This window comes from Bradyrhizobium sp. LeoB3 (assembly GCF_055456055.1).
The window spans coordinates 1-83134 of sequence record NZ_JBVBEF010000032.1 but is presented as its reverse complement, the minus strand read 5'-3'; the positions used below and the strand labels follow the sequence as shown (position 1 = coordinate 83134).

Annotated in this window: 69 protein-coding genes; 31 read left to right on the top strand and 38 right to left on the bottom strand. The window is 63.8% G+C overall.

Features of this window, described 5'->3' with window-relative positions; genetic code table 11:
- Nucleotides 1–425: 425 nt before the first annotated feature.
- From ACZXDY_RS21375 to ACZXDY_RS21365, 3 genes are read left to right on the top strand one after another with little or no spacing between them, the layout of a single operon-like run.
- Nucleotides 426–917 carry a hypothetical protein gene (locus ACZXDY_RS21375; RefSeq protein ID WP_464346843.1) on the top strand — a complete coding sequence of 164 codons (492 nt, stop codon included), beginning with the start codon at nucleotides 426–428 and terminating at the stop codon, nucleotides 915–917.
- 27 nt (nucleotides 918–944) lie between these two features.
- Nucleotides 945–2372 (top strand): non-oxidative hydroxyarylic acid decarboxylases subunit C, encoded by a 1428-nt coding sequence (locus ACZXDY_RS21370; protein WP_464346842.1) that lies wholly within the window; start codon nucleotides 945–947, stop codon nucleotides 2370–2372.
- On the top strand, nucleotides 2369–2629 hold the full coding sequence (locus ACZXDY_RS21365; protein WP_464346841.1) for a non-oxidative hydroxyarylic acid decarboxylases subunit D: 261 nt from the start codon (nucleotides 2369–2371) through the stop codon (nucleotides 2627–2629). The genes ACZXDY_RS21370 and ACZXDY_RS21365 overlap by 4 nt, the downstream gene beginning before the upstream one ends.
- 213 nt (nucleotides 2630–2842) lie before the next feature.
- Here ACZXDY_RS21365 and ACZXDY_RS21360 read toward each other — a convergent pair whose 3' ends face one another.
- From ACZXDY_RS21360 to ACZXDY_RS21345, 4 genes are all read right to left on the bottom strand, one after another.
- On the bottom strand, nucleotides 2843–3682 hold the full coding sequence (locus tag ACZXDY_RS21360) for a universal stress protein (protein ID WP_208820061.1): 840 nt from the start codon (nucleotides 3680–3682) through the stop codon (nucleotides 2843–2845).
- A 347-nt stretch (nucleotides 3683–4029) separates the two neighbouring features.
- Nucleotides 4030–7590, bottom strand: a complete 3561-nt coding sequence (locus tag ACZXDY_RS21355; protein WP_464346840.1) for an error-prone DNA polymerase — start codon at nucleotides 7588–7590, stop codon at nucleotides 4030–4032.
- Complete coding sequence (locus tag ACZXDY_RS21350; RefSeq protein WP_464346839.1) at nucleotides 7587–9089, bottom strand: Y-family DNA polymerase; 1503 nt, start codon at nucleotides 9087–9089, stop codon at nucleotides 7587–7589. The genes ACZXDY_RS21355 and ACZXDY_RS21350 overlap by 4 nt, the downstream gene beginning before the upstream one ends.
- A 241-nt stretch (nucleotides 9090–9330) precedes the next feature.
- Nucleotides 9331–10125, bottom strand: a complete 795-nt coding sequence (locus ACZXDY_RS21345; protein ID WP_456643005.1) for an ImuA family protein — start codon at nucleotides 10123–10125, stop codon at nucleotides 9331–9333.
- Between the two features lie 285 nt (nucleotides 10126–10410).
- Between ACZXDY_RS21345 and ACZXDY_RS21340 the strand changes: the two genes are divergently transcribed.
- A complete protein-coding gene (locus ACZXDY_RS21340) occupies nucleotides 10411–11766 on the top strand; it encodes a UdgX family uracil-DNA binding protein (protein ID WP_464346838.1) in 1356 nt (451 codons plus the stop codon).
- A gap of 418 nt (nucleotides 11767–12184) precedes the next feature.
- Nucleotides 12185–13813 carry an inorganic phosphate transporter gene (locus tag ACZXDY_RS21335; protein ID WP_464346837.1) on the top strand — a complete coding sequence of 543 codons (1629 nt, stop codon included), beginning with the start codon at nucleotides 12185–12187 and terminating at the stop codon, nucleotides 13811–13813.
- A 282-nt stretch (nucleotides 13814–14095) separates the two neighbouring features.
- Here ACZXDY_RS21335 and ACZXDY_RS21330 read toward each other — a convergent pair whose 3' ends face one another.
- Nucleotides 14096–15268, bottom strand: coding sequence for a M20 aminoacylase family protein (locus ACZXDY_RS21330; RefSeq protein ID WP_464346836.1), 1173 nt, complete (start codon nucleotides 15266–15268; stop codon nucleotides 14096–14098).
- 210 nt (nucleotides 15269–15478) lie between these two features.
- Between ACZXDY_RS21330 and ACZXDY_RS21325 the strand changes: the two genes are divergently transcribed.
- The 4 genes from ACZXDY_RS21325 to ACZXDY_RS21310 all read left to right on the top strand — a co-directional run bounded on the left by ACZXDY_RS21325 (nucleotide 15479) and on the right by ACZXDY_RS21310 (nucleotide 18803).
- The gene (locus ACZXDY_RS21325; RefSeq protein WP_464346835.1) at nucleotides 15479–17098 is read left to right on the top strand and encodes a GMC family oxidoreductase; all 1620 of its coding nucleotides are present in this window, start codon (nucleotides 15479–15481) and stop codon (nucleotides 17096–17098) included.
- A gap of 90 nt (nucleotides 17099–17188) precedes the next feature.
- On the top strand, nucleotides 17189–17545 hold the full coding sequence (locus ACZXDY_RS21320; RefSeq protein ID WP_464346834.1) for a type II toxin-antitoxin system RelE/ParE family toxin: 357 nt from the start codon (nucleotides 17189–17191) through the stop codon (nucleotides 17543–17545).
- 2 nt (nucleotides 17546–17547) lie between these two features.
- Nucleotides 17548–17889, top strand: a complete 342-nt coding sequence (locus tag ACZXDY_RS21315; protein ID WP_464346833.1) for a helix-turn-helix domain-containing protein — start codon at nucleotides 17548–17550, stop codon at nucleotides 17887–17889.
- Nucleotides 17890–17894: 5 nt separating this feature from the next.
- The gene (locus ACZXDY_RS21310) at nucleotides 17895–18803 is read left to right on the top strand and encodes an alpha/beta fold hydrolase (protein ID WP_464346832.1); all 909 of its coding nucleotides are present in this window, start codon (nucleotides 17895–17897) and stop codon (nucleotides 18801–18803) included.
- A gap of 34 nt (nucleotides 18804–18837) precedes the next feature.
- Here the strand turns inward: ACZXDY_RS21310 and ACZXDY_RS21305 are convergent, their stop codons facing one another.
- A complete protein-coding gene (locus ACZXDY_RS21305; RefSeq protein ID WP_464346831.1) occupies nucleotides 18838–19083 on the bottom strand; it encodes a hypothetical protein in 246 nt (81 codons plus the stop codon).
- A 316-nt stretch (nucleotides 19084–19399) separates the two neighbouring features.
- On the opposite strand from ACZXDY_RS21305, the gene ACZXDY_RS21300 reads away from it, so the two are divergent.
- From ACZXDY_RS21300 to ACZXDY_RS21280, 5 genes are all read left to right on the top strand, one after another.
- Nucleotides 19400–20113 (top strand): class I SAM-dependent methyltransferase, encoded by a 714-nt coding sequence (locus ACZXDY_RS21300; protein ID WP_051397083.1) that lies wholly within the window; start codon nucleotides 19400–19402, stop codon nucleotides 20111–20113.
- Nucleotides 20114–20252: 139 nt separating this feature from the next.
- Nucleotides 20253–21203, top strand: coding sequence for a metallophosphoesterase family protein (locus ACZXDY_RS21295; RefSeq protein ID WP_028167161.1), 951 nt, complete (start codon nucleotides 20253–20255; stop codon nucleotides 21201–21203).
- A 15-nt stretch (nucleotides 21204–21218) separates the two neighbouring features.
- Nucleotides 21219–21542, top strand: coding sequence for a cupredoxin domain-containing protein (locus ACZXDY_RS21290; protein WP_028167162.1), 324 nt, complete (start codon nucleotides 21219–21221; stop codon nucleotides 21540–21542).
- Between the two features lie 103 nt (nucleotides 21543–21645).
- A complete protein-coding gene (locus ACZXDY_RS21285) occupies nucleotides 21646–22200 on the top strand; it encodes a sigma-70 family RNA polymerase sigma factor (protein WP_028167163.1) in 555 nt (184 codons plus the stop codon).
- Entirely contained in the window at nucleotides 22197–22958 is a 762-nt protein-coding gene (locus tag ACZXDY_RS21280) for an anti-sigma factor family protein (RefSeq protein WP_028167164.1), read from the top strand. Before ACZXDY_RS21285 ends, ACZXDY_RS21280 begins: the two co-directional genes overlap by 4 nt.
- Before the next feature lie 18 nt (nucleotides 22959–22976).
- Here the strand turns inward: ACZXDY_RS21280 and ACZXDY_RS21275 are convergent, their stop codons facing one another.
- Nucleotides 22977–23381 (bottom strand): GFA family protein, encoded by a 405-nt coding sequence (locus ACZXDY_RS21275; protein WP_464346830.1) that lies wholly within the window; start codon nucleotides 23379–23381, stop codon nucleotides 22977–22979.
- Between the two features lie 121 nt (nucleotides 23382–23502).
- A complete protein-coding gene (gene hpnO, locus ACZXDY_RS21270; protein WP_028167166.1) occupies nucleotides 23503–24894 on the bottom strand; it encodes an aminobacteriohopanetriol synthase HpnO in 1392 nt (463 codons plus the stop codon).
- Between the two features lie 104 nt (nucleotides 24895–24998).
- On the opposite strand from hpnO, the gene ACZXDY_RS21265 reads away from it, so the two are divergent.
- Nucleotides 24999–25709, top strand: coding sequence for a DUF2147 domain-containing protein (locus ACZXDY_RS21265; protein WP_051397084.1), 711 nt, complete (start codon nucleotides 24999–25001; stop codon nucleotides 25707–25709).
- Here ACZXDY_RS21265 and hpnN read toward each other — a convergent pair.
- Entirely contained in the window at nucleotides 25650–28268 is a 2619-nt protein-coding gene (hpnN, locus tag ACZXDY_RS21260) for a hopanoid transporter HpnN (protein ID WP_028167168.1), read from the bottom strand. The genes ACZXDY_RS21265 and hpnN overlap by 60 nt on opposite strands.
- 446 nt (nucleotides 28269–28714) lie before the next feature.
- On the opposite strand from hpnN, the gene ispH reads away from it, so the two are divergent.
- Nucleotides 28715–29641, top strand: a complete 927-nt coding sequence (gene ispH, locus ACZXDY_RS21255; protein ID WP_464346829.1) for a 4-hydroxy-3-methylbut-2-enyl diphosphate reductase — start codon at nucleotides 28715–28717, stop codon at nucleotides 29639–29641.
- A 34-nt stretch (nucleotides 29642–29675) separates the two neighbouring features.
- Nucleotides 29676–30836, top strand: coding sequence for an adenosyl-hopene transferase HpnH (hpnH, locus tag ACZXDY_RS21250; protein ID WP_464346828.1), 1161 nt, complete (start codon nucleotides 29676–29678; stop codon nucleotides 30834–30836).
- Between the two features lie 185 nt (nucleotides 30837–31021).
- Here hpnH and ACZXDY_RS21245 read toward each other — a convergent pair whose 3' ends face one another.
- The 7 genes from ACZXDY_RS21245 to ACZXDY_RS21215 form a co-directional block, all read right to left on the bottom strand.
- The gene (locus tag ACZXDY_RS21245) at nucleotides 31022–31771 is read right to left on the bottom strand and encodes a phosphorylase (RefSeq protein WP_028167171.1); all 750 of its coding nucleotides are present in this window, start codon (nucleotides 31769–31771) and stop codon (nucleotides 31022–31024) included.
- A complete protein-coding gene (gene shc, locus ACZXDY_RS21240) occupies nucleotides 31768–33729 on the bottom strand; it encodes a squalene--hopene cyclase (protein ID WP_464346827.1) in 1962 nt (653 codons plus the stop codon). Before shc ends, ACZXDY_RS21245 begins: the two co-directional genes overlap by 4 nt.
- 55 nt (nucleotides 33730–33784) lie before the next feature.
- Nucleotides 33785–35041: a hydroxysqualene dehydroxylase HpnE gene (gene hpnE / locus ACZXDY_RS21235; RefSeq protein ID WP_028167173.1), complete on the bottom strand. Its 1257-nt coding sequence runs from the start codon at nucleotides 35039–35041 to the stop codon at nucleotides 33785–33787.
- Between the two features lie 6 nt (nucleotides 35042–35047).
- Entirely contained in the window at nucleotides 35048–35890 is an 843-nt protein-coding gene (gene hpnD, locus ACZXDY_RS21230) for a presqualene diphosphate synthase HpnD (protein ID WP_464346826.1), read from the bottom strand.
- Complete coding sequence (gene hpnC, locus ACZXDY_RS21225; RefSeq protein WP_028167175.1) at nucleotides 35887–36765, bottom strand: squalene synthase HpnC; 879 nt, start codon at nucleotides 36763–36765, stop codon at nucleotides 35887–35889. The genes hpnD and hpnC overlap by 4 nt, the downstream gene beginning before the upstream one ends.
- 193 nt (nucleotides 36766–36958) lie before the next feature.
- Nucleotides 36959–37198, bottom strand: a complete 240-nt coding sequence (locus ACZXDY_RS21220; RefSeq protein ID WP_028167176.1) for a cysteine rich repeat-containing protein — start codon at nucleotides 37196–37198, stop codon at nucleotides 36959–36961.
- On the bottom strand, nucleotides 37191–37361 hold the full coding sequence (locus ACZXDY_RS21215) for a hypothetical protein (RefSeq protein ID WP_155255431.1): 171 nt from the start codon (nucleotides 37359–37361) through the stop codon (nucleotides 37191–37193). The genes ACZXDY_RS21220 and ACZXDY_RS21215 overlap by 8 nt, the downstream gene beginning before the upstream one ends.
- Nucleotides 37362–37627: 266 nt before the next feature.
- On the opposite strand from ACZXDY_RS21215, the gene ACZXDY_RS21210 reads away from it, so the two are divergent.
- Nucleotides 37628–38131 carry a hypothetical protein gene (locus ACZXDY_RS21210; RefSeq protein WP_028167177.1) on the top strand — a complete coding sequence of 168 codons (504 nt, stop codon included), beginning with the start codon at nucleotides 37628–37630 and terminating at the stop codon, nucleotides 38129–38131.
- A gap of 48 nt (nucleotides 38132–38179) precedes the next feature.
- Here ACZXDY_RS21210 and ACZXDY_RS21205 read toward each other — a convergent pair whose 3' ends face one another.
- Nucleotides 38180–38827 (bottom strand): DapH/DapD/GlmU-related protein, encoded by a 648-nt coding sequence (locus tag ACZXDY_RS21205; protein WP_464346825.1) that lies wholly within the window; start codon nucleotides 38825–38827, stop codon nucleotides 38180–38182.
- 27 nt (nucleotides 38828–38854) lie between these two features.
- Entirely contained in the window at nucleotides 38855–39742 is an 888-nt protein-coding gene (locus ACZXDY_RS21200) for a LysR family transcriptional regulator (protein ID WP_464346824.1), read from the bottom strand.
- 153 nt (nucleotides 39743–39895) lie between these two features.
- Between ACZXDY_RS21200 and ACZXDY_RS21195 the strand changes: the two genes are divergently transcribed.
- From ACZXDY_RS21195 to ACZXDY_RS21170, 6 genes are all read left to right on the top strand, one after another.
- Nucleotides 39896–41047 (top strand): ABC transporter ATP-binding protein, encoded by a 1152-nt coding sequence (locus ACZXDY_RS21195; protein WP_464346823.1) that lies wholly within the window; start codon nucleotides 39896–39898, stop codon nucleotides 41045–41047.
- Nucleotides 41040–41921 (top strand): carbohydrate ABC transporter permease, encoded by an 882-nt coding sequence (locus ACZXDY_RS21190; RefSeq protein WP_464346822.1) that lies wholly within the window; start codon nucleotides 41040–41042, stop codon nucleotides 41919–41921. The genes ACZXDY_RS21195 and ACZXDY_RS21190 overlap by 8 nt, the downstream gene beginning before the upstream one ends.
- Nucleotides 41918–42754 (top strand): carbohydrate ABC transporter permease, encoded by an 837-nt coding sequence (locus tag ACZXDY_RS21185; RefSeq protein ID WP_464346821.1) that lies wholly within the window; start codon nucleotides 41918–41920, stop codon nucleotides 42752–42754. Before ACZXDY_RS21190 ends, ACZXDY_RS21185 begins: the two co-directional genes overlap by 4 nt.
- Nucleotides 42755–42783: 29 nt before the next feature.
- Nucleotides 42784–44064 carry an ABC transporter substrate-binding protein gene (locus tag ACZXDY_RS21180; protein ID WP_464346820.1) on the top strand — a complete coding sequence of 427 codons (1281 nt, stop codon included), beginning with the start codon at nucleotides 42784–42786 and terminating at the stop codon, nucleotides 44062–44064.
- A gap of 191 nt (nucleotides 44065–44255) precedes the next feature.
- The gene (locus ACZXDY_RS21175) at nucleotides 44256–45080 is read left to right on the top strand and encodes a phosphodiesterase (RefSeq protein WP_464346819.1); all 825 of its coding nucleotides are present in this window, start codon (nucleotides 44256–44258) and stop codon (nucleotides 45078–45080) included.
- Nucleotides 45077–45901 (top strand): phosphodiesterase, encoded by an 825-nt coding sequence (locus tag ACZXDY_RS21170; RefSeq protein ID WP_464346818.1) that lies wholly within the window; start codon nucleotides 45077–45079, stop codon nucleotides 45899–45901. The genes ACZXDY_RS21175 and ACZXDY_RS21170 overlap by 4 nt, the downstream gene beginning before the upstream one ends.
- Before the next feature lie 143 nt (nucleotides 45902–46044).
- Here the strand turns inward: ACZXDY_RS21170 and ACZXDY_RS21165 are convergent, their stop codons facing one another.
- The 4 genes from ACZXDY_RS21165 to ACZXDY_RS21150 all read right to left on the bottom strand — a co-directional run bounded on the left by ACZXDY_RS21165 (nucleotide 46045) and on the right by ACZXDY_RS21150 (nucleotide 52636).
- Nucleotides 46045–48432 (bottom strand): efflux RND transporter permease subunit, encoded by a 2388-nt coding sequence (locus ACZXDY_RS21165; RefSeq protein ID WP_464346817.1) that lies wholly within the window; start codon nucleotides 48430–48432, stop codon nucleotides 46045–46047.
- A gap of 316 nt (nucleotides 48433–48748) precedes the next feature.
- Nucleotides 48749–49519: an ethanolamine ammonia-lyase subunit EutC gene (eutC, locus tag ACZXDY_RS21160; protein ID WP_464346816.1), complete on the bottom strand. Its 771-nt coding sequence runs from the start codon at nucleotides 49517–49519 to the stop codon at nucleotides 48749–48751.
- Between the two features lie 6 nt (nucleotides 49520–49525).
- On the bottom strand, nucleotides 49526–51112 hold the full coding sequence (locus ACZXDY_RS21155) for a B12-binding domain-containing radical SAM protein (RefSeq protein WP_028167187.1): 1587 nt from the start codon (nucleotides 51110–51112) through the stop codon (nucleotides 49526–49528).
- 141 nt (nucleotides 51113–51253) lie between these two features.
- On the bottom strand, nucleotides 51254–52636 hold the full coding sequence (locus ACZXDY_RS21150; RefSeq protein ID WP_464346815.1) for an ethanolamine ammonia-lyase subunit EutB: 1383 nt from the start codon (nucleotides 52634–52636) through the stop codon (nucleotides 51254–51256).
- 213 nt (nucleotides 52637–52849) lie between these two features.
- Here ACZXDY_RS21150 and ACZXDY_RS21145 point away from each other — a divergent pair, with 213 nt between their 5' ends.
- A complete protein-coding gene (locus ACZXDY_RS21145; RefSeq protein ID WP_464346814.1) occupies nucleotides 52850–54598 on the top strand; it encodes a methyl-accepting chemotaxis protein in 1749 nt (582 codons plus the stop codon).
- Here ACZXDY_RS21145 and ACZXDY_RS21140 read toward each other — a convergent pair whose 3' ends face one another.
- Together ACZXDY_RS21140 and ACZXDY_RS21135 are read right to left on the bottom strand one after the other, a co-directional pair.
- Nucleotides 54599–55807 carry a sensor histidine kinase gene (locus ACZXDY_RS21140; RefSeq protein ID WP_464346813.1) on the bottom strand — a complete coding sequence of 403 codons (1209 nt, stop codon included), beginning with the start codon at nucleotides 55805–55807 and terminating at the stop codon, nucleotides 54599–54601.
- A gap of 181 nt (nucleotides 55808–55988) precedes the next feature.
- Complete coding sequence (locus ACZXDY_RS21135; RefSeq protein WP_464346812.1) at nucleotides 55989–56981, bottom strand: formylglycine-generating enzyme family protein; 993 nt, start codon at nucleotides 56979–56981, stop codon at nucleotides 55989–55991.
- A 445-nt stretch (nucleotides 56982–57426) separates the two neighbouring features.
- Between ACZXDY_RS21135 and ACZXDY_RS21130 the strand changes: the two genes are divergently transcribed.
- Entirely contained in the window at nucleotides 57427–58416 is a 990-nt protein-coding gene (locus ACZXDY_RS21130) for a helix-turn-helix domain-containing protein (protein WP_464346811.1), read from the top strand.
- 112 nt (nucleotides 58417–58528) lie between these two features.
- Here the strand turns inward: ACZXDY_RS21130 and ACZXDY_RS21125 are convergent, their stop codons facing one another.
- The 11 genes from ACZXDY_RS21125 to hpaR form a co-directional block, all read right to left on the bottom strand.
- Nucleotides 58529–59407 carry a transglutaminase family protein gene (locus ACZXDY_RS21125; RefSeq protein ID WP_028167192.1) on the bottom strand — a complete coding sequence of 293 codons (879 nt, stop codon included), beginning with the start codon at nucleotides 59405–59407 and terminating at the stop codon, nucleotides 58529–58531.
- On the bottom strand, nucleotides 59404–61926 hold the full coding sequence (locus ACZXDY_RS21120; RefSeq protein WP_464346810.1) for a circularly permuted type 2 ATP-grasp protein: 2523 nt from the start codon (nucleotides 61924–61926) through the stop codon (nucleotides 59404–59406). The genes ACZXDY_RS21125 and ACZXDY_RS21120 overlap by 4 nt, the downstream gene beginning before the upstream one ends.
- A 75-nt stretch (nucleotides 61927–62001) precedes the next feature.
- On the bottom strand, nucleotides 62002–65265 hold the full coding sequence (locus tag ACZXDY_RS21115; RefSeq protein WP_464346809.1) for a transglutaminase family protein: 3264 nt from the start codon (nucleotides 65263–65265) through the stop codon (nucleotides 62002–62004).
- Between the two features lie 235 nt (nucleotides 65266–65500).
- The gene (locus ACZXDY_RS21110; protein ID WP_464346808.1) at nucleotides 65501–67024 is read right to left on the bottom strand and encodes a UxaA family hydrolase; all 1524 of its coding nucleotides are present in this window, start codon (nucleotides 67022–67024) and stop codon (nucleotides 65501–65503) included.
- Between the two features lie 183 nt (nucleotides 67025–67207).
- The gene (locus ACZXDY_RS21105; protein WP_028168640.1) at nucleotides 67208–67987 is read right to left on the bottom strand and encodes an HpcH/HpaI aldolase family protein; all 780 of its coding nucleotides are present in this window, start codon (nucleotides 67985–67987) and stop codon (nucleotides 67208–67210) included.
- Nucleotides 67988–68119: 132 nt separating this feature from the next.
- Nucleotides 68120–69205: a malate/lactate/ureidoglycolate dehydrogenase gene (locus ACZXDY_RS21100; RefSeq protein WP_464346807.1), complete on the bottom strand. Its 1086-nt coding sequence runs from the start codon at nucleotides 69203–69205 to the stop codon at nucleotides 68120–68122.
- Between the two features lie 70 nt (nucleotides 69206–69275).
- Nucleotides 69276–70004 (bottom strand): ABC transporter ATP-binding protein, encoded by a 729-nt coding sequence (locus ACZXDY_RS21095; protein ID WP_464346806.1) that lies wholly within the window; start codon nucleotides 70002–70004, stop codon nucleotides 69276–69278.
- Nucleotides 70004–71782 carry a branched-chain amino acid ABC transporter ATP-binding protein/permease gene (locus ACZXDY_RS21090; RefSeq protein ID WP_464346805.1) on the bottom strand — a complete coding sequence of 593 codons (1779 nt, stop codon included), beginning with the start codon at nucleotides 71780–71782 and terminating at the stop codon, nucleotides 70004–70006. The genes ACZXDY_RS21095 and ACZXDY_RS21090 overlap by 1 nt, the downstream gene beginning before the upstream one ends.
- Nucleotides 71779–72654: a branched-chain amino acid ABC transporter permease gene (locus ACZXDY_RS21085; protein ID WP_028168644.1), complete on the bottom strand. Its 876-nt coding sequence runs from the start codon at nucleotides 72652–72654 to the stop codon at nucleotides 71779–71781. Before ACZXDY_RS21085 ends, ACZXDY_RS21090 begins: the two co-directional genes overlap by 4 nt.
- An 85-nt stretch (nucleotides 72655–72739) precedes the next feature.
- Nucleotides 72740–73885 (bottom strand): ABC transporter substrate-binding protein, encoded by a 1146-nt coding sequence (locus ACZXDY_RS21080; RefSeq protein ID WP_464346804.1) that lies wholly within the window; start codon nucleotides 73883–73885, stop codon nucleotides 72740–72742.
- 286 nt (nucleotides 73886–74171) lie between these two features.
- The gene (gene hpaR, locus ACZXDY_RS21075; protein ID WP_051397253.1) at nucleotides 74172–74636 is read right to left on the bottom strand and encodes a homoprotocatechuate degradation operon regulator HpaR; all 465 of its coding nucleotides are present in this window, start codon (nucleotides 74634–74636) and stop codon (nucleotides 74172–74174) included.
- Nucleotides 74637–74800: 164 nt separating this feature from the next.
- Here hpaR and ACZXDY_RS21070 point away from each other — a divergent pair, with 164 nt between their 5' ends.
- The 4 genes from ACZXDY_RS21070 to ACZXDY_RS21055 all read left to right on the top strand — a co-directional run bounded on the left by ACZXDY_RS21070 (nucleotide 74801) and on the right by ACZXDY_RS21055 (nucleotide 79610).
- Nucleotides 74801–75199, top strand: coding sequence for a 5-carboxymethyl-2-hydroxymuconate isomerase (locus ACZXDY_RS21070; RefSeq protein WP_464346844.1), 399 nt, complete (start codon nucleotides 74801–74803; stop codon nucleotides 75197–75199).
- Complete coding sequence (gene hpaE, locus ACZXDY_RS21065) at nucleotides 75192–76733, top strand: 5-carboxymethyl-2-hydroxymuconate semialdehyde dehydrogenase (protein WP_464346803.1); 1542 nt, start codon at nucleotides 75192–75194, stop codon at nucleotides 76731–76733. The genes ACZXDY_RS21070 and hpaE overlap by 8 nt, the downstream gene beginning before the upstream one ends.
- A 188-nt stretch (nucleotides 76734–76921) precedes the next feature.
- On the top strand, nucleotides 76922–77905 hold the full coding sequence (gene hpaD / locus ACZXDY_RS21060) for a 3,4-dihydroxyphenylacetate 2,3-dioxygenase (RefSeq protein ID WP_464346802.1): 984 nt from the start codon (nucleotides 76922–76924) through the stop codon (nucleotides 77903–77905).
- A 76-nt stretch (nucleotides 77906–77981) separates the two neighbouring features.
- Nucleotides 77982–79610 carry a thiamine pyrophosphate-dependent enzyme gene (locus tag ACZXDY_RS21055; protein WP_464346801.1) on the top strand — a complete coding sequence of 543 codons (1629 nt, stop codon included), beginning with the start codon at nucleotides 77982–77984 and terminating at the stop codon, nucleotides 79608–79610.
- A 117-nt stretch (nucleotides 79611–79727) separates the two neighbouring features.
- Here the strand turns inward: ACZXDY_RS21055 and alkB are convergent, their stop codons facing one another.
- The 3 genes from alkB to ACZXDY_RS21040 form a co-directional block, all read right to left on the bottom strand.
- A complete protein-coding gene (gene alkB, locus ACZXDY_RS21050; RefSeq protein ID WP_464346800.1) occupies nucleotides 79728–80378 on the bottom strand; it encodes a DNA oxidative demethylase AlkB in 651 nt (216 codons plus the stop codon).
- A gap of 259 nt (nucleotides 80379–80637) precedes the next feature.
- Nucleotides 80638–81324 carry a DUF2848 domain-containing protein gene (locus ACZXDY_RS21045; RefSeq protein ID WP_464346799.1) on the bottom strand — a complete coding sequence of 229 codons (687 nt, stop codon included), beginning with the start codon at nucleotides 81322–81324 and terminating at the stop codon, nucleotides 80638–80640.
- Entirely contained in the window at nucleotides 81317–82666 is a 1350-nt protein-coding gene (locus ACZXDY_RS21040) for an amidase (protein WP_464346798.1), read from the bottom strand. The genes ACZXDY_RS21045 and ACZXDY_RS21040 overlap by 8 nt, the downstream gene beginning before the upstream one ends.
- Nucleotides 82667–82884: 218 nt before the next feature.
- Here ACZXDY_RS21040 and ACZXDY_RS21035 point away from each other — a divergent pair.
- Nucleotides 82885–83134 (top strand): Zn-ribbon domain-containing OB-fold protein (locus ACZXDY_RS21035; protein ID WP_464346797.1); only part of this gene is annotated, 250 nt, incomplete at its 3' end.

Sequence of the window (83134 nt, the reverse complement as noted above, 5' to 3'; positions counted from 1 at the left end):
CCGCCCCTCATCCGCCGTGAGACGCGCGGAGTTAAATCACTGATTTGCCCGACGGCGAAAGCGGAATGTTTTTCGCGGCTGGGCTGGACGAGGCAAATCAGGTTGGAATCGCTTGCATAATTTGCTTCGCCGTGCACGCGACTTTGGACCCTCATGGTGAGGAGCGCGCAGCGCGTCTCGAACCATGAGGCCCCGCTCTCGCCTGGAGCCCCTCCCTCGAGACGCCGCTAACGCGGCTCCTCGGGATGAGGGCGGGGCCGCCGTTGCAGGGAACAGCCTTTGGTAGTACTTCTTTTGCAGGGCTAGTCACGCTTGTCTCTTCCGCGAGACCGCGATGACCGCGGCGCACCGATCCTGCCTCACTTCAATGAACTGCCGCCTTCGATTTCCGCGAGAATGCGGATCACCTCCGAGGGAGATGTGAAATGAAGGAAGCCGAGCACTTCTACGCGGCGCCCGCAACCAGCAGCAAGATCCCGGACGGGGTGGTCCGTTATCTCGATGGCACCGACCTGGCGACCAAAACCCAGGCGCTGCGTCTCTCGACGGTTGGTTCGGACGGATGGCCTCACGCCGCCCTGCTCAGTGCAGGCGATATGGTGATCATGCCTTCCGGCCGCGTCCGCTTTGCGGTTTTTCCGCAATCGACCATGACGTCCAATCTTGAACGTGAAGGACGGCTCACGATCGCGCTTTCACTCGATGGCGGCATTTGCGAGATGAAGCTCCGCTGTCGCCGCCTCGCCCACTCTTCTTCCGATGTGCCGCTGGCGTTGTTCGAGGCGGAGGTCGAGTCGGTACGCCAGCATGTCGCGCCATACGCGGATGTAACAGGCGGAGTCACCTTTGCACTGCACGATCCTCAAGCCGTACTCTCGCGTTGGCAACGGCAGATTGCCGCGTTACGCGCCGCCTGAAACCAATCCGAGCAATCGGGGGCAGAAATGCGTGCCTACAAGGACCTTCGCGAATTCCTGTCCGCCCTCGAGCAAGAGCGGCAATTGCTGCGCATCCATGATCAGGTTCTTCCTGAACCGGACATTGCGGCCGCGGCCTGCGCCCTTACAGAGATCGGCGAGGACAGCCCCGCGATCTATTTCGACAACATCGCCGGCTACACCAGCGCTCGGGTCGCCATGAACATACATGGATCATGGAGCAACCATGCTCTCGCGCTTGGCATGGAAAAAGACGCCAGCATGCGCGATCAATTTTTTGAGTTCGTCCGGCGCTTCCAGCAATATCCTGGCACATTGGAGCGCGTTGAGACCGCGCCCTGGCAGGAGGTTGTCGTCGACAAGGACGTGAACCTCTACGAACTGCTGCCGCTGTTTCGTCTCAACCGCGGCGATGGCGGCTACTTCATCGACAAAGCCTGCACCATCAGCCGGGACCTGGACGACTGGAACAATGACGATGTCGAGAACGTCGGCATCTACCGCCTGCAGGTCAAAGGGTGGAATCGCCTTGGAATCCAGACTGTGCCGCAGCACGATATCGCGATCCATATGGCTCATGCGGAAGCCCGCGGCCAAGACTTGCCGGTCGCGATCGCGCTGGGAAACGAGCCTATCATCACGCTGATGGGCGCGACGCCGCTGCTTTACGATCAGCTCGAATACAAGATGGCGGCCGTGATGCAGGGCGCGCCATACCGTGTCGTCAAGACTGCAAAGGGCCTGGATGTCCCCTGGGGATCCGAATATGTGCTGGAGGGTCGCCTGCTTTGCGGACAGCGCGAGACCGAGGGGCCGTTTGGTGAATTCCCCGGCTATTATTCGGGATGCCATAAATATCCGGTGATCGAGATCGATCGCGTGTCGCACCGCAAGGATCCGGTCTACGACGCGGTCTATGTGGGGCGGCCCTGGACCGAGCTCGACTTCCTGCAAGCCATGACGACGAGCGCGCCGATCTTCCTTCAACTCAAGACGACGTTTCCCGAAGTCGTTGCCGTCAATGCACTCTATACCCACGGTCTGGTGGTCGTCGTCTCGACAAAAATCCGCTATGGCGGCTTCGCCAAATATGTGGGCTTGCGCGTGCTGACCACGACCCATGGTCTCGGATACGCAAAAGTCGTGATCGTTGTTGACGAGCAAGTCGACCCGTTCGATCTTAAGCAGGTGATGTGGGCGATCTCGGTGAAGGTAAACCCCGCGGGCGACATCGTGACCATCCCGAATCTCGCGGAGAATCTTCTGGATCCGGCCTGCAGTCCGGCCGGCGTGGTGACCAAGATGATCATCGACGCCACCACGCCGATCGCGCCTGACATTCGCGGCGACTATGGCGAGGAACTCGACAAGCCGCAGCACACCGATCAGTGGCGGACCAAGCTCATGGCTCTGGCGAAGGAGATGCGGACATGACGGCGACAACCGCCGACACTGTTCCGGCCGCATGTCCGCGATGTCGATCAGGCAAGATCGAGGTGCGCAGCAAATCTCCCGTTGCCGGGGTCTGGACCGTGTTCGGTTGTCCGACATGCCTCTATGTCTGGAGATCGACCGAGCCGGAGGAGAACGTGAACCCGGACAAATATCCCGTCGCCTTTCGGCTGCGCCCCGAGGATCTTGCCAATCTGCAGGTGGTTCCACCGATTCCACCGCGCGGGTCATCCTCGTGAGTCCGTGCAGGACATTGGCCATTGTCATTCCGGGGCGATGCGAAGCATCGAGCCCGGAATCTATTTCTCCACTTGCGCCTGCGGCCCAATGGATTCCGGGCTCGCGCTGCGCGCGCCCCGGAATGACGGACAGTGAGAGTTTCTCGGCCATCCCTCGTGACGCCGCTTCGCGATGCCCGGAAGACACCTAGGGCAGTCCGGTGGGCACGATTTTCAATGCGCCATCAATAACGGCAAGTCTGCGTGTTCCATGATGTGGCTGGTGGCGCCGCCGAAAATCATTTGCCGCAGCCTGGTCCTCGTGAAGGCTCCCTTGATCAATAGATCGCAGCCGTCGGCCTTGGCCGCGGCGAGCACCGCTTCGCCGGTGCTGCGACCGTTCAGCTCGATGCTCATGGGCTCGGCGGCAATGCCATTGTACCGCAATTGCTTGCGCACCTGATCGGCCGATGGACCCGGCACATCCTGTCCGCCGATGACAGTCAACACCGTCACGCGTCCGGCCAGGTGCAATAGCGGCATCGCCAACGCGTTGGCGCGGGCCTGCTCGGTGCTGCCATTCCAGTGGATCATGATGTTGGTCGCGATCTGTTTCGGAGCAGTCGGCGGCGACAGCACAACAGGCCGACCGCTTTCGAACAATCCCGACTCGACCGCCCGCCGATAGAGAGGGTCCGTAGCAGCACCCGGCCTGCTCATCACAATCACATCGAACACGCGGCCATGGCTGCCGACGAGGCCCTCGCCCGGCGGCACCTCGGCGAACCAGCTATACCAAGGTCGGTCCGCGGTCATTTTCGCAGCAGCAACACCGTGCTGCTGCATGAAAGTCTCGAACAGCTCGCGCTCGCCCGCCGCCTCCGCTTCGCGCCGCACCCGATAGGTTTCCATGGAATAGCTGCTGGCCAGCCCCGCCACGACAAACTCAGGCGTGCCAAACCACAGTGGAACCCCCTCGATATAGGCGCCGGTGCGCCGCGCGAGCAGCACCGCCGTTTCGAGTGTGGATGTCATGGCCGGGGTATTTTGGGTCGGTACCAAAATCGTCTTCATTGTCAGCTCCCGCCCGTTGCAGATGAACGATAGTCCAGGCAGCCAAAACGGCACTGACTTTCGATATGGTAGACCTTCGGGACGGGATCGCCAACGCCGAGTGCATTGCGAAATGGATTCTCTGAGGGTGAGGGTTTGTCGCTCATCCCTCGAGACGCCGCTTTGCGGCTCTTCAGGATGAACTGTCATTCCGGGGCGATGCGTTAGCATCGAGCTATGATGTGCAATTGCACATCAGAGAATCCATTTCACCGCGGAGTATGCCGCCTGATGGATTCCGGGTTCGCCCTTCGGGCGCCCCGGAATGACGATGGTGGTTGTGGCGACAGCGACGACGGCGGCGGGATTCAATGGAAATCGCGTGAGGGCGGCAGAATGCGGACGTTGCGGGGGTGGCGGATTCTTTGCGGGGAGTTTTCGCCGTGGTCGCGGCGGTCGTCGTTGAGGGGTTCGACCAAAGCCGGGCCGGCCGGCACGGCAGGCTTGGCGCTGAAGGCGTCGTTGGAGAGATTGATGAGGTCATAGGAGCGATCGATCATGCGCTGCGCAACCAGGTGCGTCACCTGCTCCGGGCTGCTTTGGATATAGCCTTCGACCAGGATCAGCCGCGCGCCCATCACTTCTTTCCGGTATTGCTCCATCACCTTCGGCCACACCACGATATTGGCGATGCCGGTTTCGTCCTCGAGCGTCATGAACACCACGCCATTGGCGCTGCCCGGGCGCTGCCGCACCAGTACCACGCCGGCGCAGCGGACGCGGCGCCTATCGTTCCGATGGCAGATCTCCTGGCAGGGCACGACGCGCTCTTTTGCAAACATCGCGCGCAGGAACTCCATCGGGTGGCCTTTCAGCGACAGGCGGATGGTCTGGTAGTCGGCGACCACCTGCTCCTGCCGCGGCATCTGCGGCAAGGGTTTTGCGTTCTCGTCCGGCTGCTCGCGGGCAACAGCGGCTTCGAACAGAGGCAATGGGACATCGTCGGGCAGCCGCCGCACTGTCCAGAGCGCTGCGCGGCGATCGAGCCCGATCGAGCGGAAGGCATCGGCGTCGGCCAGCAGGATCAGCGCGCGCTTGGGCAGGCCGGTGTCGCGGGCGAAATCCTCCAGCGAGGTGAAGGGACGCCGCTGCCGCGCAGCGACAATGCGGTCGGCCCAGTCGATTTCTTCACCTCTCCCATAGGGAGAGGTCGCGCCCAACGGGTCGCGCCGAAGGCGCGCCCGATGACAGGCTCCAGCGCGGGTGAGGGGCGCGGTCTCTCGTGGGACCTGAGCCGCCTCACCCGACTTGCACATGGTCATGTGCAAGTCGACTTCTCCCCGCTGGGGAGAGGTGGGAGCGTGCGGCAACATCGCAGGTTCACCATGGAATGACGCCTGGATTTGCTTCAGCTTCTCCTCATCCGGGTCTTTCCAGTTGAAGCCGTCGATCTGGCGGAAGCCTAGCCTCACGGCACAGTGTTTACCGCTGCCCTCCTCCAGCGTGTTCTGTGCGAAGCTGAAGGATACATCGATCTCGCGGACTTCGACGCCGTTCTTGCGGGCGTCGCCGACGATCTGCGCGGGAGCGTAAAAGCCCATCGGCTGCGAGTTGAGCAGCGCACAGCAGAAGGCGTCGGGATGATGATGCTTGAGCCAGGAGGAGATGTAGACGAGCTGTGCGAAGCTGGCGGCATGGCTTTCCGGGAAGCCGTAGGAGCCAAAGCCCTTGATCTGGTCGAAGCAGCTTCTGGCGAATTCGCCATCGTAGCCGCGTGCGACCATGTTGCCGATCAGCTTGTCCTCGTACTTGCCGATGGTGCCGAGATTGCGGAAGGTCGCCATCGAGCGGCGCAGGCCATTGGCCTCTTCGGAGGTGAATTTTGCGGCTTCGATGGCGATCCGCATCGCCTGCTCCTGGAACAGCGGCACGCCGAGGGTCTTGTGCAGCACCCTGTACAATTCGTCTGCAGGACCATGCTCCGGTGACGGTGATGGATAGCTCACCTTCTCCTGCTTGTTTCGCCGGCGCAAATAAGGATGCACCATGTCGCCCTGGATCGGCCCCGGGCGCACGATCGCGACCTCGATGACGAGGTCATAGAATTCCCGCGGTTTCAAGCGCGGCAGCATGTTCATCTGCGCGCGGCTTTCGACCTGGAACACGCCGAGCGATTCACCGCGGCACAGCATGTCATAGACTTTTTCGTCTTCCTGCGGGACCGTCGCAAGCTCGTATCGCTCGCCCTTGTGATCGGCGATCAGGTCAAAGCTCTTGCGGATGCAGGTCAGCATGCCCAGCGCCAGCACGTCGACCTTCATCATGTTGAGCGCGTCGACGTCGTCCTTGTCCCATTCGATGAAGGTGCGGTCTTCCATCGCGGCATTGCCGATCGGCACGTAGGTGTCGAGCCTATCCTGCGTCAGCACGTAGCCGCCGACATGCTGCGAGAGATGGCGCGGGAATTCGATCAGCTCGGTGGCAAGATCGACGGCGAGTCCGATCATCTCGTTCCTGGGGTCGAGCCCCGCCTGCCGCACCTGCATGTCGTTGAGGCCCTTGCCCCAGCTTCCCCACACAGTATCGGCGAGCGCGGCGGTGACGTCCTCGGTCAGCCCCAGCGCCTTGCCGACGTCGCGGATCGCGCTGCGCGGACGATAATGGATGACGGTTGCGATGATGGCGGCGCGGTGACGGCCATAGCGGCGATAGACATATTGCATCACCTCCTCGCGCCGCGAATGCTCGAAATCGACGTCGATGTCGGGCGGCTCCAGCCGCTCTTTCGAGATGAAGCGCTCGAACAGGAGATCGACCTTGGTCGGATCGACCGAGGTGATGCCGAGCACGTAGCACACGGCCGAGTTTGCCGCCGATCCCCGCCCCTGGCACAGAATGCCCTGGCTGCGCGCGTAACGGACAATGTCGTGCACGGTCAGGAAATAATGCGCGTATTTCAGCTCGGCGATCAGCGCGAGCTCCTTGTGCAAGGTGGCGCGAAGCGTGTCGTCGATCTTGCCGCCGAAATAATTGATGACACCGGCCCAGGTCAGGTCTTCGAGATGCTGCTGCGCGGTCTTGCCCGGCGGCACCGGCTCATCGGGATATTGGTATTTGAGCTGGTCGAGCGAGAAGGTGATGCGGTCGGCAAAGCGCATGGTCTCGACGATCGCGTCGGGAAAATCGCGGAACAGCCGCGCCATCTCCTGCGCAGGTTTCAGATGCCGCTCGGCATTGGCTTCCAGTCTTTTGCCGATCGCATCGATCGTCGTCTTCTCCCTGATACAGGTGAGCACATCCTGCAGCGGGCGGCGCGCGGGATGGTGATAGAGCACTTCGTTGGTTGCGAGCAGCGGCACGTCTGCTGTCGTCGCAAGGTGATGCAATCGTGCCAGGCGCCGCTTGTCGTCGCCACGATAGAGAAGGCTTGCGGCGAGCCATACGCCATCGGCACGGCTTGCTTTCAGGCGTTCGAGCAGATCGAGCGACTCTGTCGTCTCGAAACGATGCGGCAAGGACAGCACCAGGAGCTGGTCTTCGGCGAATTCCAGGAGATCGCTCAGCTTCAGATGGCACTCACCCTTTTCGATCCTCTTGATGTCATCGCCGCGCTTGCCGCGGGTGAGGAGCTGACACAGCCGGCCGTAAGCCGCGCGGTCGCGCGGATAGACCAGGATGTCAGGCGTGCCGTCCATGAAGACGATGCGCGAACCGATCAGGAGCTTTGGCGGATGTGTCACTTTCGAATTTTCGAGCTCCTTGTAGGCGCGCACCACACCGGCGAGCGTGTTGTGGTCGGCAAGCCCGATCACGGGAATGCGGAGAATGCTCGCCTGATGCACATAGGCGCGCGGATCCGATCCGCCGCGCAGGAAGGAGAAATTGCTTGCGATGCCGATCTCGGCATAGTCGGGCGCCGGTTCCATCATGCGAAAAGCCCATGCACGAACCAGTTGGCGGGAATGGGCTTGCCGTCTTCGTCGATCAGTTCGCTGTCGTAAAGGCCGTCGCGAAAGATCCAGAAGCGCAGGCCCTGCTCGTCCTCGACGCGGAAATAGTCGCGCGTCAGCACTTTTCCGTCCCGTTGCCACCATTCCATGGCGATGCGCTCGGGACCCTCGACCCGCACCACCTGATGCGTGGCGCGCCGCCAGGTGAAGCGATGCGGCGGTCCGTCCGGCACGGTGGCGAACGGCACCTTGATCGGCTCCGGCCTTTCGAACAGGCGCAGCGGACGCAATGGCGGTTCGCCCTCGGCGCGCGCGGGCCAGGCGGCTTGCGAGGCCGCGGCCAGATGATGCTGCGCAGGGGCGGCAAGCGCCGCGCGCTCGGGGATATGGGTGTCCTCCGGCAGGTACACGACCACGCGCTTGCCGCCGATGCGGGCGGCGATGCGGTCGATCAGCGCGGCAAGCTCGTCATTGTCATGGACATGGGCATCGAGATCGCGCTGCTGCTGCACCACGATCTCGGTACGACCAGCCGACAGGCGGATCAGGTCGAAGCCGAAGCCGGGATCGAGGGGATCGTTGAGTGCCTCTAACCGTTCGCGGAACAGGCGGTCGATCACCTCGGGCTTCGTCACCGCACGCCCGGTCTCGACGGCGAGCGTGCGCACCGCACCGTCGGTGCGGAAGAAGCCTGCTTCCAGCTTCCGCGCGCCCTTGCCCTGCTTGTCCATCGCCTGGACCAGCATCTTGGCGAGGTTCTGCAGCGTCAGCGCGATCATGGGTTCGGTCGTGACCGGCTCGGGAAACCGCTTTTCGACGATGTAGTCAGGCAATGGCTTGCGCGGGCTGATCGGCGCATCGCCCTGCCCCAGCGCATGCGCGAGCCGCGTGGTGAAGGCAGCACCGAAACGCGCCGCGATTTCATGGCGCGCGCGGGCAGCAACATCGCCGATCGTCTTCAAGCCGGCGCGGCGCAGGCCTTTGGTGATCGTCTCATCGGCGCCCAATGCCGAGATCGGCAGAGGGCTGACAGCTTCGACCTCCGCACCATCCTCGATGATCCTGCCTGACGAATGCCGCGTCAGCGTACGGGCGCAAACCGAGGTGGCTGCGATCGCGCCGCTGACGGCAAAGCCGCGCCGACTGAGAGCGCCGCAGATGATCTGCAGCATCGCGTGTTCGCCGCCGAACAGATGGGCGCAGCCGGTGATATCGAGGAAGAGACCGTAGGGCGGATCGAGCGCCACCAGAGGTGTGAAGCGGTCGCACCAGTCGGCGATGTCATTGAGCGTTTTGGCATCCGCGACCTCGTCGGCATCATAGACCGTCAGTTCCGGGCAGATCGCGCGGGCATTGGCGAGTGGCAGGCCAGTCGACAGCCCGCTTCGCGCGGCGATGTCGTCGAGAGAGTGGATGACGAGCGCGTTGTGCTCCTTGATGACGACAACGCTGGGGATTTCTTTCTTCACCTCTCCCATGGGGAGAGGTCGGATCGCATCGTTAGATGCGATCCGGGTGAGGGGTGCGGTCTCTCGCGGGACCTGAGCCCCCTCACCCGACTTGCACATAGCCATGTGCAAGTCGACCTCTCCCCGTTGGGGAGAGGTGGGAACTCGCGGCGATGCCGGTTCGATCAAGGAGACCGCGTGACTCGCGGAGGCACCCCCACCCCAGCCCTCCCCCGCTTGCGGGAGAGGGGGTGCGGCGTCCGTGTGGCGATCAGCTGGCGAGGCGCTGCTTCGCGCCAGTTGCCGCTTGATCCGATCGATGGGCAGGCGCGGCAGCCACAGGCTGAGGATACGCCGACGGTTCACTGAAAAGGCACTCATCACATTTCCATTCCATGATCCATCGCCCGACCGGGCCATGACGGTTGCGAACGAGCTGCGCATCGAACAGAGGCGCGCCCCACGCGCTCCAACTGGCGCCCGGCGGCGAATGCGCCGCGCGCACGATCCATCTGGTTTCCGCGGTGGACGGAAGCGGCGTTGCCGCCAGGCGCAGCAGCAGCGCGGGGACGCCTGATGATTGCGCTGATAGCGTCAGCTTGCGGCTCGCGACCAGATCGAGCTGCTTGGACTCGCCCCAGACTTCCATGATGACGGCGCCTAACGCGTCGCAGGCGAGCGCATCGGCCGTGGTGCGCAAGGCATTGTCGATGTCGGCGGCGCGCACGGTGACGAGGAGACGCGGATCGAGGCCAAGCTCGGACAGACCGTTCATCGACAGCGCGCCGGATTCGGTTTCGGAAAAATCTTGCCGCACCCAGACCAGCGGCTTTCGCGCGGCAAGACGGCCGGCAAGACCTGCGATGAAACCGGTGGCGGAAGCGCCCTGGTGCCCCTCGGCAAACACCTCGTGCACCGCGGCTTTCGCGAGGCCGCCCTTGAGCATCGCATCAGCGCCGGCATGACCGAGCGCGATCCGCGGCAGCGGATGCGCTTCATTGGATGTCTCAATGCGCTCGATGCGCCCACGCAGGGACGCAAGCGTGCTCAGGCGTGCGCTCGTCATGCGCCGCTCCTTAAGGAAGATATCGGGGCCGCTGCTGGCTTCCGGGAGAAACTAGAAGCTGGCCCAATTGTTCATGGTATGTTCTAATATAAAGCCAACTGCGCGGGAGGAGTCAATCGGATTGGTAACGGGATAAATTCATGAATGAAATCAACTGGATTCATGAGAGCCGTCATGGCCGGGCTTGTCCCGGCCACCCACGTTCTTTCCTTGGTGAGGAAGGCGTGGATGCCCGGGTCAAGCCCGGGCATGACGAGAGGAGAGACAGGAGGGAGAGTAAGTGCCATGCACCACATCATCCTGGGCAGCGAGACTGATTTCGACGGCTGGCGAAAGGCAGCACGGACGCTGGTGCTGAACGAGGTGCCGCCTGACGATGTGACGTGGACGGTGCGCAACAACGAAGTCGAACCGTTCGATGCGCCGGACCGCGAAGCGCCGCTCGAGCCGCCGCATGGCACGTTCAGCGTGCCGGCCAAATTCGTCGAGCTGGCGAAAACCGCGATCCTGCATCGCGATGCCGAGCGCTTTGCCCTGCTCTATCGCCTGTTGTGGCGCCTGCGCCGCGACCATGACCTGCTCGACGTCGCCGACGACCCTGATGTCGCGCGCATCCATGCGATGGCGAAGGCCGTGCATCACGAGGCACAGCGGATGCGGACATCGATCCGCTTCCGCGAGATCGGGCGCGAGCACAAATCGCATTTCGTCGCCTGGTTCGAGCCGCAGCATCATGTCGTGGAACTGGCGGCGCCATTCTTCGCGAGCCGCTTCGCCGACATGCCCTGGTCGATCCTCACACCAGATGTCTGCGCGCATTGGGATGGACATGCGGTGTCGATCACCCCTGGTATCGGCGAGGCCGGGATGCCTGCAGGCAATCGGCTGGAGGAAATCTGGCAGCGTCATTACGCTACGATCTTCAACCCGGCCCGGCTGGCAGCGAAGCAATCGAGGAACCTGCCGGAGGCTTCGACGATTAAGCCCACAAGCGAAATCGCCACGCCACCGGAACCCGCCATGATCCGCCACGCCGACCGACTGAGTGCGCTGCGGAAGGAAGCCGCCGATTGCCGCGCCTGCCATCTCTATGAGCATGCGACCCAGACCGTGTTCGGCGAAGGCCCGCAAAGCGCGCAGGTGATGCTGGTCGGCGAGCAGCCGGGCGACAAGGAAGATCTCGCCGGAAAACCGTTCGTCGGTCCCGCCGGCCTGATGCTCGACCGCGCGCTTGACGAAGCCGGTATCGACCGCAAAAAGGTCTACGTCACCAATGCGGTGAAACATTTCAAATTTGTGCCGCGCGGCAAGATCCGCCTGCACCAGAAGCCGAATACGCCGGAGATCAAGGCCTGCCGCCAATGGTATGAGCGGGAACTCGCATCGATCAAACCGGACCTGGTAGTGGCGATGGGCGCGACCGCTGCGCAATGCGTGTTCAACAAGCTCACGCCGATCAACAAGAACCGCGGCCGCCTGATCGATCTTGACGACGACGTCAAGGCGCTGGTGACGGTGCATCCCTCCTATCTGCTGCGGCTGCCCGATGAGGATGCGAAAGCGCGGGAATATCAACGCTTTGTCGAGGATCTGAAGATCGCCGCGGAACTGTTGAGGAAACGCGCGCGGGCTGCGGCATAAGCATGGCCCCATGCATAGCACTGCAAATATCAAGCCGTTGATAAGACTGATATCTATTTACAACCTTACATTGATGGACAATACTCCCCTATTACAGGGGGAGTTTGGGGCGTCTTGTTCACGCCAATGACGTTCCCATGCGGTCGACGCGCTGCCACGGCGCCACAGCCCCGGCGTCAGGCAGCGCGCGACCGCTCCTCTCCATCACACATCCATCACACACTTTCGCTGCGAGCATGGCTCGTCATGTGAATGGTCAACATTCATGTCGCGAGCGCGCGTGACAGACGATCATCGATGCAACACCCAAGCACCGTTGCGACACGCGTTTCATTCAAGCAAACTACGGCTGTCATCTAACCTTCAAGTCAATGGTCAAGACTAAGGGCCTCCTTCCGTATTTCGACGGGGCGTCAGAATGACCGATTTTGCACTCAATACTTCAGTACGCGACGAAAGACCGATTCAGCCGGCTTCAAGGCCAAATCTCGATAAAGGCTTCAATCCGCTGACGATGATCCTCTTCTTCGGCATCCTCGCGGCGGGGTTGCTGTTCGTCGCCTACAGCATCTATTCCGACGTCGATGCCACCGGCACCCGCGTCACCACGTTCTTGCCCTACATCCTGCTGTTCGTTGCGCTCTTGATTGCGCTCGGCTTTGAATTCGTCAACGGCTTCCACGACACCGCCAACGCGGTCGCGACCGTGATCTACACGCATTCGCTGCCGGCCGAAGTCGCGGTGATGTGGTCGGGCTTCTTCAACTTCCTCGGCGTGCTGCTCTCGTCTGGCGCGGTCGCCTTCGGCATCATCTCGCTGTTGCCGGTCGAGCTGATCCTGCAAGTCGGCTCCAGCGCCGGCTTTGCCATGGTGTTCGCGCTGTTGATCGCCGCGATCCTGTGGAATCTCGGCACCTGGTATTTCGGCCTGCCAGCCTCGTCTTCGCACACGCTGATCGGCTCGATCATCGGCGTCGGCATTGCCAACGCGCTGATGCGCGGCCGCGATGGCACTTCCGGCGTCGACTGGAGCAAGGCCACCGAGATCGGCTACGCGCTCTTGCTGTCGCCGCTGGTCGGCTTCATCTGCGCCGCGATCCTCCTGCTCGTGCTCAAGATGCTGGTGCGCAACCCTGCGCTCTATGCCGCGCCCGAAGGCAACAAGGCGCCGCCGCTCTGGATCCGTGGCCTGCTGATTCTGACCTGCACCGGCGTCAGCTTCGCGCACGGCTCCAACGATGGGCAGAAGGGCATGGGCCTGATCATGCTGATCCTGATCGGCACCGTGCCGACGGCCTATGCGCTGAACCGCGCGCTGCCGGACTCCATGGTCGCCCAGTTCCAGAAGAACTCGGAAGCCGCCTCCAAGGTGATCGCCGCGAAGGGCGCCGGTCACAGCATTATCGGCGATCCCCGTCCGGCCGTGACGCAGTACATCTCGCTTCACCACCTCACCGAGGGCACGTTCCCCTCGCTCGCGGTGCTGGTGAAAGATGTCAGCGAACAGGTGGCGAGGTACGGCTCGCTGACCAGGGTGCCCGCCGAAGCCGTCGGCAACACCCGCAACGACATGTACCTGATTTCGGAAGCGATCCGCTTCCTGATGAAGGACAAAGAAAGCGATCTCAGCAAGGAAGACATCGCGACGCTGAACGCCTACAAGGCCTCGCTCGACAGCGCGACCAAATTCATCCCGACCTGGGTGAAGATCGCCGTCGCGATCGCGCTCGGCCTCGGCACCATGATCGGCTGGAAGCGGATCGTGATCACGGTCGGCGAGAAGATCGGCAAGACCCACCTGACCTACGCGCAGGGCGCCTCCGCCGAGCTCGTCGCCGCCGGCACGATCTTCGCGGCCGATACGTTCGGCCTGCCGGTCTCCACCACGCACGTGCTGTCGTCCGGCGTCGCCGGCGCCATGGCCGCCAACGGTTCGGGCCTGCAGGTCGCGACCATCCGCAACATGGTGATGGCCTGGGTGCTGACGCTGCCCGCCGCGATCATGCTGTCGGCTTCGCTCTACGTGCTGTTCGCGAACGTGTTCTGAGCAGCGACGTCAAGAGTGAGAATGGCTCGCACATGCGGGCCTTTCTGTTTTGCGTGAAGACAGCGACATACACTCCGTCATTGCGAGGAGCAAAGCGACGAAGCAATCCATCTCTCCACAAGCGGACGCATGGATTGCTTCGCTGCGCTCGCAATGACGGAAGGAGACAGTTGCGTAGGGTGGGCAAAGCGAAGCGTGCCCACCATCCACGGGTGGTGCAAGAAAGGTGGGCACGCTTCGCTTTGCCCACCCTACGGCCTGGCCTTCGCCAGACGACGGAAATCACGCCACGAGCGTGTTCTCCACCAGCTTGATCCAGTAGGACGTGCCGTAGACGATCGCCTCGTCGTTGAAATTGTAGGCGGGGTGATGCAGGCCGGCGCTGTCGCCATTGCCGCAGAAGATGAAGGCGCCGGGGCGCGCTTCCAGCATGTAGGCGAAATCCTCCGCGCCCATCATCGGCGGCATTTCGTGGACGTTGTTCTCGCCAGCGATTTCCTTGGCGATCTTGGTCGCGAACTCGGTCTGCGAGCGATGGTTGACGGTGACGGGATAGCCGCGCTCGTAGGTGAGGTCGATCCTGGCGCCGGTCATCTGCGCAACGCCGGCGACCACCTCATGGACGCGATTCTCGACCAGCGCCCGCACCTCCGGCGTCAGCGTGCGCACCGTGCCACGCAGCTCCGCGGTCTGCGGGATCACGTTCCGGGCATTGCCGGCGTGGAATTCGCAGATCGAGATCACGGCCGAATCCAAGGGATCGACGGTGCGCGAGACGATCGACTGCAGCGCCGTGATCAATTGCGAGCCGACCAGCACGCTGTCGATGCATTTGTGCGGCCGCGCGGCATGCCCGCCATGGCCTTCGATCCTGAAGTCGATCGCGTCCGTTGCCGCCATGATCGGGCCGGTCCGGATGGCGAACGAGCCGACGGGGATGCCGGGGCCATTGTGCATGCCATAGACCTGCTCGATGCCGAACCGCTCCATCAGCCCGTCCTTGATCATCGCGGCAGCGCCCGCGCCGCCCTCCTCGGCCGGCTGGAAGATCACAACCGCGTTGCCGGCGAAATTGCGGGTCTCGGCGAGGTAGCGGGCGGCCCCTAACAGCATCGCGGTGTGCCCGTCATGGCCGCAGGCGTGCATCTTACCCGGCGTCCTGGAGGCATAGGGCAGATTGGTCTCCTCCTCGATCGGCAGCGCATCCATGTCGGCGCGCAGCCCGATCACCCTGATGTCGCCACTGCCGGCTGGTTTCTTGCCCTTGATGACGCCGACCACGCCGGTGCGGCCGAGCCCCGTCGCGACCTCATCGCAGCCGAATTCCCGCAGCCGCTCGGCGACGAATGCTGCAGTGCGGTGGGTATCGTACATCAGCTCGGGATGTTCATGGATATCCCGCCGCCAGGCCTGGATGGCGGGCTGCAGGTCGGCGACGCGGTTGACGATGGGCATGGCACTTCTCAAGTTCTGTGATTCAAACGTGTGTGATGTTTAGCATGCAAGCGGCGGTCCACCCAACAGGCGCAGCGCCCGGGTCATGCCTAATCGTCATGGCCGGGCTTGTCCCGCCTGCCGACGTCTGACTATTTGGACAGCAGAGAATGCGTGGATGCCTGGAACATTTTCGGGCAACGCGGTTGCGGACGGGTGGAAAGCAAGAGAATGCCTGGAAAGCTCGAGGGTGATTTCGACTATATCGTCGTGGGCGCCGGCACCGCCGGCTGCATCATGGCGAACCGGCTTTCGGCCGATCCGGCAAAGCGCGTGCTGGTGCTGGAAGCCGGCGGCGACGACAACTGGATCTGGTTTCACATCCCGGTCGGCTATCTCTTCGCGATCGGCAATCCGCGTTCCGACTGGATGTTCAAGACCGAGGCGGAGCCCGGCCTCAACGGCCGCGCGCTCGCCTATCCCCGCGGCAAAGTGATCGGCGGCTGCTCGGCGATCAACGCCATGATCTCGATGCGCGGACAGGCCGCCGATTACGATCACTGGCGCCAGCTCGGTCTCACCGGCTGGGGCTACGACGACGTGCGGCCGGTGTTCCGCGCGATCGAGGATCATTTCCTCGGACCGAGCGAGGACCACGGCACGGGCGGCGGCTGGCGCATCGAGGCGCCGCGGCTGTCCTGGAAAGTGCTGGACGCCGTCGGCGACGCCGCGGAAGAAATGGGCATCAAGCGCATTCCGGATTTCAACACCGGCGACAACGAAGGCGTGAGCTATTTCCACGTCAACCAGAAGCGCGGCCGCCGCTGGTCTTCCGCGCGCGGCTTCTTAAAGCCCGCATTGCACCGGCCGAATCTGCGGCTGGAAAAGAACGTGCTGGTCGATCGCCTGATCGTCGAGAATGGCCGCGCCGTGGGCGTGCGCTTCATCCGCGACAATGAGACCATTGAGGCCCGGACCAAGGGCGAAGTGATCCTGACCGCCGGCGCGATCGGATCGGTGCAGGTGCTGCAGCGCTCCGGCGTCGGACCCGCCGACTGGCTTGCACCGCTCGGGGTTGATGTCGTGCTCGACAGGCAGGGCGTCGGGCGCAACCTGCAGGATCATTTGCAGCAGCGCGCGATCTACAAGGTCACTGGCGTGCGTACGCTGAACGAGACCTATTACTCGCTGTTCCGCCGCGGCCTGATGGGCCTTGACTACGCGCTGCGCCGCCGCGGTCCGCTGACCATGGCGCCGTCCCAGCTCGGCATCTTCACCCGTTCCGATCCGCGCCGCGAGCGCGCCAACATCCAGTTCCACGTGCAGCCGTTGTCGCTCGACAAGTTCGGCGATCCCCTGCACCGCTTCCCCGCGATCACCGTGAGCGCCTGCAACCTGCAGCCGACGTCGCGCGGCACCGTGCGCATCCGCTCGGCCCAGCCTGACGAGAAACCGTCGATCGCACCGAATTATCTTTCGACCGACGAGGACCGCCAGGTCGCAGCCGACGCGATCCGCACCACGCGGCGCCTGATGAAGCAGAAAGCGCTTGCGCAATATCGGCCGGAGGAATTCCTGCCCGGCCCCTCTGTGGGCGATGACGATGCATCGCTGGCAAAAGCCGCCGGCGATATCGGCACCACGATCTTCCACCCCGTCGGCACCGCGAAGATGGGCACGGCCAGCGACCCGATGGCCGTGGTCGATGAACGCCTGCGCTTCTACGGCATTGCGGGCCTTCGCGTCGCCGACGCTTCCGTGATGCCGACGATCACGTCAGGCAATACCAATACGCCGACCGCGATGATCGCGGAGAAGGCCGCTGCGATGATTTTGGAGGACGCGCGGTAACCCATCTCGTTCTGTGCGCCGAATTCGCCTTTGGCAGCAGCCATTGACCAAATCCTATAGGTATATTACTATATAAGAGCGAATGATGCGTTGCGCGAGATTAAGCCTGCCATTTTCGTGGGCTCGAGCCAGAAGGACTTGCGGGCCTTTCCTTCAGCCGTCCGAAGCGAGATCGGTCAATCGCTTTTCGAAGCGCAACTGGGCGAGCATCCGCGCAACGCCAAGCCCTTGAAGGGCCTGGGCGGCGTACTAGAGATTCGAGACAATTTTGACGGCGACACTTACCGAGCCGTCTACACGGTCCGGTTCGAAGGCGTCCTGTACGTCCTACATGCGTTCCAAAAGAAATCCACAAGTGGGATCGCCACACCGCAACGACATATGGATTTGATCCGGCAGCGCCTACGCGACGCGGAGGCTATCCACAAGGCAACCAAGGGAGACTAGCGATGAGCGCCAAGAAAAAAGTGCCCGCCCATACCAAGGGGTCCGGCAACATTTTCGCTGATCTCGGCCTGCCCAATGCCGAGGAGCATCAGTTAAAGGCCGCACTGGTCGTTCAGCTCAAGCGGCTGATGGCCGAACGGGAGTTGACTCAAACCGAGTCCGCCAAGCTGGTCGAAATGAAGCAACCGGACTTGTCGAAACTCCTGCGGGGTCACCTCAAGCTTGCGTCCGTGGAAAAGCTGATGCGGATGCTCACGGCGTTCGACCAAGACGTGGAAATCAGATTGAAGCCGCACCGTAAGCGCGGCGAGGCAGGCCGTATCACGCTTATTCCTGCGGCGTAGAATGCATGATCTATCAGCACCGCTTTTTGATCGGGTCTGCAGATACGTGCATTGCGCTGGTGCAATGGGCCGAGGAAGGCTCGCGTCGGCCGCCCGCGCTTCTGCTGCACGGCACTGGTTTCGTGGCCAATGTCTGGGATAACGTCGCGCGCAATCTTGCATCCGACTACACCGTGTATGCGCTCGATCGCCGCGGCCACGGCGACAGCCACAAGCCTGCGGCGAATTGCTATCACTTTCAGGATTATGCGCAGGACGTGTGCAGCGTCGTCGAAGAGCTCGGCCTGCACGACATCTATGGGATCGGCCACAGCGCAGGCGCCACCGACCTGCTGCTTGCTGCAAAGCTGCTGCCGGGACGCTTCGCACGCCTGTTCGTGATGGAGCCGACCGTCATGGATCCGCGCGCGGCGCGGGATGGCGTGACAGTATTGAGCGAACAGGCGACCTCCTCCGTGCAAGGCGTCCTACGCCGTCAGGCCGAGTTCGACAGTCTTGACGCGGTGTTCACACGCTATCGCGCCGCGCCGGCATTTGCGGATTGGTCCGAGACTTCGCTCTGGGCCTATATCAGACACGGCTTTGCGCCGGTGGAGGACGGACGGGTACGGCTCCGCTGCACGCCCGAAATCGAGTCGGCGATCCTGCGCCCGATCTTCGAGGCGATGGAGCAGGTCTACGCCGGAGACGCGCGAGGCAATCCTTTCGGATGGCTCACCGAAATCGACTGCCCCGTGCGCGTGGCCACGGCCGAAAACTCCTGGCCGATCTACAAGGAGATGGCATCGCGGGCTGTCTCGCTCATTCCTGATGTCAGCGCGTGGAGTTTCGAGGGGACCGGCCATTGCGTGGCGCAGGAAGCACCGCCAATGCTGTTGCAGGCGCTGCGGGAATTCGCGCGATCAGAACAGTGAAGCCCGCTCCCTGCAGCGCCGCGGGTGCGCGGACTCAGCGTTCGCGGCCAGGCTGGCTTGCTTTCGGTGGCACGATGATGGCGCCAGCGCTGGGGTGATGATCGTCCGCGAGCAGTGCCTGCCGGGGGCCATCACCTCGCATTCGTCCATCAAATAGGAACGGCCGCGTTTCATTCGCGCCGGCGACGGCCGGGGTGTGCGACTGTCCAGACTTGGTATCTTGCGCGTTGGCCACGGTCGCGGCCAGTGCCACCACAAACGCGATTGCTAGTCTCGACATGACGGGCTTCTCCTCGAGCGCGCGGGACGAACGCGCGGCGACACGACTTAGTTTCGGTCACCATCGGGGGAGGAACGGGGCGCCAGGATGGCCGCCGCCTGAACGGGCCGCCGACGCCAGCTCGTGTGCAAACCATCAAAACGCCGAACGCATCACGTAACAATTGAAGTTTCGAAATGTGCGAGAAGGCGTTATATCGTCGCCCAGCCGAGCGCGCTGCGCCGCCACCGACGATCAACACGCGCTCGCGCGTCATCTGATGACGCAGACCGGGATTTCGATCGAGCCATGAAACGCGTCACCCTGGAGAGCGCGCATGAAGAATGACGCGTCAGCAGTTGTCTCGCCGGTTTCCGAGATCGTGCGCCACTTCAGCGATCCCGCTGCAGTCGCGCGCTACGCCGAGGATACGCCGCGCAAGGTGCCCGGCTTCGCCGACCTTCAGCGCATGGCGGCGCTGCTGCTCGCCGAACGCGCGCCGGAAGCGGCTGATATCCTCGTCCTCGGCGCCGGCGGCGGTCTGGAGCTGAAGGCGTTCGCCGAGGCAAGGCCGCGCTGGGGCTTCACGGGGATAGATCCCTCGGCGGCGATGCTCGATCTCGCGCGTGACGTGCTGGGGCCGCTCGCCGCGAGGGTCCGGTTGATGCAAGGTTTGATCGAAGACGCACCTGCCGGACCCTTCGATGGCGCGACCTGCCTGTTGACACTGCATTTCCTTTCGAAGCGGGAGCGCCTGCGCACGCTGCGCGAGATGCGGCGACGGCTCAAGCCGGGCGCGGCGCTCGTCGTGGCGCATCACAGCCGGCCGCGGGGCGGCGCGCTCGAACGCTGGCTGACGCGGTCCGTCATGTTCGCGAACGGCACCGGAGCCGATCCCGCGCAGGTGTCGGCCTCCGCCGCTTCCATGGCGCAGCGGCTGCCCATTCTGTCCGTCGAAGAGGACGAAGCGCTTCTCGAGGAAGCGGGCTTTTCCGACGTCGCCCTGTTCTACGCCGGATTCACGTTCCGAGGCTGGGTCGCAGCCGCCTGACGGGACACACCTTGCACGGCGCTGCTGCTCACGAAATCGTCATCACCTCGCGCCAATAGACCGCCGCTGCCGGGAATAACCCCTCCCCTCGCCCAATCACATCTCCGCAGACCCAATCACGGGCGCATGGAGAACTGCGATGAGCGAGTTCGATCACGACCACAGGGACGAAGAGCGCGGCGTGAGCCGCCGCAGGGTGCTGGAGTGCATGACCTGGGCGGGCACCGGCGTGCTCTGGACAGTGGCGGGCGGCGTGCCGCGCTCGCTCGGCATGGTCGGCTCGGCGCAAGCCGCCGAGGCTTCCGGCATGACCTTCCTGCAGATCAGCGACAGCCATGTCGGCTTCGACAAGGCCGCCAATCCGAACGCGCTTGGCACGCTGGAAGAAGCGATCGGCAAGATCAACGCCATGCCGGCGAAGCCCTCCTTCATGATCCACACCGGCGACATCACACATCTGTCGAAGGCCGCCGAGTTCGACAATGCCGAGCGCGTCATCTCGCAGGCCAAGCTCGACGTGCATTACGTGCCGGGCGAGCACGACCTGATCGACGAGGAGGTCAAGCTCTACAAGGAGCGCTACGGCCGCGGCACCAGAGGCGCCGGCTGGTATTCGTTCGACGCCGGCGGCGTGCACTTCGTCGGCCTCGTCAACGTCGTCGACCTCAAGGCCGGAGGCCTGGGCAATCTCGGCGCCGAGCAGCTCGAATGGCTCGAGGACGATCTGAAGGGCCGCTCGAAATCGACCCCTATCGTGCTGTTCGCCCACATCCCGCTGTGGACCGTCTATCCGACCTGGGGCTGGGGCACCGAGGACGGCGCACGCGCGCTGGAATATGTGAAGGGTTTCGGCTCGGTGACCGTGCTGAACGGGCACATCCACCAGGTGATGCAGAAGGTCGAAGGCAACGTCACCTTCCACACCGCGCGCTCGACCGCCTTCCCGCAGCCGGCGCCGGGCACTGCGCCCTCGCCGGGTCCGATGAAGGTCGAGGATGCCAAGCTGCGCAGCGTGCTCGGCATCGCCAGCGTCAACTTCAAGCAGGGGCAGGAGCGCCTCGCCATCATCGACACGCCGCTGCAGGGCTGAAGAGGAAATCGGTTCATGAGCACGATCAATCGCCGTGACTTCGGCATCGCCGTCGCCGCGGCCATGCTGCTCCGCGCCACCGCTGCGCGCGCCGCCGATATGGAAGTGCATATCGACAATTTCGTTTTCCAGCCCGCGCAGCTCGACGTGAAGGTCGGCACGACCGTCACCTGGACCAATCGCGACGACATTCCGCACACGGTGGTATGCGCGGGAAAATTCAGGTCGAAGCCCATGGACACCGACGGCAGCTTTTCATTCACCTTCACGGAGGCCGGCGAGTACAAATATTTTTGTTCCCTGCACCCGCACATGACAGGCATGATCAGGGTCGAGTAAGTTGACGATCTCTGCCAGCGCACCCCTGCCCGGCCGGCGGATCGACACCGGCCGGGCCAAGACACGGGCCAAGACATTCGCCGCACAAACCGGGCATGAGGCGATGAGAGCGTCGGAGGACAATCCCGAGAAGGCGCGGCGCTTTCGCGAGGCCGCACTGCCTTATCTCGACGATGCCTACACACTGGCACGCTATCTCCTGCGCGACGCCAGCGATGCCGAAGATGCGGTGCAGGAATGTTTCCTGCGCGCCTACAAGCATTTCGACAGCTATCGCGGACCGGCAATGAAGCCATGGCTGTTCGCGATCCTGCGCAATGTCTGCCGTGCCGAATATGCGCGGCGCGCGGACATTAAGACCGGTGCGATCGAGGATGTCGCTGCTAGCGCGGAGGCAACCCCGCTCTGGCGCGAGGCGCCGGAGACGCCGGAAACGCAGATGCTGCGCGAGAAGGATTCCGCGGCAATTCGCCGATTGATCGCGGCGCTCGCCGAACCGTTTCGCGAGACCTTCGTGCTCCGGGAAATCCAGAACCTTTCTTACCGCCAGATCGCCGATGTTGCGGCCGTGCCCGTCGGCACCGTGATGTCGCGACTTGCCCGCGCCCGCGCGATGCTGCGCTCGGCGTGGCTTGCGGAACAGGAGCAAGCAAAATGACCTGCGAGGAAGCCGAGGTGCTGCTTCAGGCGCTGATCGACGGCGAGCTCGACGCGGGACATGCGCGCGAGGTCGAGGACCACGTCGCAGGCTGCCCGCGCTGCACGGAGCTGGCGAAAGACTATCGCGCGATCAGCCGCATGATTGCGGAAAAAGGTGCAAGCTACACTGCGCCGCCCGAGCTGCGCCGGCGCATCGAGGCCGCGCTGCCGCAGCCGAAGGTTGCCCCAAGTCGCCGCGCGGTGCTGCGCGGCTTCGCGCTGGGATCGGCCGTCTCCGCGATGGCTGCCACCGGTCTCGTCGCCGTCATCCTGCGCAGCGACGACGAGGCGCGCGTCCAGTCGGAACTGGTCTCGGCGCATCTGCGCTCGCTGCAGGCCGGCCATCTCACCGACGTGCTTTCCACCGACCAGCACACGGTCAAGCCGTGGTTCAACGGCAGGCTCGATGTCGCCCCGCCGGTGATCGACCTCACCGCCCTGGGCTTTACCCTGATCGGCGGACGTCTCGACTATGTCGACGCCCGCCCGATCGGCGCCGTGGTCTATCGAAGGCGCCAGCACGTCATCAACCTGTTCGTCGCGCAGACGTCAGACACCGAGCGCCACGCCGCCCGGATGAGCCAGCGGCAGGGCTTCAACATCCGCCACTGGAGCGATCACGGCCTGAATTTCTGGGCCGTCAGCGACCTCGCCGCCGACGAGCTTGCCGAGTTCGGCGAGAAGTTCGAGACGGCGATGCGGACTCCGGCCACGTAGCCGGACGGTTGTGGGCGACTATTGCTGCGGCGGATATCGGTCGAATACGGGCAGCTCGTGCGCGCGTTCCATCCATTGGACCCGCTCGGCGACCTGGACATGGATCACTGGCGGAACGACGTCTGGATCATCATAGGTTCCGCTCTGGACATCGATGATCCCGGGCAGCATCTGCTCGTTGACGTAGAAAAGACCGGTGCCGCAGTTGGCACAAAAGTGCCGGCGGCCGTGCTCGGATGATTCGTAGACCTTGGGCTGGCCTTGGGTCACCTTGACGGCATTGGCGGGATACATCGTCCAGCCGACCATCGGCGCGCCGGCGTGACGCCTGCAATCCGAGCAGTGGCAGAGGGCGTGCGTAAGAGCTTCGCCTTCAGCCTCGTAACGGATGGCTCCGCAATGACAACCGCCTGTGATGCGCATTTCATCTCCTCCCAGGTCGTTGATAGAGTCGATTGGTCGAAGGCGCAGTCCACCAACACGCGTTGGTTGGTGAGAGCTGCGGCGATTACGCTTCGCTAATCCGCCCTACGAGTCCACACGGCTACGCCGACTTGCGCACCGCGTTGTCGACCAGCGTCTTGCCGAGCGACCAGATCGCGCCGGGGACCTTGTGGCTGCCGGCGATGACGGTGTCGAAGGCCTTTTCGATCCAGGTGCAGTCGTCCTCGGTGAGGACGAGCGGCGGCAGGAGCTTGATGGTGTGGAGGCCGTGGCCGGCGACCTGGGTCAGGATCTTGTGGTCCTTGAACAGCGGCACGGTGATGAGCTGGCAGAACAGGCCCTTGTTGGCGGTCTCCAGCACGTTCCAGGATGCACGCAGGCGCAGCGACTTCGGCGGGCCGAACTCGATGCCGATCATCAATCCCTTGCCGCGGACTTCCTTCATCAGCTCATAGCCCGGCACCATCCGCGTCAGCGCGAGGCGGAGCTCGGCGCCGCGCTTGGCGGCCTGCTCGACCAGCTTCTCGGCCTTGATGACGTCGAGCGTCGCGATGCCGGCGGCCATCGCCAGATCGTTCTTCGAGAATGTCGAGCCGTGCACGACGGCGCGATCCATCTGGTTGAAGATCTTGTCGAAGATGCTCTTGCGCGTCAGCAGCGCGCCGACCGGGACATGACCGCCGGACAGCGCCTTCGCGAGCAGCACCATGTCAGGCTCGACATTCCAGTGCTCGACGGCGAGGAATTTGCCGGTGCGGCCGATGCCGGTCTGAATCTCGTCGGCAACAAGCAGCGTGCCGTATTTCCGGCACAGCGCCGCGGCGCCGGGCAGGAATTCGTCCGAGGGCATGTTGACGCCCTTGCCCTGGATCGGCTCGACGATGAAGGCCGCGACCTGGCGCGACGACAGCGCCTGCTCGAGCGCGGCAAGATCGTTGAAGGGAATCTGGGTGCAGCCGGGCAATAGCGGCTCGAAGCCGGAACGGAAATTGGTGTCGTCCATCAGCGACAGCGCGCCATAGGACAATCCGTGGAACGAATGCGAGCAGGACACGATGCCGGGGCGCCCGGTCGCGCCACGCGCGAACTTGATGGCGGCTTCTACCGTCTCGGCGCCCGAATTGGAAAAGAATACCTTGTCCAGATATGGCACATATTCGAGCAGGCGCTCGGCGAGGATGCCGGCGAGCGTGGAGACATCGAGCTGCACGAGATTGGGCAGATCGGCATCCAGCACGCTCTTCAAGGCCTGGCGCAGCGCCGGGTGGTTGCGGCCGATCGCAAAAACGCCAAATCCGCTGAGTAGGTCGAGATAACGTGCCCCCTCACGATCGAAGAGATATTGGCCTTGCCCTTTTTGAAAGCCGACGTCATAGCCGATGGTTTTGAGCACGCGCACGAGCTGCTCGTTCAAGTAGCGCGCGTGCAGGGAACTGCGCTGCGCCTGGCGCTCCACAAACATCTCGGAAACGTCTAGATTTGAGCTTAGCATTGGCTACATACGTCGGTTGATGGTCATTTCGTCAACTCAAAACGCCGAATGCGGCGTTTTGCCCCCAAGCTTTGGCTCTTCTACACTTAAGCACAGGTAAGACCATGTTGCACTGCCCACCCAAGCTCGCACGCACCATAGCATACTCGGGATTCGTTTTGGCGAGCACAATGGTCCCAGCGCTGGCCGCGGATCCGACCGGCGACTGGCGCGTGGCTGACGGTGTCGCCCATATCCGGGTCGCACAATGCAACGGCAGCCTCTGGGGCGCAGTCGCCTGGGAGAAGACCCCCGGCGGCAAGGATACGCATAATCCGGACGCCGCGAAGCAAAGCCGGCCCACGCTCGGCATGCCGATCCTGATCGACATGAAGAAGAAGGCGGGCACGGATGCGTGGGAGGGTCAAGTCTATAATGCCAAGGACGGTCAGCTCTACAGCTCTACGATCAAGCCAATTGGCTCTGACAAGCTCGAGATTCAAGGCTGCGTGCTGGGCTTTCTCTGCGGCGGCGAAACCTGGACCCGCGTTGGGCCTCCGATTCCCTCCAGCGCCGCTGGCAGCACGCCCCCTGCCAACAGCGTGGCCAAGGGCGCCGCGCCCAAAGGTGCATCGCCGTCTACATCGCAGCAGGCAGCCGCTCCGACCCCGCCCAAGACCACCGGCTCGGTGAGCTCGGCTCCCGCCACCGCGCCGGCCGCGTCTTCCAAGCAACCGGCCGGCCAGAAGCAGGCAGCAGCCGTCCCAGCCGCCCCATCAGGTGACGTCGTCGGCGATATCTGCCTCCTTCCGGACGTCGCGCGGTTTACCCATTAGTGCCGGCTGGAAGAGCAGCACCGCGGCGAGAGTCGTGACCAGCGACAGCGCGAGCAATTTGCCCATGCTCGCGGTTCCTGGATGACTTGAAAGCCACAGGCTGCCGAACGCCGTTGCCGTCGTCAGCGCGCTGAAAAAGATTGCTCGCGTCAGGCTCGACTGCAGCAGATTCGTTCTGCCCTGACGCCAGGCGGTGACGTAATAGATCTTGAAGGCTACGCCGACGCCGAGCAACAGCGGCAGCGCGACGATGTTGGCGAAGTTGAGCGGGAGCCCGATCAGCACGCAGATTTCCAGCGTCACGGCGCCCGCGACCAGCAGCGGCACGATCGTGAGCAGCACATCACTAACCCGCCGCAGCGTCAGCCAGAGCAGCAGGCTGATCACGATCAGCGACCAGATGCCGGCGTGGATGAACGCCTTCACCACAGTATCGCCGGACTTCAGGATCGAGACCGGGCCGCCGATCGCGGTCGGCTCGGCCGCGAGCACGGCGGCGGCGAATTTGCGCAGCGTATCGTTGTCGTTCGGATCGCCCTTCGGCAGGGCCTCCACCCGTATCAGCCCGTCCTTGGCCTTCCATTGGCGGACCAGCTCCTCCGGCAGCGACTTCAGGGTGACGGTCTGGGCCTGCAGCATGTCCCTGAGCTGGTCGAGCACCACCTTGAGCGGCGAAACGAACACGTTCTGCGCCTTGTCGCGCGTCGCCTGATTCGAATCAGCGAGCTTGGTCAGCGCATCCGCAAGCCGGCGCGCAGCCACGGCGCCGGCGTTCTTGATGTCGCCGGCGGTCTTGCGGAGGTTGTCGGCCGAGCTCTTCAGCGACTCGACATTCTCCTGGTCGGTCGGCGGCGCATCGATCGAATCCGGATTGAGCGCCGGGTTGAGCATCTTCGCCGCCTGCGCGATCAGCTTCAGCTTAGCCGGCTGATCGGTCGGCACGAAGCTGTCGAGCGACCGGACGCTCAACACCTCCGGCAGCTTCTCCAGCCTCTCCTCGATCTTCCTGGCGTCGGCTTCCGAATGCGTCATCACGTTGATCGCATTGGCGCCGGTGTTCGGGTCGCGCCTCAAATCGAGGAAGGTCGCGATCGATTCGACGTGCGAGTTGCGCAGGTTGATCGGATTGAAGTCGAACTTCATGTAGTAGAGCAGCGGCAGGCCGGCGATCACCAGCGCGAGCGTGCTGATGATGATGGCGACGCGATGCTTCTCCAGGAAGTGGTCAACGGGCGCGAGAAATGCGTAACCGACCGGCTCCTTCTCGCCGGGCGGATTGAGCAGGTCGAGGAGCGCCGGCAGTGTGGTGATGCTGGTGAGGAACGCGATCAGCATGCCGGCGCCGGCGATCTTGCCGAGTTCGGAAATGCCCTTGTAGTCGGTCGGCAGGAAGCACAGGAAGCCCGCGGCGGTGGCCATCGCCGCAAGCGACAGCGGCACCGCCGAGCGCCGCGCCGCGTTCTCCAGCGCCAGCGTCAGGTTGTCGTTCTTGAAGCGTTCGGAGCGGTAGCGGACGCTGAACTGGATGCCGAAATCGACCCCGAGGCCCACGAACAGCACGGCAAAGGCGATCGACAACAGGTTGAGCGAGCCGACCATCATCAGGCCGACGGCCGTGGTGATGGCAAGCCCGATGAACAGGTTCAGGAACACGGCGAAGATGATCTTGGCCGAATGCAGCGCGAGCCACAGGATCACCAATACGATCAGCACGGTGCCGATGCCGTTGATGACGGCGCCGTCCTGCACGGTGGCATATTCCTCGTTCGCGATCGGGACCGGCCCGGTGAGGCGGACGCGCGCGCCATATTCGCTTGCGAATTTCAGGTCCGCAGCCGCCTGCCGGATCGCATCGGTCGCTGCCTTGCCGGGCTCCAGCGCCTGATAGTCGAGCACCGGCTTGAACTCGATGAAGGCGCGCTTGTCCGAATCGGTCAGCGGCTTATCGCTGGTGAGCTCGCGCCAGGAGAAAGTCGGATTGCCCTTGTTGCTGAGGACATCCTCGACCGTCTGAGAGATCAGGTTGAAGGGCCGCGCGGCATTCTCGAGCTTGGCCTGCCCGCGCTTGACGCCGGCAAGGCCGGTCTCCAGCGCACCGGTGAGGCCGCGGATCGAAGGATCGCCGGCCATGATCTCGATCAGGGGCGCGGCTGATTCGAGCTCGCCGGTGACCTGCGCGACTTCCTCGGTCGGCAGAAACAGAAGCCCGTTCTTCTCGAAGAATTCGCCGGAGCCGAGCGGGGTGACCGATTCGAAATGCTCGGTGTCACCGGTAAGCTTATCGGCCAGCGCCTTGGCCGCCAGACCCGTGAGTTCCGGCGTCGGCGCCTCCACGACGGCAAGAATCAGGCGCTCGCGGTCGAAAGCTTCCTCAAACTTGATGTCGCGCTGGCGCCAGTCGAGGTTGGGCGAGATCAGCGTATTGATGTCGGTATTGATCGTGAAGTTGCGCGCCGCATAATAGCCCGCCGCCACCGCAAGAATCAGCGAGAGGGCGACGACAGGGACGGCAAATCGCGTGCACGCCTTAACAATCGAGACAACAATACGTGTCAGCACTTCATTTCTTTCTGATCTCAGGAAGCACGCCGAAAACGCCCGCTATGTAGCGGAGTTCCCAGGGCCGATCTAATGTTGTTTCGACCGCCCGACCGCTGGTTCACGAAGCAGCGTCGAAACCGGCCGGAACGGGGTTGCGCGCGGTATATCCCGCCCCAGCGGGCAATAAAGTGACGAACAAGTGAGATGGGGTGGGCATTAATGCCGCAGTTTTAGGTATTTTGATACCTTAAAATGGTAACCCGAGTGATAACCGTTCCGTAATCCGGCTTTCCTAGACGCTCATTTTTTGACACAAAGCGCTCTTCTTCCGTGCGCTTGGGGGTGGGCTTAAGTGTAGGAACCCGTGGTGTGGAGATTGCAGGCAGGCAGGACATGCCGGCTGCAGTAGTCGGCCGCGCGGGTTTTCGGATCAGGATTGGTGCAATTTGCTTAACGGACGTCCCATGGAGGTTTTTCTAGCGCAGCCGCGGGGGTTTTGCGCCGGCGTGGTGCGCGCCATCGAGATCGTCGAGCGGGCGCTCGAGAAATACGGGCCGCCCGTCTATGTGCGGCACGAGATCGTCCATAACAAATACGTCGTCGAAAGCCTGAAGAACAAGGGCGCGATCTTCGTCGAGGACCTTTCCGAGGTTCCGGCGAACGCGGTGACCGTGTTCAGCGCCCATGGCGTGGCGCGCAGCGTCGAGGAAGAGGCCGCCGCACGCGGCCTGCCGGTGCTCAACGCCACCTGCCCGCTGGTCACCAAGGTTCACAACCAGGGCAAGCGCTATATGTCGAAGGGCCGGGCATTGATCCTGATCGGGCATGCCGGCCACCCCGAGGTCGAGGGAACCATGGGCCAGGTTCCAGGCCCCGTGCTGCTGGTCCAGAGCGTCGAGGACGTCAAGGCCCTGACGCTGCCGGCTGATACGCCAGTCGCCTACATCACCCAGACCACACTGAGCGTAGATGACACACGTGAGATTATTCTGGCGCTCCAGGCCCGGTTTACAGACATTCAAGGCCCTGACATCCGCGATATCTGTTATGCCACACAGAGCCGCCAATCCGCGGTAAGGGACCTGAGCAAGCTGGTGGATGTCATCCTGGTGGTTGGGGCCGCCAATAGTTCCAATTCCAATCGGTTGCGCGAGATCGGCACCGAGGCCGGTGTCGCCAGTTACCTCATTGCCGATGGCACCGAACTCAACCCGGAATGGCTGAACAATGCGAAGACCGTCGGCATCACGGCAGGTGCCTCGGCACCCGAAGTGCTGGTCGACGACGTGATCGAGGCGTTGCGGCGCATCGGACCGGTCAAGATGTCGGTCCTGTCGGGACGGGAAGAGAACATCGAATTCCGCCTGCCGGCCGAACTGACCGCGGGCTGACCCAAACTAGGTCGTGAGAGTCGAGAGAGAAAGAATGGCAATACCCTTCTTCAAGGAACTCCGCATCGGCGGCTATCTGCTCAAGCAGAAGCTGCGGGGCCGCAAGCGCTATCCGCTCGTGCTGATGCTGGAGCCGCTGTTTCGCTGCAATCTCGCCTGCGTCGGCTGCGGCAAGATCGATTATCCGGATGCGATCCTAAACCGTCGCATGACCGCCCAGGAATGCTGGGACGCGGCCGACGAGTGCGGCGCGCCGATGGTCGCGATCCCCGGCGGCGAGCCGCTGATCCACAAGGAGATCGGCGAGATCGTCCGCGGCCTGGTGGCGCGTAAGAAGTTCGTCTCGCTCTGCACCAACGCGCTGCTTCTGGAAAAGAAGCTCGACCTGTTCGAGCCGTCGCCATACTTGTTCTTCTCCGTGCATCTGGATGGCCTGAAGGATCACCACGACAAGGCGGTGTCGCAGAAGGGCGTGTTCGACCGCGCGGTGTCCGCGATCAAGGCGGCGAAGGCGCGCGGCTTCACCGTCAACGTCAATGCCACCATCTTCGACGGGCATCCGGCGGAAGAAATCGCCAAATTCCTCGACTTCACCACCGAGCTTGGCGTCGGCGTCTCGATGTCGCCGGGCTACGCCTATGAGCGCGCGCCGGACCAGGAGCACTTCCTCAACCGCACCAAAACCAAGAGGCTGTTCCGCGACGTCTTTGCGCTCGGCAAGGGCAAGAAGTGGAATTTCATGCATTCCGGCCTGTTCCTCGACTTCCTGGCCGGCAACCAGGAATACGAGTGCACGCCGTGGGGCATGCCGGCGCGCAACATCTTCGGCTGGCAGAAGCCCTGCTATCTGCTCGGCGAAGGCTACGCCAAGACCTTCAAGGAGCTGATGGAGACCACGGACTGGGATTCCTACGGCACCGGCAAGTATGAGAAGTGCGCCGACTGCATGGCGCATTGCGGCTACGAGCCGACCGCGGCGATCGCAGCGCTCAACAACCCGCTGAAGGCAGCGTGGGTCTCGATGCGCGGCATCCGCACCAAGGGTCCAATGGCCCCCGAGATCGACCTCTCGAAGCAACGCCCGGCGCAGTACATCTTCTCGGAGCAGGTCCAGAAGAAGCTCTCCGAGATCCGCCGCGACGAAGCGGCCGCCGCCCAGCAGAAGGCCGCGCAGAAAGCCTCAACCGCCGCGTAAGCCGCGAGCGACGTCAATCAAAAAAAGGCCCGGCCGTCGATGACGGTCGGGCCTTTTGTTTTTAGATCGGCGTATCTTTCAAATCGTAGCCGGGTGGAGCGAAGCGCAACTCGGGACACCTGCGATCCGCGTTTGTACCGGTCCCGGGTTACGCTGACGCTTCACCCGGGCTACGGCCTCAGCAGCTACGCCGCCGAGCGAATCGGCTCCACGGGGACGAGGGTCTCGCCGCCCAGCAGGAAGCCACGGCAGCCGCGCAAGGAGCGCAGCGCGCGGTTGAAGTCGATTCCGGTCGAGACCAGCGAGCGCAGCGTCAGCGGGTTGCGCGCCACCCCGCGCAGGACCTTGCGCAGGTCGATGTCGCCATTCGGCTTGACCGCGGTCTTCGCCAATTCCGGCAGCGCGCGGTGGGCGGGATCGCTGATCACGCGGAGCGCCGCGAACGGGACGCCCGCCCTGGCCGCGTAGGCCGCAGCGATGTGGCTTTCCATGTCAACGGCGGCAGCGCCGGTTTCGGAGCGCAGCGCCGCCTTGCAGGCCCTGGCCGCAATCACCTGTTCGACGCCCGCGAGCCCGCCCCTGACGATCTTGCGGCGCTTCAAGGTGGCGCTGGCAACCATCTCGTCGTTCAAGGCCATATCGGCCAAGAATCGGGTGTCGCCGGAAAGCACCTCCGTCGCCACCACGACGTCACCCGATCGCAACGCCGGATCGAGCCCGCCGGCCACGCCGAACGAGATCACGCCGCGGAACGATGACGAGTCGAGTGTCGCCAATAGCGCACGAAGCTGCTGCGGATCGCTGGAACTGCAAATAACGATCATGCCGGGCCCAGCCGCGATGCGGGCCTCCTGCACTAACCCCGTTACGATCAAGACCGGCCGCGGATCCAGCATTTTCCCAACAGTCGCGGCGGCCCCCGCCCCCAAGCTCACATTCCGACCCCTACCACCCTGCTGTTCGTGCTTCGCAAATTCCGATACCGCGCTAGCGCCCAGAGCGGGAAGAACTTGGAGTAGCCATGATAACGCAAGTAAAACACACGCGGGAAGCCCGTAGCCGTGAAGCGCTGCTCCTCCCAGAGTCCTTTTTCGCTCTGTGTGCTTTTTAGGTACTCCACCCCCCCTCGAACTGCGGGGTTTTCGACCTCTCCCGCCGCCATCAGCGCGAGCAAAGCCCATGCCGTTTGCGAGGAGGTCGAAGGCGCGGCCTCATAGCCCCGATAGTCGAGCCGGTAGCTGACGGCGTCCTCGCCCCATCCGCCGTCCTGATTCTGGACCGACACCAGCCAGTCGACCGCCTTCCGAATCATCGGGTCCTGATGGTCGACGCCGGCGGCGTTGAGCGCGCAGAGCACCGACCAGGTGCCGTAGATGTAGTTCAGCCCCCAGCGGCCGAACCAGGAACCTTCGGCAAGCTGGGTGCGGCGCAGATAAGCAACGCCGTCAACAACCGCCTTGCTGGTCTTTTCGGTCTCGCCGAGCTGCGCCAGCATCGAGACGCAGCGCGCGGTGACGTCCTCGGTCGGCGGATCGAGCAGCGCGCCGTGGTCGGAGAACGGGATGTTGTTGAGGTAATATTCGAGGTTGTTGACGTCGAAGGCGGCCCAGCCGCCGTCGCGGCTCTGCAAGCCCTCGATCCATTCGCGGGCGCGGGCAATCGCCGCATCGTACTCCTTGGTGCCGGTATGGCGGCGCGCCCGGTCCATCGCCATGACCACCACGGCGGTGTCATCGAGGTCGGGATAGTGGTCGTTGTTGTACTGGAAGGCCCAGCCGCCCGGCCGGACGTCGGGCGCCTTCACTGCCCAGTCGCCCTTGAAATCGAGCACTTGCCGCGGCTTCAGCCAATCGAGCCCCTGCTTGGCCTTGGCAAAGGTCTCCTCGCCGCCGACCTCCTCCAGCGCGTGGCAGGTCAGGGCAGTGTCCCACACCGGCGATACGCAGGGCTGGCAATAGGCCTCGTTGTCGCGGATCACCAGGAGCTTCTCCAGGCCGCGCCGCGTGGCGGCACGCGGCGGATAGTTCTCGTCCTTGCCGAGCGCGTCATACATCATCACGATGTTGGCCATCGGCGGATAGATCGCGCCCATGCCGTCCTCGCCGTTCAACCGCTCTTCGATGAAGGCGAGCGCGGCATCGATCGCACGCTGGCGCAGGCTCTTGGTAAATAGCGGCTCGACTACGCGCAGAACGCTATCGAGTCCGCGGAACAGCAGGAACCAGCCCCAGCTCTGATGCGGCGCCTTCGGCGGCATGCCGACCGACTTGGGATCCTGCAGGAACAGTTCGTCGAGGCCGACGCCCTTCGGGTTCTTGGCCCGCGGCTTCAGCGCGGCCAGGACCATCAGCGGCACCATCGTGGTGCGCGCCCAGTAAGAGATCTTGTTGATGTGGAACGGCGACCACATCGGCAGCAGCATGATCTCGACCGGCAGCACCGGCGTCGCGCGCCAGGTCACGATACCAAACAGCGCCAGCAGGAAGCGGGTGAAGACGTTGGAGCCCGCGGCTCCGCCGCGCGAACGGATCGCCTCGCGCGCTTTCACCATATGCGGCGCGTCGACGGAATCGCCGATCACCTTCAGCGCGAAATAGGCCTTCACGCTCGCGCTCATATCGAACGGACCGTCATGCACCAATGGCCAACCGCCATGGGCACCCTGCACACGGCGAAGGTAGTTGCCGATCTTCGCCTCCAGCCCGCTGTCGACGGGCTCGCCCAGATAGTGGCACAGCAGCACATATTCCGCCGGGATCGTGCTGTCGGCCTCGAGTTCGAACACCCAATGTCCGTCGGATTGCCGATGGCCGAGCAGCGCCTCGGTCGCCGTGGAGATGCTCTTCTCCAGTGCGATCGGATCGACGGTGGCGGTATCGTTGACGGCATCCATTTTGTTCGATTTCTCCTTCTCTTGAACGTGCTGCGGCTGCGTGCGCCGGGGTATGTCAGTGCCTCGCCAGGACCAGATCGGCGGCGCGGTCACCCGATCGCACCGATCCCTCGATCGTTGCCGGCAGTCCCGTATCAGTCCAATCGCCGGCGAGAAACAGGTTTTTATAGGCCGTGACCGCGCCGGGCCGCAGAGCGTGCTGTTCCGGCGTGGCCTCGAATGTGGCACGGCGCTCGCGCACGATCTGCCAAGCGGGCAATGGAGGCAATTCGCCGGAAATGCCGGCGGCCTTGCAGACATCGCGCCAGATCGCCTGGGCGAGTTCCTCGCGCGGCATGTCGACGAGACGATCGCCATTGCTGATCGTGACCGAGAGCCGCTGCGGGAACGCGAACAACCATTCGACGAGGCCGCCGATCACGCCGAGGATCGGCGCAGCATTGGGCGGCGGATCGAAGCGGAAATGCGCGTTCACGATGGCGCGGAATTTGGTCGGCGTCTTCAGGCCCGGCACCAGCGATGCCGCAGCGCGCGGCGGCACTGCGAGCACCACCGCGTCAGTGGGCGCCAGATCGATCGTATCGTCGCCGAATTTCAGCTCGCTGACATGATCGGACACCGTGCCGAACTGTCGCAGCTCATGGCCGAGCCGCACGCTCGAACCCCTCTCCTGCAGCAGCTTCACCGCGGGTTCGATCAGGACCGAGCTCAAACCGTCGCGCGCAATCAGCGGCCGGCAGGACTCGCCGCCGGCAAGCAGCGTCTCGCGTACGATCGCACCGGCCAATCCCGCCGAGCCCTCGGGCGGGTCGACATTGAGCGCGGCGAGCAACAGCGGCTGCACCAGACGATCGTACAGCGTGCCTTTGCATGCGATGGTATCGCCGACCCGCTTGTCGGTGCCGGCCCAGGCGATCGGCGCCAGCGCGAGGTAGTCGCGTAAGCTCGTGTCGGGAACCCGGCGCGCTTCGTCGAACACCCAGAGCGGCAGGCGGGAAGCGCCGAGATCGAGTTCCCAGCGCTTGCCGCTTGCAAGATCGACAAAGGGAAATTTCGCGCGTTCCGGCCCGACCAGCCCGGCTTCGGTGCCGATCGATTTTGCATAGGCCAGGGCATGGCGGTTGCCGGACAGCAACAGGTGATTGCCGTTGTCGATGGTGAGATTGGTCGCGGCGTCGAAATAAGAGCGGCAACGGCCGCCGGTTTGCTGCGTCGCCTCGTGGACGTGCACCGTGTAGTTCGCGCTCGAAAGGCGAACGGCTGCCGAGAGGCCGGAAATACCGGCGCCGATGATATGAACGGTCTTTTGCATCAGATGTCAGATGAACGCGTAACGAAGAAGAATGCCGATCTTTTGCATCTTGCCGACGCGAACGGGCTCGCGTGGCGTTGCAAAACCCCTGATGATCAGGAGATCGAGGATCGCGCCATAGTATTTCGACATGATCCGTGGCGCGCGCACCGCGCGCCGCGAATTACGCTTCATGATGTCATCCGCCTTCTCGAAATGTTTCTTCGCCCGGTCGGCAAGCGGCAGGCACACTTTCGGCAAGTTGCGCTCGGCGATCACCCGCTGGGGCTCGTTAGACGTAATGCCGGCATGGAGCAGCATCTCGCGCGGCAGATAGAGCCGGCCGAGGCCGGCGTCCTCGTCGACGTCGCGCAGGATGTTGGTGAGCTGCAGCGCCCGGCCAAGATGATGCGCGAGCAGGACGCCGTCCTCCTCGGGCAGGCCGAACACCCGCACCGAGAGCCGGCCGACCGCGCTCGCCACGCGGTCGCAATAGAGATCGAGCGTCGCCATGTCGGGGGCGCGGATGTCCTGCGGCACATCCATCTCCATGCCGTCGACGATAGCAAGAAAGTCCTCGCGCTTCAGGCCGAAGGACTTGACCGAGGCAACATAGTCCTTGAGCCGCGGCGGCGGATTGCCCTGGTACAGCGCATCGATATCGTCACGCCATTGCTGCAACGCGGCCAGCCGCTCGTCGCGCGGACCGTGGGAATCGGCGATATCGTCGACCTGGCGGCAAAAGCTGTAGATCAGGAACATCGCATCGCGCTGCGCGCGCGGCAGGATCCGCATCGCGGCGTAGAACGAACTGCCGGACGCGGTGGTGCCATAGTCTTCTGCGTTGGCCGCCGCCGTCTCAACGCTCATGCGCCGGCCGCCGTTTTTGACACCGGCCGGCGCCCGATGGCGCGACGGGCCAATTCGCCGGCGACGCCGCCGAGGCTGTTGCCGAGCATTTCGAGCGGACTGAGATGCACGCGCTCGCTGAGGGGATCGCGCACCTTCAGCATGTTCACGATCCTGTCGGCGAATGCCTGGATCACGGATATCTCCAGACCCAACCGCAGATCCTTCACCTCGGCGGCGAGCGACTTGCTTTCGGCAAGCAGCGTCTCGGTGCGCACCGCGAGCGCCTGCAGGCATTGCAGCAGCGACGGTGGAGACTTCGGCTCCCCGAGCATCTCGACGGTCGCGCCGGATGCGGCCAGCGCATCGCGCGGCAGGTAGATACGGTTGAGATTCTTGTAGTCCTTGGCGCAATCCTGCAGGTGGTTGTTGATCTGCAAGCCCGCGCATAACGCGTCCGACGCCGCCCAGGTGGACGTGCTCTCGCCGTGGACATCGAGCATGAAACGGCCGACCGGCATCGCCGAGTAGCGGCAGTAATGGATCACCTCGTCCCAGTTCTCGTAGCGCAGCTTTGTCACATCCATGCGGAACGCGACCAGCACGTCCAGCGCGTGGCGCGGCGGCATCGCTCGCTCGGCGAGTGCGCGGCGCAGGTTGACGGCTTCCTTTTGGGTATCACCCTCACCCAGGAGCTCCTTCTCGAGCAGATCGAGATAATGGAGCTTTTCGTCCGCTGGCAACGTTGCGTGGTCGGCGATGTCGTCGGCGGTGCGGACGAAATTATAGAACGAAAGGATCAGGGCGCGGTGACGCGGATGAATGATCCACGACGCGACCGGAAAATTCTCGTCGCGATGGGTCTTCCCGGATCGCAGTTCGCTCGCGCTTGTCATCAGGAACCGGCCACATTCGCCCTGGCTAAGGGCATGCGCCAGAAGTTGCGCATGCGGTGGATTGCGTGCCCCATATAGGGGAATACGCGACCAAAACCAATGCTGTATGGGCAATGTGCGCGGCGCCTGTGCCCAATATCACACAGTGGGCACAGGCTCTCTTGCGGCAATTTTTCGCGTGCAAAATACGGCGTTACTGCCCGTGGCTCTTCAATACCTGGTCGCAGGCCGCGCTGATCTTGGTGCGGTTCTCCTTCAGGCAGGCGAGGATGGTGAAATCGCCCTGATCGATCACCGCGCGGCAGTGCTTCTGAACGTCGCGGGTGCAGGCCTTCTGTTCCTCAGGCGTGCCGCTGCGCGATTGCTGCTGGGCGAAGGCGTCAGATGAAAACGGGATCGACAACAGCGCGAGGGCCAATAGAACTTTACGCATCGTATTCCTTCATTTTCGACAGCAAAAAACCCTGTTCCGGAAATTGCGTTTCGGCAGGACCCGGCGCGGATTTATTGGGATTTGCGCCGCCGCGTAGCAAAGCGACGAAGAAAGGACAAGCGCCGCTAAATGCGGCCAAATTTGCGGTGCTGTAAAGGGCCATCTAATCAGTTGAAAAACCAAGAAATTCCTTTCGATCACGGTTCGCTACAGACTGTTGCAGCGCAGGTGCCGATATCGGATGAACAGACATGACGTGAGATGCGGCTTGATTCTGTCGAGCAAAAATGGCCTGTTTCCCGCGATTCCGCCGGCTATGACAGGCAGGGTGGGTCGTTTGAACCTGTGGGATCGCGATCAACACTAAGTGTTCGATGCGGCGAGGCGTATCTTGAAGAAGGTCGTCGATTTTTGATGGGAAAACTCACAATGAAGCGGTTTGGTTTGGGCTTGTTCGGGCGCGCGATCGCGGCGGCCGGCATTGGCGCGGTGGTCATGTTGTCGGTCAGCGCGGGCAACGCCCAATCGTCGGGACCATTCGCTGGCTTTGACGGATCGTGGAGCGGTTCGGGCACCGTTGCGCTCTCCAACGGCACCACCGAACGGATCCGCTGCAAGGCCAGCTACAAGGTCAACGCCACCGGGCTTGGCCTGAAGCAGAGCCTGAATTGCGCCAGCGACAGCTATAAGTTCGACCTCTCCAGCGACGTAACGAGCCAGGGTGACCGCATCTCCGGCAACTGGAGCGAGAGGAGCCGCAACATCTTCGGCAACCTGCAGGGTACCGCAGGCGGCGGCCAGATCGAGGTGTTCGTCGAGGCGTCCGGATTCGCCGCCACGCTGAACCTGCGCGCCCACGGCAACAGGCAGGTCGTGCAGATCGACTCCAAGGGCGAGATCCGCGGCGTCAACATCACCCTGACGAAGGGCTGATACGGCCGCGAACTCTGTGGCCCGGGCGAAGCGACAGCGTAGCCCGGGCTACGACACTGTCGCAGCATCGTCCCAGCGCGCGCAGAAGGCCTCGATGTCGGTCGACTGGAATTCGCCCAGGCGCGCCATAATGGTTTCGAACGGCCAATCCCACCAGGCAATCCGTGCAAGCTGTGCCGCGATCTTGCGATTAAACCGCTCGCGGATCTGGCGAGCCGGCACGCCGCCGACGATGGTATAAGGCGCCACATCGCGCGTCACCACGGCGCCCGCCGCCAGCACGGCGCCGTCCCCTACCGTAACACCGGGCAGGACAATGGCGGCGTGGCCGATCCACACATCGTTGCCGATCACCACCCGATCGCCGCGCCGCTCGGCGAAGAAGCCGCGATCACGCTCGGCCGTCTCCGAGTAGTATTCGGGACAATAGGTGAAACGGTGCAGCGACGGACGGTCGATCGGATGGTTCGGTGCCCCGATCCGGACCTGCGCTGCGATGGCGCAGAACCGGCCGATCTCTGCATCCCCGACCATGCAGCCGGGGCCGAGATAGGAGAAATCGCCGAGCTCCGAATATTCGAGGGAGGTATCGCCGAGGATCTCGCAGCACTTGCCGATCGTGCTCTCGCGCAGCTTGACCGTCGGCTCGATGACGGTGTCGGCAATCTTCGGGCGCGGACGCGGCGCTTCATTCATTTTGATGTTTCCTTAAACGAGGCGCGGTCAGGACACTATGCCGTCGCGGGGCGATGACATGCCGCGCGCGTGATAGAACAGGTCGACCAGCTTGCCGCGCTTGCCGGCGAGCGAGAAGATATATTCCGGCGAGCCCACGTCCATTTCCGCGATCGCGACCTTCGCGATGCGGTCGACGCGGCTCGAACCGTGCTCCCAGATGAAGCCGACGCCAAGCCGGTGCGCGACGGCCTCGAGCATGCCCTCGCGCGTGTTCACGACGAGCGCGGGCGTCGGCTGCAGATTGGCGGCGCGAAACGCCTTATCGAGCGCGCGCTGCGCCGATGAATCGCGGTCGCGAAACACCAGCGGATATTGCACGAGGTCCGCGACCGCCACCCGCGCCTGACGGCTCAGCGCATGACCGGGATGGCAGATCGCCACCACGCGCTGCTGCACACAGGCTTCGCGGCGAAAGCGATTGCCGTCGGGCACTTCGGGAAGCACGCCGACGTCGACGCGCTGATCGACCACGGCTCCCACGATCGCCGACCAGCTGCCGATCTCGACATTGACTTGGATTTTCGGAAACAGCTTCCTGAACGTCGCGATCAGCGACATGCCCGGCATTGCATTGCCAAGCCCGATCCGCAATTCGCCGCCCGACACTTCGTCGCGCTGCTCCAGGATCGCAAGCGCATCCGTCTCGATCGCCTGGACCCGTTGTGTCGTGGCATAGAGCCGGCGGCACAGCGGGGTGGCCACCAGCGTCTGGCCGTGACGATCGAACAGCGCGACGTCGAATTCGGCTTCGAAATCGCGCACCAGTTGCGCCACCGCCGGCTGCGACACGCCGAGCCGCCGCGCCGCGCCCGCAAACGTTCCGCACTCGAACACCGCGTTCACCGCCCGCACGCGAGACCATGTCAAAGCCAATGTCGGTCACCCCTGGTTGCTGCGACACCGCGTCCGCAGGGCATCAAAGCAAAGCCTGCGATCAGCCTAAGAAAAGCTTTTGAACGTTATGTGACTGTCAGACCGCTTCCGTAACCCTGTGCACCAACGACACGGCTTGATGCACGGGGTAACATGGCAACGATCGAACTCAGCGCCATCAGGAAATCCTTCGACGGCACGGAAATTCTGAAGGGCGTCGACCTCAGGATCGAGGATGGCGAGTTCATCTCGCTGGTCGGTCCGTCCGGCTGCGGCAAATCAACGCTGCTGCGCGTGATCGCAGGTCTCGAGCCGCAGAACGCGGGCGAGGTCAGGATCGATGGCGTCGCTGCCGACGGGATCAGGCCGAGCGCGCGCAATCTCGCGATGGTGTTCCAGTCCTACGCGCTCTATCCGCACTTGAGCGCGTTCGACAACATCGCGGTGCCCTTGCGCATGCGGCGCCTCTCGGCGATCGAACGCCTGCCCCTCCTCGGCGCGCTGCTGCCGAGCCGGCGCCGCAAGGAACGCGGCATCCGCGAGGATGTGGCAAAAGTCGCCGAACAGCTCGAAATCGCGCATTTGCTCGCTCGCAAGCCGGCGCAATTGTCGGGCGGGCAGCGGCAGCGCATCGCGGTCGGACGCGCCATCGTGCGCCAGCCGGTGGCCTTCCTGTTCGACGAGCCGCTGTCCAACCTCGACGCCAAGCTGCGCGTTCATATGCGCGCCGAGCTCGCGCAACTGCACCGGCGGCTGAACACCACCTTCGTCTACGTCACCCATGATCAGGCCGAGGCGATGACGATGTCGAGCCGGATCGCCGTGATGATCGGCGGCGAGCTGGTGCAGGTCGGCACGCCCACCGACATCTACGACAACCCGCGCGATATCCGCGTCGCCGAATTCGTCGGCAGCCCGAAGATCAACATCCTGCCCGGACGGATCCGCGACGACGGCCGCGTCGAGGCGCTCGGTATCGCATTGCGATTGACGAGCCCTACCGCGCCGGGCCCCTGTCGGATCGGCGTGCGCCCCGAGCGGATCGAGCTCGGCGGCGGGCCGTTCTCCGGCCACGTCGTACACGTCGAGAACATGGGCTCGGAAGCGTTCGTGCATCTCGGCATCAATGGCAGCGACGCGCGTCTCGTGGCGCGTATCGACGACCCGAGACGATTGCCGCCGATCGCAACCCCGGTCTCATTCGGCTTCGCGACGGATGCCGTGCGCGCCTTCAACGCCGAGGGCAAACGGATCGAGGTCGAGATCGAGCACACCGAGCGCGTGCGGGAGCGGGCCATTGTCTGACGCCGCAACGATCGACACTACCGCCGTCGCCGCGCCGGCGGCGAGCGCAGCCCTGCGCAAACGCGACCACCGCGCATCGACGGCCTACGGCCTGGTCGCGCCGGCTTTCACGCTGATGCTGCTCATGCTGCTCGGCCCGCTCGCGAGCGTGATCGCGCTCTCCTTCACCGACTATCAGCTCGGCGCTCCCGCCTTCTCCTGGATCGGCCTTGCCAACTACCAGGACATGTTCGCCGACAGAGTGTTCTGGATCTCGCTGCGCAACACGCTGACCTATGTCGTGATCGTGGTGCCCGGCGCGGTGACGCTCGGGCTCGGCATCGCGCTTCTGATCGAAAGCGGCACCAGCCTGCGCAGCCTCTATCGCACCATCTATTTCCTGCCGGTCATGGCGACACTGATCGCGATGGCCGTGGTCTGGGAGTTCATGCTGCATCCGCAGTTCGGCCTGGTGAACGGGCTGTTGCGCGGCGCCGGGCTGCCGGCCTTTAGCTGGCTGCAGGACCGCGGCACCGCGCTCTATGCGCTCTGCGCGATCGGCATCTGGCAGGCGGTCGGCTTCAACATGGTGCTGTTCCTTGCCGGCCTGGTGTCGATCCCGAAGCAGCTCTACGAGGCCGCCGAGATCGATGGCGCCGCCAGCGCCTGGGCGCGGTTTCGCCTGGTGACCTGGCCGATGGTCGTCACCGGGCCGAGCACCAAGGGCGGGCCGTCGAAATCCACGGAGGTGCTGATCCACACCATGTACACTGAGGGATTCGAGTTCTTCCGCTCAGGCTACGGCGCCGCGCTCACAGTCGTGTTCCTGGTCTTCGTCCTCCTGCTCACCTTGATCAAAGCGAGGCTCGCCGATCGCGGCGTGCAATACGCATGAACAGTATCCGCACCATTCCGCTCTGGCCCGCCATCCGCCATTTGCTCCTGATCGCGGGCGCCGTGGTGCTGCTTGCCCCGTTCATCTGGATGATTTCCACGGCCTCAAAACCGCCGGAGGAAGTGTTCTCCAGCGAGCTGCACCTGATCCCGCATCATTTCGCGCTGTGGGACAATCTGAAGATCGCATTCGCCAAGGCCAATCTCTGGCGTTTCCTGCTCAACGGCGTGATCGTCACCATCTCGATCTTCGTGCTGCAGGTGCTGATCGCGCTGCCCGCCGCCTATGCGCTGGCGAAGCTGCGTTTCCTCGGCCGCGACACGCTGTTCGCGCTGGTGCTGTTCGGAATCCTGATTCCGCCGCAGGCCACTGCGATCCCGGTGTTCCTGCTGCTGCATAAGCTCGGCCTGCTCGACAGCTATGCGGCGCTCGTGCTGCCGTTCACGGTTTCTGTGTTCGGCATCTTCCTGATGCGCCAGTTCTTCAAGTCGGTCCCCGACGATCTCGTGGACGCGGCGCGCATGGACGGCATCTCCGAGTTCGGCATCGTCTGGCGTGTGATGCTGCCTGCCGCGATCCCCGCGGTCACCGCCTTCGGCATCTTCTCCGTGGTCGCGCACTGGAACGACTATTTCTGGCCGCTCATCGTGCTCAACAGCGAGCAACTGCGCACCCCGCCGCTGGCGGCGGCGCATTTCCGCAACAACGAGGCCGGCACCAATTACGGCCCGCTGATGGCGGCCGCGATGGTGATCATCGCGCCGCTCCTGATCGCCTTCCTGCTCGCGCAGCGTCGCTTCATCGAAGGCATCACGCTGACCGGAATCAAATAACGCCGTCACCTCAAACAGGAGCCTGTCCTATGCTGAAATCGTGGATCGCCGCAGCCGTGCTGTCGCTTGCCGCCAGCGCGTCGCTGGCACAAACGCAGACCGAGATCGTGCTGCAATATCCGTATCCGGAACTGTTCGCCGAGACTCACAAGCGCATTGCCGAAGAGTTCGCCAAGGAGCGGCCGGACATCAAGATCACGCTGCGCGCACCTTACGAATCCTATGAGGACGCTACCCAGAAGGTGCTGCGCGAAGCGGTCACGAACCAGATGCCCGACGTCACCTTCCAGGGCCTGAACCGCATCCGCGTGCTCGTCGACAAGAACATCCCGGCCCAGCTCGACGACTACATCGCCGCCGAGAAGGATTTTGACCGCAAGGGTTTCCACCAGGCGATGTTCGACATCGGCACCGCCAGCGGCAAGATCTATGCCCTGCCCTTCGCGATCTCGCTGCCGATCGTCTATGTCAATCTCGACCTGTTGAAGGAGGCCGGCGGCGATCCCAACAACCTGCCGAAGACCTGGGACGAGCTGATCGCACAAGCGAAGAAGATCAAGGCGCTCGGCCCTGACATCAACGGCGTGACCTATGTCTGGGACATCACCGGCAACTGGCTGTGGCAGGCTCCGGTGTTCGCGCGCGGCGGCACCATGCTGAATACCGACGAGACCAAAGTCGCCTTCGACGGTCCCGAAGGGCAGTTCGCGATCCGCATGCTCGCCCGCCTCGTCAATGAAGGCGGCATGCCGAACCTCGACCAGCCCGCGATGCGCGCGGCCTTTGCCGCCGGCAAGACCGGTTTCCACATCACCTCGACCTCCGATCTGAACAAGGTCACCCAGATGATCGGCGGCAAGTTCGAGCTCAAGACCCACACCTTCCCCGACGTCGCATCGCCGAACGGACGCCTGCCGGCGGGCGGCAATGTCGTGATGATCCTGTCCAAGGACAAAGCCAAGCGCGAGGCGGCATGGGAAGTCGTGAAGTTCTGGGCCGGTCCGAAGGGCGCGGCGATCATGGCCGAGACCACCGGCTACATGCCCGCCAACAAAGTCGCCAACGAAGTCTACCTGAAGGACTTCTATAGCAAGAACCCGAACAACTACACTGCAGTGAGCCAGATGGCGCTGCTCACCAAGTGGTACGCGTTCCCCGGCGATAACGGCCTCAAGATCACGGACGTGATCAAGGACCACATGAACTCGATCATCAGCGGCGCGCGCTCCAAGGAGGCCGATGCCGTGCTCTCCGAGATGACCGCCGACGTGCAGAAGCTGCTGCCGAAGACATCAGGCGCGGCGCGCTAAAGCATGATCCGGAAAAGTGTGAAGCGGTTTTCCCTCGCGACAAACGCGGAGCGTTTGCGCGGAGATCATGCTCAAACAATAGCCTAAAGCGCGATGATGATTCATCCTCATCTCATCGCGCTTTAGGACCTTTCGAAACCCGCTGCGGGGCGTATCATGCGCCTCGCAGCTCATTTTGCGGAGCGCCCCCAATGAAACTCATCCATATGAGCGATATCCACCTGACTGCGCCGGGCTCGACCATCGGTGGCCGCGATCCGCGGAAGAACTTTGAACGCGCGCTGACCCACATCCTCAGGGATCACCATGATGCCGAACTGATGGTGATCACCGGCGACCTTTCGGATTGGGGCGACCGCGACGACTATCGGTGGCTGAAGCAACGCCTTGAGCAGTTCCCGATCCCGGTGCGGCTGTGCATCGGCAACCACGACAACCGCGCCAACTTCCTCAGCGTGTTTCCCGACCTCGCTGGAGAAGGCGGCTTCGTGCAGGGCGTCCATGATTTGCCCGCCGCGCGCTGCCTGTTCCTCGACACTGCCCAACCGGAAACGCACGCCGGCCGCTATTGCGACGAACGGCTCGGCTGGCTCGCGGCGCGGCTTGCTGAGCATGACGGACCGTTCCTGCTCTTCATGCATCACAACCCGATGCCGACGCATATTGCGCCGCTCGATCAGATCCGTCTGCTCGATGACGCCGCCTTCCGCCGATTGGTGGCGCGGCATCGCGAGCAAATCCGGCATATCTTCTTCGGCCATTGCCACCTGCCGCTCGCGGGATCGGTCGCCGGCATTCCCGTCTCCTCGCTGCGCGGCACCAACCATGCGAGCTATCCGCTGTTCGCCGAAACAGAGGTCCTGTGCGCGTCGGATCTGCCTGAAGCCTACGGCGTTGTGTTCTTGGGCGAGGATTACGTCACCGTACACATGGTGGAATTCGGCTACGACGGTCCGCTCCGCATCGAGGGTTCGCCCGACTATCAGACCTGGAACCGGGAGACCATGGTGCGATGAAGTTTGTCGTCCTGACCGATACCCATTTCGTCGCTAGCGGCCGCAGGATCTACGGTCTCGATCCGGCGGAGCGGCTCGCGGCCGCGATCACCTGCATCAACCGTGACCATCCCGACCTTGCCTTCGTCATCGTCACCGGCGACCTCGCCCATTGGGGCGAGGACGCGGCTTACGAGCATCTTGCCAACGTGCTGGCGCGCCTGAACGCGCCGACCATCCTGATGATGGGCAATCACGACCGCCGCGATACGTTCGGCCGCTATTTTCCTGGCGTTGTCAGAGACGGCGACGGCTTTGTGCAATCCATGCAGGTGTTCGACGCCGCGACCATCGTCGCCCTCGACACGTTGAACGAGGCGGCTCCGAACCATGAGGGCCTGCTCTGCGAGCGCCGCCTCGCCTTCCTCGAGCATGCGCTGACCTCAGCGCCGAACGACCGTCCGCTGCTCTTATTCCAGCATCACCCGCCGTTCGACACCGGCCTGCGCTACATGGACACCATTCGCCTTGCGAATCCGGACGCCGAGTGGGAGGTGATCGCGCGCACGCGCCGGCCGGACTACCTGTTCATGGGCCATCTACACCGGCCGATCGCAGGACTCTGGAATGGCGTCCCCTTCCACATCCAGCGCGCGCTGGCGCACCAGGTCGCATTTGACCTCGATACCGAGGGCCACATTCCCGGCTCGCACGAGGCGCCGGACTATTCGCATGTCACGGTGAGCAGTGGACAGATCGTGATCCACCAATGCTCGTTCATGTATGTCGGGCCGAGGTTCTCGCTGCACGACAAGGCGGCGCTGAATGGGGCTCTGGGGTAGACGATTTGCTTTCCTTCACCTCCACGCTCGCGGGGTGCAGTTCGTAGCCCGGGTGAAGCGAACGCGTAACCCGGGACATCAGCATCAGCGTTCCGCGCGGCCCCGGGTTACGCTGGCGCTCCACCCGGGCTACAGTTACTGCATCACTCCGCAGCCTTCGCCTGCGGCGGTGGCGTGGCGGTGCCGCGCAATTTCTCCGACAGGTTGATCAGGAACATTGCGGTCGGCCGGAGGATGAAGAGGTCGGCGACGAGGGCTGCGATCATCGAGAAGGCGGAGAGCCAGCCGAACAGGCGCAGCGACGGCAGGTCGGAGAACACGGTCACCACCAGGCCGCAGGCCAGCACCACCGTGGTCAGGATCAGCGCGGGTCCGACCAGCACGGTCGCGCGCTCCACCGCGAGCGCGGCGCTGATGCCGGGCTTGCGCTCGAGCCTCAAGCGATTGAGGAAGTGGATGGTCGCGGAGAGGCCGAGGCCGAACGATACCGTCAGCGCCACCACGCTCGCAAACTGCAGGCCTTCGCCGAGCAGCCACAACACCGTGCCCGACAGCACCACCGGGAAGATGCCCGGCAGGATGCAGGAGAACATCACGACGACGGAGCGGAAGGCGAGCCCGATGAAGATCGCGACCAGGGCGAACTCGATCGTCAGCCCGTGGTTGAGCTTCTCGATCATGCTGGCGCTGTTGCGCGCGGCGATCGCCGACAGCCCGGTGACGGCGATCTCGTAGCCGGGATGTTCGGCGCGCGCCTTGTCGAGCGCGTGATCGAGCTTGTCGACCACCGGCAGGATCTCGCTTGAATCGAGATCGGGCACGCGACCGGACACCACCACGGCATCCTGATTTGCGGAGATGAAGCGCCGCACCAGATGTTCGGGGATGACGCTGACATATTCCTTCAGCGTCGCCACGTCGGTTGCACCCGCCTTCTCGGCGAGCCAGCGGCGCAGCGTTTCCAGCGACCAGACGTTGCCGACGCCGGCCGCGCCTTCGACCGTGGAGTGAACCTCAGCGATCACCTTCAAGGTCTCGGGCGCGTAGAGCGAAGCGCCCTTCGGGAATTCGATCAGGACGTCGATCGGATTGGCGCCGGTCAGCTTGGCGTCAAGCCGATTGCTGGCCTCGACCGCCTGCTGCTTGTTCGGCACCTGGTCGGCCAGCCGATAGCGCGGCTCGAGATTGGCATAGATGATGCCGAGCCCGCCGACGAAGATCAGCGCGACCAGGCTGAACAGCCCGGGCCGGCTGACCATGCGGACCGCGATCCAGTAGCAGAAATTGCGCAGCGCCTGCACGCCGGCATCGGCGCTCTGGAACTTGACCGCGAAGATGCGCTCGTTGCGCACGAACAATACGCCGAATACCGGCACCAGCGACAACACCGCGAGCAGCGCGATGATGGTGGCGGCCAAGCCCGCCTCGCCGAATTTGCGGATCAGGTCGGAATCGGAGAACTGCAGCGCGATAAAGGAAATGCCGGCGGTCGCGTGCGTCAGCACGCAGGCCGGCCCCACCACCCGCACGGCATTGGTGAACGCGCTCAATTTGTCCTGCCCTGCGATCAGCCGGTCGCGCGCCGCGAAGGTGAGCTGCATCGAGTCGGAGAAGCTGATCACCATGATGAGCGGCGTCATCACGTTCAGGAACATGTTGAGATTGAAATTGGCCCAGCCGAGGGCGCCGAGCGCGAGCAGGATCGCGATCATCGGCGGGAATGCCGCCACCACCATGAAGGAGATCTTGCGGAAGAAGATGATCGCGATGATGCAGCCGGCAAGGATGCCGAGGACGTTGTAGGTCAACCCGTCGCGTTCGACCGCGTTGCGGATCTCGAGCTGCATCACCGGCACGCCGGAGAGCTGGGCATTGAGGCCGCTGCCGGAGAGATCGTCGGCCATCACCTTGCGGATCTCGCCGACTGCTGTGGTCAGCTTATTGCTCGAGACCACTTCGGGATCGAGCGACAGCACGACCAGGGCCAGCGTACCGTCCTCCGACAACAGCTTGCCGCGAATGATCTCGTTGGATTTCACCGTCTCGACGAACTTGTCGTAGGCGGCGCCTTCCGGCAGTTCATTGGGGAATAGCGCCGCCGGCAGTTTGCCGGGCTCCGGCGCCTGCCGCGCCGAGAACAGCGAGATCAGGCCGCGCACCCCGTCGACCAGTTGCAGGTCGGTGACCATGTCGCGCAATTTCTCGAGGTTGTCGCGCGCCAGCAGCGTCTTGCCCTCGACCACGACCAGCACGTCGAACTCGGTCGCCGGGAAGCGCTTCGTCACCTCCTCATATTGCTTGTAGTCCTTGGTGTTGGAACGGAACAGTTGCGACAGCGAATCGTCGATCTTGATTCGCTGGACGCCGAACACGGCCGCGATCATCAGCGCGACCAGGACGATCAGCGAGACGACCGGCGCCTTGACCGCGATCAGCCCGATGCGCTCCAGCCCGAAAGCGATACTGGCCCCCTGCGGCGGCTCCTCGACCTTTCCGACGTGGACCTGACTTTCGGAATTCTTTTCGAGCATGCCCTGTCCAGTTCTGAAATCGGCGCGAATTGTCTAGCTTGGGTTTTCCGGGCGTGCACAACGCTCTACGGTCGCTTCCAATCGGGGCTAGCCCTTGAAAATACGGAAGTATTGACCGTCGCCGGTTTTACAGGCCCCTCCGGCGCCTCGCAAGCACAAGGGAGAGGTCAAATCAGCGTGTGCGGTACAAAAATCGCCATTAAGTATCTGATTTGTCACAGCGCACGAACGGATCGGACTGAAGCAGTCCCGCTCTCATCTCTTTGTTCGAACGTGATCTTTTCGGAAGGCCGGTCCCGCCTCCCCGATCGTCAGCTCAGGACGCGCCGAGCTGCGGCGGAATGCCTCCGCTCTCGTCCTTCAAGGCAACGCCGGTGACTTCGCGGCTCAGTCCCTCGCGGACCAGCCACGCGATTCGGTATGCCGCTTCCGCGTAGGTGAGGCCCGCGCGGTGAATGTTGGAGATGCAGTTGCGTTCCGCATCGGTGCGGCCGATCCGCGGCGCGAAGGTCAGGTAAGCGCCGAGGCTGTCGGGCGCGGACAGGCCGGGCCGCTCGCCAATCAGCACCAGGACCATGCGCGCGTTGAGAAGCGCGCCGATTTCGTCGCCCAGCGCAACCCGCGCGCCCGACGCGATCACGGTCCCGCCGATATCAATCCGGCCGGCCGCAAGCTGCGGCAATAGATGGCGTACCAGTTCGACCGCATGGACATTGACCGCGGTCGGCGACAGGCCATCGCCGATCACAAGAGCGAGTTGGCTGGGCGTGCTGCCGTGGCTCTCCAAGGCGCGCCGCGATTCGGGATCGAGCATGCGTCCCAGGTCGGGACGCCTGAGGTAGTCGCGGCGATCGCCCGCCTGGCTCGATACCTGAATCGGCTGCAGGCCGAGTTCGTTCAATCCCGCAATGAGGCCATTGAGATCGAAAGCCGCATGAACGGCATCGCGCGCACGGGCATGGTCGAGCGTGAAGCTCAGCAGCGCCTCGGTCGGCAGGCTGGAGCCGGAACGGCCGAGCCCGACGCGCGCCGGCGTCAATGCCCGCAGGCGCGTCAGCGAAAGGGGCGGCTGCGCCGGTGGCTTCATTTCAGGCTACTCGGCGGGCACGGAAGCTTCGCGCAGCCGGATCGAATAGTTCGACGCGTTCTGCTGGCCGCTCGAGGCCGCACGCGCGAACGTGATCAGGTGATGCGCGATCATCGAAGATGCGATCAACCCCTCGATGTCGCCGCGGCGAAGCCGCCCGAGCGCGAACTTCCAGAACGTCCGCCTGTAGTCGCCGAGCACGCCGACCTGCCAGAAGATGTTGCGCAGCATGATCAACCCGCGCTTGATATTGGCCCAGCTCTTCCTTTCCGGGCTGACAGGCACCTTCACGCGGTGGGCGTAGGTGTAGTCGCATTGGTGCTCGTAGCGCGCGAACAGCTTTTCGGGCTCGTAGGCCACCTCCATGCACCGCTTCCAGGAGCTGATGACCTCATCATAGGGCAAAAGGAACTCGACGTTGGAGTCGCGGCTGTCGTCCTCGACCAGCCGTCCCTCGCGTTCGAGCCGATCCCAGAGCGGCGTCTTCGGCAGCGCCTGCAGCAGGTTGATCGTCAATAGCGGAATCCGGGATTCATCGACGAAAGCAAGCAGCGCGTCCGCGGTCTCGGGCTTGTCGGTGTCCAGGCCCATGATGATGCCGGAGACGACCTCCATGCCGTAGGAATTGATGGTCTGAACGCCTTCGAGGATCGGGACCATCATGTTGTGGTCCTTGTGCATCGCCTTCAGCGCGTCGGGATCGGGCGTCTCGATACCGCAGAAGATGGTGACGAAGTAGGCTTCGCGCATCTTCTCGAGGATCTCGGGGCGCTTGGCGATGTTCAGCGTCGCCTCGCAGGCGAGCCGGACGACGTAACCGGTCTTCTTCTGCCACTCGATCAGATGCGGCAACAAGTCCAGTGTTGCCTTGCGGTTGCCGATGAAATTGTCGTCGACGAAATAGACCGTGTCGGTCATGCCGCATTCGCGCAATCGGTCGAGCTCGGCGATGATCTGTTGCGGCGTCTTCAGGCGCGGGTTGCGGCCGTAGAGGCCGGGGATATCGCAGAACTCGCACTGATAGGGGCAGCCGCTGGAGAACTGGATGCTGCCGAGGAAATAGCGTCGTGTCTCCGCAAGCTCGTAGGCCGGGATCGGGAACTCCGTCATCGGCACACGGTCCATGGTCTTCAGAACCACCTGCTCAGGTGGGCGCGACGGATCGCGGGCGAGCCGCGCGATCAATTCATTGGTGGCGTCGCCGAGCTCGCCGACGTGGAGATAGTCGAACGACGGATAGTAGTCCGGGCAGGCGCTGACTGAGGGGCCGCCAAGGGCGACGGCAAGATCGAAGGCATGCGCCCGACGGCAAATGTCGTTCATGTGGTGGCGCTGGATGTGCATGCCGCTGACGAACACCGCCTCCGCCCACTCGAAATCTGCCTTGCTGGCGGGACGGATGTTCTCGTCGATGAAGCGGACCTGCCAGTTTTCCGGCAGATAGGCGGCGATCAGCAACAGCCCCTGTGGCGGCATGAAAGCCTTGACGCCGTCGGTCAAGGGATAGGCGTATTCGAACGTACCGAACGCCGATGTGTAGCGCGGGAAGACGCAGAGGATGCGTCGCGCCGTCTCGATGCCCTCAGCTCTCATCAAAACTTCCTCAAGACGAGCCTAAACCAAATGTAAGCACGGCATCGAACGCTGGGCCAGAAATTCTTCAAGATTGTGGCAGCGCACACGGGCAGGGAACGGCTCGTTGCCAAAGAGCACTGCGAGAGGGAACGCCGAGTTTCAGGCGATCAGCCGCGAGGCAAATTCGGGCAGCAGCCCTGCACGATCGGTAAGCCGGAAGTCGTTTCCCGCGAGCCCGGCGCGGAGCAGCCAGTCGTCGAATTCGGGCGCCCGCTTGAGACCGAAGACGTCCCGGATATAGAGCGCGTCGTGGAACGACGTCGACTGGTAGTTCAGCATGACATCGTCGGCGCCAGGTACCCCCATGATGAAGGTGACACCGGCCGCGGCCAGCAGCGTCAGGAGATTGTCCATGTCGTCCTGGTCGGCCTCGGCGTGGTTGGTGTAGCAGACGTCGACGCCGAGCGGCAGGCCGAGCAGCTTGCCGCAGAAATGATCCTCGAGGCCCGCGCGAATGATTTCCTTGCCGTCATAGAGATATTCCGGGCCGATAAAGCCGACCACGCTGTTCACGAGCAAAGGATCGAAAGCACGGGCGACCGCATAGGCTCTAGCCTCGCAGGTCTGCTGGTCGACGCCGTGATGGGCGCCCGCCGACAGCGCCGAGCCCTGCCCGGTCTCGAAATACATGACGTTGTCACCGACCGTGCCGCGGCGGAGCGACAGTCCCGCCTCGCGCGCTTCGCCGAGCAGCGCAAGATCGACACCGAAGCTGCGGTTGGCGGCTTCCGTTCCGGCGATCGACTGGAATACCAGATCGACCGGCAGGCCCTGCCCGATCAGCCCCAAGGTTGTCGTCACATGGGTCAGTACGCAACCCTGGGTCGGGACCGAAAGGCGCGTGATGATGTCGTCAAGCAGCCTGAGCAGGCCGCCGATGACATTGGGATCGTCGCTCGCCGGATTGATGCCGATGCAGGCGTCGCCCGATCCGAGCAGGAGGCCATCGAGGATCGAGGCGGTGATGCCCCTGACGTCGTCAAAGGGATGGTTGGGCTGCAGCCGCGTGCTCATCTGGCCGCGCAACCCGATGGTGTTGCGGAAGCGGGTCGTCACCTCGCATTTCTTCGCAGCCAGGATCAGGTCCTGGTTGCGCATCAGTTTCGACACTGCGGCCGCCATTTCCGGCGTGATGCCGCGGGACAGCTTCTGCAGCGCATCGGTGCTCGCGGCATCCGACAACAGCCAGTCGCGAAAGCCACCGACGGTCAGTGACGAGATGACGGCAAAGGCTGCGGCATCATGGGTGTCGAGGATCAGGCGGGTGACCTCGTCGTCCTCGTAGGGGATGACCGCCTCGTTCAGGAACTGCTTCAGCGGCACATCGGCGAGCGCGACCCGCGCCGCGATCGTCTCCTGCGCACTTCCGGCCGCGATCCCGGCAAGGCGGTCGCCGGAGCGCGGCGGCGTGGCCTTGGCGAGCAGGTCGCGCAGATCGCCGAATACGTAAGAGGTGGCACCGATGACGTGGCGATAGACCATGAGGGATTCCCGCGCGCCGGCCGCGCTTCATTGGATCAACAGTCTATCACCATGCAAGAACCGGTGCCGACCGGCTATCCGGCCCGGTCCCACCTGGGCTACCTCGCCACCGGATGCAATGCGGGAAACTTCGCGCATTAAGAAATTGTCCACCAAAATTCAGGATGATTTTACCGGCCGTTGGTGCTCCCCGGCCCATCTGGAGTGCCCCGAATGGCTGAAATCATAACCTCTCCCCGCCCCATCCCTGTCCGCGCCATGGCGTCCCGGCGTTCCCTCGCTGCCAAGCTGTATGCGATCTTTGCACTGTTCGCGGTGCTGACCGCGGCCATCACCTTCCTGTCCGACCACAACAGCCGCCGGAACGCAGAGCTCACGGAGGCCGTGGAGACGGCGAGCCGCGCGGCGCTGAATGTCGAGCGGGTCAATTCGCTCGTCTATGCGGCGGTGATGGAATCCCGCGGCATCTACATGTCGACGGATCCGGCCACGGTGAAGAAATACGGCGATGGGCTGCTCAAGTTCAACGAGCGCATCCTCGCCTTGGTCAAGAACTGGGAGCAGATCGTCCAGGCCGACGATGCCGAGCAGTTCGCCAATTTCAAGAAGCGCATCGAGCAGTTCGTCGACTTTCGCAAGGAGCTCGCGCGCCGTGGCGTCGAGATCGGCGCCGCCGCGGGCCGCGAATGGGGCGACAATGACGCCAACCGTGACGTGCGCACGGCGCTGAACAAGGATCTGGAGGCGCTGTCGAAGGTCTATGCCGAACGCAGCAGGAAGCTGGCGCAGGAGACCGACGCCAACCGCACCATGGCGCTGGTGCTGACCGGCCTCGGCGGCCTGGCGCTGGTTCTGGTGGTGCTCGGCGTCCTGATCATTTCGCGCTCGGTCGTCCGCCCGCTTTCCGCGATCACCACCACGATCAGGCAGGTCGCGGCAGGCGAGGAGAACGTCGCAGTTCCCCACACTGGGCGCGGCGACGAGATCGGGGCGCTGGCGCGTGCGATCGAGATCTTCCGGGAGGCGATGCAGCGCAACCGCAACCTCAATTCCCAGGTGCTGCAGGAATCGCAGGCACGCGACGAGCGCTCCAGGCACATCGAAGCCTCTGTGGAAGCGTTCCGCGAGGCGATCGGCGCCGTGCTGCGCGCAGTCAACGACAATGCAGCCTCGATGCGCGATACCGCGCAGGCCATTGCCAGCGTCGCATCGGATGCCAGCGATCGCGCGGTGACGGCCGCCGGCGCCACCACGCAGGCCGCGGGCAATGTCTCCGCGGTCGCCAGCGCCGCCGAAGAACTGTCGGCCTCGGTGCAGGAGATCGGCCGCCAGGTCCGCCAGTCCGCCGGCGCGGTCGAACAGGCCGGCCAACGCACCGACAAATCGGTCGCCGAGATCGAAGGACTTGCCGCCGCGACCCAGCGCATCGACGGCGTGCTCACGCTGATCCGAGCGATCGCCGAGCAGACCAACCTGCTCGCGCTCAACGCCACCATCGAGGCCGCCCGCGCCGGTGACGCCGGCCGCGGCTTTGCCGTCGTTGCCCATGAGGTCAAGGCGCTGGCGGAACAGACGGCGAAAGCCACCGTCGACATCGGCGAGAATATCGGCATGATCCAGGCCTCGACGCGCAATTCGGTCGAGGCGGTGCGCGAGATCGGCAATGCCGTCCGCGAGATCAACGCCGTGACATCGAATATCGCAAGCGCCGTCGGCGAGCAGGATGCCGCGACGCGCGAAATCTCGATCAATGCGCAGGCGGCCGCGCAAGGCAATGATACGCTCGTGGTCAATATCGGCTCGCTCAGCGAAGCGATGGGAAAGACATCCGTTGCGGCCGAATCCGTGCTTGCCGCCTCCGGTGATTTGACCGCGACGGCGGAGACGCTGTCGCGCGAGGTCGAGAAATTCTTTCGTAATTTGCGCGCCGATCCGGTCAAGGGCGCGCGCAAGAGCGCCTGATCAATTCGCGCTTTGCTCGCCCACAATTCTGGGCAACAGCAGTTGAATGCGTGTGCCGCTGCCCACCTTGCTATCCAGCCTGATCCGTCCTCCCAGGCGCTCGGTCACGATGTTGTGGACGATGTGCAGGCCAAGGCCGGTCGCGCCTTCGTGGCGGCGGGTCGTGAAGAAGGGATCGAACGCCCGACGCCTGGTCCCGGCGCTCATCCCTGAGCCGTTGTCGGCGAACACCACCTCGACATGATCGGCTCCCGCGGCGCGCACGGTCAGATCGACGGCACCACGGCGGCCGTCCGGAAACGCGTGCGCAATGACATTGAACGCCAGATTCGTCAGGACCTGCCCGTAAGGACCGGGATGGCTGTTGATCCGAAGATTTGGCTCGCACCATGCATTCAATGAGATGCCGCGCTCCTGAAACTCGGGACGCAGGTTCGACAGGATCCGTCCCGTCAATTCACCAACATCGAATTCGCGTCGTTCGGATTGATCGTCGTCGGCTGCGACCTGCTTGAACGCGCTCACCAGTTCGGCCGCGCGATTGAGGTTCGTGACAAGCTGGTGCGATGCATCGTTGATCGCGTCGACGAACTCGGTCAGCGTCGAACGGCGGAGCCCGCCGCGCGCGGCTTCGGCCGCAAAGCGCTCGGTCCTGCGCTGAAGCGACGAAGCAACCGTCAGGCTGATGCCGACGGGATTGTTGACCTCGTGGGCAACGCCCGCGACCATCCGGCCAAGCGCAGCAAGCTTCTCGGCTTCAACCAGCGAAGCCTGGGCCTCTCGCAGATCTTGCAGCGCGGCCTCGGCCGCGTCGCGGGCCTGCCGAAGCGCCTGTTCGCTGCGCTTGCGCTCGGTGATCTCCTCCGCCGCGACGTTGATGGCGACGATCTGGCCGCTCGGCGCACGCAACGGGTGCCAATACGTCACCCAGAAACGCTCATCGACCTGATCGGCCCGTTGACCGGCGACTTCGACGCCGATCACCGGTTCGCCGGTCTCCATGATCGACTGCACGATCTGCTCGACCGAGTCGGCCAGCGCAGGCACGCAATCCCTGACGGAGCGTCCGAGATGATATTCGACGGACAATCCGCATATCTCGGTAAGACGTTGATTGATCTGCAGATACCGGCAGTCTGGAGACAGGCATGCAAGCCCGATCGGCGCCGTGTCATAGACCAGTTGCAGCGCCGGCTGCGGGAACAACATGACGGCCGCTGGTTCGCCCCCCGGCCTCGCATTTGCAGTATTCGACGCCACGCCTCCCCTGCTGCCAAGTAGGCCAACTGCTGGAAGCACAGACTTGTTCCGATCAACGGAACCGATTCAACGACGCTTTCCTAGCTCGGTCGCGCGCTCAGCGGTGTGCAACCTACAGGATGACCGCGCATCATGAATGATGGCGAGACGGGGAAACGGGTGACCGCAACACACACCGGAAGCCGACGTGGCTCGTGGAGGCATCAACCGCCTCCGGGTGCCGCGCAGCGGGACGATAGCGGCGGCTGTAATTCGGCGCGGAAAGATGCGAACCGCCCTTGAGCACCTTGCGTGGGATGCGGGCCCGCGCGCGCGCCGGATCGTAGCTGGCCTCCTTGCGGCCACCGACGGGATTATGCGGGACGCCGTGCTGCGCGTCGGCCTCGTGGTGTGCCGACCACCAATCGGTTGTCCACTCCCAGACGTTGCCGATCATGTCGTGGACGCCATAGCCGTTCGGCGGGAACGCCGTCACCGGCGAAGTACGGTCATAGCCGTCCTCGCAGAGATTCTGCACCGGGAAATTGCCTTGCCAGGTATTGGCCATGTGGACGCCGCCGGGCATCAGGGCGTTGCCCCAGGCGTATTCCTCATCCTCGAGCCCGCCGCGCGCGGCAAATTCCCACTCCGCTTCCGTCGGCAATTCCTTTCCGACCCATTTCGCGTAAGCCAATGCGTCGGCGTAAGTGATGTGCACGACCGGATGACTGCCGAGCACGTAGATGTGGGTCTTGGGGCCGTATGGATGGCGCCAGTTGGCCCCAGGCATGAACGTCCACCACTGGCTGGTGTCGCGCAGATCGCGCACCCGCCGCGGCGCCGTGAAGACGAGCGAGCCTGCCTGGCGCATGTCCGGCGGTGCATCAGGATCGTTCGCGGGACCGGGCGGAATCTCCGCCGCAGTGATGTAGCCGGTGGCGAGCACGAATTCGCGAAACTGCCAATTGGTAACGGGGGTTCGGTCGATCCAGAAACCGCCGACCGTCACGCGATGCGATGGCGCTTCTTCGGGGTAGTGATGATCCGATCCCATCCTGAACGTGCCGCCGGGAATCCAGACCATGTCCTCGGTCCTGATATCATCCGGCTGATAGTTGCTGCACTCGGTCTCTGCCCGAAACATGGCGCCAGCTTTGCGCGGTGTCGCGCCCCTTCCGGTTCAAGCGCCGCCAGCCCAGCGGCAACAACAGGTGAGCCCCTCTTCTTGTCGTGTGCGAGAGCTGCCGTGAGCGCAGCCGCTCCCGTGGCCTGCGACGCGGTCCAACACGACCTCATCACGTGCCTGCTCTGGTTGTGGACCAAAGGATAGACCAACTCCGCAGGCCTGTGATGTGCAGACTGTGCCAATTTTCGGCAAGCTTGCTTACAGCCGCCACGCGAACCCGGCCGATCTCCTGCGGTTGGTAAAACGCGTTCGCGAAAATCGAGAGAAAAATTACCGCCGCACAACCGCCATCGCGAAACCCGAATCGGCAGGACAATCGGTGTCCTGGTGTGGCAGGAACTTCACCGTCCTCCGGCTTGTTGCCGGGACCGGCACTGCCCCAGCGTGCGTGGGGGAAGCGAAGATGGCGCAACATCTTTCGGTGAACATCTCCAACCTCGATGGCTTCGAGGGCATGCATCAGGGCGTCAAGGGCAGCCATGTCGACGTCATGCAGATCGGACGTGGCAGGATGCGCGGGACCCTGTCTCATGTCGGCATCGGGGATTTCTCGCTGAGCATCGGCTCGTTCAATCTCGGCCTGCGCACGCAGCGCATCTCGACCGATGACCGGCTGATCGTTGGAATGCTGCTTGATGCCGAAGACCGTGTCACGCACTGGTCGTTCGACATGCGTCCGTCCGACGTCCTGGTGATCCCGCCGCTGGTCGAGCATGATGGGATCTTCCACGGCGCATCCACTTATGCAGCGGTCCGACTCGATCTCGCTCATCTCGGCTCCGTGTTCGGCGGCGACGCGCGGCTCAGCGATCCCGCCCATTGGCTGGAAAAGAGCTACTATCGCACGAGCGATGCGATCGGCATGGTCGCGGCCCGCCGCCTGCCCCAGATCGTTTCAAGTCTCGCCCGGCACGAGGCGGTGCTTTCGGATGATGCGGCCGAATTCTGGAAGCGCGCCATCGTCGACTGCATGACGGGTACGATCGTCAATTCGCTGCCGCCTGATGACAGCGGCTATCTGCCGTCGGCGATGAATCTCGTTCGCCGCGTCGAGGACTATCTCGATAGAGTGGGCCCAAGGCCGGTGCATATCTCCGAGATCTGCGCCGAATTCAGGCTGTCGCGGCGCGGACTTCACCGTGCCTTTCACGACGTGTTCGGCATCGGCCCCGTGACATTCCTGCGCCACAAGCGCCTTTGCGCCATCCATTCCATGCTACGGGAAAGCGCGCCCGGAGAGGTCACCGTCGGCGAAGTCGCGATGCAGCAGGGCTTCATCGAGCTCGGACGGTTCGCGCAATATTACAGGAACCTGTTCGGCGAGTACCCATCCGAAACGCTGCGCGGCAAGCGCGCCAGCGCACTGCCGCCGTCCGCCGCCGCATTTCGTTGAGCCATTCGCAGCAAATCCGTAGCCCGGGTGGAGCGCAGCGCAACCCGGGACAACTGTATCGACATCGAAGAAAGAACCCGGGCTACGGCAGGATGCGATGCGCGTGACGGCGTCACTCCACCAGCAGCACGTCGACGGAGACGTTCAGCTTCTGCTTGCGCGAGCCGACGATGATGCCGTCGACCGGCGAGACGTCGGAGAAATCGCGGCCCACCGCGAGGATGATGTGATCGTTCTCGACCAGGAGATCGTTGGTCGGATCAAAGCCGATCCAGCCGAGCTCGGCGCCGCACCACGCCGAAACCCAGGCATGGGTCGCGTCAGCCCCCTGCAGGCGCGGCTGTCCCGGCGGCGGGATGGTGCGCAAATAGCCGCTGACATAGGCCGCCGGCAGGCCGAGGCCGCGGAGCCCTGCGATCATCACATGGGCAAAGTCCTGGCAGACGCCGTGGCGTTTCTCGAACACTTCCGTCAGCGGCGTCGAGATCACGGTGGCCTTGGAATCATATCTGAAGTCGCTGCGGATGCGGCGCATCAGGTCGGCGGCACCGGCAACGATGCCGCCTCCTCTTGGAAAGCTTGCGGACGCGTAGGCCGTGAGCGGGGCGAGCACCGGCACCAGCGCGCTCGCAAAGACATAGCCGACCGGCGAGGATGGTCCGAGACTCGTCGCCTCGAACGCGATGTCGCGCACGCTCTCCCAGGACGGGCTCGGCGCAGTGCGGCCGGGCGCATGCCGCGAGACCGAGACGCGCGAGCGCGAGTCGATGCGCAGATTGCGATGCGCGGTCTCGATCAGGATGCTCTCGGTCAAGGTGCCGAAGAAGTCGCGCCGCGCCGTACGCTCCGCGGGCCGCGGCCTGATCTCGACGCTGTGGGAAATCAGTTGCTGCCCGCTGCCGCTTTGCGGCTCGAGCCGCAGCGAGCATCGCGCGACGCTCACCGGGCTTTCGTAGGAGTAGGTCGTGACGTGCCTGATATCGTAGATCACGCGAGGCCCGTCAGCTTCTCCGGCCGGCTCGCATTGGGCCCGTGCGGGAAATAATGCAGCCCGATGGCATCGGCGAGATTGAGCAGGTCCTGCTCCAGCGAGAACAGCGTCTTGACATCAAGGGTCGTCGCTTCCGCCGTCGCCAGCATCGCCTGCAGCGCGACCGCAAGCCGCTGCGGACGCTCGATCATGCCGTATTCCTTTAGGCTCGGCAGTGCCGCGATGTGTTCGTTGAGGCTTTCGACCTGGAATGCGACCGAGCGCGGGTTATAGGGGTCGAGCACCGCGAGATCGCGCACCGGCGCGAGGAGCGGCGTCACCAAATAGCGCGAGCGATAGGTGATCTGACAATCGACGAGCGTCAGCAGGATGTCGAGGTCTTCGTCACCAGCCTCGTCATAGGCGAACTGCCGCGCGAAACGGGTGGTGTTGATGGCGCGCTCGGCACGGCGGCCCATGTCGAGGAAGCGCCAGCCTGCGGCGCGGTTCATGTTCTCCTGCGCAAGTCCCGCAAAGCTCGCCAGTTCCTGCAGCGTCAACTCGGCCGCGCTGATGACGCCATCGTCATCCTCGACCTCCTCGCCGAGCCGGTCCACCATCTCGGTGACGACCTGCCAGGCGTCCGGCGACAGACGTTCGCGCAGCGAGGTGGCGGTGCGCTGCGCCGAGCGGACCAGCGACAATGCCGAACCAAAGCGCTCCTCGCTCTGCAAGGCCTCGGCGGCGACCTTGGCCAAGTTCGCGCGCGCCGTCTGCGAGCTCGCGCCCCAGGCCACCAGCATGCGCTGGATGCGCTCGACCGAATGCAGGTTGGACGTGCTGCTCGGATTCGACCTCGCGGGATCGCGCATCGGCGAGCCGAGCGCGCGGATCAAGCGCAGCGTCGCTTCGGCGCGTTCGAGATAGCGGCCGAGCCAGAACAGATTGTCGGCGGCACGGCTCGGCAATACGCCGGCGATGCGGCGGATGCGCACCGTATCGCCGGCAGGCAACAGGCTCGCGGTCGAGACCGCTTTTTCCGACACCACCCAGACATCCGCGGCGCGCGCGCCGTCGCCCATCGACACCGCGCGGGCGTCAGGCTGTTCGGCGATCCGGCAGAAGCCGCCGGGCAGGATCGTCCAGCCGTGCGGCGTGGCCGCGGCGAAGACGCGCAGCACAAAGGGCCGCGGCGTGAGCTGGCCGTTCTCCCACACCGGCGTGGTCGACAGCCGCACCAGTTCCTGGCCGACATAGTCGATGCCGCGTTCGACGATCGCATTCCGCAGCCGCTCGCGTTCGCTCGGCGACAGTTCGCCCGCGAGCACGGGGCCATGGCTGGCAAAACCCGGCACACCCCGGCCATAGGCGCTTTCGATGGCGAAATCATCGAGCCGCGACAGCACCTGTTCGCGCGCCGCCTTCTGGCCGCACCACCAGGTCGCGATATGCGGCATTTCCAGTTCTTCGCCGAGCAGGCGGCGGCAGAGGCTCGGCAGGAAACCGAGCAGCGCCCGTGCTTCAAGCACACCCGAACCGGGCATGTTGGCGATCACCACACCGCCCTTGCGCAGCACCTCGATCAGGCCGGGCACGCCGAGATGCGAGGAGGCGTTGAGTTCGAGCGGATCGAGCCAGTTGGAATCGACCCGCCGCAACAGCACGTCGAGCCGCTTCAGCCCCGCCACGGTGCGGATATGGACGCGGTCGCCGCTGACGGCGAGATCGTCGCCTTCGACCAGCAGGAAACCGAGATAGCGCGCCAGCGTCGCATGCTCGAAATAGGTCTCGTTGAACGAGCCCGGCGTCAACAGGCCGATGCGCGGCTCGTCGCGGTCGGCGCTGGCGCGCAGGCCATCGCGAAACGCTTCGAAGAACGGCGCGACGCGCTCGACATTCATCGACTTGTAAAGGCCGGAGAAAGCGCGAGAGAGCACCAGACGGTTTTCCAGCGCGTAACCCGCGCCCGACGGCGCCTGCGTACGGTCGCCGAGCACCCACCAGCGGCCGTCAGGGCCGCGACCGACATCGGCGGCATAAAGATGGAGGTAGCGCCCGCCCGCCGGCTTGATGCCGCTGACGGCGCGCAGATATTCGCTGCTGCCCGCAATCGCGGCGGCGGGGATCGCGCCATCGGTGACAAGGCGACCATCGCCATAGATATCGCGCAGGATCATCTCGAGCAGTTGCGCGCGCTGCGTGATGCCGGCAACGAGTTGTTGCCAGTCGGCATCATCGATGATCAGCGGCAGGTGGCTGAGCGGCCACAGCCGGTCAGACGTTTCGCCGGGTGCGCGATAGGTGACGCCGGCGTCGCGCAAATGCCGGTCGGCGGCGGCGAAGCGGCGCTCGATCTCGGCCGGCGAAAGCGCGGCAAAGGCGTCGAAAAAACGGGTCCAAACCGGGCGCGGGGTGCCATCCGGGCCGATATATTCATCGGGAATGCCGGGCAGCCGCGCATAGTCGCGCGACCACTGCGCCATGCGGCGCTGGGCCGGGCGGGCCTTGTTCTCCTGATTGTTGCCGACCGATCCGGTCATTCCCGACGCTCTGCGTTTGACGCGTTTTCTTCACGCGAACCGGTACCCACTTCGCTCGAAAACGCTATGGTGCAATCAATGCAGGAGCGGCGTCCGCAAGTCGAGGGTCAGCGGGAATTCAATTGTGCGTTCTTCCGGCGGCGGCTCGATCCTGCCGGGGGTGTGGCCGTGGTCCTGGAAGCGGGCCAGCCGCCGCGCCTCGGCCTCGTAGGAATTGACCGGCTTGGTCTCGTAAGTGCGGCCGCCGGGATGGGCGACATGGTAGACGCAGCCGCCGAGCGAGCGGCCGTTCCAGGTGTCGATCAGGTCAAAGGTCAGCGGCGCATGCACCGGGACGGTCGGATGCAGGCCGGAGGCCGGCTGCCAGGCCTTGAAGCGGACGCCGGCGACCGCCTCGCCTGAACGTCCGGTCGCCGTCATCGGCATCCGCCTGCCGTTGCAGGTGACGACGTGACGGCCCTCGACAAAGCCAGATGCCTTGACCTGCAGCCGCTCGACCGAGGAATCGACATAGCGGACGGTGCCGCCTGCGGACCCCTCCTCGCCCAGCACATGCCAAGGCTCGAGCGCCTGCCGCAGTTCCAGCGCGACGCCGCCATGATGGACGCGGCCGAACGCGGGAAAGCGGAACTCAAGTTGCGCGGCGTACCATTCCGGCGAGAACTCGTAGCCGGAGCGCCCGAGATCGGCGAGCACGTCCAAAAAATCTTCCCAAAGGAAATGCGGCAGCATGAAGCGGTCATGCAGCGTGGTGCCCCAGCGCACGAATTTGCCCTGCTGCGGCTCGCGCCAGAGTTTTGCGATCAGCGCGCGGACCAGGAGCTGCTGCGCCAGCGACATCCTGGGATCAGGCGGCATTTCGAGCGCGCGGAATTCGACCAGGCCGAGCCGGCCGGTCGGGCCATCGGGCGAATAGAGCTTGTCTATGCAGATCTCGGCGCGATGCGTGTTGCCGGTGATGTCGACCAGGATGTGCCGGAACAGCCGGTCCGCCAGCCACAGCGGCGCTTCCACGCCCGCCGGCGGCACATGGGCGAGCGCGATCTCGAGTTCATAGAGCCCGTCATGGCGCGCTTCATCGATGCGCGGCGCCTGGCTGGTCGGGCCGATGAACATGCCTGAGAACAGATAGGACAGCGACGGATGCCGCTGCCAATACAGCACGAGGCTCTTGAGCAGATCTGGCCGGCGCAGGAACGGCGAATCCTCCGGATTGCTGCCACCGACCACAATGTGGTTGCCGCCACCGGTGCCGGTGTGGCGCCCATCGATCAGGAAACGGTTGGCACCGAGCCGCACTTTCGCGGCGTCCTCGTAGAGGCCGAAGGTGATATCGACCGCCTCGCGCCAGCTTTGTGCCGGCTGGATGTTGATCTCGATCACGCCGGGATCGGGCGTGACCTTGATCACCTCGATGCGGGGATCGAACGGCGGCGCGTAACCCTCGATATGCACGTGCATCTGCAATTCTTCGGCGGTCGCCTCGATCGCGGTCACCAATTCGAGATAGTCCTCGACCTTCTCGACCGGCGGCATGAAGGCGCACAAGGTGCCGTCGCGGATTTCGATCGACATCGCGGTGCGCACCGGCTGCGGCTCCGGGAGGTCTTCGAGCAGGCGCTTCAATTCTTCGTCGAAATCCGGCAGGCCGCCACGCGGCGCCATCGGATCGATCTCGATGGTGTAGGGATAATCTTCCGGCGGGATGTATTCGAGCGAAGAGATCGGCAGCCGCAGGCCGAGCGGGGAGTCGCCCGGCGACAGGAACAGGTGGCTGCGCCGGAGCTTCCAGTGCTCGCTGCGCCAGCGGGCGCGAACACCGGCGAGCGGACTGAAGCGCTGGATCGGGAGCACATATCCTTTTGGCGTCGTCAATCCCTGATCAAACACCCGCGCCAGACGCGCGCGCTCTTCCGGATCGGACAGTTTCGAGTTCGCAGGGCTGACATTGGCGGGAAGCGCGGCTTCGCGCTGAAGCCAAAAGGCGGGATCCTCGAAGGCGGGCATGACGTAGTCGGTCGCCAGCGCGAGCTTCTGCGCCATGGTCACGGCGAAGCGCTCGGCGTCTTTGATCTCGGCCTTGTACGGGTTTTCGATCTTCGCGATCAGATCGGCATTCTTCCAGATCGGCACGCCGTCCTTGCGCCAGTAGAGGCCGAAGGCCCAGCGCGGCAGGCTTTCGCCCGGATACCATTTGCCCTGGCCGTAGTGCAGCAGACCGCCCGGTGCGAAACGATCGCGCAGACGGCGGATCAGATCATCGGCGAGTGCACGCTTGGTCGGACCGACCGCGGCGATGTTCCATTCCGGCGCTTCGAGATCATCGACGGAGACGAAGGTCGGCTCGCCGCCCATGGTGAGCCGCACGTCTTCCGTCCTCAAGTCGATATCGACCTGTTCGCCGAGCGCATCGAGCCGCGCCCAGGATTCATCCGAGAACGGACGTGTGATCCGTGGCGCTTCGCGGATGCGCTTGACGCTCATCTCGAATGCGAAATCGACATTGGCGAAGCCGGCGGTGCCGGAGATCGGCGCCGCCGAGCGGTAGTGCGGCGTGGCCGCAACGGGAATGTGCCCCTCGCCCGTCAGCATACCCGAGGTGACGTCGAAGCCGATCCACCCAGCGCCGGGCAGATAGACTTCGGCCCAGGCATGTAGGTCCGTGAAATCGTTCTCGACCTCGCGCGGTCCCTCGACCGGATCGATGTCGGGACGAAGCTGGATCAGATAGCCGGAGACGAAGCGCGCGGCGAAACCGAGATGGCGCAGAATCTGGATCAGCAGCCATGCCGAGTCACGGCAGGAGCCCGCGCCGGCGGCCAGCGTCTCCTCCGGCGTCTGCACGCCCGGCTCCATGCGGATGAGATAGCTGATTTTCTCTCGCAGCTTCGCGTTGAGGTCGACCAGGAAATTGACGGTGCTGTCGGCCTCGCGTGGAATCTCCTTCAGGTAGGCTGCGAGCAGCGGCCCGGGCTCGATCGTTGCAAGATAGGGCGCAAGCTCGTTCTTGAGATCATTGGTGTATTGGAACGGATAGGAGGTGGCGTAGGACTCGACGAAGAAGTCAAACGGATTGATCACGGTCATCTGCGCCGTGAAATCAACCTCGATCTTCAGCTCAGTCGCCTTCTCCGGAAACACCAGCCGCGCCAGCCAATTGCCCTGCGGGTCCTGCTGCCAGTTCACGAAGTGATTGGCTGGCGTGACCTTGAGCGAATAGCTCAGGATCGGCGTGCGCGTATGCGGCGCCGGACGCAGGCGAATGGTCTGAGGCCCGAGGTCGATCGGTCGGTCGTACTTGTAATGCGTGACGTGATGCAGTGCGACGAAGATCGACACGGATGGCGGACTCCAGCAGCTTTTTTGAGCAGAACACTGGTTCCGGCCGACAGCAAGCACTAACAACGGGCACGGCTGCCTATCGTCTCGGCGCGCTCTAACCCCGAGTCGTCCCGGGCTTGACCCGGGACCCATAACCACAGGGTTTAGTGATGCACGAAGCTGTAACCGCTTGCTCGCGCCACAACGGAGATCAAGCGGTATGGGTCCCGGGTCAAGCCCGGGACGACGGAGGCTACATCGTCGCGCCCAAGACCCACGGCGCGAATTCGGCGCCGCCAAAGTCAAAACTCTCGCTCTTGGTGGGCTGGCCGGATGCCGTCTTCAGCATGAGATCAAAAATGCGCTGGCCGCATTCCTGCACGGTCTCATCGCCGTCGAGGATGGTGCCGCAATTGACGTCCATGTCGTCTTCCATGCGCTTGTACATGGGCGTGTTGGTGGCGAGCTTGATCGACGGCGCGGGCTTGCAGCCGAACACGCTGCCGCGGCCGGTGGTGAAGCAGACGAGATTGGCGCCGCCCGCAACCTGCCCGGTCGCCGCGACCGGGTCGTAGCCGGGCGTATCCATGAACACGAAACCACGCTTGGTCACCGGCTCGGCGTAATGCAGCACGTCGACCAGATTGGTGCTGCCGGCCTTGGCCATCGCGCCGAGCGACTTTTCGAGGATCGTGGTGAGGCCGCCGGCCTTGTTGCCGGGGCTCGGATTGGCGTTCATCTCGGCGCCTTCGCGCTGCGTATATTCTTCCCACCAGCGCATCAGGCCGACCAGCTTCTCGCCGACCTCGCGGCTGACGGCGCGGCGCGTCAAAAGATGTTCGGCGCCATACGTCTCCGGAGTCTCGGACAAGATCACGGTGCCGCCGTGCCGCACGAGGAGATCGCTGGCAGCGCCGAGTGCGGGATTGGCGGAGACGCCGGAATAGCCGTCGGAGCCGCCGCATTGCAGCGCCACCGTGAGCTCGCTCGCTGCGACCTTCTCGCGCTTGACCTTGTTGGCGTCGGCGAGTGCTTCGCGCACGAAGGCGACGCCGGCTTCCACGGTCTTGCGGGTGCCGCCGACTTCCTGGATGTCCATCGCGCGCAGGCGGCCGGCGAGCTTCTGCTCCTGCATCAGGCCGCCGATCTGGTTCACTTCGCAGCCGAGGCCGAGCACGATCACGGCGGAGAAATTCGCATGCCGCGCATAGCCGCCGAGCGTGCGGCGAAGCAGCGCCAGCGGCTCGTCCTGCGTCATGCCGCAACCGGTCTTGTGGGTCAGTGCGACCACGCCATCGACATTCGGGAAATCGGCCAGCGGATTGTCGCCGGTGAACGGATTCTTCTTGAAGACGTCGGCGACGAGGCTAGCGACATGGGCGCTGCAATTTACCGAGGTGAGGATGCCGATATAGTTGCGCGTAGCCACGCGGCCATCTGGACGGCGGATGCCGTCGAAGGTCGCCGGCAGATCGAAATTGGGCACCGGCTTCACGTCGACGCCATAGGCATAGTCCTTGGCGAAATCGCCCATGCCGCAATTCTGGGTGTGCACATGCTGCCCCGGCGCGATCGGCACGGTGGCAAAGCCAATGATCTGGCCATAGCGCTTGATCGGCTCGCCTTCGGCGATCGGCTTGATCGCGACCTTGTGGCCGGCCGGAATGCGGTCGGTGGTGATGACGCCGCTCGCGACCTCAAGCCCGGGCGGCAAGCTCGCGCGCGCGATCAGCACGCTGTCATCGGGATGCAGGCGGATCACGGGTGCCGGGGCCATGGGATTCTCCTTGTTTCGTATTCACCTCTCCCCGTTCTTACGGGGAGAGGTCGGATCGCATCGCAGATGCGATCCGGTGAGGGGCAAGCCACGCGCTCAACTGCTAGTTCAGTGCTCGCGGATAGAGGCCCCTCACCCTACCCTCTCCCCGCGAAGAGCGGGGAGAGGGAGATAGAGAGACCGTTACGCTTTACCGCCAGATTCCTTGCGGGTCTGGTTCACCTGCATCTTGGCGTAGGTCATCATCAACCCGCTCTCGTTCGAGAGCGTGACGAGCTTGAAGCCCATGTTGATCGCACGCACCGCGCCTTCGGCGCCGCTGCAGTGGATCCCGGGGTTGAGGCCGCGCTTTCCGCACTCCTTGATGATCTTCTCGTAGATCTTGAGGATCTCCGGCTCGTCGCGGTCGAGCTTCGGCACCAGGCCATAGGAGAAGCCGAGATCGGACGGACCGATATAGACACCGTCGATGCCCTCGACGTCGAGGATCGCTTCCATGTTCTCGACCGCGGTCCTGGTTTCCATCATCGGCAGCAACACGATCTCATCGTTCGCGGTCTGCTGATAGGTGCCGGCCGAGCCGTACATGCCGGAGCGGATCGGGCCGTTCGAGCGCGTGCCCTTCGGCGGATACTTGGCATAAGAGACGAGGTTCTTCGCTTCCTGCGGCGTGTTGATCATCGGGCAGATCACGCCGTAAGCGCCGCCGTCGAGCACCTTGCCGATGATGCCGGGCTCGTTCCAGGGTACGCGCACCATCGGCGTCACCGGATGGCCGTTCATGGCCTGGAAGCATTGCACCATCGACAGATAATCCTGCACACCGTGCTGCATGTCGACGGTGACGCTGTCGAAACCGCACTGCGCGATCACTTCGGCCGAAAAGCCCGACGGGATCGCCAGCCATGCGTTGACAACGGCTTTGCCCGACGCCCAGATTTGCTTGACCTTGTTATTCGCCACTTTGCCTTCCTTCCCTTGTTCTCACCGTCATGGCCATGCCGTCATTGCGAGGAGCGATAGCGACGAAGCAATCCATACATCCGCTTGCGGCCATGTGGATTGCTTCGCTCCGCTCGCAATGACGGCTGCTCGTTAACTTGTCGCCCGCTGGATGCTGACTTCGCTGACGCCGACTTCGCGCGCGGTGTTCACTATCGCCGCCCAGGTGTCGTCAGGCAAGGGGATGCCGTTCCTGGTGCGCTCGGCGCGGGTTTTTCTTTCGGGGTCGCCGGGGATCAGCACCTTGTCGGTGCCGGCGATCGGCTTGGTCTCGCGAATGAAGTCCACATAGCGCGAGATTTCGCCGTCGAAGAAATTGGCGGGATCGACCACCTTGGGATCGACGTAGAATGCCAGCATGCCATTGGCAAAACGCCGGTTCGGCGCGGTCGCTCCCGTTCCGGTCAGTGCGCCGCCGAGCAGTTCGCAGATGAACGCCAGACCAGAGCCCTTGTGCTCGCCGAAGGCACGGATCGCGCCCGTGCCCTTGGTGTGATCGCGCGGCCCGTCCGGGGTGTAGGGCCCGTACAACACATGCGGATCCTCGCTCAAGGTTCCGTCGGAATCGACCAGCGCGCCAACAGGCAGTTTCTTGCCGCCGCGGCTCGCGACAAGGACCTTGCCCTCGGCGACAACGGAGGTGGCGAAATCGAGCACGATCGGATCCTGGCCTTCGCGCGGAATACCGACGCAATAGGGCGCAGTCGACAGCCGCTTCTCGACGCCGCCGAACGGCGCGACCAGCAGCGAGCCCGCGGCATTGACGAAATGCACCGACACCAGCCCTTCGGCGGCGGCCATCTCGGCCCAATCGCCGACGCGGCCGATATGGCCGGCATTGCGCAGCGCAACTGCAGCGAGCCCGGCCTTCTTGCACTTTTCGATGCCGATCTTGACGGCGACCGGCGTAACGGTCTGCCCGTAACCGAACTTGCCGTCGACGACGGCCAGCGAGGGCGTATCGACCACGACCTCGGCGGTCTGGTTCGGAACCACCGAGCCCATCTTCTTCCAGCGGATGTAGACGGGCACGCGGATCACGCCGTGGCTGTCGTGCCCGGTGAGATTGGCGGTGGTCAGATATGTTGCAATGCGACGGGCTTCTTCGGGCGAGGATTCGGCGTGGGAAAAGACTTCAGCAACGAAATTGATGAGATTATCGACCTTGATCGTCACCATGGATATGTCACTCGCTCCTTGGTTTGGAGCATGATCCTTCCGGGACACCGGCTCCTCCGGATCATGCTTCTTATGCGCTGGCCTTGGCGTGACCGCCGAGATAGGCCGCGGCGATGGCCTCGTTGCCCCACAATTCGTCGGGCTTGCCGCCAAGCACAATTCGCCCCGTTTCCAGGACGAAGCCGTGATCGGCGACCGAAAGTCCCATGCGCGCATTTTGCTCAACAAGCAAGACCGTGGTGTCTTTCCTGATCTGCGAAATGATGCGGAACACCGCCTGCACGATGACGGGCGCGAGTCCCAGCGATGGCTCGTCCAGCAACAGCAGCCGCGGCTTCGCCATCAACCCGCGGGCGACGGCAACCATCTGCAATTGACCGCCGGACAGCGTCCAGCCCAGCGCGTCGGCGAAGGCGCGGATATCCGGGAACAGGTCAAACATCGCATCCGCCTCGCGCGAGATCTGCGCCGACGAAGCCTTTCGGTTCGACGCGCCGAGCATGATGTTTTCCTTGACCGTGAGGCCCGGGAACACCCGCCTGCCCTCCGGCACATGCGAGATGCCGAGCCGGACAATCGCTTCCGGCCCAAGGCCGGCGATCGATTGTCCATCGAACAGGATTTCGCCGGACGTGGGCTTGGCGAGCCCCGAGATCGCGCGAAGCGTGGTGGACTTGCCGGCGCCGTTGGCGCCGAGCAAGGTCACCACCTGCCCTGCCTCGACGGCGATGGTGACGCCGCGCAGCGCTTCGATCTCGCCGTAGCGGACCACGAGATTGCGGATTTCGAGCAGCGGCATCATTCGCTCCCGAGATAGGCGGAGACGACATCAGGATGGCGCAGCACGGCCATGGATTCGCCGTCCGCGATGCGGCGACCGAAATTGAGCACGGTGATGTGCTGGGCAGCTTCAGAGACGAGCGTCATGTCATGATCGATGATCAGGATGGTCAGGCCTTGCGCTGCGATGCGCTTGAGCAGTTCATGCAATTCGAGCTTCTCGGTCGAGTTCAGCCCTGCGGCCGGCTCGTCTAGCAGCAGCAGCGTCGGATTGGCGGCGAGCGCGCGCGCAATCTCGATCAGGCGCTGGTGGCCGTAGGAGAAGCTCGAGATCAGCTCATTGGCGCGGTTACCGAGGCCGACGAAATTCAGTGCCTCCATCGCGCGTTCGGTCAGTGCGTCCTCGCCCTTCCCGATCATGGTGTTGCCGGGCCGCTCGGCGCCGATCTCGACATTCTCGAGCGCCGTCATCGAACGGAACAGGCGGATGTTCTGGAACGTGCGCCCGAGGCCCGCAGCCGTGCGCTGGTGCGGCGGCATGTGGGTGATGTCGGTGCCGTCGAGCACGATCTTGCCCGAGGTCGCCTCGTAGAGGCCGGATAGCACGTTGAGCGTCGTGGTCTTGCCGGAACCGTTCGGCCCGATCAACGCGTGGACCCCGCCGCGCCTCACCGCGATGTCGACGCCGTCGACCGCTTTCAGGCCGCCGAAATGTTTCGACAGTCCGGTGACCTCCAGCACGTAGTCGCCGCCGACGGTCGCGGGCTTCAACTGCAGCGCGGCCGCCACAGGCGGCGCCTTGGTGTGCGCGCGCCAGCGGTTGAAGGCATCGGCGACGAAGCCCCAGATGCCGTCAGGCATGAAGCGGATGATCAGGATCACGAACAGGCCGTAAATAGCCAGGTACAGCCCGGGTACGCTCTTGAGGAAGCGCAGCCATTCCGGGATCAAGATCAGCAGGCCGGTGCCGATCGCCGAGCCGATCGGCGAAGCGACGCCGCCAAGCAGCGACATCGTCAGGAACACGATCGATTCCGCGAACGAGAATTGATCGGGGCTGACATAGGCGAAGCCGCCGGCAAACAGCCCGCCTGCCAGGCCGCCGAGCAGCGCACAGAGCGCGAAGGCGTAGATCTTGGTGCGGAACACATCGATGCCGTTGACGCCGGCCGCGAGTTCGTTGTCGCGCACCGCCCGCATCGCGCGGCCGAGCTTGGTATCGGAGAGATGCCAGACCAGATAGCCGACGATCGCGAGCATGGCGACGCAGAAAGCGAGATAGCTCTGCGACGTCTGGAACAGCTCGGGACGGCGGATATTGGGGACGCCGTCAGGCCCGCGCGTCAGCCAGATCGCGTTGATCATCACAAGCGTGACGATCTGCTGGAACGAGATCGTCACCATCGCGAGGTAATGCCCGCCGAGCCGCAAGGTCGACATGCCCAGGAACGCGCCGGCAAGCAGCGCGATGGCGCAGCCGCCGACGAGGCAGAGCCAGAAGCTGAGATGCAGGTCGGTCGTTCCAATGCCGACCGCATAGGCGCCGAGCCCGAAGAACGCCGCCTGCGCCAGATTGATCTGGCCGCACAGCCCGAGCACGACCGACAGGCCGAACACCGCGATTGAGAACGTCGTCGCCTGCAGCAGGATGTTGAGGATGTAGCCGTCGAACCGCAAGCCTGCGGCAAGCGCCACCAGGATCGCCGCACCGATGAAATACGGCAAATGGCGGATCACAAGCGGTTTGGAGCGGACGGCGGGTGCCGGGATCGGCACGTTGTCGCTGGGGGCGCTCATGCTTTCTCCGCCACGCGTTCGCCGAAGATGCCCTGCGGCCGGAAGATCAGGAAGGCGACCAGGACCAGGAAGGCAAAACCATCCTTGTAGGGAACCGAGATGTACGCCGCGCCAAAGGTCTCGATGACGCCGAGCGCGAGCCCGCCGATAATGGCGCCGGCGACATCGCCGAAGCCGCCGATAATGGTGGCCGCAAACGCCTTCAGCGCGATCGTCGAGCCCATCTGGATCGAGACGAACAGCACCGGCGCAACGAGAATGCCGGCCAGACCGCCGAGCACGGCGGAATAGATGAAGGTGATCATGATCATGGTGGAGACGGAAATGCCGAGCAGCGAGGCCATTTCCTTGTCCTGCGAGGTCGCCTGCAGCTTCTTGCCGAGCAGCGTCTTCTCGAAGAACCAGTAATTGAAGAACACGAGCGCGATCGTCACCGCGATGATCAACAGATACTGGCTATCGAGATAAACAGGACCAAGCTGGATGCCGGGCGTATCGAACCAGCCCTGCAGCACCTGCGGCTGCGGGCCGTAGATCGCCAGCACCGAATTCGACAGCAGGATCGAGGCGCCGATCGTGGCGATGATGACAGGCAGGAACGTGCGGTGGCGCAGCGGATAATAAACGCCGAGATTGAAGATCACGCCGAGCAGCGCCATCCCGCCGAGCGCGATCAGGAATGACAGCCAGTAGGGCCAGCCGAGATCGACAGCGAACACCACCATCAGATAGGCGGCAACCATGGAGAATTCGCCTTGGGCGAAATTCACCACATTGGTGGCGCGGAAGATCAGCACGAAACCGAGCGCGACCAGCGCGTAAACGGCCCCGATGCCGATGCCGGTAAACAGCAGTTGAAGGACGAGATCCATGACAAGCTTCGGTTAGGAGGAACCCAAAGAATTCGCCGAAAGGTTTTCGGCCTCTCCGTGGAGAACGAAGAGGCCGAAAACGTGGTCAATCGTTGAATTCAATGTGCTTGTCGAAAACGATATTGCCCTTGTCGTTTTTCACGATGTTGTAGCCGTGCAAACCGTCGCCGTTCTGGTCGAAATTATACTCGCCTTCGGCGCCGGGGAATTTCTTGATCGACAGGATCGCCTCGCGGATTTTTGCAGGCTCGGTCGAGCCGGCCTTGTTGATCGCCGCCGCCAGCACGGTGACCGCGTCATAGGGCCAGGAGCTCTGGTTATCCGGTGCGACCTTGACCGCATCACGATAGAGCTTGCCGAACGCCTTAGAAGCTTCGCTGGAATCTTCCGCGTAGTCCGCGACACCATAGGTGTTGTACAGCGCAGGCCCGGCGAGTTTCAGCGCGGTGATATTGACGATCGAGGGCGAGCCAACCCAGGGAATGTTGACGCCGAGCTGGCGCAACTGCCGGGCAAAGATGCCGAGGTCGTTTTCGAAGGTGAAGTAGGATCCGAGGATATCGGCGCCGGACTGCTTGATCGCGAGCACGACCGGAGTGAAGTCCTGGCTCTGGTTGGCATAGCCCTGGTCGAGCACGGGCGGGGCTCCGAGCTTTTCCAACGCAGCGGTCAGAGCCTTGCCACCTGCAGTGCCAAAAGCGTCGGTGGAATGCAGCACGGCCCATTTCTTCTTGCCGAGCGTGTTGACGCCATACTCGGCGATGACGCGCCCGGAATAGCTGTCATTCGGACGGAAACGGAACAGCCACTGATTGCCCATGTGCGTGAGGTTCGGATCGGTTCCCCCGATCATCACGGGCTTGCCAAGCTTGAGCACGTCGGGCGCCATGGCGTGCACCTGGGTCGACCTGATCGAACCAAGGAAGCCGACAATGTCGGACTGCGCAGCAAGCTTGGAGAAGGCCAGCACGATACCGGGATTGGTGGTCTGATCGTCTTCGATGATCAGTTCGGCCTGCTTGCCCAGGATGCCGCCGGCCTTGTTGACAGCCTCGAGTGCGAGCTTCGCGCCCTGGATGGCGTAGCGGCCGGATTCGGCAGCGGGACCGGTGACCGGCGCGCACATGCCGATCTTGATCGTGGCGCCTTGCGCTCTTGCGCTCGTGATGATGTGGGGGGCGGCAAGGCCGGCGACGACACCAGCCGCGAAATCGCGTCTCGTCAGTTTCATTGGTTTCTCCCTGAGGCCGGGCTTCTTCGTCGGCCCTTCTTGCTGTTGGCGATCCCGGGCGGGGCGCGAACCGCATGCGTACTTACGGACTCTCCGTCTCGGAGTAAATTGATATTGCGGTGTTTTCGACTAACGATGGAGATGCATCGCACAGGAAAGATGAATGCCGACGAGATCATGACTATTCCGGCAGATTCCGCGCGCCTGCCAATTCCTTTGTGCTCAAACGATGTGCAGGAAAGGCGAGCTATGCGTCCGAGCACACATCATCATGCAAATTTTGCATTTATTCGTCCGCCTCGCCCCTGCCCTCTTCCGCGCCTGACAAGCTCGCAAGACTTTCCTCGAGCGCGCCCAGCATGGCCTGCAGCTCAGCAAGCTTGCGCGCGCCGTAACGTTTTGTAATGGCGGCGTAGATCGCTTCCGATGTCGGCGCGACCGCTTCGATCAGCTTCAATCCCCTCGGCGAGATCGACACCACGGCGCGACGCAGGTCCGCCTCCGCCGCACGGCGCTCGATCAGGCCGCGCGCTTCGAGGTCGCGCAGGATGCGCGACAGGCTCGGCCCCAGCAGGAAAGCGAGCCGCGCGAGGTCAGTGACCTCGATCGACTCCACCGATGTGAGCGCGCGCAGGATGCGCCATTGCTGCTCGGTCAGCGCATGATGACGCAGAGAGGGACGGAACTGCCGCATCACGGCCTCGCGCGCGCGCAAGAGCGACATCGGCAGCGAGCGCGAGAAGTCGCGCATCGGCCCGTGCCGCTTTGTCTCTGGCGTCGCGCGCGGCCGCGAACCGTTCAAGGATGATTTCTTACCTGGCATCGTCAATCTTTTGCGGCGCAACAAAGCGCAAATCAATTTACGCCGATACATTTAACATGTTAATCATTCCGGCGCATCAGGAGCGATCCACCTTGCCGCATTTCACCATCGAATATTCGGCCAACCTGGATTCCTGTCTCGACATGGGCGAAGTGGTCGAACTCGTGCGCAAGGCGGCAATCGAGACCGGCATCTTCCCGCTCGGCGGCATCCGTGTTCGCGCCGTCAGATGCGAGCACTACGCGATCGCCGACGGCCGAAACGACTACGCCTTCCTCGACATGGTGCTGCGGCTCGGAGAGGGGCGCGATCTCGCAACCCGCAAGAAGGCGGGAGACCATATCTTCAGGACGCTGTCGACCTATCTCGCCCCGGTATTCGCGAGCGGCAAATTCGCGCTGTCGTTCGACATGCAGATCAACGACAAGGAGACGAGCTGGAAGCGCAACAACATCCACGATGCGCTGAAGGTGGAGACTGTCCATGGATAAAGCGAAGCCGAAATCGGCCGAACTATTCCAGGCCAACCGCGACCGCGCTGCGCCATTGCTGGCAAAGCTGAAGGCGGAGGGAATTGGCCACATGATCAACGGCAAGGTCGTGCCATCGATCTCCGGGCAGACATTTGAGACGAAGTCGCCGATCGACGGCGCCGTGCTGGCAAGTGTCGCGCGCGGCAATAATGAGGACATCGATCGCGCCGCGACCGCGGCCGCGCTCGCCTTCAAATCCTGGCGTGATATGTCGGCCTCGGTGCGGCGCAAGCTGCTCAATCGCGTGGCCGACGCGATCGAGGATCGTGCCGACGATATCGCGGTGCTGGAATGCATCGACACCGGCCAGGCGCATCGCTTCATGGCGAAAGCCGCAATCCGCGCGGCCGAAAATTTCCGTTTCTTCGCCGACAAATGCGCCGAGGCGCGCGACGGCCTCAACATGCCGAGCGACGAGCACTGGAACATCTCTACGCGCGTGCCGATCGGACCGGTCGGCGTGATCACGCCGTGGAACACACCGTTCATGCTCTCGACCTGGAAGATCGCGCCCGCGCTCGCCGCCGGCTGCACGGTGGTGCATAAGCCCGCCGAATGGTCGCCGGTGACGGCTGATCTATTGGCAAAGCTGGTGAAGGAAGCTGATGTCCCCGACGGCGTGCTCAACACCGTGCATGGTTTCGGCGAGGAGGCCGGCAAGGCGCTGACCGAACACCCCGCGATCAAGGCGATCGGCTTTGTGGGCGAGAGCGCGACCGGGTCTGCGATCATGGCGCAGGGCGCGCCGACCCTGAAGCGTGTGCATTTCGAACTCGGCGGCAAGAACCCCGTGATCGTGTTCGAGGATGCCGATCTCGAGCGCGCGCTCGATGCCGTCGTGTTCATGATCTACTCGCTGAACGGCGAGCGCTGCACCTCCTCGAGCCGGCTCCTGGTGCAAGAGAGCATTGCGGAACGGTTCGTCGAAAAGCTCACGGCGCGGGTGAAGGCGCTGAAGGTTGGCCACCCCCTCGACCCCGCAACCGAAATCGGGCCGCTGATCCATGAGCGGCACCTGGCAAAAGTCTGCGCCTATTTCGACGTGGCGCGGCAGGAAGGCGCGACGATCGCAGTCGGCGGCAAGCCGCATGACGGTCCCGGCGGCGGACATTATGTGCAGCCGACGCTCGTCACGGCCGCGCATTCCAAGATGCGGGTGGCGCAGGAAGAGGTGTTCGGACCGTTCCTCACCGTCATCCCGTTCCGCGATGAGCTTGATGCGGTCGAGATCGCCAACGGCGTGCAATATGGCCTCACCGGCTATGTCTGGACCGGCGACATGGGCCGCGCGCTGCGCGTGGCTGATACGCTCGAAGCGGGCATGATCTGGCTCAACTCGGAAAACGTCCGCCACCTGCCGACGCCGTTCGGCGGCATGAAATCGTCAGGCATCGGCCGCGACGGCGGCGATTATTCGTTCGACTTCTACATGGAAACCAAGCACGTCTCGCTGGCGCGCGGGACGCATAAGATACAGAGACTGGGAGTGTGATGGGCGCCACTGCATCGACAAAGACGGTGCCCCACCTCTCCCATAGGGAGAGGTCGAATTGCGCAGCAATTCGAGTGAGGGGTTGCGCTCTGTCGAGGGACCTGAGCCCCTCACCCGCGCCTACGGCGCGACCTCTCCCTATGGGAGAGGTGAAGACGAGACTGCCTTGAGCTAGGAGCAAAACATCGATGCCCGTTCCGCAGCACGTCTTCGATCCGCCGTTCAACATCATCCGCTGCAGCCACGTCGTGCTCGACGTGACCGACCTCGCCGCCAGCCGCTCGTTCTACGAGACCACGGTCGGGCTGCATGTCGAGGACGCGGACGACAAGGCAGTGTATCTGCGCGGCTCCGAGGAGCACCAGCATCACTCGCTGGTGCTGCGCAAGGCGCAAGTCGCAGCCTGCAGCCGGCTGGGCTTCAAGGTCGGCAATGATGGCGACCTCGACAAGGCGGCGGCGTTCTTCTCCGAACACGGCATCGACTATCGCTTCGTCGATCAGCCGTTCCAGGGCCGCACCTTGCAGTTCTCCGATCCGTTCGGCTTCCAGCTCGAGCTCTACGCGACGATGGAGAAGCGCCCGCACCTGCTCCGCCGCTACGACCTCTATAAGGGCTGCCATCCGCAGCGGCTTGATCATTTCAACGTCTTCGCCGCGGAACTGCAGGACACCATCGATTTCTACGCGCGGCTTGGCTTTCGTCTCACCGAATATGGCGAAGAAGATGGCCCGAACGGACGGATCGCCGCGGCATGGATGCATCGCAAGGGCAATGTGCACGACCTCGCCTTCACCAATGGCAAGGGCCCTCGCCTGCACCATTTCGCCTATTGGGTGCCGACGGCAATGAATGTGCTGCATCTCTGCGACGTGATGGCGTCAAGCGGCTTCCTGAAGAACATGGAGCGCGGCCCCGGCCGCCACGGCATCTCGAACGCGTTCTTCCTCTATGTCAGGGATCCCGACGGCCACCGGCTCGAACTCTACACCAGCGACTATTTCACGGGAGATCACGACCATGAGCCCCTGCGCTGGTCGCTGAAGGACCCGCGGCGCCAGACCTTGTGGGGCGCGCCCGCGCCGCCCTCCTGGTTCGAACAGGGCTCGCCATTCACCGGACAAGCGGTGCGGGAGCCGCTGTTCGTTGCCGACGTCACGATTGCGGATTGAGCGATCGGGCCCGAAGGCGTCGGTGTGTTGCGCAACGGCGTGGTCGACGAAGTCTGAGAAGCGGATGGATAACAGGATGAGCTCAACCAGCGGCGGCGAAGCGATCGTGGGCGGCCTCGTCGCCCACGGCGTCGACACGGTGTTCGGCCTGCCCGGCGCGCAAATCTATGGCCTGTTCGACGCTTTCCATCAGGCGCAGCTCAAGGTGATCGGTGCACGGCACGAGCAGGCCTGCGGCTACATGGCTTTCGGCTATGCGCGCGCGAGCGGCCGTCCTGGCGTGTTCAGCGTGGTACCCGGCCCCGGCGTGCTCAACGCCAGCGCGGCGCTGCTCACCGCTTTCGGTTGCAACGAACCGGTGCTCTGCCTCACCGGGCAGGTGCCGACTGCATTCCTCGGCAGAGGCCGCGGCCATCTGCATGAGATGCCGGATCAACTCGCGACGCTGCGCACTTTCGTGAAATGGGCTGACCGCATCGAATATCCTGATGCGGCGCCGGCGATGGTCTCGCGCGCATTCCAGGAGATGCTATCAGGCCGGCGCGGACCGACATCGCTCGAGATGCCCTGGGACGTCTTCACCCAGCGTGCGGCGGTCGCGCCATCAAAGCCGTTCGAGCCATTTCCGGCGCCACTGCCCGACCCTGACAGGATCAAGGCGGCGGCCACGCTGATCGCGGCGAGCAAGACGCCGATGATCTTTGTCGGCAGTGGCGCGATCGATGCGGGCGAAGAAATTCTTGAGCTTGCCGAAATGATCGACGCGCCCGTCGTCGCCTTCCGCAGCGGCCGCGGCATCGTCTCCAATGCGCACGAGCTCGGGCTGACCATGGCGGCCGCTTACAAATTGTGGCCGACGACCGACCTGATGATCGGGATCGGCACCCGCATGGAATTGCCGGCCTCGGGTTTCCGCTGGCCGTACCAACCCGGCGGCATCAAATCGATCCGCATCGACATCGATCCGGTCGAGATGCGCCGGCTGACGCCTGATGCTGCCATCGTGAGCGATGCCAAAGCCGGCACCGCCGAGTTGCTCGCGGCCGTGCGCAAGACTGGTTCTACCAAGAGCGGCGGCCGGCGAGCGGCGATCCGCGAAGCGACCGCGGCGGCTGCGCGCGAAATCCAGCGCATCCAGCCGCAGATGGCTTACCTGAAGATTCTCCGCGAGGTGCTGCCTTCGAATGCCATCGTCACCGATGAGCTCTCGCAGGTCGGCTTCGCCTCCTGGTACGGCTTTCCGGTGTACGAGCCGCGCACCTTCATCACCTCGGGCTACCAGGGCACGCTCGGCTCCGGCTTTCCGACCGCGCTTGGCGCCAAGGTCGCCCACCCCGACAAGCCGGTCGTGGCCATCACCGGCGACGGTGGCTTCATGTTCGGCGTGCAGGAGCTTTCCACCGCCGTGCAACATAGCATCGGCGTGGTGACGCTCGTGTTCAACAACAACTCTTACGGCAATGTGCGGCGAGACCAGCGCGAACGCTTCGATGGCCGCGTCGTGGCGTCGGACCTCGTCAATCCGGATTTCGTCAAGCTCGCGGAATCCTTCGGCGCCGGTGCCGCGCGCGTCACCTCGCCGGATCATTTCCGTCCTGCGCTGGAAAAGGCGCTAGCCGATGGCGGGCCATACGTGATCGCGATCGAGGTGCCGACGGATTCAGAAGTGAGCCCGTGGGCGTTCATTCATCCGCCGAAACCTTGAGGCTATCATTCCGGGATGCGCCGAAGGCGCAGGCCCGGAATCCATGGCGCCGCCGGGTCACGGGGTGAAATGGATTCCGGGTTCGCGCTGCGCGCGCCCCGGAATGACGGAGGAGAGCTACCGCGTCTTTCTAAAGGTCAGATTGATCCGCTGTCGCCCAAGCACCGGGTGCTCCCCATCGGCGAGCGGCGCGACGCCGTGGAAGAACAATCGCGACGGTCCGCCCCACACCACGACATCGCCATGCGTCAGCCGGTACCGAGCCGTTTTGTCGTTGCGCTTTGGCCCCCCAAACAGGAAGATCGCGGGCAGGCCGAGCGACACCGAGACGATCGGCGCGGCAAAATCCGTCTCGTCCTTGTCCTGGTGCAGCGACAGTCTTGCGCCCGGTTCGTAACGATTGACCAGGCAGGCATCCGGCGCAAAGCCGTCAAAGCCGCCCTCCGCCGCTGCCTCGCACGCCAGGCGCACGAGCACGGGCGGCATTGCCGGCCACGGCTTTCCGGATTCGGGATCGATGCCGTCGTAGCGATAGCCGCTGCGATCGGTGACCCAGCCGACCGCGCCGCAATTGGTCATCGCCACCGACATCTGATAGCCGCCGGGCGTGAACATGCGCCGGAACGGCGCCTGAGTGACGATCTCACGCAACGCCGGGATCAGTTCAGCATCCACTTTGCGCGCAAATCCGCGCAGGATCACCGCGCCTTCCGCGATCACCTCGCGGGCGGGGAGGTCGGCTAGGTTATCGAATAAGTCAACGGTCAAACCACAATACTCGCTTCGGTGTCGCTCATCACCCACACGCTGGCCAAACCAATCCGTTACCGCCACCCGATTTCCGCAAAGCGTGAGCCCCACCTACGGTGTCGTCCCGGGCTTGACCCGGGACCCATAACCACAGGCCTTCATTGTGTGCTCCGCTGCAACTGCTTGCACACCCCGCCATAACTTCCTGTGGTTATGGGTCCCCGCTCCCGGGCGCAATTGCGCCCTCGGCGGGGATGACGGCGAATGTGCGGACCGGCTATCCCCGCACCGGTAGCGTCACCACGTCATAGGCATGGCGGATCGTTCGCTTCAGCACCGGATCTTCCAGCTCGAACTCGAACCGGCTCGCCGGGCGGATGCCGCCTTTGGCGGCAAATGTGCCGCCGAACATGGCGCAGCCGTCGGGCAGGCCCTTGCCGTCGAAGCCGCGTGCGATCAGGTCCTTCACCGGCAGCATGCCGTCGAGCGTGCCTTCCTGGTACAGCACGCGGTTGCCATCGATCCAGGCGTGGGAGCGCAGGATCATCTGGTCCCAGTGGTCGATGACGTCTTCGAGCTCCCAGAGCTCGGAGGCGATCGGCTTGTCGCACATCTGCTTCGACACCGTGACGCTGTAGCTCTCGACCTTGCGGTCGGTGTGATCGGAGCCGCAGCCGACGAAGATGCGGCCCTGCCAGCCGATCAATACGAACTCGACCTCGCCGCTGGACTCCTCGCCGCAGACTTCGATCGAGTCCTCTGTGGTCAGCCGCCGCGCCGAGCAGCGATAATAGATCGGCGTCGTAGCGGGGCGCGCGATGCCGAGCGCCTCGAGCTCGGCGATATGCTTGTCGCGCGCCACCGGATCACGGCCGGTCCAGCCGGCGATCACGGCTTGGTCGATGGCGAGCGTCAGCGGCGTCGCCACGCCCTTGTCGTCGATGGTGAAAGTGAGGTCATACACAGATGATGGTCTCCATTGCGGCCGCGATCTCGAAGATGCGGCGATCCGATCCGCCTGCCGCCGCGACCATCAGGCCGACCGGCACATCATCTTCACGATGGGCCGGCAGCGAGATGGCGCAGCCGTCGAGCACGTTGATCAGCGTGCAGTTGCGCAGCGCGCGCAGATTTTCCGCGGTGAACGCCTTGTCGTCTTCAAGATCGGCGATCTTCGGCGGCGTGTTGGCCGTGGTCGGCAGCAGCAGCGCGTCATAGGGCGCGATGCGCTTCTCGGTGCGCGCGATGAAGGACTTTCGCGCGTTGAGGAGATCGATGTAGTCGGCGGCCAGATATCCCTCGCCGCGCGCGATGCGCGTGGCGACGCGGGGATCGTAGATGTCACCCTTGCTGGCAAGCAGATAGCGGTGCCAGGCATAGCTTTCGGACGCCGCAAACCCGCCCTTGCCGTTCATGATGCCGACATCGAGGAACTCCGGCACCTCGATCTTCTCGATCAGCGCACCCGCCTTCGAGAGCGCCGCGAGCGCATGGTCGAACGTCTTTGCCACGGCATCATCGAGATCATCGAGCGCAACCGTGGTCGGTACCGCGAACCGCAGGCCCTTCACCGGCCGCGGCTGCAGCGGCGTCACCGGCTCGCCCGCGAGCACGGCATCGAGCGTCGCACAGCACGCGACCGAATTGGCGAGCGGACCGTAGCTGTCGAGCGAGAACGACAGCGGCACACCGCCATCAAGCGGGATGCGCCGCTGCGTCGGCTTGTAGCCGACGATGCTGTTGAAGGCCGCCGGGATCCGGCAGGAACCGCCGGTGTCGGTGCCGAGCGCGCCAAAGGCCATGCCGTCCGCGATCGATACCGCCGCACCGGACGACGAGCCGCCGGGCACATGACCGACGCTGCGGTTGTAGGCGCTCTTCGGTGTGCCGTAATGCGGATTGATGCCGATGCCGGAATAGGCGAACTCGGTCATGTTGGTACGGCCGATCACGACGAAGCCCGCCGCGCGCAGCCGCGCCACCACGGGTGCGTCAGCTTCCGCCGGCGCGGAATCCTCCAATGCGCGGGAGCCGGCGCGGGTCACCTGCCCCTTGATGTCGAACAGGTCCTTGATCGAAACGGGAATGCCGGCAAACGGTGACGGCGCCGCGTGCGCCTTGCGCAGGCGGTCCATCGCATCGGCAGCATCGAGCGCAGCTTCCTTGTCGACGTGAATGAACACGCGTTGCCCCTCGCCCGCGGGATCGGCGATCTTGGCGAGGCACTGCTCGACCAGTTGGCGGGCACTGGTGCGGCCGCTGTCGAGGTCTGCGGCGAGTGAGGCAAGGGTCGGATTGTCAGGCATGGCTTTCGATTTCAGGTCTCTTCAGGCGCGTTGTTTGAGGCGCGGCAGATTTGCCGCGTGGCGGACTATTGCCCGAGACAGGCTGGCATACAAGCGCGCTGTCGTCTTCGGAATACCGCCATGCGATTGGGAACGCTGGACCGTTGACGACGGATAGTCAATTGTCGCATCACGTTTTTGAACGAGGCCTGACGGCCTGGATCCAGGGAGGATGCCGAATGGCCGAAGCTGCACGCGCAAAACCGAAACCGACGCCGGAAACCCAGCATTTCTGGGATGGCACGCAGGTCGGCGAATTGCGCCTGCAGCGCTGCGACGCCTGCTCGCATGTCTATTTCCCGCCGCGCCCGTTCTGCCCGTCCTGCGCCTCGCGCAAGGTCAGCGTGTTCAAGGCGAGCGGCAAGGGCACACTCTACAGCTACGTCATCAATCACCGTCCCGCTGCGCCCGGCTTCACGCCGCCTTACG

Excerpts from the sequence above, each read along its gene's own strand:
- ACZXDY_RS21375 (WP_464346843.1), top strand. The coding sequence starts at position 426 with ATGAAGGAAGCCGAGCACTTCTACGCGGCGCCCGCAACCAGCAGCAAG.
- ACZXDY_RS21370 (WP_464346842.1), top strand. The coding sequence starts at position 945 with ATGCGTGCCTACAAGGACCTTCGCGAATTCCTGTCCGCCCTCGAGCAA.
- ACZXDY_RS21365 (WP_464346841.1), top strand. The coding sequence starts at position 2,369 with ATGACGGCGACAACCGCCGACACTGTTCCGGCCGCATGTCCGCGATGT.
- ACZXDY_RS21360 (WP_208820061.1), bottom strand. The coding sequence starts at position 3,682 with ATGAAGACGATTTTGGTACCGACCCAAAATACCCCGGCCATGACATCC.
- ACZXDY_RS21355 (WP_464346840.1), bottom strand. The coding sequence starts at position 7,590 with ATGATGGAACCGGCGCCCGACTATGCCGAGATCGGCATCGCAAGCAAT.
- ACZXDY_RS21350 (WP_464346839.1), bottom strand. The coding sequence starts at position 9,089 with ATGGGAGAGGTGAAGAAAGAAATCCCCAGCGTTGTCGTCATCAAGGAG.
- ACZXDY_RS21345 (WP_456643005.1), bottom strand. The coding sequence starts at position 10,125 with ATGACGAGCGCACGCCTGAGCACGCTTGCGTCCCTGCGTGGGCGCATC.
- ACZXDY_RS21340 (WP_464346838.1), top strand. The coding sequence starts at position 10,411 with ATGCACCACATCATCCTGGGCAGCGAGACTGATTTCGACGGCTGGCGA.
- ACZXDY_RS21335 (WP_464346837.1), top strand. The coding sequence starts at position 12,185 with ATGACCGATTTTGCACTCAATACTTCAGTACGCGACGAAAGACCGATT.
- ACZXDY_RS21330 (WP_464346836.1), bottom strand. The coding sequence starts at position 15,268 with ATGCCCATCGTCAACCGCGTCGCCGACCTGCAGCCCGCCATCCAGGCC.
- ACZXDY_RS21325 (WP_464346835.1), top strand. The coding sequence starts at position 15,479 with ATGCCTGGAAAGCTCGAGGGTGATTTCGACTATATCGTCGTGGGCGCC.
- ACZXDY_RS21315 (WP_464346833.1), top strand. The coding sequence starts at position 17,548 with ATGAGCGCCAAGAAAAAAGTGCCCGCCCATACCAAGGGGTCCGGCAAC.
- ACZXDY_RS21310 (WP_464346832.1), top strand. The coding sequence starts at position 17,895 with ATGATCTATCAGCACCGCTTTTTGATCGGGTCTGCAGATACGTGCATT.
- ACZXDY_RS21305 (WP_464346831.1), bottom strand. The coding sequence starts at position 19,083 with ATGTCGAGACTAGCAATCGCGTTTGTGGTGGCACTGGCCGCGACCGTG.
- ACZXDY_RS21300 (WP_051397083.1), top strand. The coding sequence starts at position 19,400 with ATGAAGAATGACGCGTCAGCAGTTGTCTCGCCGGTTTCCGAGATCGTG.
- ACZXDY_RS21295 (WP_028167161.1), top strand. The coding sequence starts at position 20,253 with ATGAGCGAGTTCGATCACGACCACAGGGACGAAGAGCGCGGCGTGAGC.
- ACZXDY_RS21290 (WP_028167162.1), top strand. The coding sequence starts at position 21,219 with ATGAGCACGATCAATCGCCGTGACTTCGGCATCGCCGTCGCCGCGGCC.
- ACZXDY_RS21285 (WP_028167163.1), top strand. The coding sequence starts at position 21,646 with ATGAGAGCGTCGGAGGACAATCCCGAGAAGGCGCGGCGCTTTCGCGAG.
- ACZXDY_RS21280 (WP_028167164.1), top strand. The coding sequence starts at position 22,197 with ATGACCTGCGAGGAAGCCGAGGTGCTGCTTCAGGCGCTGATCGACGGC.
- ACZXDY_RS21275 (WP_464346830.1), bottom strand. The coding sequence starts at position 23,381 with ATGCGCATCACAGGCGGTTGTCATTGCGGAGCCATCCGTTACGAGGCT.
- hpnO (WP_028167166.1), bottom strand. The coding sequence starts at position 24,894 with ATGCTAAGCTCAAATCTAGACGTTTCCGAGATGTTTGTGGAGCGCCAG.
- ACZXDY_RS21265 (WP_051397084.1), top strand. The coding sequence starts at position 24,999 with ATGTTGCACTGCCCACCCAAGCTCGCACGCACCATAGCATACTCGGGA.
- ispH (WP_464346829.1), top strand. The coding sequence starts at position 28,715 with ATGGAGGTTTTTCTAGCGCAGCCGCGGGGGTTTTGCGCCGGCGTGGTG.
- hpnH (WP_464346828.1), top strand. The coding sequence starts at position 29,676 with ATGGCAATACCCTTCTTCAAGGAACTCCGCATCGGCGGCTATCTGCTC.
- shc (WP_464346827.1), bottom strand. The coding sequence starts at position 33,729 with ATGGATGCCGTCAACGATACCGCCACCGTCGATCCGATCGCACTGGAG.
- hpnE (WP_028167173.1), bottom strand. The coding sequence starts at position 35,041 with ATGCAAAAGACCGTTCATATCATCGGCGCCGGTATTTCCGGCCTCTCG.
- hpnD (WP_464346826.1), bottom strand. The coding sequence starts at position 35,890 with ATGAGCGTTGAGACGGCGGCGGCCAACGCAGAAGACTATGGCACCACC.
- hpnC (WP_028167175.1), bottom strand. The coding sequence starts at position 36,765 with ATGACAAGCGCGAGCGAACTGCGATCCGGGAAGACCCATCGCGACGAG.
- ACZXDY_RS21220 (WP_028167176.1), bottom strand. The coding sequence starts at position 37,198 with ATGCGTAAAGTTCTATTGGCCCTCGCGCTGTTGTCGATCCCGTTTTCA.
- ACZXDY_RS21215 (WP_155255431.1), bottom strand. The coding sequence starts at position 37,361 with ATGGCCCTTTACAGCACCGCAAATTTGGCCGCATTTAGCGGCGCTTGT.
- ACZXDY_RS21210 (WP_028167177.1), top strand. The coding sequence starts at position 37,628 with ATGAAGCGGTTTGGTTTGGGCTTGTTCGGGCGCGCGATCGCGGCGGCC.
- ACZXDY_RS21205 (WP_464346825.1), bottom strand. The coding sequence starts at position 38,827 with ATGAATGAAGCGCCGCGTCCGCGCCCGAAGATTGCCGACACCGTCATC.
- ACZXDY_RS21195 (WP_464346823.1), top strand. The coding sequence starts at position 39,896 with ATGGCAACGATCGAACTCAGCGCCATCAGGAAATCCTTCGACGGCACG.
- ACZXDY_RS21185 (WP_464346821.1), top strand. The coding sequence starts at position 41,918 with ATGAACAGTATCCGCACCATTCCGCTCTGGCCCGCCATCCGCCATTTG.
- ACZXDY_RS21180 (WP_464346820.1), top strand. The coding sequence starts at position 42,784 with ATGCTGAAATCGTGGATCGCCGCAGCCGTGCTGTCGCTTGCCGCCAGC.
- ACZXDY_RS21175 (WP_464346819.1), top strand. The coding sequence starts at position 44,256 with ATGAAACTCATCCATATGAGCGATATCCACCTGACTGCGCCGGGCTCG.
- ACZXDY_RS21170 (WP_464346818.1), top strand. The coding sequence starts at position 45,077 with ATGAAGTTTGTCGTCCTGACCGATACCCATTTCGTCGCTAGCGGCCGC.
- ACZXDY_RS21165 (WP_464346817.1), bottom strand. The coding sequence starts at position 48,432 with ATGCTCGAAAAGAATTCCGAAAGTCAGGTCCACGTCGGAAAGGTCGAG.
- eutC (WP_464346816.1), bottom strand. The coding sequence starts at position 49,519 with ATGAAGCCACCGGCGCAGCCGCCCCTTTCGCTGACGCGCCTGCGGGCA.
- ACZXDY_RS21155 (WP_028167187.1), bottom strand. The coding sequence starts at position 51,112 with ATGAGAGCTGAGGGCATCGAGACGGCGCGACGCATCCTCTGCGTCTTC.
- ACZXDY_RS21150 (WP_464346815.1), bottom strand. The coding sequence starts at position 52,636 with ATGGTCTATCGCCACGTCATCGGTGCCACCTCTTACGTATTCGGCGAT.
- ACZXDY_RS21145 (WP_464346814.1), top strand. The coding sequence starts at position 52,850 with ATGGCTGAAATCATAACCTCTCCCCGCCCCATCCCTGTCCGCGCCATG.
- ACZXDY_RS21140 (WP_464346813.1), bottom strand. The coding sequence starts at position 55,807 with ATGTTGTTCCCGCAGCCGGCGCTGCAACTGGTCTATGACACGGCGCCG.
- ACZXDY_RS21135 (WP_464346812.1), bottom strand. The coding sequence starts at position 56,981 with ATGTTTCGGGCAGAGACCGAGTGCAGCAACTATCAGCCGGATGATATC.
- ACZXDY_RS21130 (WP_464346811.1), top strand. The coding sequence starts at position 57,427 with ATGGCGCAACATCTTTCGGTGAACATCTCCAACCTCGATGGCTTCGAG.
- ACZXDY_RS21120 (WP_464346810.1), bottom strand. The coding sequence starts at position 61,926 with ATGACCGGATCGGTCGGCAACAATCAGGAGAACAAGGCCCGCCCGGCC.
- ACZXDY_RS21110 (WP_464346808.1), bottom strand. The coding sequence starts at position 67,024 with ATGGCCCCGGCACCCGTGATCCGCCTGCATCCCGATGACAGCGTGCTG.
- ACZXDY_RS21100 (WP_464346807.1), bottom strand. The coding sequence starts at position 69,205 with ATGGTGACGATCAAGGTCGATAATCTCATCAATTTCGTTGCTGAAGTC.
- ACZXDY_RS21095 (WP_464346806.1), bottom strand. The coding sequence starts at position 70,004 with ATGCCGCTGCTCGAAATCCGCAATCTCGTGGTCCGCTACGGCGAGATC.
- ACZXDY_RS21090 (WP_464346805.1), bottom strand. The coding sequence starts at position 71,782 with ATGAGCGCCCCCAGCGACAACGTGCCGATCCCGGCACCCGCCGTCCGC.
- ACZXDY_RS21085 (WP_028168644.1), bottom strand. The coding sequence starts at position 72,654 with ATGGATCTCGTCCTTCAACTGCTGTTTACCGGCATCGGCATCGGGGCC.
- ACZXDY_RS21080 (WP_464346804.1), bottom strand. The coding sequence starts at position 73,885 with ATGAAACTGACGAGACGCGATTTCGCGGCTGGTGTCGTCGCCGGCCTT.
- hpaR (WP_051397253.1), bottom strand. The coding sequence starts at position 74,636 with ATGCGCGACTTCTCGCGCTCGCTGCCGATGTCGCTCTTGCGCGCGCGC.
- hpaE (WP_464346803.1), top strand. The coding sequence starts at position 75,192 with ATGGATAAAGCGAAGCCGAAATCGGCCGAACTATTCCAGGCCAACCGC.
- hpaD (WP_464346802.1), top strand. The coding sequence starts at position 76,922 with ATGCCCGTTCCGCAGCACGTCTTCGATCCGCCGTTCAACATCATCCGC.
- ACZXDY_RS21055 (WP_464346801.1), top strand. The coding sequence starts at position 77,982 with ATGAGCTCAACCAGCGGCGGCGAAGCGATCGTGGGCGGCCTCGTCGCC.
- ACZXDY_RS21040 (WP_464346798.1), bottom strand. The coding sequence starts at position 82,666 with ATGCCTGACAATCCGACCCTTGCCTCACTCGCCGCAGACCTCGACAGC.